This is a genomic window from uncultured Winogradskyella sp. (assembly GCF_947498005.1).
In the GTDB taxonomy this organism is placed as follows: domain Bacteria; phylum Bacteroidota; class Bacteroidia; order Flavobacteriales; family Flavobacteriaceae; genus Winogradskyella.
In genome coordinates this window covers 173,014-288,356 of the sequence record NZ_CANMIW010000006.1, presented here as the reverse complement: position 1 = coordinate 288,356, position 115,343 = coordinate 173,014, and the positions used below count along the sequence as shown (strand labels likewise).

The window sequence follows — 115,343 nt, the reverse complement described above, 5'->3', positions numbered from 1 at the left end:
AATTGCAGTAGCAGACGCATCTTTCAGTATAGAAAAACTTTCAATATCGTTAGGGTTTACTAATGTTAAAGGGTTAGATACACCAGCCGGATTATCATTACCAATTGCAACACCATCAATAACAATTAAAGGGTTGTTTTGCGCATTTAGTGATGAACCACCTCTAATTCTAATGTTCGGTGCCGCATCTGGAGAACCACCAGATGTAGTTATCCTTACACCTGCAGCCTTACCGTTTAATAATTGATCGGTAGAGACAATCGATCCTTTGTTGAAATCTTTTGATGAAACGACATCAACAGAACCTGTTGCATCTTCCTTTTTCACAGAGCCGTATCCGATTAATACAACTTCATCTAATTGTGACGCATCTTCTACAATGGCAACATCAATAGGAGATTGACCATTAAATATTATTTCTTGTGTGGTATAACCAACATAAGAAAAGACGAGAACTTCACCATTACTTACCTCTATTGAATAGTTGCCGTCAAAATTTGTCGAGGTTCCTCTTGAGGTACCTTTAATAATGACATTTACTCCTGGCAAAGGCATAGCATTTGCTTTATCTGTAACTGTACCTGTCGCAGTAGATTGCGCCATCATGGAAGCAGGTAGAATAATTAGACAGAATAGTAAAGCATTTAAAAATGTTTTCATATAATGTTTTTAGTTAATTACTTAGTTAATTGATTTATATTTTCACTTCTCGGGTTAAATCTAGGTAAATTTAATGTGATTAGCGTGTTAAAAACTATGACGAAAGTCACGAAAACGTTTGCGTGTTAAAAACTTTTAAGAAAAAATGGTATTAGCAGTAAAATAATAAAAAAAATATGTGATTTTCACTATTTCGTTTCAATATTAAGATATTGGCAATATTTAGTTTCTAATTTTGAACTATATTCGTTCCTTATTTAAAGTTAAAAATGAAAAAGAAAATAACATTAAAACAGATTGCAAGGGAATTGGATGTATCGATTTCTACAGTGTCTAAGGCCTTAAAAAATAGTAAGGAAATTAGTGCTGATACAATACAAAAAGTCCAGGCTTTTGCTAAACTCTACAATTACAGACCCAATAACATTGCGCTTAGTTTAAAAAACAGAAAGACAAATACCATCGGAATTATCATACCAGAAATAGTTCATCATTTTTTCTCTAAAGTAATTCGAGGTGTAGAATTGGTGGCTAACAAAAGAGGTTATAATGTTATCATTGGGTTGTCTAATGAGTCATTTTCAAAAGAGGTAATTAATATGGAAATGCTTGCCAATGGTAGTATTGATGGGTTTATACTTTCCATGTCAAAAGAAACCTTGCTTCAACAAGATTATCACCATTATACAGAAACTATAAATCAAGGAATGCCTATTGTAATGTTTGATCGTGTGGTATCTGAGATTAAATGTGATAAAGTCATTGTGGATGATTTTAATGGCGCAAAAAATGCTGTTAAAAAATTGATTGCTAATAAATGTAAACAGATAGCCTTAATAACTACTAAAGATTACGTTAGTGTAGGTAAACTGAGAACTCAAGGGTATCTAGAAGCTTTGCATGAGAGTAATATAACACCTCAGGCTGAATTAATTTTAAAAATGGACGATACTTTAGATTACGAAGTTCATTTAGAAAAACTTGAAGCAGAAATAGAACAACTTTTCAAGGCACATAAAAAAATTGATGGTGTATTTGCTGTAAATGAATTGTATGCTTTATCAGCTATGAAAGTAGCAAGGAGATTAGGTTTAAATGTGCCTAATGATATTCAGGTAATTGGTTTTACAGATGGTGTGTTGTCAAAGCATTCAACACCTAGTTTAACTACGGTTAGTCAGCATGCGCAACTCATGGGAGAACGTGCTGCAGATTTATTAATTGATAAAATTGAAACGGAGTTTGATACCGAAGAAGAACAGTATCAGACTGTTGTTGTTAATACGGAATTAGTAGAGCGAGAATCCACCAAATAGAATTTTATCATTGTTATTTTAAAATCTTTCATATATTTGCTCCATATTCAAAACTTATATTTTCACTTCTCACATAAGTTTTGATAAGCATAGCTTGTCAGAATAGTATTAATTTAAATATACTATTTCATGAAAAAGCGTATTCTTGGATTTTGGGAAATTTGGAACATGAGTTTCGGGTTTTTAGGAATTCAATTCGGTTTTGCTTTGCAAGGTGGCTTTATGTCACGTATTTTCCAAACACTTGGTGCAGATAAGCATGACATCCCTTTATTGTGGATTGCAGCACCTTTAACAGGTTTACTTGTGCAGCCAATTATTGGTTATATGAGTGATAGAACTTGGCACTCTCGTTTTGGAAGACGACGACCGTATTTTCTTGTAGGAGCTGTTTTGAGCTCCATAGCTTTATTTTTTGTGCCATACTCGCCAGCCTTATGGGTTGCTGCAGGTTTTCTTTGGATTCTAGACGCATCCATTAACGTATCAATGGAGCCATTTAGAGCTTTAGTTGCAGATAAATTAGATGAGTCCCAAAGAACTTATGGTTTTGTAATGCAAACTTTAATTATTGGAATAGGTACTTGGGTAGCTAGTAATTTACCTTGGTTGGTTTCAAAAATGGGCGTAAGCGATTCTGCAGGACCTGGTATTGTTACTGATTCAGTTAAGGTTGCTTTTGCTATTGGAGCATTTGTATTCTTAATAAGTATTCTTTACACTGTATTTACAACAACTGAGTATCCGCCTGAGGATATGGAAGAGTTCGAAACAGAGAAAGCTAAAAAAAGTAGTTTTGTTTCAGATATTTTAAATAATATTGGGAACATGCCATCTACAATGAAAAAATTGGGCATCATTCAATTCTTTAGTTGGTTTGCCTTTTTTACCATGTGGAGTATGGCAAATCCGGCCTTAACAGAACATGTATTTAATACACCAGCACCTATAGAAGCTAATTTTGATATGACAAGTGCTATTGATAAAGAAGCATTCGATTTAGAAAACACAGCATTTCAAAAAGCATCTAATTCAGTTGGTTCTGCAATGGGAGTTTACGGACTTTCCTCAATGGCTTTTGCTTTATTATTAGTATTTTATACTTCAAAACGAAATATAAATAGAAAATATGTGCACATGCTATCCTTAATAATAGGAGGTGCAGGTTTCTTATTAATGACAGTTGTGTCACCAGAACAACTTAAATATTGTTTCATATTAATTGGTATTGCTTGGGGAAGTATTTTGTCCATGCCATACGCCATGCTTTCTAGTTCAGTAGACCCAAAGAAAATGGGAATGTTTATGGGTATTTTCAATATGTTTATTGTAATCCCTCAAATTATTGCGGCACTTGGTGGCATTAATTTCATTTCTGGTCTATTAGGAGAAGAAGCAATACATGCTATGACCATAGCAGGTTTAAGTTTAATTATCGCTGGTTTCTGTAATTTTTTAATTACGGAAAAAGCAGCAATATCATATCAACCTACAGAATAAAATTTAAAAATGAACAAAAAAGGATTCATATTCGATTTAGATGGTGTCATTGTAGATACTGCAAAATATCACTTTTTAGCGTGGCAAAGGTTAGCTAAAGGGTTAGATATTAATTTTACTGAAGAAGAAAACGAACAATTAAAAGGGGTTAGTAGAGTACGCTCACTAGAAAAAATACTGGCTTGGGGAAATAAAACTATTTCACAAGAATTGTTTGATGAACTCATGGGTAAGAAGAATGAAGAGTATCTCAGCTTCATTGCAGAAATGGATACAAATGAAATTTTACTAGATGTCCCAAGAGTATTGAAGTTTTTGAAGGAGATGGATCAACCTATTTCATTAGGTTCTGCGAGTAAAAATGCAAGAACAATTTTAGAACGCGTTAATCTTAAATCTAGTTTTAATGCCATAGTAGATGGTAATGATGTTTCAAAAGCAAAACCAGATCCTGAAGTCTTTTTAATTGCCGCTAAAGAAATTGATGTGAAACCAGAAGATTGTATTGTTTTTGAAGATTCAGTAGCTGGTGTTACTGCTGCAAACACAGCCAATATGATTTCAATTGGTATAGGAAGTAAGGATGTTTTAGGTCACGCAAATTATGTCTTTAAAGATTTTACAGAAATATCTAATGACCTCATTAAGTCCTTAATAGAAAATTAAATAAAAGTTAAATGATTGAATTGTTCTTGTCAAAGGACTTTAAAGGTGTTTTTCTAAATTTTGAAAACACACCAAACAAAATTCAATAAATATATCATTAAAATGAACCTAGATTACATCATTCCAAACAATTGGTCAATCATAGAAGAAGGATTTGACCCAAATCAGGTGAAAGCATCAGAAAGTTTATTTAGTATCGGAAATGGTGCTATGGGACAACGTGCTAATTTTGAAGAAAAATACTCAGGCCCAACTTTTCAAGGAAGTTATATTGCAGGAGTTTACTATCCCGACAAAACCAGAGTAGGTTGGTGGAAAAATGGCTATCCAGAATATTTTGCAAAAGTATTAAACGCACCAAATTGGATTGGTATTAATGTTTCTATAAACAATGAACAACTCGATTTATTTGCGTGTAAATATGTCAAAAAATTCAGAAGAGAGTTGAACATGCAAGAGGGTTGGTTGTCAAGAAGTTTTGTGGCGACGCTTCAAAATGATATAGAAGTTGAAGTTAAAACAAAACGGTTCTTAAGTTTAAATTTAGACGAAGTAGGTGCAATAGATTTTAGTATAACACCACTAAATTCAGATGCAGAAATTACATTTGAGCCATATTTAGATTCTGGTATTACTAATGAAGATACCAATTGGGATGATAAGTTTTGGGATACATTACAGGTTAGTCATGAGAATAACCAAGCCTTTATCCAGGCAAAAACCATGAAAACAGATTTTTATACATGTACCTTCATGGAATCTCAAGTTTTTATAGATGGGAAATCTATATTGGTAGAGCCTAATTTCAAAGCAGATGCTAATTTGGCTTCATTTAGTTATGCATACGACGTTAAGCAAGGCGAAACATACGCAATAAATAAATTTGGTGGATACACCGTAGATAGAAATCACAATAAAAATGAATTAATTGCAGTAGCAAAAACGTCATTAAGTAAAGCAAAATCTTTAGGTTTTAATAATTTGTTAGAAGACCAAAAGCAAGCTTGGGCTAAAATATGGGATATGGCAGACATCACTATCGAAGGCGATGTTAAAGCTCAACAAGGTATTCGTTTTAATATTTTCCATCTTAATCAAACTTATCTAGGAACAGATCCATTATTGAATATAGGACCAAAAGGATTTACTGGAGAGAAATATGGAGGAAGTACATACTGGGACACAGAAGCATATTGTATTCCTTTCTATATGGCTACTAAAGATCAAGAAGTAGCAAGGAATCTTTTAACGTATAGATATAAGCATTTAGAAAAAGCAATAGAAAATGCAGAGAAATTAGGGTTTTCTAATGGAGCAGCATTGTATCCAATGGTAACTATGAATGGCGAAGAATGCCATAACGAATGGGAAATTACATTTGAAGAAATCCACAGAAATGGAGCCATTGCTTTTGCTATTTTTAATTATTACAGATACACAGGAGACTTCAGTTACATACCAGAAATGGGATTAGAAGTTTTAATTGGTATTGCACGTTTTTGGCATCAAAGAGCTAATTTTTCTACAAAGAAAAATAAATATGTAATCCTTGGTGTAACAGGGCCTAACGAATACGAAAACAACGTTAATAATAATTGGTACACTAACTACATTGCAAAATGGTGTATTGATTATACTTTAGAAACGATCAAAAAAGTAAAAGAAGGTCATAGCGATGATTACGCTAGGATTTCGGGCAAAACTAAAATTTCTCACGAAGAATTAGCACTTTGGGAAAAGGTAGCAGACAATATGTATTTTCCATATTCTGAAGAGGAAAACGTTTATCTGCAACAAGATGGTTTCTTAGATAAAGAATTAATTACGGTTGCTGATTTAGATAAATCGCAACGACCAATAAATCAGAAATGGTCTTGGGATAGAATTCTACGTTCACCATATATAAAACAAGCCGATTTGCTTCAAGGAATGTATTTCTTTGAAGATCAATTTACAACCGAAGAACTAGAGCGTCATTTTGATTTTTATGAGCCATTTACGGTTCATGAAAGTTCATTATCGCCATGTGTTCACAGTATTCAAGCGGCTAAATTAGATAGAATGGACCAAGCCTATACCTTCTATTTAAGAACATCGCGTTTAGATTTAGATGACTATAATCACGAAGTTCACGAAGGTTTACACATTACTTCAATGGCTGGTACTTGGATGAGTATTGTTGAAGGTTTTGGTGGTATGCGTGTTAAAAATGACACTTTATCTTTTGAGCCAAAAATTCCTTCGCAATGGGAAGGTTATTCATTTAAAGTGAATTTTAGACATCAAGTTATCACTGTAAGTGTTAACCAAAATGAAACACAATTTAAACTTGAAGGCGATAAAGAATTAACCATTTATGTAGATGGAAAAGAAGTTTCTATAAGTCCTAATAATATGGTTACTATTTAACTAAAAAGACCTAATAGGTTTTTAAAAGCAGATCGAAAATATCAATAAAAAATCCTGCAAGGTTTCAAAAACCTTGTAGGTATTCGTTTAAACTTACTACAAGGACTTGTTTCATTTTTAAAATACAATTACAATGAAAGCACTAAAACTAACTCTATTAACACTATTAGTTGCAACGGTGTTTTCATGCCAAGAAACTAAATCTGAAGAAAATGAAGTTTCAGAATCTGTAACTGAAATCCTAAATGATATTGAAAAAATGGAGCCACCACATTGGTGGGTTGGTTTCAAAAATAAAGACTTACAATTATTAGTAAAGCATCCTAATATTGGTACGTCGATAGCAAAAATTAATTATTCTGGTGTTAGTTTAGTGGAAACACATAAAGCAGATAGTCCAAATTATCTGTTCTTAGATTTAGAGATTTCTGAAACGGCAAAAGCAGGGAAATTCAATATTACATTTCAGCTCGAAGATAGTTCCGAATTAATTCAAACTTACGAGTTAAAATCACGAGATAAATCAGCGGAAGATTACATAGGTTTCAATAGTTCAGATGCCGTTTATCTTATCACACCAGATCGTTTTGCTAATGCAAACCCAGAAAATGATGAGGTTGATGGACTTTTACAACAAGGAATTGATAGAAAGGATGGTTACGCAAGGCATGGAGGCGATTTACAAGGAATTACAGATCATTTAGATTATATAGAAAACCTTGGGTTTACAGCAGTTTGGCCATGTCCTGTTTTAATAAATGATATGCCAAGTGGTTCTTATCATGGTTATGCAATGACTGATTTTTATAAGGTAGATCCAAGATTCGGAACTTTAGAAGACTATAAAAAATTAGCTTCAGATTTAGAGTCTAGAGATATGAAACTCATCATGGACCAAGTAGCAAATCATTGTGGTTTAGAACATTGGTGGATGAAAGATTTACCGTTTAAAGATTGGGTAAATTATCAAGAAAACTACGAGAAAAACATAAATAATTGGGATAGTAAAACAACCATAACTTCTAATCATAGACGTACTTCTAATCAAGATTTATACGCATCTAAAAAAGATAATGAAGGCATGACAGATGGTTGGTTTGTATCTGGAATGCCAGATTTAAATCAGCGCAATCCGTTTATGGCTAAATACATTATACAGAATAGTATTTGGTGGGTAGAAACTTTAGAATTAGGAGGCATTCGTCAAGACACATATCCTTATCCTGATAAAGATTTTATGAGTGATTGGGCAGGTTCAATAATGACAGAATACCCAAATTTTTCGATAGTAGGTGAAGAGTGGAGTTACAATCCTTTACTTATTGCGTATTGGCAAGATGGTCATAAAAACGCAGATGGTTATGAATCTAATTTAAAATCAACTATGGATTTCGCCATGCAAAGAACTATTGTTGAAGCTTTAAAAGAAAATGAATCTTGGGATAAAGGTCTGGTAAAAATGTACGAAGGTTTAGCTAACGATTTTGTGTATGCGTCGCCAAAAGATATTATGGTGTTTCCAGATAATCATGATATGAGTCGCATTTTTACACAATTAGATGGGAATATTACTAATACTAAAATGGCTCTAAGTTACCTCTTAATATTGCCTAGAATTCCTCAGATTTATTACGGAACAGAAATCTTAATGGACGATTTTGATAAACCTGGAGATCATGGGGTAATCCGTACAGATTTCCCAGGAGGTTGGGAAGGCGATTCTATAAATGCGTTTACAGGTAAAGGACTTACAGATTCTCAAAAAGAGATGCAATCTTTTTTAAGTAAGATGTTAAATTACAGAAAAACTAGTGATGCTTTACATAACGGTAAAACGCTCCATTTTGCGCCTCTTAACGGAATTTATATGTTAGCAAGAGTGATTGATGACGAAACTGTTGTTCATATTCTTAACAAGAATGATGAGGCCCAAGATTTGGATTTATCTCGATTTGAAGAGTTAGGTTTAAGCGGAAAAACGCTAACTAATATTATTTCAAAAGAAACCCTAATTTGGAATTCTAGTTTAATATTAGAAACAAAAGGAAGTACTATTTTAACAACCAAATCATTATAGCATGAAAAGTGTTTTACTACTATTGAGTGTTAGTTTATTTATGTTTTCATGTAAAAATGAAACAAAAAGTCAAGAAGTGAATACTTTAGAAATAGACAGTGTTGATGCACCTTTAAATTTTCAGCATTTAAAAAGCGCAAGACTTTATAAAGGCGAAATCCATAGAATAGATAGTTTTCCATCTAACTATATTACACCAAGACCAGTAGATGTTTGGCTGCCAGAAAGCTATGTAGAAAACAAAACTTATGATGTACTTTATATGCACGATGGTCAAATGTTATTCGATTCATTATCAACTTGGAATAAACAAGAATGGAAAGTAGATGAATGGGCTTCAGAATTAATGTCAGAAGGGAAAACTAAGGATTTTATAGTAGTTGCTGTTCATAATATTTCAAAACTACGTTGGCAAGACTTATTTCCTCAAAAGGCCTTCGATTATATAAACGAAGCCACTAAGGACAGCTTAAAAGATCTTTCGGGTTCAAAGGATTTTAAACTAAATGGCGATAATTATTTAAAATTTATTGTAGAAGAATTGAAGCCAAAAATAGATAAAACGTATGCTGTGAATCCTGAGACAGAAAGCACGTTTGTAATGGGTTCTAGTATGGGAGGATTAATGTCTATGTATGCCATTTCTGAGTATCCTGAAGTTTTTAGTGGTGCAGCATGTTTATCTACGCATTGGCCAGGTGCAATGCCAATGGAGAATAATCCGTATCCTAAAGCTATTTTTAAATATATGGACGCTAATTTACCACAAGCTGGTGGATACAGGTTGTATTTTGATTATGGAAATAAAACCTTAGACGAGCATTATCCGCAATATGCGCCAAGGGTAAATGACATATTAAAATCAAAAGGCTACACCCAAGAAAATTCTAAAAATTTATTTTTTGAAGGAACAGATCATTCCGAAAATTCTTGGAATAGTAGATTAGATCAACCACTAATGTTTTTGTTAGGTAAAGACTAAATTATGAAGCAATTAATTTTATCAATAATAATTCTTTTTTCTTTTGCCTGTTTATCGGCCCAAAATACAAATCGTGTTTTTAAAAGTGCTGTAAAACAAGGACTAGATTTAAAGATAGAAGTCAATGATGGTTATTATTTGATAAGGCCATATTCTTCTAATATTATTGAAACCACTTTTGTTCCAAAAGGTGATTATTATAAATCACAATCTCATGCTGTTGTAGCAAAACCTTATGGTTCTTATTTTGAGATGACTGATAGAGGTAATGATGTTGTATTAAAAACAAAGGGCTTATATGTAACAATTACAAAGAGCCCATTTCAAATTTCATATTACTATAAAAATCAATTTATTGTTTCAGAAAAAGAAGGTTATGTGAAAAATGACAGTTTAGAAACCATTCAATTTAACCTTACAAAAGATGAAGTATTATATGGCGGAGGCGCAAGAGCTTTAGGTATGAATCGTCGTGGAAACCGACTTCAACTATACAATAGAGCACATTATGGTTATGAAACCCATAGTGAATTAATGAATTTTACAATGCCAATTGTGGTATCATCTAAACAATACATGTTGCACTTTGATAATGCACCAATAGGATTTTTAGACTTGGATAGTAAAAGTGATAACACCTTAACTTATGAAACTATATCTGGTAGAAAAACCTATCAGGTCATCGTTGGAGATTCATGGTTAAATTTAATTAATAATTATACAGATTTAACAGGTAAGCAACCTATGCTTCCGCGTTGGGCTTTAGGGAATTTTTCTAGTCGTTTTGGTTATCATTCTCAAAAGGAAGTGGAGACGACCATTGCGACATTTAAAGACGAAAAAATTCCGGTAGATGCTATTATTCTAGATTTATATTGGTTTGGAAAAGAGTTAAAAGGCACTATGGGGAATTTGGAAGTTTTTAGAGATTCCTTCCCAGATTTTGAAGGCATGGTAAAACGCTTAAACGACAAAGGCGTAAAAACTATAACTATTACGGAGCCATTTATTTTAACAACATCAAATAAATGGGATGAAGCTGTTCAAAATAGAATCTTAGCAAAAGATGCTATGGGAAATCCGGCTAAATACGATTTCTACTTTGGCAACACTGGACTCATTGATATATATAATCCTGATGGTGAAAAATGGTTTTGGAATATCTATAAAGATTTGGCTAATAAAGGTGTTGCAGGTGTTTGGGGAGATTTGGGAGAGCCAGAAGTACATCCAGATTGGGTAATGCACAAAACAGGATCTGCTAACGAGGTTCATAATATATACGGACACGATTGGGCAAGATTAGTATATGAAGGTTATGAGCGCGATTTTCCAAATACAAGACCATTTATTTTAATGCGAGCGGGTTATTCTGGCTCACAACGCTATGGAATGATTCCATGGTCTGGAGATGTTAACAGAACTTGGGGAGGTTTACAATCGCAACCAGAAATTGCATTACAAATGGGTATGCAAGGTTTGGCATATATGCATAGTGATTTAGGTGGCTTTGCTGGTGCAAATTTAGATGATGAATTGTATGTGCGTTGGTTACAATATGGTGTTTTCAATCCTATTTTTAGACCTCATGCACAAGAAGATGTGCCAAGTGAGCCAATTTATAGGAGTGAACATGCCAAAGCATTAGCCAAGCAAGCTATAGAATTACGTTATAAATTATTGCCTTACAATTATAATTTAGTTTATGAAAATAGCCAATTAGGTAAACCTTTAATGCGACCATTGTTCTTTGAAGAACCTACGAATAAGAATTTGTTTAATTATTCAAAAGCCTATTTGTGGGGAAATGATATATTGGTGTCGCCAGTTTTAGAACCAAAAATTACAGAGCAGGAAGTTTATTTTCCAAAAGATAATGTTTGGTTTGATTTCTATACAGATGAAAAAATAAAAGGAGGACAAATAAAAACAATAGAGTTAAATGAAAATTCTATACCTACTTACATTAGAGCTGGTGCTTTCATTCCCAATCTTTCAATTATTCAAACTACTGATAATTATGATGACTCCATGTATAAGATTGAATATTATCATGATGCCAGCGTGCTATCTAGCAGTCAACAGATTTATACAGATGATGGTGTTTCTGCCAAGACCATAAAAAATAATGATTATGAAATTTTAAAGCTAGATATGAACGTAAAGGGTTCAACATTAGAATTTAAAATTAGTAATGAAATAGGAAAAAATTTCAATCCAAAATCGCGTAGATTTTATTTAACAATTCATGGTTTAGAACATAAACCCAAGCGTATAAAGGTTGGTAAGTATTCATCTTTTGATTGGTCGGAGAGTTCTAAAACTTTAAGAATTCCTATTGAAAGAAATTCAAGTGAAACATCAGTTGTAACTGTTAAACTCAAAAAGTAGTTTAAATGAAAATTATAAGAAAAAGTATTATTTTAATAGCTGTATTCAGCATTTTTGGATGTGAGAATGAAATAAAAACACCCTTAGAGTCCAAAGAAACAAAAATTAATATGAAGAAAAAAGAAGTCGTATATCAAGTTTTTACTCGCTTATTCGGAAACACGAATACCACTAATAAACCTTGGGGAACACTTCAAGAAAATGGAGTAGGTAAGTTTAATGATTTTACGGTTAAAGCTTTAAAAGAAATAAAGGATTTAGGTGTAACACATATTTGGTATACAGGAGTTCCACATCATGATGTGATTACGGATTATTCACAATTTGGGATTTCTAATGATGATCCAGATATTGTAAAAGGTCGAGCAGGTTCGCCATATGCAGTAAAAGATTACTACAATGTAAATCCAGATTTAGCTGTAAATGTTGAAAACAGACTCGAAGAATTTGAAGCTTTAATTGAACGTTCTCACAAGGTAAATTTAAAAGTTATTATCGATATTGTTCCTAATCACGTGGCTCGTAATTATCAAAGTTTAACTAATCCTGAAGGATCAACAGATTTTGGAGCAGAGGATGATAAAACAAAAACGTACGATGTTAATAATAACTTTTATTACAATCCAGGAGAAGCTTTTACAGTACCAGAATGGAAACATGGTTACCAACCCTTAGGTGGAGAAAAAAATAGTTTAGCAGATAGTAAGTTTGAAGAAATCCCTGCAAAATGGACAGGTAATGGATCTAGAGCTTCACAACCAGATATTAATGACTGGTATGAAACTGTAAAAGTAAATTACGGCATTAGTCCAGAAGGTAGAAAAGATTTTGATGAATTACCTGCTGGTTTTGAAAACGAAAATTACAAAAAGCATTACGAATTTTGGAAAGATAAAACCGTACCAAGTTCTTGGGTTAAATTTAAGGATATTGCGTTGTATTGGACGGCAAAAGGTGTTGATGGTTTTAGATACGATATGGCAGAAATGGTGCCAGTTGAATTTTGGAGTTATATGAACTCTCATGTAAAAATGAAAAACCCAGAAGCCTTTTTATTAGCTGAGGTCTATAACCCAAGTTTGTATAGAGATTACATTAAACGTGGTAAAATGGATTATTTATATGATAAAGTTCAGCTCTATGATACCCTTAAACACGTAATGCAAGGTCACGGAAGTACAGACAATATTCCACCAATTTTAAATGATTTAGGTGATATTGAACATCATATGCTTCATTTTTTAGAAAACCATGATGAGCAACGAATTGCTAGTCCAGATTTTGCTGGTAGCGCAGAAAAAGGAAAACCAGCCATGGTGGTTTCTGCAACATCATCTACTGCACCAACAATGATATATTTTGGGCAAGAATTTGGTGAACCTGGTGCAGAGGATTTAGGTTTTGGAGATCCAACAAGAACTTCAATTTTCGATTATGGCTCAGTGCCTAGTTTAGTGCGTTGGGTAAACGATAAAAAGTTTAATGGCGGACAATTAACCAAGCAAGAAGATGAACTTCGTGATTTTTATAAACGTCTATTGAATTTCACAATAAATAGTTCTGCTTTGATGGGCAATTATCAAGATCTTCAACATTACAATCATCAACACACAGAATGGTATAACGATAAAGTTTTATCGTTTGTTCGTTGGAGTAGTGATGAAAAACTAATTGTCATTTCAAATTTCAATGCAGATAACACCTATGGATTCGAGTTGCAGTTACCAGAAGATCTAGTTCAAAAATTACAACTAAAAGATGGAGAATACAACGTTGAAGATCAATTATACAATACGTACGCTTCAACTTTAAAAGTAAAAGATGGAAAGGCCAATGTAAGAATTGATATTAAGCCTTTAGAGTCGTTTATTTTGAAAATTGAAAATTAAAACGACAAGACATAATAGTTTCTATAAATTTATAAACAACAATGAAAAAACTAATTTTATTCACGATAATTCTAATCACTTTGAGTTGTAAAAATAAAGCAGAAGATAACAGAAGCAGTATGGATGCGTCAGCAGAAGTAACTGAAACACCTTTTGTTTGGGAAGGCGCAAATCTTTATTTTTTACTCACGGATAGATTTAATAATGGAGATCAATCTAATGATGTAAATTTTAATAGAACTCGAAAAACTGGTAAGCTTAGAGGTTTTAAAGGAGGTGATATAAAAGGGATTACTCAAAAAGTTAAAGAAGGTTATTTTACAAAATTAGGTATTAACGCAATTTGGATGACTCCAATTGTTGAGCAAATCCATGGAGGAACAGATGAAGGAACAGGAGTATCTTATGGTTTTCATGGGTATTGGACAAAAGATTGGACTCGTATTGATCCTAATTTTGGAACCAAAGAAGATTTGCGTGAGTTAATAAAAGAAGCACATGCAAGAGGTATTAGAATAGTATTAGATGCCGTTATTAATCATACAGGTCCTGTTACAGATAAAGATCCAGTTTGGCCAGAAGAATGGGTAAGAACAGATAAGCAATGTACCTACGATAATTATGATAATACGATTAGCTGTACGTTGGTTGCAAATCTTCCTGATATTAGAACAGAAAGTAATGAAAATGTAGAATTGCCACCGCAGTTAGTAGAAAAGTGGAAAGCCGAAGGTCGTTACGAACAAGAAGTAAAAGAACTCGATGCGTTTTTTGAAAGAACGGGCCATCCTAGAGCACCACGTTTTTATATCATGAAATGGTTAACAGATTACATTACCGAATTTGGAGTTGATGGGTATAGAGTAGATACTGTAAAACATGTCGAAGAATATGTGTGGACAGAATTCAAAGTAGAATGCGATTTTGCATTTGCAGAATACAAAAAGAATAATGCCGAAAAAGTACTAGATGACAACAATTTTTACCTTGTTGGCGAAGTATACAATTATGGCGTAAGCTCAGGCCAGGAGTTTGATTTTGGCGATAGAAAGGTCAATTATTTTAATCCACCGAGTTTTCAAAGTCTCATCAATTTTGAATTTAAATATAATTCTAAGGATAAAGATTACGAAGACTTATTTAAACATTATAATGCTATTTTACATGATGAGTTGAAGGACTTTGGAACATTAAATTACCTCAGCTCACATGATGATGGTAGTCCATTTGATGCCCAAAGAAAAAAGCCTTACGAAACTGCAAATAAACTTTTATTGTCGCCAGGAACATCACAAGTTTATTATGGAGACGAATCCTCAAGATCATTAATAGTTCCGGACACAGAAGGAGATGCTACATTGCGATCTATGATGAATTGGGATTCTATAGCCAAAAGGAAACGTACAAAAGAAGTTTTAACACATTGGCAGAAATTAGGTCAATTTAGAGCAAAACATCCTGCGGTTGGTGCAGGTACTCACCAAATGATAACGTCTTCTCCTTACTATTTTTATAGAAGCTACCAGAAAGGTAATTTTAAGGATTTAGTGCTAATAGGGTTAGACTTAGAAAAAGGCAAGAAGGTCATAGATGTTTCTAAAATTTTTGAAGAAGGAGATGTTTTAAATGATACATATTCAGGCAAAACGGCAACAGTAGAAAATGGTGAGATTACAATAGACTCAGAATTTGAAGTCGTACTGATAGAAAAAAAATAATCTATTTATTATCCTACTAGGTTTCAAAAGCCTTGTAGTTATGGATTATAGACTTAGAAGGTTTTTAAAACCTAGCAAGTCTCTTAGTAAAGTAATAAAATAAAAAAAACGAACCTATGAGGTGCCGACTGCGATTATGCTCAGTTAGCATTAATATTAGTTGGTCTAAAACTTTATACAGCATGAAAAACTACATTTCAATATTTGCAATTGCATTGGTATTATTCTCTTGTAATTCAGAAGAAAAACGAATTACAAAAATCACATCGCCAAACGAAAAAGTATTGGTAGATTTTAATGTTAATTCTGAAGGTCGACCATTTTATATGGTAAAATTTAATAATGAGACTATTGTAGATACGTCTTATCTAGGTTTTGAGTTTAAGAATATTCCAGCTTTTAATAAGAATTTCATTATTAAGAATTCAAATATTTCAACATTCAACGAAACATGGCAAATGCCTTGGGGCGAACAATCAGAGGTTGTAAATAATTATACAGAATTAAAGATAGAACTTCAAGAAACAACAAGTCCAGAACGTTTTTTGCACATTATTTTCAAAGTTTATGATGATGGCATAGGTTTTAGATACGAATTTCCGGAACAAGCACGATTAAAAAACGATGTTTTTATAACTGAAGAAAACACCGAGTTTAACCTTACAGAAGATTATAAAACCTTTTGGATTCCTGGAGATTGGGATATTTATGAGCATTTGTACAATACCACGAGTCTATCAGCAATTGATGCCTTACAATTTAAGAATCACAAGAATCTAGCACAGACCTATATACCAGAAAATGCAGTTAATACACCAGTCACTATGGTGGGTAAAGATGGAATACATCTTAGCTTTCACGAGGCAGCTTTAGTAGATTATTCAGGTATGACCTTAAAAGTAGATACCGAAAACTTAAACCTAATAAGTAATTTGGTTGGTTCAGAAAATAGGGATTACAAGGTTAAAAAGACGATGCCTTTTAATACACCTTGGCGAACGATACAAATTTCAGACAATGCGCCAGATTTAATTGCATCTAAACTTATAGTGAACCTTAACGAGCCAAATAAACTTGGCGATGTATCTTGGTTTAAACCTATGAAATACACAGGAGTTTGGTGGGAAATGCATTTAGGGAAATCCTCATGGGATTACGGAATGACTCAAGATATGAACACATGGACAGATGGTGGGAAATCGCATGGAAAACATGGTGCTACAACAGAAAATGTAAAGAATTTTATTGATTTCTCTGCTAAGAATAATATTGGTGGTGTATTAGTTGAAGGGTGGAATACTGGTTGGGAACATTGGATTGGTTTTGAAGACAGAGAAGGTGTGTTTGATTTTGTAACACCTTATCCAGATTATGATATTGCAGAGGTTGTACGTTACGGAAAAGAAAAAGGTGTCGATATTATTATGCATCATGAAACTTCTGCTGCAACAGAAACTTACGAGAAACAACAAGATACTGCCTATGCTTTGATGCAGAAATATGGTATGCATGCTGTAAAATCTGGTTACGTAGGTAAAATTCTACCAAAAGGGGAATATCATCATGGACAATACATGGTCAATCAATATAATAATGCAGCTATAAAAGCCGCTAAATATCAAGTCGCTGTAAATGCTCATGAGCCTATTAAGGCAACAGGATTACGAAGAACGTATCCTAATATTATATCTAGAGAAGGTTTACGAGGTCAAGAATTTAATGCTTGGGCAAGTGATGGTGGCAATCCACCAGAACATTTGCCAATAGTAGCGTTTACTAGAATGTTATCAGGACCAATTGATTATACACCTGGAATTTTCAATATTAAATTTGATGAATATAAACAAGACAATCAAGTTAATACAACCCTCGCACAGCAATTAGCACTTTATGTGGTTATATACAGTCCTGTGCAAATGGCTGCTGATTTAGTAGAACATTATGAAGCTAACCCTGAACCTTTGCAGTTCATCAGAGATGTTGGTGTTAATTGGAATAAATCTCTTATTTTAAATGGCGAAGTAGGTGATTATGTGACTATTGCAAGACAAGAACGAGAAACAGAAAATTGGTTTGTTGGTGGAATTACAGATGAAAATTCTAGGACTATAGATTTAGATTTTAGTTTTTTAGATAGTGACACAACTTACGAAGCTATTTTATATAAAGATGGCGAAAAGGCGCATTGGGATGATAATCCACTAGATCTTAAAATTGAAAAAATTGAACTAAATAAAGAGTCAAAGCTCTCTATAAAGCTTGCCAAAGGTGGCGGTTTTGCTTTGAGTCTAAAAACTAAATAATAATTAATTTTTTTATCCCTTATGAAAAATGTAATACTAATATTAGTATTGGCACTCTGTTTTAATGGTGCCAATGCTCAAGTTGGTGTAGGAACAACAGACCCAAAAAGCACCTTGGATATTAACGGCAATTTATCATTAAAAGTAGTAAGTGTAAATGGTGGACCAAGTGGATCTGCGACACCTATTGATGATGGTGTTTATATCAATTTAACACCAACAACTGGTAGTGAGGAATTTATATTACCAGATGCTACAGTGGTGCCAGGGAGAATTTATATTCTAAGAAATGTAACCGATACTGTAAATGCCTATATTTATACGTTCGGAGCAGGTGTGTTGTTTTTTGCTGGTGATAGTACTGCAGGTGTATCAGTTGTAAATATGACAACTACTGTAGGTAATGGAAACACTAGTAAAACTTTAATATTTATAAGTGATGGGTCTAACTGGACGTACGGTCAATTAGGATTTTAGACCTTATAGCAGACTGTTTTAAATTAAATACAAGGTGTAAGAAATTAATTCGATACACGTCTATTCTTAATATTTGTAACTTTGCCTATATAAAAAAACTACTTTTTTTGGATATTAACGATAACATAGAATCTCCTTTTGAAATAAAAATAAGTTTCAACAAACTTCTTAATCAGTATGAAAATTTAATAGCTGCTGATAATGATTTTATAGCTGCTAATGCACGACGTGTATTAAGTATAGCAGAGAAAAATCCTATTTTAAGAGATGGATTTAGTGATTTTGAAATCTTTAATACTTATGAAAAAGAGATTGAAGGATTACTCCAAGATGCTTTTAGTCCATTATTAACTAAAAATGAAATTAAAACGGCATCTATTCCATTTCATAATTTTACATTCAATTCTTCAGAGCGTTTTAAGTCTATTATAAATACAGCCGGAAGTAATTTTGATTTGGAAATTCAGAATATGCCTAAGGATCAAAAATATATTTTTGCTTGTGCAATAATTTTAAATTTTTGTTATGGTTATAATTTAAATTTTAAACGACCTTTTTTTTATGAAATACCAGATTCTAATGGTGTAATGCGTTACTACAAAATGTTGTATAACGCGGATTTTACAGAAGTTATTCCAACAGAAAACGCGCCACAGATTACTCAGCAAGATTATGATGAGCTAATAGATAATTTTGAAGATATAGAACTGTGGAAAAAGAAGTTTCCGCCAAATAGTTATCTTTTCAAAGGCTTCGTGATTTCTAATATTTTTGATATTACAGACGATCAATCCATTTCTAACGTAAAGACCACTTTAATAGGTGAGACCCAACAAAAAAGTGAAGGTTTTATGGAAGGTTTTCATGACATTTTTCAGTCTTTATTTGGGCTTAAAAATATCAAAGTTGGTTTTTCAACTTTCAATGCAGAAGAGGATGTTTTTGAGCGTATTTATGGTGTTGGCATGAATAGTTATTTACTAAATAATTTAGAAAGTCAAAATTGTACAGATGCCTTATGTACGTGGTCTTACAATAAGCTTTTAAAAGAGTTTAAATATTTTTCAGTATCTGATGTAGATAAATCTTTTGAACGGTCACAAGGCCAAGCGCCTCATATAAATGTTTTACATGAGCAAGGAATTAAAAGCGCCATTTTTGCGCCTATTGCTAATAAAGATGGTTTAATGGGTATTTTAGAGATTGTTTCTAACGAGCCTAAAATCTTAAATAGTATCAATGCTAATAAATTGGTGGATGTTATGCCCTTTATTGTAAGTGCCGTAGAACGTTCTAAAAATGAAGAGTCTAATTTAATTGAAGCAATAATACAAAAAGAATGTACATCAATACACTCTAGTGTACAGTGGAGATTTAAGAAAGAAGCGAAGCAATTTATTAAGGACCAAATGAATGGTAAAGACACTAATTTTAATAAAATTGCTTTTGAAAATATCTATCCACTTTACGGTCAAATAGACATAAAAGGGTCATCAGAAGCTAGAAATTGGGCAACTCAAAAAGATTTATCATTACAACTTAATGCATTAAAGAATGTTTTGTCTAATGCTTTTCAATTAGAAGCACTTCCAATTTATGAACAATTTATATATCAAATTGATAGCTTTTTAGAAAGTGTTGATTCTCATTTTCAGGTTGATAGTGAGCATCAAATTTCTGTTTTTATTAAAAAGGAAGTAGAGCCTGTTTTAAAACATTTGTACACTGTTGATGCATTAAAAGAAGAAATTGATAACTATTTTGAAAAAATAAATTCGCAAGCAGATACTTTATATCATCATAGAAAACAATACGATGATACTATATCACTTATAAATAAAGAAATGGCTTCTATTTTAGATACTAAACAAGAAGAAGCACAACAAATGTATCCGCATTATTTTGAGCGTTTTAAAACTGATGGTGTAGAACATAATATGTATATCGGTGAATCCTTAACTAAAGAAGATAGTTTTAATACAATTTACTTATATAATTTAAGGTTATGGCAATTACAAGTGATGGTAGAAATGGAGAATGCTTATTATCAAATGCAACCAGATTTTCCAGTAGCGTTAGATGTTGCGTCGATGATTTTGGTATTCAATCAGCCATTGTCTATTAGTTTTAGAATGGATGAAAAACAATTTGATGTTGATGGAACATACAATGCTAGATATGAAATTGTAAAGAAACGGGTGGATAAAGCCTTTATAAAGGGTACCAACGAACGCGTGACTCAAAAAGGTAAATTGAGTATTGTTTATTCTCAGAGAGAAGACGAAATGGAGTATTTACAATACGTAAAATTCTTGCAGGCTAAAAAATACCTAGATACAGATGTAGAAATTGTAGAATTGCAAGATTTACAGGCTGTAACAGGTTTAAAAGCTATACGAGTTAGTGTTTTGTATCACAAAGCGAAAAACGACAAGGAGTTTTATACCTATGAAGATTTAATGAAAGAAATTAAAGCTTAATTTACAATTGTAGTTATTGGAGATTCTTGGCCAGATAGTTGAAAAGCTATAGCAAACGATATTACACTAACTACAATCCCAATCGCAAAAAAGGTATAGGTCAGTCTTAAAATCTTATACTTTCTATTTAAAACTAAACCGAGGAAATAGAGATCTTTAGTCAGTGATCCGTAAAGGTATTCCTTGTCTTGCATCATTTCCTCCATTGCCCATTCAAACTCTTCAAGTTTCATTTTGTGAAAGTTTCCAAAGAATAACAAGTTTACTTTTTTATTAGCGACATCCTCCTTTGTGAATTTTCCGCTAGTTACATTCGGTCGTGTTGCTATTACAGACAAAACAATTGATACAACTGTAAATATTGTAAAAATGAACGTTGGCCAAATAAGATATTCGTTTGTAGGGTTATCTAGTTTAGAAACTAAGTTAGATAAGACTAACGAGATGATAATGGCATTTACAGATAATAAAATATTAGCTTTTGTGTCTGCAATATCACTTAATGTAATGTGATTTCTTAATGCAACTCTAAACATAGTTTCTATACCACGATCTGGTAAGTCTAACTTTGCTTTCTTAAAATTTAATTCTGCCTTTTTCTGTTTTAATTTTTCTGTATTTGCTTTTACTTTATTTTGATTTTGTAAAAGGTTGGCTAAATTTTTCCCTTTACGACCTTCCCATTTCTTTGTTGCTAAGTCGGTGTAAAAACTATGGTTGGTTAAAAAGGCAATATTTTCTTTTATCCATTCAGTCTTAGATACTTTTTTACCTAAAGTCAGTTCCCATTCTTTTCTTAATAAAGACGCGTATTTGCGGTAGTTTTTACTAGATAAATGTGCACAATCTGCATCTTTAATATAACCCTCTAATTTATTAGTAGGTTGGTAACCCATTGTAGTAGCTAAAATAATAGCGGAAATGCTTTCAATAGTTTTATCAGAAACATTTTGAGATTTTAAAAATTCCGTTGCTATTTTTACACTTTCCTGCTCGTGCCCTTCGATAGTTTTAGTAAATCCAGTATCATGAAACCAAGCAGCAACTAACAATTGATCTTTTTCGGTTTCGTTTAAAGGACCTTCTTCCAAAAGTTCGTTCACTTTACCAACAACCCTTTGCGTATGCGCAAGGTTATGATATACAAATGAGGCATCTAAATTACTATTTAAATAAGCTATAACGTATTTTTCTGCTTCTACTACAATGTTCTTCATATAATAAATTGTGAGACTAAATTAAGAATTTTTTATAAGCTTAGTTAATATTTGAGTTAGCAATCCTATTTCTCGTTTTATTTTTAACAGTTGTTAGGTTCGTTAACTTACTAATTCCTGTTTCAACGATTCATAGTCATTTAATTACCTTATAATTCAGTTTTTTAAGATTCTACAATAGGGTAATTAATTCGTATTTTTGAATACCAACCCTTTTTTATGAAAATAGTATACAAGTACGGGATTTTTTTAGTCTCAATATTAGTTTTTAATGCGTGTGCAACTTATAAAAAACAAGTTGTACGTGATGCAGAAGTTGCCCAGCCAAAACATAAAGAATTAGCGCATACATTTTATCTTATTGGTAATGCAGGTGACTCAAACCTAGGCGAAAGTTTTGATGCTTTAAAAGCTTTTAAAGTTGAATTGGAAAAAGCAGATAAAAAGAGTACGGCTATTTTTTTAGGTGATAATGTCTACCCAAAAGGTATTCCAAATAAATCATCAAAATTTTATGATTTAGCAAAACATAGGCTGCTGTTGCAAACGGAAGCAGTTAAAAATTTTGAAGGTAAAACTATTTTTCTGCCAGGAAATCAGGATTGGTATTCTGGAATCAAAGGTTTAAAAGCCCAAGAAAAAATAGTTGAAAAAGAATTAGGGAAAGATAGTTTTTTACCTGAAGATGGATGTTCTATTGATAAAATTCATGTTTCAGATGACATTGAACTTATTCTGGTTGATACGCATTGGTACATAAACAATTGGGACGAGCAACCAACTATTAATGACGACTGCGAATTAAAAACAAGACAGAATTTTTTAGATGAGTTTAGTGATTTAGTTAAAAAAGCGCGAGGCAAAACTACAATTATAGCATTGCATCATCCCATGTATACTAATGGTCCTCATGGTGGTCAGTTTAGTGTAAAAAGTAACTGGTCACCTGCACCAATTGTAGGAACTTTAAATAATGTTTTTAGAAAAACAAGTGGTCGTGTAGAAACAGATTTACAAAATGCGTACTACAACGAATTAAAAAAGCGTTTAGTAACGCTAGCGCAAGTAAATGATAAGGTTGTTTTTGTATCTGGTCATGAACACAGTTTGCAATATTTAATTGATGATAATTTACGTCAAATTGTTTCTGGTTCAGGATCTAATGTGTCTGCTGTAAGAAATGTTGGTGCTGGTATTTTTGGATATAGTACACCAGGTTATGCTACGTTACGTGTTTACACAGATGGTTCTACCCATGTATCCTTCTATTCATCCGATGAAGATGCAATTGTATTTGAAACAGAAGTTTTTCCGCAAGATGCACCATTAGAACTTAAAACATATAAAGAAAATTTAGAGTCGCATACAACGGCTTCTATTTATGCAACAGAAGAAACGGATGTTACTGGGTTTCGAAAATTCCTTTGGGGAGATCGTTATAGAAAAGAGTTTAGTACCAAAGTTATGGTGCCAAATGTAAAGTTAGACACACTATATGGTGGTTTAGTTCCTGTAAGGCAAGGTGGTGGAAATCAGTCTAAATCCTTAAGGTTAGAAGATAAAAACGGAACACAATATGTGATGCGAGCTGTCCGTAAACAAGCTCTTCAATATCTACAAGCTGTACTTTTTAAAGATCAGTTTATTGATGGTCAGTTTGATAATACTGCGACCGAAGATTTAATTTTAGATGTTTTTGCAGGTTCTTATCCATATGCGCCATTGATTATTGGAGATTTAGCAGATGCAATTGGTGTTTATCATACAAATCCGGTTCTCTATTTTGTACCAAAACAAGAACGATTAGGAGAATATAATAACGACTATGGTGATGAACTTTATATGATTGAAGAACATACATCTGAAGGTCATAATGACAAAGCAAGTTTTGGGTTTCAAAATGAATTGTTATCAACGCTTGATATGATGAAAAAAATTCATAAAGATGAAGATATAATCATAGATGAGCCTTCGTATATAAAAGCAAGATTGTTTGATATGCTAATTGGTGATTGGGATAGGCATCAAGATCAATGGCGCTGGATAGAATTTAAGGAAGATGGGAAAAAAATATATAGACCAATGCCAAGAGATCGTGATCAAGCGTTCTCAAAAATGTCAGATGGTTTTCTTTTGGGTACAGCCGTTAAACTAATGCCAACTGCACGTTTATTGAGGGCGTATTCTAATGATTTAGTAGATGTAAAAGGTGTTAATGTAGAACCTTATCCGCTAGATATGGAAATTATAGTGAGATCTGGTAAAGTAGATTGGGATGCGCAGGTAAAAATTATACAAGAAGGTATCACGGATGAAGTCATAGAAAAAGCTTTTGCAAATATTCCAAATGAAATGCCAAGTGAGTCTATTAAGGATATTAAGAAAAAATTGAAAGCTAGACGAGGTAATCTTCAAGCGATATCAGATCGTTATTTTGAATTACTCAATGAGTATGCCGTTATTAAAGGGACTAATAAAGACGATTGGTTTGATATACAACGTTTACCAAATGGACAAACAAAAGTTACAGTTTACAGGATTAAAAAAGGAGAAAAAAAGGATAAGTTTCACGAGAGAACGTATAATAAAAATGAAACTAAAGAAATTTGGATCTATGCATTAGACGACGATGATGTATTTGAGGTCACAGGAGAAGGTGATAGCTATATCAAAGTAATTTTAATAGGAGGTCAAAATAATGATAAGTATAACATTGAAAATGGAAAACGTTTAATTTGCTATGATTACAAATCCAAAAAAAACACATTTGTTACAGATAAAGGACGTATAATATTAACTGATGATTATGAAACAAATGTGTACGATTATAAGAAACTCAAAAATAGTACGAACCAAATCATCCCAACATTAGGCGCAAATCCTGATGACGGATTTAAGTTAGGGATTCAAAATGTTTACACAACTTATGGCTTTGTGCGTAATCCGTTTACTGCTCAGCATAAACTTTCAGCAGCTTACTACTTTGCAACTGAAGGTTATGAATTAAACTATATAGGTGATTTTGCGAAAGTAGTTGGTAATTTTAATTTAGGTATAGATTTGCGTTTTACTAGCCCTAATTATGCATTTAATTTCTTTGGTTATGGAAATGATTCATTAAACCCAGAAGATGATACATCAGATGGATTAGATGTTAATTTAGATTACAATAGAGTAAAACTTCAAACCTTAAAGTTTGAACCGTCTCTTAAATGGATAGGTAGATATGGTGCAAGTTTTAAATTTGGTTTAACCTATGAGTCTATAGAAGTAGAAAAAACGGAAGGACGATTTATTAATTCGGTAATTGGTGATAATATAGAAGTTGAAAATGTTTTTTATGGAGCAGATGCCACTTACCAATTTGCACATTCAGATACTGAAGTATTTCCAACATTAGGATTCTTATTTAATATTCATGGCGGATTTAGAAATAATGTAGAAACCTCAAAAGGGTTTGGTTATGTAATATCTGAGTTTGGGTTAGATTATAAATTGGTTCCAAATGGTCAATTAGTATTGGCAACAAAGCTTAGAGGACATTTTAATATTGGAGATAATTATGAGTTTTACCAAGGCGCAACAATAGGAGCTAATAACGGTTTAAGAGGTTATAGAAACCAAAGATTTAATGGTAAAAGTGCTTTTGTACAAAGTACAGATTTAAGATTAAACCTAACTAAAGTAAGGACTGTCATAACACCTATGAAACTTGGGTTGTATGGAGGTTTTGATTACGGTAAAGTTTGGATTAGTAATGGGAATTCTGACCATTGGAATACGTCAATTGGTGGAGGCGTTTTTGCTATTGCAGCAGACTTATTAACGCTTAATTTATCAGCTTTTAATAGTGATGAAGGTGTGCGTTTTGCATTTAAATTAGGCTTTGATTTTTAAAAATTTGGGTAAGGTTTCATATTATTTGTAGACCTATAGATGAATCGCGTATATTATGAAAAACACAAAATTAAAAATTGAAAATAGAAAAGGAGATATTTTAAGTGCTCATCTAGAGTTGCCTGCAAATCAAAAGCCAAATTACTTTGCCATTTTTGCGCATTGTTTTACATGTAGTAGTAATCTCAATGCAGCTAGGAATGTGAGTAGAACACTGACACAACAAGGTTTTGGAGTCATAAGATTTGATTTTACAGGTTTAGGCAAAAGTGAAGGCAAATTTGCAGATAGCCATTTTTCTGCTAATGTAGAAGATTTAATAGATGTTCATGCATATATATCGCAAGCTTATACAGCACCAAGTTTATTAGTTGGGCATTCTTTAGGAGGTGCAGCTGTACTTGTAGCGGCTTCAAGAATTGCAGATGTTAAAGCAGTAGCAACAATTGGTGCACCAGCAACAGTAGATCATGTTAAACATTTGTTCTCTCATCAAATAGATGATAATAACGCAACCAATGATGTAGAGGTAAATATTGGTGGGCGACCATTTGTGATAAATAATGATTTCGTTAAAGAATTTGATAAAATAGATTTACCAGAAGTTGTAAAAAATCTTCGTAAGCCATTATTAATAATGCATTCGCCTTTTGATAAAATTGTTGGTGTAGAAAACGCTGAGAAGTTGTATAAAACGGCCTTACATCCTAAAAGCTTCATTACTTTAGATAATGCAGATCATTTATTAACAGATGTAATTGATAGCCAATATGCTGGTGAAATGATTGGGACTTGGGCAAAACGTTATTTTCCTAAAGAAGAAAATAAAATGATTAGTACAGAAGGCGAACAATTGGTCGGTCATCTCAACATTGTAGAAGATAACTTTACAACAACTATTCAAACTAAAAACCATGCTTTAATTGCAGATGAACCCATAAGTATTGGTGGTAATGATTTTGGTCCTTCTCCTTACGAGTATCTCAATGCCGCCTTAGCAGCTTGTACTGTAATGACACTAAAAATGTATGCAGAGCGAAAACATTGGGATTTAAAGGAGGTTTATGTTTACGTTTCGCATTCTAGAAAGCACAGTGATGACCTAAAATTAGAAGTTGATAAGCCAAAATACTTAGATCATATCAGTAAAAAGCTTAAGTTTATTGGTAACTTAGATTCTGATCAAAGAGAGCGATTAAAAGAAATATCGTCGCGTTGTCCTGTACATAAAACTATAGCGAGTGAATTAATCTTTGAAACGCAATTACTTCAAGATTAGAGAATTATTTATAAAAGATAACAGTCAGAATTGATAGTATTAGACTTTGGTTGTTTATGTCGTAATTTTTTTAAAGATGCGGTATAACCAATTCAATTTTTGTTGTTTTTCTAATGGTAATTACTATTTTATAAATTCTACGCGCTAATGTGCGTAAATGGATTAATATTTTAAGATTGTTATTAAATCCATTAACTAATCTAATATACCTTTACATTATAAATATACACATGAGAAATTTTATCAAGAAAACAATTATTATACTATCGTCAATTATATTAAGCGCTTGCGCAACAGAAAAGGCCTTGTATAAAAGTGAAGATGATAAATCTGGTGTTTTGCCTAATAAAAAGGTAGATAAGGTATTCTATCTAATTGGAGATGCAGGGAAATCTCCTAAAGGCGGAATGTCTAAAGGTCTTACAGCTTTTAACAATTACACTAAAAATAAAAGTACTAAAGGGGACTTTGTGATTTTTTTAGGAGATAATATTTATCCAGCGGGTTTACCAAAGAAAGATAAAAAAGGAAGGGCTGAAGCAGAAAATGCATTAGATGGCCAAATATTATCAATCAAAGGGTTTGATGGCGAAGTTCTTTTTATTCCTGGCAATCATGATTGGTACGCAGATGGAGTTAAAGGAGTTAAGAGAGAAGAAAAGTATATTGAAGATGCTATCGGTAAAAATACGTTTCAACCAGAGAATGGATGTCCTTTAGAGAGTATTGATGTTAGTGAAACTGTACAGTTAATAGTCATTGATACGCAATGGTATTTAGAAAATTGGAATGATCATCCAACTATTAACGATGAGTGTGAAATAAAGACTAGAGAACGCTTTTTTGAAGAATTAGAAGGGGAACTTAAAAAAGCTCAAGGCAAAACAATTGTCTTTGCGATGCATCACCCAATGTATACAAATGGTGTGCATGGTGGCCAGTATGCTTTTTCTAAACACCTTTTTCCTGGCCAGAAAAAAATACCGTTACCAATATTAGCCTCATTGGCTACACAGATAAGAACTCAAGGTGGCGTTTCTATTCAAGACCGTTACAATGAGCGTTATAATAAATTAATGAAGCGAATTGAAACGTTAACTTTTGATACTAAGAACCTTGTTTTTGTTTCAGGCCATGAACATACCTTACAGTATATAGAAAATGAAAATGTAAAACAAATTGTCTCAGGATCTGGAGCTAAAGAATCTTATGCTAATCTTAATAATAATGGATTGTTTTCTTACGGAAAACAAGGGTTTGCAGAATTAACCATTTATGAAGATGGTAGCAGTTGGGTTTCATTTTTCGGTGAAGAAAACGGTAAGGCTAAAAAGTTATTTACCAAAATGATATTTGAGCCTACAAAAACGTATGACGTATCTGTTTTGCCTGATACTTTTCCACAAGAAATTGAAACATCTATTTATACTGCTGAGGAAACTGATAAAACTGGGTTTTTTGAGTCGGTTTGGGGAAGTCATTATAGAGATATTTATGGTACAAAGATAAAAGCTAAGGTGGCTACACTAGATACATTATATGGTGGTTTAGAGGTTGTGCGAGCAGGTGGTGGTCACCAAACAAAATCGTTACGCTTAAAAACCAAGGATGGAAGGGAGCTAAATATGAGGGCGTTACGAAAAAGTGCTACACAATATTTACAAACTGTTGTTTTTAAAAATACTCATATAGAAGATGAGTTTGAGAAAACCGCAGTAGAAGATCTAATTCAAGATTTTTATACAGCAGCACATCCATATGCATTTAAAGTAGTTCCAGACTTATCTGACGCTGCTCAGGTTTACCATACAAATCCAAAGATATATTACATTCCAAAACATAAAAACTTAGGAAAGTTTAATGATGAGTATGGTGATGAACTTTATATGATTGAAGAGCGTCCAGAAGAAAATTATACTGATGAAAGAAACTTTGGTTACGCTGATGACATTGAAAGCACTCATGATATCATTGCGAAAATTAGAGAGGATGAGAAATATAAAATTGATGAAAATTCTTATGTAAGAGCACGACTTTTTGATATGTTAATTGGCGATTGGGATAGACATCAAGATCAATGGCGATGGGCACAATTTGATCAAGAAAATGGTGATAAACTATATAGGCCAATTCCAAGAGATAGAGATCAAGTGTTTTCTAACTTCGATGGAGCGTTATTAGATGTTATGAAAGTTATATCTGGTTCTACAAAGCAATTGCAAGTCTATGATGCAGAGCTAAAAGATATTGAATGGATGAACGCAGCAGGAGTTAAGCTAGATCGTATTTTGGTTCAGAAATCTACCAAAGAGAAATGGCTTGAACATGCCAAATTTATTCAGGAGAATATTACTGATGAAATCATTGATAAGGCGTTTTTAAAAGTACCAAAAGAAGTACAAGATGAAACTTTAGAAGATATTAAAGTTAAACTAAAGGGAAGACGAGCTCATCTTATAGATATTGCTGAGCGCTATTATACATATCTCAATGAGTTAGTGATTTTAACAGGTACTGATAAGGATGACTATATAGAAGTCACTAGATTAAGAGATAATGAAACCAATGTAAAAATTTATAGAATTATAGATGGTGAAAAGAGTGAAGTGCTTGTAGATAAAACTTTTAATAAAGATACAACTAAGGAGATCTGGATTTATGGTTTAGACGATAAAGACATATTTGAAGTTAATGGAAAAGCAAATAATTTAATTTTCACTAGACTTATTGGCGGTCAACAAAATGATACCTATATTATAAATAGTGGCAGACGAATAAAGGTGTATGATCACAAAAGCAAACCAAATACTATAAAAGTCAATAATAGAGGAGTAGTAAGGTTAACAGATGTCTATAATTTAAATTTATTCGATTTTAAAAAAAATATAGTTACTAATAGTGTGATAACACCTGCAATTGGTTTTAATCCAGATGATGGAATGTTAGTGGGAGTTCAGTTTATTAAGACTAAGAAAGGCTTTCAACGTAATCCATTTTCGCATCAACATCGATTTAAAGGTGGTTATTATTTTGCGACGCAAGGCTTCTCTTTAAATTATGATGGAGAATTTGCCAACATAAAGGACGATTGGAACTTACACATTGGAGGGCAATTTACTTCAGATAATTTCACAAATAATTTCTTTGGTTATGGAAATGAAACAATCAATTTAGATGACGACCTCGATTTAGATTACAATAGAGTAAGAACAAGTATTTATATGCTCAAAGCTGGAATTCTAAAGAAAGGTAATTTTGGTAGCAATTATGGTTTTAGAACTGTTTTTGAAGCTATAGAAATTGATGAGTCTTCAGATAGATTCATTTCTGAGTTTAGTGATGCAACTAATGATGGATTTTATGACAGAAGAGTATTTGGAGCAATAGAAGGAGAGTACACATATAATAGTTTTGACGAACGACTTAACCCAACAAGAGGAATGACCTTTTTACTCAATTTAGGCGTTAAAACAGAGTTTGCAGAAACAGAAAATACTTATGGTTATATTAACTCTAATTTAGGTTTTTATAATGCGCTTTCACAAAATAGAAAATTAGTATTAAAAACAGATTTAAGGACTCAATTTAGAATTGGAGATGACTTAATCTTTTATCAAGCTGCAAATATTGGCGGGCGAAATGGACTACGAGGGTTTAGAAATGAACGTTTTACCGGAAGAAACTCATTAGTTGGTAGTACTGATTTACGTTATAGTTTTAACCAATTTAAAACAAATACACTTCCATTGAAAATTGGTGTTTTTGGCGGGTTTGATGTTGGTAGAGTATGGCTTAAAAATGAAAATTCAGATAAATGGCATAATGATTATGGTGGTGGTTTTTGGATTACTGCAGCAGAAAGCCTCTCGGGAACATTTAATTTGTTTAACAGTGTGGAAGGCTTAAGATTCTTATTTGAATTTAATTTAAATTTTTAAAATTTATGATAAGTTTTCTACGCAAATCATTTAAGTTTATATATCAACTTGAAGCTAAAATTGCATTCTATCCCACGATTATAAGTATAGCAGGTATTGTTTTTGCATTTTTTATGTTTTATTTAGAAAGTCATGGCATATCAAAGATGCTTTCTAAACACGCGCCTATTTTAGTTGTTAATGATACAGATATTGCACGTAGCTTATTAACAACCTTTGTTGCTGGGCTAATCTCAATCATGGTATTTAGTTTCTCTATGGTAATGATTTTGTTAAATCGAGCATCAAGCAACTTTTCTCCTAGAGTTTTGCCAGGTTTAATATCTAATAGGCGACATCAAATTATCTTAGGTATTTATAATGCTTCATTATTATACTGCATTTTTACGTTAGTAGGTATAGAGCCTGTAAGACAGGAGTATCAGTTGCCTGGTTTTTCGGTTCTAATTTCTATTTTTTTCATGACAGTATGTTTAGGCGCTTTCATATATTTTATACATTCTATTTCTCAAGAAATTCAGGTAAATAATATAATGAGCAGAATTTTTACTACGGCTAAAAATAGATTGGTAGATTTAATTGATAGTCAAAGTGAAAGTGTGATAGAATTTCCTGATTCAGAGAATTGGAATACTTTAAGGTCAAAAAAGTCTGGTTATCTTCAGAACATATCCATAAATGCAATGGCTCAAATTGCAAAAGAACATAATTTGCAATTCGAAATCATTCCAGCTAAAGGTACATATGTACTAAGTGAAATGCCAATTTTAAAGTATAATAATGATATCAGTGACACTCAGAAAGACGACATATTATCTAACTTTCTTTATTCAAAAGGTGAGCGTGTTGCAGATAATTATGTGTTAGCATTTAAACAGCTTACAGAAATTGCAGTAAAGGCAATGTCACCAGGTATAAATGATCCAGGTACTGCTTTAAACGCCATAGATTATATTACAGAATTATTTCTTATTCGATTAAAAAAGAAGGATTGTGCTTATTGTTTAGATGACGATGAAAAACCACTAATATTAATAAACACAATAAATTTTGAAGATTTACTTTACAATGTCATGGTCGCCTTTAGAACATATGGAAAGGGTGATGTTATAATTGTACAAAAGCTATTATTAATGATTAAGTTGTTACTAAGTAGTCAAAATTCGGTTGTAGAATATTATAAAGAACTCTTAAGGAAAGAAACCAATAATTTATATGAAGATGCTTCTCGGAGTCTTAAAAATACTTCAGATTTAGAGCATGTTACGCAACAATTTGAAGCTATTAAGAAAAATTTATTCTAACTTTTTTCTCCATTGTTTATCATGTTTATGTCAAAGAAGAGTTTTCCATCATCAGTATCAATAGTTAAGCTGTAGTTTATGGAGCTCCATAGAGAAGATAGTTAAAGAGGCGACTTATATATTGCTATAATTAGTAAAGGAAATATTAGTCTCTTGATGTATATCATCGTAATTTTATGTTTTTAATTAAGGTAATTTTCCTCATTTAAAATGAAAAGATTATTAACTCACAACTTCTTAAAATTGCTATTTGAATTCACATAGAGACATAATTATCATAGGAGGAGGAGCAGCAGGCTTTTTCGCCGCTATTAATATTGCGCAGCAACACCCAGAACTATCCGTTGCAATTTTAGAACGTGGAAAGGAAGGTTTACAAAAAGTAAAAATCTCTGGAGGAGGTCGCTGTAATGTAACACATGCGGAATTTACTCCATCAGAATTGGTACGCAATTATCCAAGAGGAGAAAAAGAACTTTTAGGACCTTTTCATAGTTTTATGACTGGTGATACTATCGCTTGGTTTGAAGAACGAGGTGTAGAATTAAAAATTGAAGAAGATGGTAGAATGTTTCCGGTTTCAAATTCATCTCAAACGATTATAGATTGTTTCCTTTCTGAAGCACAAAAACATAACGTTGAGGTGCTTTATAATTATTCAGTGAAAGCGATAAAAGCCAATGAAACCAATTTTTCTATTGAAACAAATCATAACGCAATAGATTGTAATAAACTCGTCATTGCCACAGGAAGTAATCCTAAAATATGGAATCTACTAGCAGATTTAGGACATACAATTATTCAACCAGTGCCATCACTATTTACATTTGATATTAAGGATAAACGTATCAAAGATATTCCTGGTGTTGTTGCCAAAAACACTGAAATAAAAGTCGTAGGAACCGATTTAGAATCTAATGGACCATTGCTCATTACGCATGTTGGTATGAGTGCGCCAGCTATTTTAAAATTGTCTGCTTTTGGTGCAGTGGAATTAGCAAAACGAAATTATAATTTTAAGATTGAAGTGAATTTTATCAGTTTAGATTTTGATAGTTGTTTAACTGAGCTTAAAAATTACAAACAAGAATTTGCTAAGAAAACATTAATCAATTATACGCAATTCAATATACCAAAGCGACTTTGGAAACAATTGGTTTTAGCCTCTAATATTAGTGAAAACGAACGTTGGGCAGATATTAATAAACAGCAATTAGAAAATTTAGCATCACAATTAACCAAAGCAATTTTTGAAGTGACAGGAAAAAGCACATTTAAAGAAGAATTTGTAACAGCTGGAGGTGTAGATTTAAAAGATGTTAATTTTAAAACCTTTGAGAGTAAACGAATTCCTAATCTTTATTTTGCAGGTGAAGTAATAAATGTAGATGCGGTAACAGGTGGTTTTAATTTTCAGAATGCATGGACAGGCGCTTATATTGTGTCACAATCTATTAACAAATAATGCATACTTATATCGCACTGTTAAGAGGAATTAATGTTGGTGGACACAAAAAAGTGCCAATGGCAGAGTTAAGAGAATTATTAACGAATTCTGGCCTGCAAAACGTAAAGACATATATACAAAGTGGTAACGTTATTTTTCAATCTTTAGAAAGAAGCAGTAATATTTTAGAAGACACAATTCAAAAAGTCATTTTAAAACATTTTGATTTTCAAGTTCTAGTAATAATAAAAACTAGAGCAGAACTTTTATTAATCTATAATAATTGTCCATTTTTAGATTCGAAGAAGACAGATAGTTATTTTGTAATACTTAACGAAATTCCAGAGGCTCTTGTGGTGGAAAATGCTTCAGAAAAAACATACCCAAATGACGAGTATGTGATATTCAATGATTGTATTTATTTGTTTTGTGCTAACGGCTATGGTCGTTCAAAATTCAATTTAAATTATTTTGAGAAAAAATTAAATGTCATTGCAACAGCAAGAAATTATAAAACAATGCTAAAACTCTTATCTTTGTCGGATATATAGTAAGCAATGACTGAACAAGACTTTATTCTTAAAACTTATAATTCTAAAATAGAAAACGGTTCCGTAAAATGGGCTTCTCCAAGTAATATCGCTTTGGTTAAATATTGGGGAAAAAAGAAGCATCAAATTCCAGAAAACCCTTCGATTAGCTTTACACTTTCGGATTGTAAAACCATAACCGAAATAACGTATTCTAAAAAGAACGAAGACGGTTTTAGTTTTGATGTTTATTTTGAAGGAGAGAAGAATGAAGCCTTCAAGCCTAAAATTAAAACATTTTTTGAGCGTATTGAAGTCTATATGCCTTTTTTAAAGGAGTATCACTTCAAGATTGAAACCACAAATACATTTCCACACAGTTCAGGTATTGCTTCTTCCGCTTCTGGCATGAGCGCAATTGCGTTGTGTTTAATGAGTATTGAAAAAGAGCTAAAAACTGATGATGGCAATTCTAAAATAGATAACAAATCTTATTTCAACCAAAAAGCCTCATTTTTGGCTAGATTAGGATCAGGTAGCGCATGCCGCAGTATTGAAGGAGAAATTGTAGTTTGGGGAGAAAATGAAACTTTTACTCAAAGTTCAGATTTATATGGTGTAAAGTTTGAAGGTGATGTACATTCCAATTTTAGTAATTATCAAGATGCTATTTTACTGGTAGATAAAGGTGAAAAACAAGTGAGTAGCACAGTTGGTCATCAGTTAATGTATGGTCATCCTTTTGCAAAAGAGCGTTTTGCCCAAGCGCATGATAATTTGGCGAAATTGAAAACCATTTTGGCTTCAGGTGATTTAAATGAGTTTATTAAAATTGTAGAAAGTGAAGCACTTACATTGCATGCTATGATGATGACAAGCATGCCTTATTTTATTTTAATGAAACCTAATACTTTAGAAGTAATAAATAAAATTTGGGCTTACAGAGAAAAAACAGAATCTAAAGTTTGTTTTACGCTAGATGCTGGTGCAAATGTTCATGTGCTTTATCCTGAAAATGAAAAGGAAAATGTGCTAGAATTTATTAAGAATGAATTGGTTAGCTATTGCCAAAACGGTCAATACATTTGTGACCAAATCGGACAAGGCGCAAACCAAATACAATTATAATACGTATATTTGTTAAAGTAATTGCTCTCAAATCATGAAAGGACCACTATTTTATTCAAAAATTCTATTATTCGGAGAATATGGAATTATAAAAGATTCTAAAGGCTTATCAATACCTTATAATTTCTATAATGGAGCACTTAAGGTAGATAAAAATCCTACTGAGGAAGCTGTGAAATCTAATGAGAGTTTAGTGCGCTATGTTGCATATTTAAAGGATTTAGATAAAGAATTAGTGTCTTTTGATATTACTACTTTGCAGAGTGATGTAAATAAAGGTATGTATTTTGATTCTTCCATTCCACAAGGTTATGGTGTAGGTAGTAGCGGTGCACTAGTGGCTGCGATTTATGATAAATATGCGTCAGATAAGATTACAGTTTTAGAAAATCTTACTCGAGAAAAATTGCTAAAATTAAAAATGATTTTTTCTGAAATGGAATCTTTTTTCCACGGAAAATCGTCTGGATTAGATCCTTTAAATAGTTATTTAAGCCTTCCAATCTTAATTAATTCTAAAGATAATATAGAAGCTACAGGTATTCCATCGCAACAAACCGATGGTAAAGGTGCCGTATTTTTATTAGATAGTGGTATTGTTGGTGAAACTGCGCCAATGGTAAGTATTTTTATGGAAAACATGAAGAATGAAGGTTTCCGTAGTATGCTTAAAGACCAATTTATAAAGCACACAGATGCTTGTGTAGATGATTTCTTAAAAGGTGATATAAAGTCATTATTTCATAATACTAAACAACTATCTAAAGTTGTATTAAATAACTTCAAACCAATGATTCCTTCACAATTTCATGAACTTTGGAAAAAGGGAATTGAAACCAACGACTATTATTTAAAACTTTGTGGTTCTGGTGGTGGAGGCTATATCTTAGGCTTTACAGAGAATATTGAAAAAGCAAAAGAAGCTTTAAAAGGACAAAAGCTAGAAGTAGTTTATAATTTTTAATCAAGGTCCTTTTTTGAATTTAGTTTAGCAGTTTACCAATATATAAGCCATGTTATCAAGACGGCAGAAACACATTCTTCTTAAATTTTTTAGTTTGTTTTCTGTAGTAAGAGGCTATAATATTCTTGTTATTGTTGTTGCTCAATATCTGGCTTCGGTTTATATTTTTGCACATCACAAACCCTTAAAATCTGTTTTATTAGATGTTAGTTTGCTTATGCTTGTATTAGCATCAACGGCTACTATTGCTTCAGGTTATATTATTAATAATTTCTACGATTCGGAGAAGGATTTAATTAACAAACCTAGAAAAACAATGTTAGATCGATTGGTAAGTCAAAATACCAAGCTATCTTTTTATTTTACACTTAACTTTTTAGCTGTTGTTTTTGCAAGCTACGTGTCGTTTAAAGCCGTATTATTTTTTGCGTTCTATATTTTTGCAATTTGGTTTTATTCACATCGCTTAAAAAAGCAACCTATTATAGGGAATATGGTTTCTGCTATATTAACGGTTACGCCATTCTTCGTTATTTTTATATATTATCAAAATTTTGAAAAAGTAGTTTTTGCGCATGGTATCTTTTTGTTTTTGCTCATTTCTATGAGAGAACTCACTAAAGATTTAGAAAATATAAAAGGTGATTTGGCTCTAAACTATAGAACGGTTCCAGTGGTATACGGAGAAAAAGTGTCTAAACTCATGTTAACCGTAGTTGGCGTTTCTACAATAATTTCTGCGATCTTATTAATACTATTTTTTAAGATAGGTCATATGTATTATTACTTTTATCTTAGTATCATACTATTGCTTATTTATCTCATAATTTTACTAAAATCAAATAAGAAGACTCATTACCTTATACTTCATAATATCTTAAAATTTATTATCGTAGCTGGTGTTTTATCTATTTTGTTAATTGATGTTTCAGTTGTTTTAAACCGTTTATAAATGAATCATACTTTAAAAATTGCAATGGCTCAAATAGCGCCTGTTTGGTTAGACAAAGAAGCTACATTACGCAAAATTGAAAGTTCAATAGTTGAAGCTTCAAAAGAAAATTGTGAATTAATTGTTTTTGGAGAAGCGTTATTACCAGGTTATCCATTTTGGTTAGCGTTAACAGGTGGTGCAGAGTGGGATAAAAAAGTAAACAAAGAATTACATGCACATTACGTTAAAAACGCTATTAGCATAGAAAAAGGAGAATTAGATGCGGTTTGTAACCTTGCTAAATCTAATAAAATAGCAATTTATTTGGGTATAATAGAACGACCTATAGATCGTGGTGGTCATAGTATTTATGCCTCTTTAGTTTATATAAATGAAATAGGTGATATCAAGTCTGTACATAGAAAATTACAACCAACTTATGACGAACGTTTAACTTGGGCACCAGGTGATGGTAATGGTTTAAAAGTGCATGCTCTCAAAGATTTTACCGTTGGCGGACTTAATTGTTGGGAAAATTGGATGCCGTTGCCAAGGACTGCATTATATGGCCAAGGAGAAAATTTACATATTGCAGTTTGGCCAGGTAGTGATCATAATACAAAAGAGATTACGCGTTTTATTGCTAAAGAATCACGCTCTTTTGTGGTTTCGGTATCGAGTTTAATGTCAAAAACAGATTTTCCTGAAAACACACCACACTTAGATGCCATACTAAAAAATGCACCAGAAAATTTAGCGAATGGAGGAAGTTGCATTGCAGGACCAGATGGCGAATGGATTATAGAACCAGTTTTACACAAAGAAGGTTTAATTATTCAAACTATAGATTTTAATCGTGTTTTAGAAGAACGTCAAAATTTTGATCCGGTTGGTCATTATTCTCGACCAGATATTACTAAACTAACCGTAAACACTGAACGACAAACAACTGTAGAAATTAAGTAGTTAATATCAACTATTGTTATACCTTTGCGAAAAATTACAACATGAGCAGAAATCAAGATAGCAAGGGAAAAGGGAAAACTTCAGGAAGAGGAAATGCTAATAGTAAAAACAAAAGTTTTACTAGAGGAAATGCTCCTTTTAAAAAGAAACCGAAACCTGCGAAGCAAGCATCTAATTCAGATGAAATCCGTCTGAATAAGTACATAGCTAATTCTGGTATGTGTTCTCGTAGAGAAGCAGATGAAAATATTGCTATTGGTTTAGTGACTGTTAATGGTAAAATTGTCACTGAAATGGGTTATAAGGTTAAGCGTTCTGATGAGGTTAAGTTTGATGGACAACGTATTACACCAGAAGCAAAAGTGTATGTGTTATTAAATAAGCCAAAAGGATTTGCGACAACAACAGCAGAAGGAAAAGGAAGAACTGTAATGGATTTGGTTGCAAATGCAACTAGTGCAAATATAAAGCCAATAGGTCGGTTAGGTAGAAATTCTTTAGGGTTATTGCTGTTTACCAACGATGATAAAGTGGTACAAAAATTTACCAACTCCAAAAATGGTGTAGCACGATTGTTTCAAGTTGAGTTAGATAAGAACTTAAAATTTGAAGACTTAAAAAAGATACAAGAAGGATTTAAAGTTGAAGGGAAACTCGTTGCAGTAGAAGAGATTAGTTATATACAAGGCGAATCTAAAAACCAAGTAGGTATAAAGATCAAAAATACTGGTAACACTATTCTTCGTACTATTTTTGATCATTTTAATTACGACCTCGTAAAAATTGATTGTGTAGCAATTGGTCACTTAACCAAAAAAGATATTCCTCGTGGTCACTGGAAACATTTAACTGAGCAAGAAGTGAATACTTTAAAAATGCTTTAATATTCAGCTTTTTATTTTAAAAGTATACGTTGCAATTAAATGGTCTTCTAGATATAAGTGAACATCATAAAAGCCCTTTTTTGTGAATTGGTGTTCTATTTTTAAGGTTGAATTTTGAACGGAAATATTCATAGGTTCGATTTTTTCAATACTTGTGCCATTATCAATTTTAAATACAACAGCCTTTGGTTGAATCTGTTTTTTTAGTTGATATTCAAACCTTACATTTTCAAAGCGTTTAATAGTTTGATGCATTTCTTTAGGAAGGATATGATTATCTAATCTTTCATAAGCTTTGCCATAAATAATAGGTGCAGCTAAAAATTCTTTAAAGGTAGCTGCATTATCTTCTATAAGCGACCATTTTTCATCAACCGGAAAATGATTTACTGCAAACAGTTTTGGTTCAGCTAAAAAGAAACCATTGTTATATTGAAAGCTAAAACTATTTGTCTTGGGATTAGGAATACCACTAGCCCAAGTAGGATCGCATAAATACCATTTATCATTTAGTTTTACCGCATTCCAAGAATGATTAGGTAAGTCTAATGTTTCAATATTTGTTGTGCTTACTCTACCATATCCTTGAATAATGTTGCATTTTATATTGGCAAGATTGGCGAGTTCTCGCACTAAATAAGCGTAACCTGTGCAAATTGTTGTATTATGTTTTAGTAATTTTTTGAAAAGCTTTTTTTTGAAGTTATCATTCCAGTTTTTAAGCTTTATGCTATCATTTTTAAGACGATGACGTTGGTGTTTATTTCTTAGATATAGACTATAATTATTAGAAATATTATGACAAACCCAAAAATAAATAGATCTGAATTTTTCCGCATCTGTATCTAAATCGTTTGTCAATTGAAAAGCTAATTTTGGTAAATTATAAAGCCCTTCATTAGTGTAAGACAAAGCTATGCTATCTGCTTTTTTAAAATCTATGTGATTAAAATCAGAGATTTGCGCAAAAGAATGATTTGCAGTAATGAAGAGCAAGATTTTTATTATCGTTTTCAAATAATGAATCTAAAATTAAATTAAAGATGTTTATGGGTTTTGTAATTAATCCTTACGTTTAGATTTGTACGGTTTGCCAGCATCTAAAGTACCAATCATAGTTACAGCATCTAAAGTCAACTTTAATGTAATAAACGATGTATCTTCTTTTATTACTACTTTTTGAGTTTCATAACCTATGTAACTAAAAAGCAAAACATCTCCTACATTCAATTTTTTAGGAAATGTAAATTCGCCTTTTTCGTTGGTTGTTGTGCCATTGACTGTGCCTTCTTGCACAATGTTTACACCAAGTAGTACATCTGTTTCGTCGCTAACGATGCCTTTAATAATGCGTTCCTTTGTAATTGATGTTGCCTTGTTTTCGTTTTCTGTTTGCCCGAAAATAGGATTACTTATAAAATAAGTAAGTAGCAAAAGGCCAATAAAACTAAAAGTAGTCAAATGATTTTTTTGAGGTAATCTAACATGTTGTTTCATAATATCTGTGTTTTGTTTCCTTCAAATCTAGATGTTATGCTTACAAGTTAATAATAGTTTTGAGTAACAGCAACCAATGAATTAGTAAAGTAGTGTTTTTGGTCAGTGAAGCTTTTAAAGTAATATTAAAATTAGCCAAGTTCTATTTCAAATTTTAATAAAAAAAAAGTACTCTCGTTACATTTAAAACTCGAGTACTTTGCTATCAATCAATCAATTTATAATTTTTCTATATTACATTGTGCTTGCTTTAATTGGGCAGCCAATTGCTTTTGTAAGATTAGGACTTGGCTTTTCACCTTTTTCTAATGCAGCTATTGCATCTTCAACATATTTTACCTTTACATTTTCTGATGATTTAGCGTTGTCATCAATAGATCCAATGTATTGTACTTTTCTTTCGTTATCTAATAAAAACACATGAGGTGTTCTTACAGCACCATATTGAGGATATATTTTCTGACCTTCATCAACTAAATATGCAAATGTAAACCCTTTGTCTTTAGCACGTGTTTGCATTGCAGCATAACCTTCTTTTTCGTTTTCAGGGCTGTTAGGATTAATAGCAATAACAGAATAGCCTTTAGGTGCATATTCGTTATGTAATTTTATTAAACGGTCTTCGTAAAGTTTAGCAAACGGACATTCATTACAAGTAAAGGTTACGATATAACCTTTGGCATTTTCTATACTAGCTAAAGACACCATTTCGCCATCTACGTTTTTGAGGCTGAAATCGGTAGCAACATCTCCAATTTTATAGCCACCAATCTCTTCTAAAGTTTTAGTTTGCTCTGGTCCATGTCCACCACCTGGAGGAGGTCCTTTTCGATCTCCTTTGCCTTTAGGTGGATGCCCTTTAGGTGGATGCCCATTTGGATCATGTTTTTGGTTTTCAGTTATTGTTTCTTCAGAGTTGCTAGCCTTGTCTTTACAAGAAACTAATGCAGTTGTAGATAAGACAACAGCAGCTATTAATACACTTATTTTTTTCATTCTAATTATTAATTAAAGTTTTGATAAATTTCATTCTCTAAGTCGTTAATATTTTCGAAAGCGCGTTCATAAAATAAACGCTTTTCATTATTATAGATTATGGTAAAAGGAATTGAGCCAGACCAATTAGGGTCTATTTTGTCAATCCAAGTATTAGAGTCAGGATCGTCTAGTAAAACAACATTTGCAGAAATGTTATTTTCTATTAAAAAAGGTTTGAGTTGTGTGTCAATGTCTTTTGGGAAATCTAAACTTACTAATAACAATTCTACATCCGTATTTTCATTCGCATATTGTTGTAAATAAGGTAATTCTTTTACACAAGGAGCACACCACATAGCCCAAAAGTTCACAATGGTTACATTGCTACTTTCAGTATAGAGTTGTGGTTCTAATTGATCAAAGTTATAGACCTTAACCTCGGAAATCTCCGTTTTTTTAGGTGCATTACAACTCGTTATTAAACAAATAAAAAAAACTAGAAAAGATAGTCTTTGAAATTTTATTTTCATCAAATGAGAATAGTTTCTCATTAGACTTTATTAGTAACAAAAGGTTTAATTAAGCCTGAGATTTTTTCCTTTTTATAGAAAAACGGTGGAATTGAATAAAATTTTTCTATTTGAGATTCAGTAAAGGTGGTGCAGTTATGCGTTTTTTGAATCTTTATTATATTTTTTATGAACGATATTCTTTTTTGCTAAAATCGCGTAGAATTTTCTTGGCGAAATTTTTAAGTCTTTGGTTATATCACTCACTTTCTTTTTGCCTTTTTTATATAGCTTTAAATTATCGTTTACCTTTTTATTGAAGTAGTGTTTCTCTAACCTTTCAACGATTTGTGTTTCGGTTAGATTAGATTGATTAGCATATTTTTCTATTTCAGATTTAATGCTGGCTAAATTACTCATGAGTTTTGTTTTTAACGTTCTGTCGTAGGAAGCACTAACATTCTTTTTTAAATTCTTTGGGATGAATTATATCTTGAAAAAGTGATTAGTTCACAATGATATTAGGTGCTAAGGTAAGAAATAAAAAACAATTGTAAATTCCTATTGGACTTTTAAAGATTGCTTGTAGGAATTTTATATGCGTAGAATTTTATCCGGAGATATTAAGAATCTGGTTTCCATAAAAAAAATTATGGGTATTATGAGCATTACGGATTCCCTGTGCTATTAGATTCATTTTCTGTAATTTGTTATAGGCTTTAACGTTGTTGATTCTCATAGTTTTAGTTAAATTTTTGGTTTTCATATGTTTATAACGGTTAGAAAAAAAACAAAAAATGTTATTCATATTGATAAATAATATAGATTTGTGCCGAAAATTGGTATTATCTATTTAAGATTTTAAAAGCCATTTTAAGCTAAACAATTGAAACATGTTTATATGTTCGGGTTCTTGATAATTAAGAAGTCATATTCAAGAGCAGCTTACAGGTTAAGTAACCGAATTTTAGAGCTAACTTCCGCTACTGCAATTGCTGCTAGTCAGCATGTTTATGGTTTTGTACCTACTACACATAACCAGATTCAAGTATGATATAACGTAGCCTTAACAGAGTTTACACATATTTTTTTTATTTTACATACTTAAGTCCCATGCGTTGGGAATTTTACCAGAATAACATCATGAACAATAAATACATTGATCTCATTGATCAATCCTTTCACTTTCCACAAGACGAATTTACCCTTGAGGACAAAACATTACGCTTCCATAATATTGACCTAATGAAATTGGTTGAAGAACATGGAGCACCTTTAAAGTTTACCTATTTACCTCAAATTTCTAATAACATTCAGCGTGCAAAAACCTGGTTTGCTGATGCGTTTGAAAAACACAATTATAAAGGCAAATACAATTATTGCTATTGTACTAAAAGTTCACATTTTAAACACGTTTTAGATGAAGCGTTGACTAATGATATTCATATTGAAACCTCTTCTGCTTTTGATATTGATATAGTACGTGCGCTTAAAAAAGAGGGTAAAATAACTGATAAAACCTATGTGCTAAGTAACGGTTTTAAACGCGAAAAGTACATCACTAATATTGCTGAGCTTATCAATGATGGTCACAAAAACTGTATTCCTATAATTGATAATTATGAAGAAATTGATTTATTATCTGAAGAAATTAAATGTAAATTTCAAGTTGGTATTAGGATTGCTTCAGAAGAAGAACCAAAGTTTGAGTTCTATACATCACGATTAGGAATTGGCTATAAAAATATTGTGCCTTTTTACAAATCTCAAATTCAAGATAATGAAAAAGTAGAGCTAAAAATGTTACACTTTTTTATTAATACAGGGATTAGAGATAATGCGTACTACTGGAACGAATTAACAAAGTGTTTAAAGGTTTATATAGCTCTAAAAAAGATTTGTCCATCTTTAAATAGCTTAAATATTGGAGGAGGTTTTCCTATTAAAAATTCTTTGGCTTTCGATTTTGATTACGCTTATATGGTAGACGAAATTGTAAATCAAATTAAATTGGTCTGTGATGAGGAAGGAGTTGATGTACCTAACATTTTTACCGAGTTTGGCAGTTTCACAGTAGGCGAAAGTGGAGGTGCTATTTATAAAATACTGTATCAGAAGCAACAGAACGATCGTGAAAAATGGAACATGATTAACTCATCTTTCATCACAACATTACCAGATACTTGGGCAATTAACAAACGTTTCGTGATGTTACCAATTAACCGTTGGAATGATAGTTACGAACGTGTGCTTTTAGGTGGTTTAACTTGCGATAGCGATGATTATTACAACAGTGAACAACACGTTAATGCCATTTATTTACCAAAGTATAATAAAGACAAACCCTTATACATTGGCTTTTTTAATACAGGAGCTTACCAAGAAACTATTGGAGGTTTTGGCGGTTTACAGCATTGTTTAATTCCAACACCAAAGCATGTTTTAATTCAGAAAGATGCAGAAGGAAATCTAAGTACTCATGTATTCGCAGAGCAACAAAAGAGTGAAAATCTTCTCGTTATTTTGGGGTATGAAACTGAGATTAAAGAGGAAAAAGAGATAGAAGAGTCAAGAATTAAGACTGCTTCACTGTTAGAAAATAGATTAAGTTGAAATAACTTTTAAAAGATAAATTTTAAAGTAAAAAAAATAAGCCTCTCGGTTAAATTGTCCCCTTATGGATTAGTGAGAAACAAAATATTTTTTGTTTTGAAGCTACCGAGCGAAGCTCTTAGGAGTGTATTAGAAAAGTATAACAATTAAAAAGATTCCCGTTTTCACGGGAAGTAAACATGAAAACAAAAACTTACGCAGGTATACCAGAAGAATTAGCAAAATTAGAAACTGCTAAAATTGTTCTAATTCCTGTACCTTATGATGGTACAAGTACGTGGCAAAAAGGCGCAGACAAAGGTCCTGATGCTTTCTTAGAAGCTTCCGAAAATATGGAGCTTTATGATATTGAAACAGATTCTGAAGTTTACCATCAAGGCGTATTCTTAGCAGATGCGGTAACAGAAAACGCGTCGCCAGAATCTATGGTAGAAGCGGTTCATTTAGCAACAAAAAAATACATCAAAAAAAATAAATTTGTCACTGTTTTTGGTGGCGAACATTCTATTTCAATTGGTACCATTAGAGCATTCAATGAAATGTTCACAGATTTAACGGTTTTACACATCGATGCTCACGCAGATTTACGTGAAAGCTATGAAGGTTCTACCTGTAACCATGCATGCGCTGTATATGAAGCGAGCCAAACTACCAATTTAATTCAAGTTGGGATTCGTTCCATGGATAGTATTGAAAAAACGGTTATGGATACTGATAAAACCTACTTTGCGCACGAGATGGCAGAAGACGATAGTTGGATGGATTCTGCCATAGACCAAATGACAGATAATGTATTTATTACATTCGATTTAGATGCACTAGACCCTTCAATTATGCCGAGCACTGGCACACCAGAACCAGGAGGAATATTGTATTACGAAACGTTAGATTTCTTAAAACAAGTCTTTGAAGAAAAGAATGTAGTTGGCTTTGATATGGTTGAATTATGTCCGAATGAAAATGAAAAATCATCCGACTTCTTAGCAGCAAAACTCTATTACAAAATGTTAAGCTACAAGTTTCAAAACCAAGATAGTGATGATACTTTTGAGAGTAACTTTAACGATGCAAATAACCAAGGAAAGAAGAAATCAAAATTCCAAACTGAAGATGACTACTAATAAAGGCGAAATTTCAAAATTCATTGAAAAGTATTATTTACATTTTAATGCGGCTGCTTTAGTTGATGCAGCAAAAGGTTACGAAGACCAATTAAATTCTGGAGCAAAGATGTTAGTGTCTTTAGCTGGTGCTATGAGTACTGCGGAATTAGGAAAGATATTTGCAGAAATGATTCGTAAAGACAAAGTGCAAATTGTGTCTTGTACAGGTGCAAATTTAGAAGAAGATATCATGAATTTGGTAGCACATTCGCATTACAAACGTGTGCCAAACTATAGAGATTTAACACCTCAAGATGAGTGGGACTTACTAGAGAAAGGCTTAAACCGAGTAACAGACACTTGTATACCAGAAGAGGAAGCTTTTAGAAGAATACAAGAACATATCGTTAAAATTTGGAAAGATGCTGAAGCTAAAGGCGAACGCTATTTACCACATGAGTATATGTACAAATTATTATTATCTGGTGTTTTAGAGGAGCATTACGAAATAGATTTAAAGGATTCTTGGATGTATGCTGCTGCAGAAAAAAACTTACCTATCGTTTGTCCTGGTTGGGAAGATAGCACCATGGGAAACATTTTTGCAAGCTACGTACTTAAAGGCGAGTTAAAAGCAAGCACTATGAAATCTGGTATAGAATACATGACGTTTTTAGCAGATTGGTACACAGATAATTCTAAAGATGGTATTGGTTTCTTTCAGATTGGAGGTGGCATTGCAGGCGATTTCCCTATTTGTGTAGTACCAATGTTATACCAAGATATGGAGCGAAAAGATACACCATTCTGGAGTTATTTTTGTCAGATTAGTGACAGTACAACAAGTTATGGCTCATATTCTGGTGCAGTACCAAACGAAAAAATAACTTGGGGAAAACTAGATATTGATACCCCAAAATTTATCATTGAGAGTGATGCAACGATTGTAGCTCCGTTGATTTTTGCTTATATTTTGGGCATGTAAGTTGAGGATATAAATTTTGTAATTACTTAAAAAAGATGTTTATCATTTTATTTGAGTAAGCAAATAAGTATTATATTTAAAAAAAATTAGCACTAGAAATTTTATCAGAAAATGAAACCGAAAGACGCACATCTAAAACGAGTTATAGTTGATTTTAAAAAATTAACACCAGAAATTTTAGCCCTTCTTGTGGAGAAATATCCACATGGTTATGATGATGGTAATGTGATTTCGTTTAAAAATGCAAAAAATGAAATTGTAGAGGCTGTTGAAGTTACTACTGAAGACACTAAGTATTTAGTAAAAGTAAGTACAAAGCTAGAGCAGACTATGGAAAATTATGATGAAGATGATTATGAAGACTTTGATGATGATGATCCAAATGCAGTTGTCGATCCAGATTTAGAACCTGGAGCAGAAGATGAAGATTTTGGTTAAATCTTAATGATTAAATTAGAAATATATAAAAGGCTACTGGTTAACTAGTAGTCTTTTTTTTGTAGTCACTTCCCAAATAAATAATGTGAAAACTATGATATATTCAATACTAATAACCCATAAGTTTTCAGAGAATGTAGGGCTTGTGTAAGCCAAATAACTCAAAATAACCACTACAGACCAAACTAATGGAAATTTATAATTGGTAAACACACTTAAAATTACCAAAGTTGCAATATACCAAGGATGAACAGTTGTACTTAAAAATAAATACAACGTGAATACTAATAACATTGAGGTTATCAGTTTTTGTAAATTACTATTGTCTTTAAAGAATGAAAAGCCTAAAATAATTAGTAATGAAATAATGGGTAAAATCTTACCAATTATGGCAATTTCATTATAACCAGTAATAGCATATCCTATTGCTCTGGCGAGATAGTAAATACTAGCATTAAACTCAAAATTCCCAAACCATAACCCAACAGTTTTCGAATAATTATTTACAAATTCCATTGAAAAAAATGGAATAAAAAGCAGAATTATAGTACTGATAACGATGGTGTAAAAAGCAACTAATCGTGGGAAATTTAGATGTTTAATGGTGTCTAAAAATGTTGTTGGTTTGTTTTGGGCTTGGGAGCTTTTAAAATGATTAAAAAATAAAGGCAACAACATCAATGGAATTAATTTTACTGAAATAGAACAAGCTAAGACGACAGCTGCCCATTTCCATTTGCCAGAGTGTAATAAGTAAAATGACCAAACAAGGAAGAAAATCATGACACCTTCAAAATGAAGATTACCTGTTAGTTCTATGATAATGAATGGATTTAAAATGTACCAAAAGATATTAGAAGATGGCAATTTTAAACGTCCTAAAAGCTTTTTTCCAAAATATAAGGTGCCAATGTCAGCTGAAATAATTATAAGTCTTAAACCGATAACTGAGGTCAAAATACTTTGTCCAGGAAATAGGTTTGCTATTACAAAACAGAGTTGATTAATTGGCGGATAATTTGTAAAATGCTTCGCACTTAAACTTCCCATACCATTATATAGCTCTTGTGCTGATTTAATTTTTGTTCCAGCTTGATTTATGATGTAATCTGGTGTATATAAGTAAGGATTAAACCCTTCTAAAGCCATCCGTCCATCCCAAATAAATCGATAAAAATCTTGTGATAAATTCGGAGTAGCAAATAGAAACAATAATCTAAATACAATAGAGAACATTACTAAAAGCTTAAAATTAAACCCAGTGGTCTTTATAATTTTATAAGCAAATAGAAAAAGTGCAACGTAGAGTAATATTAATTTTGTGGAATTTGAACGCACCAAATCATAGGCGAAAGCCAAATAAAATAAACTACTTATAACAGAAAATAGGAGAGGAATTTTGTGATATTTCCAGAGCGCAATCACACTTTAGAGGTCAGTGATTTAAAAAACACATAAGCAAAACCAATAAATAGCATTAAGTGAAAAGGAAACAATCCAAAATCACCACCTTGGTCACCAACAATAAAAGCACTATACATTCCAAAGGCGAAATAAAGCATTAAGAATCCCTCAATTATTACGTGAGGCGATACTTTTTTGCGTAAGTATTTATTGTTTTTCCAGTTGTCTTTAAACTTCTTAATATTGAATTTCGGTGTACGTACAAATTCACTTTTCTTACCAATATGGCCTTCGATAACGGCAATAGAGTTGTGAAGTGAAAAGCCCATAGCTATTGAAAAGAATGTAAAGAACATACCTATATAACTAAAGAATTTTTTAAACCCACTACCATAGATGTTTTTGTACATAAACCAATAGCAAACAAAGAAAATGATGGTACTCATTACAAAGAAACTCATCACATAGAAGTAATTTCTAAGGTGAGCGTATTCATTTTTAATGTACAACATTGGTATACTTAAAATAGCCACTGTAAATATGCTTAGAAACATAGAGCTATTTAATAAGTGAAGTAACCCATGAATTTTTGTTTTGGCAGAAATATTGTCAGATTTTACAACGCGCCAAAGCATTTTTCTAAAGTTTTCTGCACCACCTTTGTTCCAGCGGAATTGTTGAGAACGTGCAGCACTTATTACAATAGGCAATTCTGCAGGAGTTTCAACATCTTCTAAATATTTAAATTCCCAATTTTTTAATTGCGCTCTGTAGCTTAAATCTAAATCTTCGGTAAGTGTATCACCTTCCCAATTACCAGCATCTAAAATACATGCTTTACGCCATACACCAGCCGTACCATTAAAATTAATAAAGTGCCCTTTACTGTTTCTACCAACTTGCTCTAATGTAAAATGTGCATCTAAAGCAAAAGCTTGAATTTTTGTAAGTATGGAATAATTTCTATTAATGTGTCCCCAACGTGTTTGCACAACACCAATTTTTTCGTTTTTAAAATAAGGCACAGTGCGTTTTAACCAATTGGGCTGTGGTAAAAAATCAGCATCAAAAATGGCAATAAATTCCCCTTTTGCTATAACTAAACCTTCTTTGAGAGCACCAGCTTTAAAACCACTTCGGTCTGTTCTGGTAATATGTTTTATATCTAAACCTGTTTTTACAAGTTCCTCTATATGTGCTTTTGTGGTCGCAACAGTTTCGTCTGTAGAATCATCTAAGACCTGAATTTCTAACTTATCTTTAGGATATTCTATAAGTGCAATATTGTCTAATAAACGCTCCATAACATACATCTCATTAAAAACAGGAAGTTGTATGGTAACAATTGGGATTTCTTCAGTATTCGAAAAGTCAAAAGTTTCGCTATCATCTCTTCTCTTTTTTGAAGAAAGATAGTTGTATAGAAGATTTAACTGTGCCAAAGCATACATGAAAATCAGTACTATGGCAATAGTATATATTACAATTATGGTGTATTGAAGGTAGATCACTTAAAACTATATTTAAAAATCCAAGTTAAGATTTTTACGCCAGCAAAGATAGCACCTTTTATCGTACCTGAAACTTTTGAGAGGCCTATTCTGTTTCTATAATTAACAGGAATTTCTTTATAGCTCATTTTTTGTTTTAATACCTTAAGTTGCATTTCTACCGTCCAACCATAAGTTTTATCTTCCATTTTTAAATCCAATAATTTACTGTATTTAATAGCTCTAAAAGGGCCCAAATCTGTAAAAGTTGATTTAAAGAATAATTTCATTAAGCTAGTTGCTAGCCAATTACCAAAAATTTGTGGTTTGGTCATAGAACCTGCTTCGCGTAATTCTTCAACTCTAGATCCAATAACGAAATCAATATTTTCTTCAATTATAGGTTGCACTATTTTAGTCAGTTCTTCTGGGTAATCACTATAATCACCATCTAAAAAAACAATAATATCTGGTTTGTTTTTTTGTTGAGAAATATAGTTCATGCCTTTTAAGCAGGCAAAACCGTATCCTTTTTGGTTTTCAACTAAAACGGTTGCTCCTGCGTTTTTTGCATTTAGCTCTGTGTTATCAGTAGAATTGTTACTAACAACAATAATCTCATTAACTAGTTTTGGAATAGCTTTTATAACATGAGGAATGGATTTTTCTTCATTATACGCAGGGATAATAACTTTTATATTGGGCATTAGTTTAAATCTGATAGTTTATTGTCTCTTTTAAATGATTTTAAATCTGTCCATTCTTTCAGCTTTTTTCCTTTAGAATATTTTGAAGCAGATATTAATTCTTCATTTTTATACATAAGGCAATATCCATTTTTTTTATTGTTAGTTAATTGGCACTTGTGGTTAATTTTTTCATTCTCATCATAAAATAACCACCAACTGTCTTTTTTACCATTTACAAAATGACCCTCAGAAGTCTTAAAACCATTTTCGCTGTAAAATTGCCAATAGCTATTGAGTTTTCCTAACTTATAATCGCCAACTTTTCTAATTTGGCCATTATTATAGAAAAAGCGCCAATATCCTGTTTGTTTTCCATTTAAATATTGACCTTCATTAGCTAGTTTGCCGTTGTTGTAATAGGTTTTCCAGTAAGCTGATTTTAGGTTGTCTTTGTAATGTCCCTTTTCTTTTAATCTACCATTAGAGAAATAGAATTTCCAGTATTTAGAACGTTTGCCGTTATTGTAATGACCTTCTTCTAATAGTCTATTGTTATAAAACATTTTCCAATGATTTATTTTAAGTCCATTTTTAAAATATCCATAGGCTTCAATGTTTCCGGTTTTATCGTAAAAGCTCCAAAACCCATTTTCTTTTCCATTAATAAAAGCACCACGTTTTTCTAATTGACCATTGGTGTGATAAAAGTACCAATATTCAACTTTTAGATTGTTTTGAAGCCAACCTTTAGAACTGGTTTCTCCATTGTCATAAATGTTTTTCGTGTAGTTTTTTTGGCCAAAAGCCAAGGATGAAAACAACAATAAAAATAGAAAGACTCGCATTATTTCTGATTTACTAAATCCATTAAATCAACATCATTTCCTAATAAAATTTCCGTTGGATTAATTCTTCCTTTCATGCTATCATTCTCTAGTTTAAGAACACCTCTTGGGCAAACTGCAGAACAAATACCACAACCAACACAACTAGAACGTACGATGTTTTCGCCTTTCTGTGCATAAGCACGTACGTCTATTCCCATCTCGCAACTGTTAGAACAGTTACCACAAGAAATACATTGTCCGCCGTTTGTTGTAATTCTAAATTTAGAAAACAAACGTTGTTGAAACCCTAGAATCGCGGCCATTGGACAACCAAAACGACACCAAGATCTATTTCCTAAAATAGGGTAGAAGCCAGTACCAATAACACCAGAGAAAATAGAACCAATATATATACCATAAGCAGACCTTAAAGCGCCAGCTTTAATGTAAAAAATATGTTCTGTAGTACCTGTAAAGTGCATAATAAGTAATAATGCAATTACTGAGAAAAAGCCAATAGCACCAAATTTAGCATCTTTACCAAGTTCTTGTCTTCTAAAAAACATAACTGCAGCAAAAACTAAAGTTAAAAAGCCAATAACTAAGCTAATAAATACATCTCGAGTTAGCCAAAAATCATTTTTATCGTAACCTAAATAAGTGTAAATCATGGCTGTTGTCATCACTACAGAAAAAACTAAAACGGTATGTATTAACCATCGTTCTAATTTCCAAGCCGACATTTTTTTAGATGATAATTGTCTGAATGAATCTCCTGCAGTTTCCGCTAAACCACCACAGCCACAAACCCAAGAACAATACCAACGCTTTCCGTATTTGTATGTAAGAATTGGTGTGATTACAAATATGGATATGATACCAAACAGAATTAATGCCAATCCAATATTTCCGTTAGATAGGAAGCCATTAACAGACCATTCGTCAAAAATATAATAGTTAAGTGGCCAAATACTTTTAAGGTCGTAGTAAGGTAAGTCGTTATTCATAACGTACATGAATTCTGGAATCAAAAAGGCAAAACCTAACTGAAAGAACATAACAGAAACTGTACGTATTTGTTGGTAGCGATTATGTCTGTATTTAAGAATAAACTTGTATCCAAAAGCTAAAATTGCAACCGTATATAATGTGCCATAAACAAACCATTGACTTGCATTTCTTCCACTTAGTAATTGACTTAACGGGTCAAATAAACCGATTAAACCTGCATTGGCTTCGCCATCTGAGCCTAGACCTAAATACTTTGGAAAGAAATAAAGCACAATATAAAATGTAGTTAGTATTACACCAACAATCCAACCCCAAACACCACGAGAAGAAATGGATTTAAACCAAACGCCATCATTTTTTATGCCTTCTAATTTAGTTAGGTAGGCTTCTCTAGCATATATAATTGTACCAACTGTAATTAAACCTAATGAAAGCGATAGGAAAACGGCTTTGTTAGGAAAGTTGGTGTTGAATAAAGCTAAAACTAAAATGAATAAACCTATAACGCCAACAGCTAACGCTATTTTTTGTTTGTTTGTAATGTCTACAGCATCTGGTTTTGCCAGAGACATACTATGATTTAATTTATTACTCATAATTAAGCGGTTTGTAGTTGTTTATTGTAGGCTGTTAGTATTTCATTTTCAAATTTTGAATAAAACTCAGGATCAAAATTGGCTTCAGATAAATGATTTATTACGTAATCTACATTGCGTTTTTCCGTTAACCAGGTATCAAACGTTTCATGTCGCATTCGTATGCCAAAAGTGTTGATGCCTAAAAATTCTTTAGTGTTTTTGTGGTAAGCTACTGTGATGCATTTAGTGTCATCATTGTGTTTCCAGTGAAAATGTTTTTCGTGTTCAGGACGACCTCTTACACCAAAAACCCAACCGTAGGTTTGATATTCAATATCTAAAAATTTAGCAGAGTTAAACCAATGACCTGGTTTGTATTCAATTTTATTACCACAAATGGTTTGTGCTAAGGTTTCTCCCATCATTCTGCCTGTGTACCAAACGGCTTCAATAGGTCTACGGTTGCCAATAGCTTCATGTTGTTCAGCGCAATCACCAATTGCATATACATCTGAAATGTTAGTTTCTAAAAAACGATTCACTTTTACACCTCGTCCTAATTCAATTTCTGAACCTTTTAAGAAATCGATGTTAGGCGTCACTCCAGCAGTTAATCCTACCACGTTACAAGGGATTTCTTCTCCTGTTTCTTCAATAATGACAGATTTAACGTTTCCGTTTTCGTCAGATTTTATTTCTTTTAAATTAGTTGAGAGCCTCAAATCTATATGATGATTTTTTATATGTCTATTAATCATCTCACTTTCACCTTTTGGTAAAACACCATTCCAAAAACTATCTTCTCTTACTAAAAAGGTAACTGGAATACTTCTAGAATTCAACATTTCCGCTAATTCAATTCCTATTAAACCACCTCCAACAATTACAGCACGTTTACAGACCTCTTTATTAGGTGCATGTTTTTCAAGATTATCTAAATCTTGTTTGTGGTACATGCCCATAACACCATTTAAATCTTGTCCTGGCCAACCAAATTTGTTGGGTTTACTTCCTGTTGCAATAATCAATTTATCATATTGCATCGTGTCTCCTTCGGCAAAATGAAGTGTTTTAGATTTTGTTTCAACATTTTTTACGTAACCTTTTTTAAGTTCAATTCTGTTCTTTTTCCAAAACCAGTTTTCGTAAGGTTGTGTGTGTTCAAACTTCATGTGTCCCATATACACATACATTAATGCTGTACGTGAAAAGAAATAATCTGTTTCAGCAGAGATAATTGTAATCTTTTTATTAGATAGCTTTCTTATATGTCTGGCTAGTGTAACACCAGAAATTCCGTTGCCTATAATAACGATGTGTTCCATGAAATTTGTTAGTTAGTTATGCAGTCTGTCGCAACTAAAGGTAATAACTTAATTTTTGAATCTTATTTATATCCTTTTTAAATTAATTGTGTTTTGTAAGGATATGTATTTCAGTAAGACGTTAGTTTTTTTCAAAATTGTTGTAAGTCCTATTAATTTGTTGCGACCTAAAAGTCTTTAAACTTTAGAATTATGAAAATTTTTAGCTTTTTATTTGCCCTTATAATTACTTCGAGTATGAATGCGCAAGATTTAGAAACGTTTTTTTCTAAGACGGATGCGTTCTTTGAAACACATGTTAAAAACGGAAAGGTAGGATATAATAAAATCCATAAAGACCAATCGTCTTTAAACGACATTCTAAAAATTGCTGAAGGTATATCAGTCGAAAAAACGGATGTAAAAAACTTTCAAGCTTTTTGGATAAATGCCTATAATATTTCGGTTATAAAAGGAATTATAGATAACTACCCAACTAAGTCTCCTTTAGACAATGCTGGTTTTTTTGATAAAACGACCTATAGTTTAGGTGGCATGGATATTACATTAAATGATATTGAACATAAATTGTTAAGAGGTAACTTTAAGGATGCTCGTTTTCATTTTGTCTTAGTTTGTGGTGCGTTGGGTTGTCCGCCTTTAATTAGTGAAGCATATATGCCAAATACGTTAAATGCACAATTAGAGAAGCAAACAAAAGAAGCACTGAATGGTAGTTTTCTAAAGGTTAATACAAAGAAAAAAAAGGTGGAAGCTTCTGAAATTATGAAATGGTATAAAGAGGATTTTACTATGGATGGCATTACCGAAATTGAGTTTATAAATAAATATAGAACAGAAAAAATTCCTGATAACTTTAAGTTAAGTTATTTCACATATAACTGGAATTTGAACAAACAATAATTAAATATTAATCAACTTTAAAAAAAAAGCAATGAAAAAAATTAGTTTAGCAATCCTAGCAATGATGGTTACATTTCTAGGATTTTCACAAGAAGAGGTACAAAAGAAAAGTAACGTACAAGAATTTACACCATCAAAACTTTTGAGCAAAGGGCAATGGGATATTAAGTTTTTTAATAGTTTGTATACACAAACAAAGCAGACAGGTGCAGGTACTGGCGAATCTTTTGATATTGAAAGGCAAAACTTTTTTACAAATACTACAGAGATTTATACCGGAGTAAGTAATAATTCTAGAATAAACGTTGGACTTGTTTTTCAGATAAGAGCAAATAATTATGGTGGTCAAAACGCGCTTAGTGTCTTTGATTTTGAAAACAATGGTGTTGATTCTCGAAGTGGTTTAACAACAATTGCCCCTTCTATTAGGGTACAACCTTTTGCGAGTGTTCCTAATTTCTCTTTTACGAGTTCACTATATCTACCTGTTTTTAAAGATGAAGCTGTGCCTGCTTATTTAGATAAAAGGAGTACATTTTGGGAAACTAAGTTTTTCTATGACAAAACTTTTGGAGGAGGAAATTGGCAAATATTTACAGAAGCAGATTTTGGTTTTAATTTTGGAGAAAATCAAAGTGATGCAGATGTGTTAACAGAAAATTCTAGTGAACGTTTTGCAAATAATAGCTTGTTTTTACCTTTAAGTGCTTTTTTAAGCTACTTTCCATCCAGTAAATCTACTTTATTTGTAAATGCTCAACAAGCTTTTTTAATTGACCTAGGTAATAATTTCGAACAAAATTACACGCAATTAGGATTTGGCGGAAAATACCAGTTGACAAATGCGCTAAATATTGAAGCATCTTACGGAAAATTTGTACGCGGAAATAATTTTCAAGGTTTAGGTGAAACTTTCAGTATTGGTTTAAGAGCTTTATTGTAAGATTTATATAAATTAGACTTTTTAAATATTTATATGAATAACTTTAAATGTCTTTTTTCTTTAATTTTAGTAGTCGTTTTATCAGCTTGTAGAGGTCAAGAAGATAAAATTAATGGTGTAAGTTTTGTAGCATCTAGAGATGTTATAGATGAAACTCATGTCAATCCTATAGTTGAGGTAAATGCTAATTTTGCTGCAGTGATGCCATTTGGTTTTATTAGTGATTTAGATCATCCAGAAATTCAGCATAATACAAATAGGCAATGGTATGGCGAAACCAAACCCGGAACGAAACAATATATAGAGGAGTTAAGAAAAAAAGACATTAAAGTAATGATTAAACCGCAAATTTGGGTACGACGCGGTGAATTTACAGGTCTTATTAAAATGTCTTCTGAAGAAAATTGGAAAACTTTAGAAGATACTTACAAGAATTTTATTTTGCTATATGCAAAACTAGCAAAAGAGGTTAATGCAGAAATTCTTTGTATAGGAACAGAATTAGAATTATTTGTGAAGCATAGACCTAAATATTGGTTTAATTTAATTGAAGAAATTAAGACTATTTATACAGGTAAACTAACATACGCTGCCAATTGGGACGAGTTTAAGCGCACGCCATTTTGGGATAAACTAGATTTTATTGGAGTAGATGCCTATTTCCCTGTAAGTAATGAGAAAACGCCAACGTTGGAAGATTGTTTGGAAGGCTGGAAAACACATAAACCTATTATTGAAAAAGTTTCTAAAGACCACGATAAACCTATATTGTTTACAGAATATGGCTATAGAAGTGTCGATTTTTCAGGTAGAGAACCTTGGGCATCAGATAGAGATATGGATGAGGTTAATTTAGAAGCACAAGTAAATACAACTAAAGCATTGTACGAAACTTTTTGGAAGGAACCTTGGTTTGCTGGTGGCTTTATTTGGAAATGGTTCCATAGACATGATGAAGTTGGAGGTGAAGATAATTCGAGATTTACACCACAAAATAAACCGGCAGAAGCTGTAATAAAAGCTTATTATAAAACAGACAAATGAAACCATTAAAGTATCTCGTATTAATTTTTTTGATAGCGTCTTGTGGTAATGATGATTCCTCAATGCTAATTGAAGATTTAAATAGTTTAAGTATTTATATTGAGGGACGTATAATTGAAAATGGAGCTGTTATTGCCTGTGCTGGAAATACTGAAAATAATATAGAAACAGTTGATATTTTCTTTTACCCAGAAAATGGCGCTTCTAACTTTAGACTATATGAAACGACTAGTCTTACAGTAGATCCCAATGATGTTTTAAACTACAATCGCGTTTTTTTAGAGGATACACCTGTTTTTAATGGTTATTTACGAAAATTTACAGGAGATTTTAATTCAGAACGATGGTTTATTGTTTCTTTTGAAATTGATGGTGAGATAAAATTATCGAATCCAATTAGAATAAAAAATGAAACACAGCCCTCTTTATATTCCACACAAATTATAATTAACCAAGATATACCTCAAATGCCACTTTTTACTTGGAGTGTAAATTCTGAAGAAAATAACGCCATCTTTTTTGAGGTTTTGTCTACTATCGATAATGATTTAATATCAGGAACTTATACCTTTGAAACTCAATTTCAATATTACGATACATCTAACGTCGTTTTAAATATTACAAACGGGACACCTCCAAATTTAGTTCAGGGTGAAGATTACAAAATGACCATTATGGATGTGAGTGAAGATAATTGGATAAATGAAATTTTTGTTTCTCAATTTACTATAGAATGAATCGTATTGTTATTTTCCTTTTCTTAAGTATATGTACTTCTGTTTTTTCGCAAAACAAAGTGGCCGATCTTAAGATTCAAGGAAATAAAAAGTTAAGATCTTCATTTGTAAAAAAGATTTCTAATTTAAAACCTGGTGTTGTACTAGACACAGCAGTTATTGAAGAAGATATTAAACTGCTCAAAAGATTACCGTCAATAGCACATGCTTATTATCAGGTGTTTCCTGCAGAAACACCAAATGAATATAACGTTTTCTATAACATAGAAGAAAACTTTACTATAATTCCATCAGCTAATATTTATACAACAAATGATGATGAATTTGCATATCGATTAGGCTTGTATGAATTCAATTTCTTAGGGCAAAATATAACGTTTGGAGGCTTTTATCAAAAAGATATTTACAGTTCTTATGCGGTAAACTTTAGAGCGCCTTATTTGTTTAACAGATCATTTGGCTTGGCATTAAATTATCAAGATTTAACAACGCAAGAGCCTATTTTCTTTGATGGAAGAATGGCAGATTACAAGTATAATAATGAGTCTTTTGAGGTTTTAGGCTTGTTTCAATTAAATTTTTCTAATCGTTTTGAATTTGGAGTCAATTATTTTATAGAAGATTACAAGTATAAGTTTGGAGCTACAAGTCCTGATGTTCCACAATCTTTACGAGTGCATAAGTTACTTTATAAGTTAATCTATGAATACAATAACCTTAATTACGATTATCAATATGTAGAGGGTTTTAGGAGTATTCTAAATTTTCAATATGTAACTACCAGAGATAATTCATTGCCTGAGTTTTTAATTGGTTGGAATGATTTTCTATATTATAAACGATTCGGTAAAAAAGGCAATTGGGCTAATAGATTAAGATTAGGTATGGCAACCAATAATAAGACGCCTTTTGCGCCATTTTCCGTTGATAATAATGTCAATTTAAGAGGAGTTGGTAATACCATTGATAGAGGTACAGCAGCAATAGTTTTAAATTCAGAATATAGACATACACTTTTTGAAAAAAAATGGTTTTCTCTGCAAGGTAATGCTTTTGTAGATGCAGGTACATGGCGAAATCCTGGTGGCGATTTTGCTAATTTTGCTGATTCTCAAAATATCCGAGTTTATCCTGGTTTAGGGTTACGTTTTATTCATAAGAAAATCTTCAATGCTATATTTAGAATAGATTATGGTATTGGTATAACACCAGATGCTACACAAGGTTTAGTTTTTGGTATTGGTCAGTATTTTTAGTCTTTTGCATCAATTGCTTTGAATGCTTTAATGGCTTCGTTGGGTTCAATGATATTATAACCTTTCCAAAAATCGGGATTATATTGACTGAGTTTGGTGGGTGAAACAAGTGTCTTTTCTTTAAAATTTTTATAATCGACTTCTGTTAAAATATCGGTTTCAAAAACTACGAGTTCTGTTTTTTCAATGTTTCTAATTATAAAGTGAATATCTGCTTTTAACTCGTTTTGCTTACGTCTGCCTTTTACATTTTTGTTTTTTTCTACAATTTTTATAGGTCGTTTAATGCCTGTTTTTTCTCCAAAAGTTTCATCTCTATATTTTAGTGTGTACTTTTCGTTTTCGTTTTTCTGAAAAATAATAGTGCCCTCTTTTAAGTACTTATTCATGGAAATGCCAAGTATAGAAAACTTACTTAAAGGCTTAATGTTTTTATAATCTACGCGCACCACAGCAAAATCTTCTGTATTAACGTACATGGTACCAAAATAATCTTCGCTTCGTTTGGGTTTAAAATTTATTTCATAAACAAACATGTCATCCATATACCTATAATCTGAAATTTCAAACTCATAACGATTAGATTTATGAATAAAGTTGAGATCATTGTTTTCATCTATAAAATTGTTGTTTTCAAAATTATGAACCATCATTTTTTTCCAGTTCAAAAACCCGAGTTTTTGTAAAGAATCCTTTTTCTTTTGGGCTTCAGCCATAGTGTCTGTAACAACTTTTTCTTTCTCGTTTTTATCGCCAAATAATGACGAATCAATTTGTTCTTTGGCACCAAACCATCCCGATTTTATCTTAAAGTAAGAATCACGTTTCACATATTTTCTGAAAATAGCATTAAAACGCTCTTCATAGTTGTTAAGGTTTATGTCGGCTGATTCATCATAAAGTTGGCATGCTTTAAGAATTTCCATTTTCTGATATTCTTTAGGCTCTATTTTACCGTAAAGTTCGCCTAAAATTTCAGTGTGATCTGCAATAGTTTTAGGCATAATATCAATTAGGCTGTCAATCAGTTGTTGATTAAATTCTGGTATAGTTGATTTTTCTAATTGCACATTATGCTTGTCTATTTTTGTGTAATATGATGTTCTATAAAAGAGTTTACGCTTGGCATAGTCATAATCGTAGTTAGTAGAAAGACCGTCTTTAATTTTGTCTAGAATCTCGCCGATGGTGTAGGTTTTATTAGTGACTAAAACTTCAGATAAATCTACAGATTGGGATTGTAGGAAGATAATGGAATTGTCATAGTTAATAAGAGGAATTCGTTTTTCTTCATAACCCAAACAGCTAATGACTAAAGAGTCACTAGCTTTAATAAGACGTTTAATAGTAATACTAAATTCGCCATTGTCATTACTAATGACTCCAGATTTAGAATTAAACTGAATAGTTGCAAAAGGAATGGGTTGCTCCGTTTTAGAATCTAATAATTTTGAAGAAAAAGTTTGCTGTCCGTAAGATTGCGAAATAGTAAACACTACAAACGCAATAATGATTTGATTGATTTTCATTATTTTGATAACTGATTGGTGTTCAGCCAAAGTAGAGGAATGAAATAATTCTGAAACTCAATTTATAATTTTGTTAAGTAAGATTTGTTTTAAGTTTAACATCTTTAAGAAAAATTAAGAGATTATTCTTAGTTTTAATTTTGAAAAACGAAGCCCAAATGCGAACATTAGTCATAGGAGATATTCATGGAGGCTTAAAAGCCTTAATTCAACTTTTAAAACGTGCCGAAGTTACCAATGAAGATAATTTAATATTTCTTGGTGATTATGTAGATGGATGGAGCGAATCTGCACAAGTCATTCAATATTTAATAGAACTTTCAGAGGTTAATACTTGTGTGTTTATAAAGGGAAATCATGATGCTTGGTGTGAGCAATGGTTAGCTTCAGAATTTATAGATGATATTTGGTATAATCATGGCGGAAAAGGCACGCTAAAAAGTTATAACGGATTTTCTAAAGCACAAAAAAATGAACACCTAGATTTTTTTGAAGCCATGCCAGTATATCATCTTGATAGTGAACAACGTCTTTTTGTGCATGCCGGTTTTAGATCTGTGCATGGTGTAGAAAAAGAATTTGATGTTAGAGGGTTTTATTTTGATAGAACCTTGTGGGAAATGGCACTAACTATGGATACTAGAATTAATAAAGACTCCACCTTATATCCAAAACGACTAAAACATTACTCCGAAATTTATATTGGTCACACACCAACGCTTAATTTTAAAAAAACAGAACCAATGAATGCTGTCAATGTTTGGAATGTTGATACAGGTGCTGCATTTACAGGTAAATTGTCTGCTATAGATATCGACTCCAAAGAAATCTTTCAGAGTGATGTTGTAAAAGATTTATATCCAAATGAATTAGGAAGGAATAAAGGATAATTAACCTAAGTGTTTTTTGTAATAAAAGAGCATCTCATCAGCAGGAGCACCAAACCATTTCTTTACATAAATCGTCCAAAAATGATATTGCACTTTCCAAATGCCATGTTTGTTATACATGCGAGCTGAGGTTTTTAGCTTTTTATTAATCACAACAAATTGGTGCCTTGCGTAAAGTTCGTTAATTAAAATATTGTCTTCGTAAATGATGTAATTTTCATCATAACCACCAATATCATCAAAAAGTGTACGTGTTATATACTGGCTTTGGTCGCCTCCTCTACAAGCACGCCAAGTAAATTGAGTGAGCCAACTGGCTAAACGTAACCACCAATGTTTACTATCAAACTGCATTCTAAAACAGCCTGCATTATTGTCGTTGTTAACTTCATTTATTATAAGTTGGTCAAAATCTTTTGGTGGAAAAGAATCTGCATGAAGAAAATATAAAATGCTGCCTTTGGCATGTTTTGCACCAAGATTCATTTGTTTTGCTCTACCTTTTGCAGAATTAATTAAAATAGTTTGAATCCCTTTTGAAGTATTAAAATTTGAAATAACCTCTTTAGTCCCATCCGTACTTCCGCCATCAACAATAATAATTTCGGAAATATTTGAAGCAGATGTATTGTGATTAATATGGTTTAATAAATTACCAATATTATCAGCTTCATTTAAAACAGGAATTATTATACTTATCATATACTATTTACGTAAAAGTATTGAAGTCAGTTTTTTTATTTCGTTTTTTAATCATTCAAATTCCAGTTATAATCTTTAAAACTTTTTTTAGCTGAACTTGAAATTGTAACATCAGAATATTGATTTAAGAATTCGATTAAATCGCCATCTTGTTCAAAATCCTTTTTAAACCATTTAAAAATTTTAGACAATTTAATATTACTTTCTGAAAGTTCATTTTTAGTAGAATCCTTCAAAAATTCTTTAGTCGCATTTGTTAATTGCGTTTCTAAATCTGAAGCTGTAAAGGCTTCGTTCTGTAATTTAGGACACGAAATAGATGCACAAACAATGGCGAAATGAATACGAGGTTCGTTCATTTCTCTTAAAATCTTATGTTCAATATCATTAAGGTTTTGCCATTTGTTGCCAAATTGCCAAAGCCTTTGGTCCCAAGGGTCTTTAATGTCTTTTATGCTTTTTACAGGATAATTTCTAAGAATTAAATCTACAGTTAAGGCGTTGTAAGCGTTAATCCAATAGGCTAATTTTTCATCTCTAGTCCAAGTGTCATCTGGTAATGTTTCACTTAGATAATCTATGTAGACATCAAATTCTGATTCGTTTTTTATGCCTTTATAATCAACATTACCAGATTCTGAAACGTGCTTTTGCAATATAGTATTCCATCTGCTATGCATTATGGATTTAAAATTAGATAATGGTTTCGGTGGTTTTGGTGGCAACGGAATTAATTCTTCTTCTGACTCAACAACCGTTTCATTTTGAGAATTAGGTTCTTCAATGATTGTAGTAGACTCGGTTATGTTTGTTTCTGCAGAAACCACTTCAGAAGTGTTGTTTTCTGTGTTAATAGTCTGCTTTTTTGCAGCGCAAGACATTATAAATAGTGGTACAATTAAAATAAAAAGATATTTCATTGGTAGAAGTTTTAAACATCAGATTCTCTTTTTTTAGAGAATGCAGGATACAATTCCTGACTAATAAAATCCTTAGGAAATTCTTCATCGCCTTCAAAACCCAGTTCAATATCTCTACCATCGTGAGGTATGTAATCGGTTTTAAAAATGTAATCCCAAAGACTTAATGTTAGTCCGAAGTTAACACCATACCTTACGTCTTTTGGCAATTCTTTTACATGATGCCAAATGTGCATTTTAGGATTATTAAAAATGTATTTTAAAAATCCATAATCCCAACCCAAATTAGCATGATTTAAATGGCCAACAGCAATACTAAAGAAATAGACAATAGCCACATCTTGCGCATCAAAACCGCCAATAATAGCAATAGGAATGTATAAAATAGACTTGTACATCACTGGTTCCATCCAATGGTAACGCAAGTGTGCAGCGAAGCCCATTTCCTTTACAGAGTGATGTACTTTATGGAAATTCCAAAGCCATTCAAAACGATGTAAAAGTCGATGTGTGTTCCATTGTACAAAATCGGATACTATAAAAAAGATAAATAAGCCTAACCACTTTGGTAGCTCATCAACATCAAACAATTGAAAACTAGAAACCGATAAACCAACTAAGCCTAAAATATCATTAAATAATTCTGAAACTGTATTTGACAAAGCAATGAAGACAATTAAATTCAGAAGAAAAAAATTGAAGAACATATAGAACGTATCCAACCAAAAATCTTTCCGGATTAAGGCTTGGTTTTTTCGCCAAGGAAATATAATTTCTAAAAGCCAAACGACTATTGAAATTATAATTAAACCATAGAAAAAATTGTCCCAATGATTGATGTCAATGAGTTCATATTTTAAATAATTCCAGTAATCGGAATAGGATTTTGTGAATATGTCTAGATATTTTTCCATCTTTTGTTTCCATGAAAATGGGCATCTTCTTTTGTCATTCCTGCGAAGGCAGGAATCTCTTTTTCTTTTTATACATTTTAGACCTGCTAGGTTTTTAAAACCTGCTAGGTCTTGATTATGGTTTATACCTACAAGGTCGAAAAAATGACCTTGCAGGATATTTCGCGATAATAATTTAGTTTATACTTTACACCTACAAGGTTTTCAGCGTTTAGTTGCGTATCAGTGAGACTGAAGACTGCAAACTGAGGACTGCCAACTATTAAAGTGTCTTTATCAATTCTTTAAACAACGTAATCATGTTTGGTTCTGCTTTTCCTGCCATGGCGATAATTTCAGCAATATCAACAGGTTTAAGATTGTCTGGGTCGCACTCATCAGTTAAAACCGAAACAGCAGCCGCTTTTAAATTCAAATGATTAGCGACAATAATTTCTGGTACAGTGCTCATACCAACAGCATCTGCGCCAATGGTTTTTAGCATTCTGTATTCTGCTCTAGTTTCTAATTGAGGACCAACAACACTAGCATAAACACCTTTGTGTAAGGTAATGTTTTGTGTTTTAGCAATACTTTCAAATTTTGAGTTGATTTCAGCGTCATAAGGTGCACTCATATCTGTAAAACGTTCGCCTAATTCTGAAACGCCTTTAAACGCTAATGGCGAACCACCTTGTAAATTCAAGTGGTCGTCAATAAGCATTAATTCGCCTTTTTTGAAATCTAAATTTACTGCACCTGCAGCATTAGAAACCAATAAGGTTTTAATACCTAATTTTTCCATAATTCTTACCGGAAACGTCACATCTTGCAAGGTGTAACCTTCATAAACATGAAAACGGCCTTGCATCACAACGACTTTTTTACCTTCTAGAATTCCATAAATAAGTTTGCCTTTATGAAACTCTACAGTTGCTGTTGGAAAATTAGGAATGTGATTATAACTAGCTTCTGCAATGATTTCAATTTCATTAATTAATTGTCCTAAACCAGTACCAAGAATGATGCCTATTTCGGGATTTTCAAAACCTTTGCTTTGTAAATATTCAGTGCTTTCTGTTATAAATTTAATCATTGAGTTAATGTTTAATTAGCTTTTTTGTAAAGGTATTACCATTAACTGAAAAACGTATTAAATATAACCCAGTTTTTAATGAAGAAATATCAATGGTTTGTGTTTGTTTCGTGAGATTTTTATATTCTAAAATACGGTCTCCTAATGTATTGTACACAGAGAAATTAATATTGGTTTGTGCATTATTAGAAATTTCTAAAATGTCATTTGCAGGATTTGGTGATAAACTTATTTGTTGTGATAAGGTGTTTTCTACTACATTTAATGCAGAACAGGTTGTATTTGTAAATGGAATTATTTTACCAAAATCCCAAAATTGATCAAATTGTTGGCAGTAAAAAAATACGCGGTCGTAATTAGATATATTGGCATTAGTTGGAATGTTTACGGTAAACATTTTTGAACCGTTTTGATTGACAGAGTTAGAACCAACTAAGCCAAACTCAAAGTTTTCAAGATTAGAAATTAACGAATTTCTTAAGGTTGCATCTGTAGCTCCATTTGAGGCAACAAAATAGGCTCTAATGTCTGGTCCTGCAGCTGTAGTAAAATTGTCTCCTAAGTTAAGCGTAACGGTATTATTTGTGTTTAGCACAACTGTAACATCTCCCATTACATTGTACATTGGAATACTGCTATTGTTTTCAAAATCCGTAGCCATCACTGAGCATTGGGAATAAACAGTAGAAATTGCAGAAAAAATAAAGCAAATAAAAAGTAATTTTGTTTTCATAATTTACACATTTGGTGGTTTGTTAAATATTTTTCGAAAACTTTATATGGTTTTAAATCTTCGACATTATCTATGTCGTTAAGAGTTTTTAAAACATACACACTTTTATCATAGAGTTTGTTAATTGTTTGCTCGTAAACAGTCTCTCCTCCCCAATTTTGTATGTTAAACACTTCAGGGTAAGCATGTTTCATTCCCAAAAGATAGTAGCCTCCATCTTCTGCTGGTCCTATTACAAAATCTTGATTTTCTAAATTTTTAAAAGATTCATCAATTATGAATTCGTTTAAATCTAGCAAGTCACTGCCAATTATCACTGCTTTTTCGTAGGCGCTATTAAATACATCCATAAAGGCATTTTCCATACGCTTACCAAGGTCACTACCAGATTGCAATTTTTTTATAAAATGCTCATTGTGCCACAAGTCATTTGTACTTATGTTTTCTGAATAAAACACAAAAATATCTGCATTTACCTTTTGAGATATATTCGCTGTGTGCTGCAATAGGTATTTGTAAATATCTAGCGCATTTTGATCACCAATTGTTTTTGCTAAACGTGTTTTACATTTTCCCAATTCGGGATTGCGAGTAAAGATTATTAGGGCATTCTTATTCATCATTTTCAAGCTTATCGTATATTTTATTCCCTTTTAAAAGCCATTTACTCCATTCTTTAGAAAATGCGTGAACATCATCTGTTTCGCCTTCTGTATTGTAAATTGTGAAGTCGTTATTTTTCCATTCAAAAATACCACCAAATAAATTAAAAACATTGGTGTAACCAGCATTTTTAAGCTGTTCTGCAACGTCTTCTGAGCGAATACCCAATGAACAATATACTACAATGGTTGCCGATTTATCTGGGAATAATGCCGTAGTTGTTTCTAAATTAAATTCGTCATAGCCAACACAAACAGCATCTTCTAAATGGCTCACATTAAATTCTGAAACTTCTCTAGCATCTAACAAAATAACATCGGTTTTTGGCATTGCCAATTCGTCAACTGATATATAAGGAACACTTTCTTCGTTATGTTTTTTTAGCAGCTTTTTTATACTACTTTGGCTATGTCCTGCAATGCCTAGAAGCAGAAATGAGAGTAAAATAAAATTCTTCATAAAGGTTTAGTATAATTTGTTTGTCCAACCTTACAGTAATATTGGTTTTCCTTGTAATTGTTTTTCTGTTTCTGGTAATATTTCCATGTTATCCCAAATACCAGTAACTATGGTTTTTGCATAAGATTCTGGTAATAATCCGTTTAACATCAGTTGATTTGTGTGTTTATAATCATAATCTAATTTACGGAAATTTACGGTAGTCGATGGTTCTGAATCGTCTAAAATAGCATACCAAACGTTAGGATTTCCATCATTAGCAGGCATTCCAATAACACCAGGATTTATCCAATGTTTAGTATTGTTTTTTTGTTGAAACGGTAAACCACAATGACCAGCAATTATCATATCGCTTTTTGCAGCTTCAAAATTTTCAGCTTTTATTGACCAATCTGTTGATTTAAATATAAATTCTGAAACATTAAAATACGACCCATGAACAACCGTCGCGTTTTGATTCCCAATTGTGAATTTAATATGGTCTGGAAGCGTCTCAAGATAATTTAAAGAATCCTTTGATAATTTACTCTTGGCATAAGGATACCATTGTTGCGAAAAATTATCACATCGTGAGCCTGCTCTAAAATCGCAACCACAATCATCTTCATCATCGCGCAGTTGTATTTCTACATTGCCGACAATGCTTTTTGCGTTCCAATTTTTAAATGTTTGAATGGTTTCTTCTGGCTGAGCGCAATACCCAATAATATCGCCTGTACAAATACAGTTTTCTGGTGGAATACCTTCCGCTTCTGCTACAGCAATAAGAGCTTCAAGTGCTTGAAGATTACTGTAAACACCACCAAAAAGTAGCATTTTGCCAGAGCGTTTACCAATATCATTTATTTTTTTATCCATATTATTTCCTACTAAAGTGGAAGTCTTATTGATTTGATTTCAACCATTTCGGTATGAAATATAAAATATTACAACTTAAAATGCCCCAAATATTTACCCATAGCAAGTCGGCATATTTCCCTTCTGTAAAAATTAAGGCTTCAGGAAATACGTTAAATACCAATAAGAAACCAAATACCAATCCTGTAATAACGCTCAGATAAAAACTGATTTTTGGGACTTTCATTTTCCAGAATAGAAAAATAGGTGTTAAGCCAATAACCATGGTTCCAGAGATGGTGGTTGCGGATAATATTTCAGCTTCAAGAAAAATAGGCAAAGTTCCTAAAATGGCAATAGCAGCCATGGACGCTCGCCCAAAAGTGAGGTCATTTACCATGCCTAAATCAATTGCTAATAATTTGGAAAATGACGAAAATGTTGAGTCTAGGGTAGAAGCTGCAGAAGTTATCATTATAAAATTAATAACTAATAATATAACGACACCAAAGGCTTTACCAACTTGCACTGCTGCCTGACCAGTAAAGCCTTGCGTTTGTGCATAAACACCAATAATACTAAATAAAATAATGCAAATAGCACCTAGTACACTTGCCCACAAAAAGCTTTTACGCGTGACTTTTGGCGAACTTATAAAAGCTCTATCCGTTAAAACTGGGTCGTGAAAGGGATAACTAAACGATTGAATAATGGCTGCGAAAAACAGATTTAAACCCAACTCAAAACTCCATGTACCTGAAGACGTAACATCGCCAACGCTAAAGGATTCTACTGAGAAGATTTTCCAAAGAATGACTAACAATAAAATGCTAAACAATACCATTTGAATGACATCTGTAAAAATAGAACTACTCAATCCGCCTTTAATCGCATAGGCTAAGGTTAGTACTGTAAAAACAATAATGGCTTTGTAGTAGGCTGAACTGCCAATGTCTCCAAAATAACTACCAATAACCATGGTGTTACTCCAAACTTCATTAAACAAACGAATGGCAATTAAAATTGAAAATAAGGCCATGGCGCCTTTGCCAAATTTGCTCGTCAGGAATTCATGAATACTCTTAAAACCACCAACGGTTCTAATCTTATAAATTAATAAACCTGCCACAGCAAAAGATAAATAGTAACCAGCATAAGCCACACCACCAACAATACCAAAGCTTAAGCCTAAATTTGCTGCATTGGTAATACTCTTAGCAAAAATCCAAGAAATAATAAGGCTACCAGTAAGCACCAAAGCATTTGGCGCTTTTCGGTTATGAACCGCCTTAAAAAATTGGTCAGTAGTTTTAGCTAATGGCGAAAGCACAAAGAGCAAAACACTCGATGCAACTATTAAAAGCCATTGCCAGTCAATTATATCCATACGTTTTTATTCATTCCACCACACTGGAACATTAATACTATTGTTGTCGGTTGCAGATGCAGCAACACTATAATTTTCAAAATTTAAAGCTTCTTCTTCCGCAGGATAAGGCATTCTTACCGGAATGATATCATTATTTAAACTCGCAGAAATAGTTTGTAATTCTGGGAAACCTGTTCTTCTGTATTCTATCCAACCTTCATAGCCATTAATAACATTCGCAATCCATTTTTGAGTCAAAATTTGCTCTATTGGATTTGACCCAAAAGCATTGTAAGCTGCAGGACCAGTTAAATAATCCGCTGGTAATTCCGTGTTCCAATACTCAAATGCTAAAATAACACCATTATTGTATAAGGTTTGTGCATCTGCCGAAATTATGTTTCTGGCAGCCGCTTCTGCTAAAGCAAATTGTACTTCCCAAGCGGTAATAAAATTAGCATCTAAAGTGGATGTGTCTTCTCTAAAAGCTGTGCTTGCTAACGAATAATCGGCTAAGGCAATAGAGGTAGAAGACGCATCAATGCCATTTAATAATCCGTTATATTCATTTGTAGTTGAATTAGAAAACGGACGAAATAAACTTGAAATTCTCGTATCGTTTAAATTTAATAAGATGTCTTCCATAGTTTCAGATAACACGAAATTGTTGAAATCTCCAATGCGTAATTGTGCTAATCTAAAACTGTTTGGGTCTGTATTGGTAAAGTTGAAAATAGCATTCTCACTGTTTGAAGTGATGTAATTTCCTTCATCATACAAGGTTTGTAAATTACTTGAAACATCTACTTTATCTGAAATACGAAGCAAATGTTTAATTTTTAAGGCATTTGCAAATTTTATCCAAGCGTCTAAATCGCCATTAAATAAAATATCGCCTTCTAGTGGAATAGCATCGGAATAGGCTTCGATGGCTGCAATGCCTTTATCTAAATTATCTAAAATACCGTTATCGTTGAGGTAAATATCTTCTTGTAAATCATAGGTTGGTGTAACGGAACCTTCAACACCATTAAAGGCTTCAAAATAAGGAACGTCTCCAAATAAATCGGTTAAGCCAGCTGTCATATAAGCTTTTAAAATTAACGCAGGACCTTCATAAACTGCAAAAGTCTCCACAGTTTGCGATTGGTTTAAAGTGATTTCATTATCTCTTAAATTGGTGTAAAATATAGGCCAAGGATTACCACCTAATTGTGGTGATTTTAAAGCATGTCTATCAAATAAATTAAAATCTAAAGCGGTTCTGTGTTGTGCTAATAAATCTCCAGCCACAAAACCTTCGTAGCTCATGTTTTCGCCAAAATCGTAAATAACTTGTCGCAGCAATAAACTCGGTTGTACTGAACTTGGCGAGTTAGGATTGGTATTGATATCTTCAAAATCTTTGGTACAGCTTGTTGTAAAAATTAAGCTTAAAATTGAAATGGTATATATAAATTTTTTCATCGTACTATTTTAGAAATTAAATCCGGCTTTAAAACCAATGCTTCGTGTTGTGGCATAACTCATATCTTCAACACCACTTACAAATCCGTTGCCTTGTACGGCTAATTGTTCTGGGTCAAAATGTGGATTTTCAGTAATGGCGAATAAATTATTTCCTACCAAAGACAGGTTTAAATCTGCACCTTCTTTTAAGCCTAAAAAGCCATCTTTAAAATTAAAGGTGTAACCAATGGCACATTGACGCAGTTTTAAAAATGACGCATCGTAAACATTGTTTTCTTCATGGTTTCTATCGTAAAACTGTCTGTAATAACTTTCTGCAGTAATGGCAACCGTATTTGCGGCACCAGTATTAACATTTACACCTTGCGCTATAATACCATCGTCTGGTCTGTAACTGGTTTCGGCTAATTGTCCACCAACATTTCCTAAAGCGCGTGTTCTAGAAACGATTTCTCCACCTTGTCGCCAATCGAATAAAAAGCTTAGGTTCCAATTTTTGTAGTTGAAATTATTGCGCCAACCTAATGTGAAATCTGGATTGTAATTTCCTAGTTTTTTCAAATTGTCATCAGCAATGTAATTGCCGTTATCATCAATTAAAAACTGACCGTTTTCGTTTTTCTTATAGCCAGTTCCATAGAAATCGCCAACGCGTCCGCCTTCTTCAACTTGAAACCAAACGGTTTGGTTAGAACTATCGTAAATTCTACTGTATGCGAGTGTTAATCGTCCATCAGATTGTGGTAAATCTTTAATAACGGAACGGTTTGTGGCAAAATTGAAAGTGGTATTCCAATTAAAATTATCCGTTTGTATTGGTGTAATGCCTAAAATGATTTCTACACCTTGTGTATTCACTTTGCCGCCATTAACCACTTGCTGACTGTAACCAGAAGAAATAGCTACAGGTAAAGAAATGATTTGGTCTTCGGTGTTGGCATTGTAGTAGGTGATATCTAAACGTAATTTATTATCTAAAAAACGTAAATCGGTACCAAATTCATAAGAGGTGGTACGTTCTGGTTTTAAATTAGAATTTGGAATAAAATCTTGGTTGCTAAACGTCGGTTGGCTATTGTAAGGCGTTTGGGATATAAAAGCACCAGATGTTTGGTAAGCGCTGGTGTCATTTCCTACTTGTGCAATACTTGCTCTTAACTTTGCAAAAGAAAATATACTTGGTAATTCTGTAACATTAGATAGAATAAAACTTGAAGATACAGAAGGGTAGAAGAACGATGTTCCATCTACCGAAAAAGGTGTTGCTAAAGCACTAGACCAATCGTTTCTGCCAGTAATGTCTAAAAACAGAAAGTCCTTGTAACCGAATTTTGAAATGCCGTAAAATGAATTGATTCGTTTTTTACTTTCAAACTGAAACGTTTCAATTGGTGAAGCTGCATTATTGAGATTATAAATTCCAGGTTGCGCCAAACTTACAGTCTGCGATTGATTTGTTGTTGCGGTTTGGTTGAGTCTATTTCCACCTAAAAACACATCCACAGAAAAGTCGTTAAATTGATTGTTATAGTTGATTAAAAAATCAGTATTCACTTCTCTAAACATTACATCGTGCTCAGCATAAGCACCGTTACTAAAACGATTGCTACTATAAGCACGTCTTAATTGACGCTTTTCTGTACTGTAATCCATTCCTGTTCTTAAGGAAATGTTTAAGTTTTTATTGAGTTGTTGTGTAATAGAAATATTACCAAAAATTCGGTCCCGATTAAATGCATTGGTGTTTTCGTTTAATATAAAATACGGATTATCAAAAAAGGTATAATTAAAAGAATATTGTTGCGTGCCTTCTAAACCAGGTTGCCAATAATCCTTTAAATTTTCAATATTTAAAGAGCGTGGTCCCCAAGCCACAAGTGAATAATTTGCATTTTCACTTCCGTAACCATTAGAAGGTCTGTTGTCGCTACTAGAATTTATATAACTAATAGAAGCATTGATTTCAGTCTTTTTACTTGGATTAAAATTTAATTTAGCAGCAATGGTTTGTCTATCTAAATTAACACCAGGAATTATAGATTCACTTCTTAAATCAGTAAATGATAATCGGTAGTTTCCGGTATCAAATCCATTAGACACTGAAATATTATTAATGGTTGTGGTACCAGTTTGATAGAAATCTTTTAGGTTATCTGGATTAGAAACGAAAGGCGTTGCTGTAATTTCTAAGCCGTTATAAAGCGCAATATCTCCACCTCTTACTGAAGTGCCGTTTGCTAATTGCACAGGGCTATCAAATTGTGGAATGAGCAAGCCAGTATCTAAACGTGGTCCCCAAGAATAGGTAATATTATCGTTGATACCACCACCAAGTCCATCAACATATCCAAACTGGCCAGAATTTCCCTGACCATAAGAATTCTGAAATTCAGGTAATCTAAAGGCCGAATCCACAAACAATGATGTGTTAATACTAATACCTAAGCCTCTTTTGTTACTGCCATTTTTGGTGTCTATAACAATAACACCATTTGAGGCTCTTGTACCATATAAAGCAGCAGCACTTGGTCCTTTTAAAACGGTAACAGACTCAATATCATCCGGATTTACTTCCATGCCACCATTTCCAAAATCAATTTCTTGAAATCCAGCAGCAGCTTCATTCGTAAAATTAAAAACCGTTTCGTTATTAATGGGAACACCATCTACTACAAATAAAGGATTGTTATTAGAAAAAGATGCTTCGCCTCTAATGGTAATTTTAGAAGACGACCCAACACCTGTCGCACCTTGTGTAACGGTTACACCAGCTAATTTTCCTTGTAGGTTGTCTAAAAAATTGATGGTTTTTACCTCGTTTAAACTTTTTGAGGAAATCGCTTGTACAGCATAACCTAATTCTTTGGTATCGCGTTCTAAACCTAAAGCTGTAATAACAACTTCATCTAAAGCCGCAGAATCTTCTTGTAATGCGATATTAATTTGGGTTTGGTCGCCAACCACAATAGTTTGAGATTTAAAACCTAAAAACGAAAATGTAAGTGTATCTGAGTTAGACGACACGACAATACTGTATGTTCCATCGTTATTTGTTGTAGTGCCTAAACCTGTGTTTGATGTAATGTTTACAAACGGTAAAGGTGCTGCAGAAACCGCATCTGTGACGGTTCCGGTAATTGTAATTTGAGCATTACTGAAAAAGCATAAGCATAGCAGTAAGCCTGTGTAAATGTGCTTCATATTAAGACCACAACGTGTGGCGATTTTTTTGAGATGTTTTGGTTTGAATGAAAAAATCGTGGGAATTAGAACAATTTAAATTCCCGTTTTAGATATGAAGTAAAATAGGCGAACCTTTATTATAGTGTTTTTTGAAAACCGTTTTACCATGAAAACCAATAGTAAAGCTAGAGTATATTTGTATGGTTTTCCGAAGTTTTAAGAGTAACTTTTTTATCTTAAAATCTAACGGTTTGAAACTTTCTAAAATGAGTTCAAAATCAGAAGCGTCATCGATATCAGATAAGGTTTCAAGATAAGCCATTTTTATATGTTGCTGCTGTAATTCAGAATTTAAACAATGACGAAGCTGTTTAGTTTGCCAAGGAAGATTTTGAATTTTGGTTGTATTAAAATGCGTTTTCTTGAAACCCATTAAATAAAAACCACCATCCGTAGAAGGTCCTAAAACGACATCGGAATGATTTAGTTGGTCTTTGGCTTTTAAAATGTGATTAGCGGTAAGATGAGGTATATCATTGCCAAGTGTAATAACTTGGTTGAATCCTTTATTGTAAATTGTAGCAATAGCATTTGTAAAACGCTCGCCAAAAGTCTGTCCTGTTTGTTCCTTTTCAGAATAATGAAAATAAGGTAAACCTGTTTTTTTAACCGTTTTTACCGTTTCCGTATCAAGCAATTCAAAAAAATCAGCAGAAGAACTTGATGTAGACATCAATTCTTTTTCTGCAGAATTTGCAAAGATTAATATGGCGGTTTGGTTGGTCATCTTTTATTCCTACGACAGCAGGAATCTTATATTTTAGATTCTTTTATTTTCTAGATTCCTGCTTTCGCCGGAATTGGGTTAAGCGACAACACCTTGACAGCTGCTTCCTGCACCAGCAGTACAACCGTAACAATGTTGTGAAATTACGATATTTCGTCCTTCTAATAATTCTTCATTAAAATCTGAAATATGCTTAGACTTACTATTTACTGGTAATTCTAACATTTGGTTAAAATCACAATCAAATAAATATCCATCCCAACTGATAGAAATGGTGTTGGTACACATTACATTTTCTACGGCAGCAGGATTATAAGCTTCTACCAGCGAATACATATAGTCTTCATAATTTTCTGAAGCAATAAGGAAATCTAAAAATCGAGCGATTGGTAAATTGGTAATGGCAAATAAATTGTGAAATTCAATACCAAAATCTTCCATTAATGCCTTTTTAAAATCCTTTTCCATAGAAGCTTGGTCTCCTGGTAAAAATGCGCCAGATGGATTGTACACTAAATCGAGACGTAAATCACTTCCTGGCATGCCGTAACCAACGGCATTTAATTCTTGCAAGGCTTTTATTGACTTATCAAAAACACCATCGCCTCTTTGTTTGTCCGTTTTTCCACGTGTCCAGTGTGGCATAGAACTTACCACGTGTACGTTGTGTTTTTTAAAAAACTCAGGTAAATCGTAATATTTTTTATTGGCTCTAATGATGGTAAGGTTAGAACGCACTATAAAATCTTTAATTCCGGCTTTGGCAGCTTCTTCTACAAACCATCTAAAATCGGGATTCATTTCTGGTGCGCCTCCTGTTAAATCTAATGTGTGTGCGCCAGTGTTTTTAATCACCTCAAGACATTGTCTCATAGTATCTCTGGTCATAATTTCTTTACGGTCCGGACCAGCATCAACGTGACAATGGTCGCAAACTTGGTTGCACATGTAACCTACATTGATTTGCAGAATTTCAAGTTTTTTTGCTTTTAAAGGAAATTGACTCGTTTCAGAAATCTTAGCTTTAAACGTTGGTAATTCTCCATTCTGAAAAATACCATTAGAGAGAATTTCTAATTGCTTGTTGCTTTGTGCTAAATCGCTTCCTAGTTTTTTTAGGGACTTTGTTGCCATTAATTAAATTATCTTATAAAATTCTTACGTAACAAATTAGTTTTCGGTTTTAAGGTTAACCATCTAATTTATTTACTTTATTCATCATTTGTACACCATGTACTAAGGTTGCACCACTTTTGATAGCAGCACCAACATGTATGGCTTCCATCATTTCTTCTTTGGTTACACCTCTTTGAAGTGAATCTTTAGTGTACGCATCAATGCAATAAGGACATTGTTCTGTATGCGCTACAGCTAAAGCAATCAATGATTTTTCACGAGCAGTAAGCGCGCCTTCTTCAAAAACTTTTCCGTAATAGTCAAAGAATTTGTTGCCAAGTTCTTCACTCCATTCTGTAATTTTTCCAAATTTGCGTAAATCTGCAGCGTCGTAATATGGTTTAGACATATAGTGTTTTTTTAAGATTTGAATCAAAAATTGTTTTGTCGAAATGATTTCAAAGACATAACAAAATTTGAAATTAATTTTATCGATTAGTATTTTGTTAGTTTTGGTAAGGAATATTCAGTGATTTGAAGAACATCATTTTTTCTTACAGTTTTATCTAAAAAGTAGAAAATATCATCTAAATCATTACTGTTAACCGAAGCGACTTCATGAGCACCTCCTTTTACAATATTGAAATAATATGGCGTTTCTAATTCTTCAAGTTTTTTTACAATAGTGTTAGGTCCATCTAGCATCATATAACCCACTTTATTGGGTTGGCAATTGTGATGTGGTGCTGTACTAAAAGGTACTGTGGTATCGTTTGTGCCATGGAAAAGTACAGTAGGTATAGCATTAGTAGTTATAATATCTTCACTATTTAAAATGGCACCAGAAAAAGAAATAGCTGCAGCATATTTAATGGAATCATAAGCCGTATCGTTAGACAAGAAAAATCGTTTCATAAAAACAGTATGTAGAATAATTTCTGCACCTGCGCTGCTTCCTGCTGCAATTATTTTACTAGTATCTACTTGTAGAGTGTCACTATTATCATATATAAATTGGGTGGCATCTAAAAAATCGAGGACACCTTGATTAAAGGTAAAGAGTTTGTCTTCTTTAGAGCATTTACAGCCAAATCCCGTTTTGATACCTTTTCTTAATAGACGATAAGAAATGGAAATACCAATGTAGTTTTTTGAAGTGGCAAAATTAGCAATGTTTGTTTCGTCTGTACCAGCGCGACTTCCACCAGAAAATCCACCACCATGCATCCAAACTACAACAGGTAAACTGTCTGTTTCTTTTATGTTTTCTGGCTTATAAACGTCCATTTTAAGTGTGTCTAAACCTTTGACAGCATACGTGTAGGTTTGTACGTTTTGCGCAGAGCTAAAGACATAGGAAAAAATAAAGATGACGATGAAGAGGTGTTTCATAAAACCAAATTTAGGTCAAAAAAAATAAAATGGTATGAGGATCTACGTTTAAAGGATGCAATTGTGTTCAATTTCATATATGTCAAACTCAAAAAGTATTACTTTTAATTTTCTTTTAACCTTGTAGATGCAAAATTGGATTACTCTTTTAGCCGAATTTAAACAAAAGCAAATTCCTGTTGCGTTAGTGACCGTTACAAAATGTTTAGGTTCTACACCATGTACTGTTGGTTCTCGATTGATAATGACCAGTGATAAAAAAACTTATGGAACAATTGGTGGTGGGAAATTAGAATTTTTGGCCATAGAAGAAGCTATTGTTGCCTTGAATGAAAATAGAATTATTGAATCAACATATACTTTAGGTCCAGAGTTTGAACAATGTTGCGGAGGAAAAGTAGAATTTATAATAGAACCCATGAATCAATCGCCAGAATTATTTTTGTTTGGAGCAGGCCATATAGGTGTTGAAATTGCAAAATTATTAGTGGATACACCTTTTCAAGTTAATTTATTAGATTCTCGAGATAGTTGGTTGTCTAGTCTCGATTTAGATAAAACTATTAAGACGCATCAAACCTCTGAAACTGATTTTAAAACCTTTAAGGATGTTGTAAAATGGGGCAATAATTGTTATGTTTTAGTGTTAACTCATAACCATGCAATAGACTTTGATATTATAGCTATGGCTTTACAAAACGAAACAAAATTTTTGGGTTTAATTGGTAGCAAAACGAAAAAAGTGCGCTTTAATAATATGCTTATTAACGATCTAAATATTGAAGAAGGTATGAGTAATGTAGTTTGTCCAATTGGTTTAGATATTGGCGGAAATACACCAAAGGAAATTGCTATTAGTGTCGTTGCTCAACTAATACAAGTGCATTATTACACTAAAAACGAATAAAGTGTTCTAGCTGAAAATGGTTTCGCTTAAAGCATAATATATTGCCATTAGTGCTGAAAATATGGCGCTTCCTAAAAACCTCCACTTTAGTTTAAAGCGATTTTGAATTAAATAATTAGCTATAAATGAAATTGGAATATTGACTAGAAAAGACCAAAAGGCAATATCTAAGAGGTTGAAGCCAATAGCTTCAAACTGACCTGAAAATAATTTAATAAAGAGTAAATGCCTTGCAATCCAAAGCGGATTGAAATAGGCAATAGCTAAACCCGTTTTGGTTAAAGTTGCTTTTATTCCTTTTAAGAAATGTGTCTTTTTTACAATCCAATCAAAATAATTTGGGATTTCAAAAGCGTAAAAACTAGCACCAACCAATACCATTCCTAATAAGCGCATCCAAGAAAATTCATCTAACAGAAGTGCAGCGATAGTGTCGCCAGCACTGTAGATTAGTGCGCCTTTTGTAATGTTCGATTTTTTGTAGTGTAGTGCGATAAGAATTTATTTTTTATATAATGCCATCAAAACCTTCTCAGGTGTCATTGGCGCATGAAACTCTAAATCGTATTTTGGATTAAAAGCTGTAATGGCATTCTGAAGCGCAAAATAAGCACCAATGCCATACATTAAAGGTGGTTCGCCAACGGCTTTCGATTTTAAAATAGCCATGTCGTTTCCTTCCGTTTCAACAGGAATTACTTCAACTGTTTTTGGTACGGAAAAAATATCAGGAACTTTGTAAGTAGACAAAGCATTTGATAATAAACGTCCATCTTCATTATAGGCAATTTCTTCCATGGTCATCCAACCAATGCCTTGGATTAGTGCACCTTCAACCTGACCTAAATCAATACCTTCACTCATACTTTTTCCATAATCGTGAACGATTTTCACAGCGTCAAATTCATAAGTTCCACGCGTACAATCTATAGTTGTTGTTGTAATCGCTGTTCCGTATACATGATAAGCGAATGGATGTCCTTTTTCTTTGGTTTTGTCAAAGTGAATTTCTGGTGTGGCGTAATGTGCATTTTCGGTTAATGCGACACGCTCTAGCATCGCCATACTTATCAGATGTTTCCATTCAACTTCTGTTTTGTCGTTATTTATATAAACGAATTCATCTTTTAACACAATGGCTTCTGGTCGCACTTTTAAATGTGTGGCTGCCACATTTTTTAGTCGATCTAGTAAAGCATTACATGCCATTAAAGTTGCTTTTCCGTTTAAATCCGCAGTAGAACTCGCAGCAGAAGGCGAGGTGTTTGCAACTCTAGTTGTATTAGTGGTTTCAATTTTAATATGTTCTATTGAAACAGAGAAAACATCAGCTGCAATTTGCATCATCTTGGTATTTACACCTTGTCCCATTTCTACAGCAGCTGTGCTAATACCAATACTTCCATCTAAATAAATATGAACCAAAGCACGTGCGTGATTCATTGGTGTATTGGTAAAGGAAATACCAAATGTAATTGGCATAAACGATAGTCCTTTTTTGAATGCAGTATTTTTTTTATTGAAATCTGAAACCTCTTGTTCTAAAGTTTCAATATCAAATAATTGTTTTGCTGAATGCCATGTGTTTTTTGCTTCTACTTTTTTAGCAATTTGACCATAAGAAAAGGTGTCGTTTTCATCTAGTAAGTTAGCTTCTTGAATCTCTCTCGGACTCACACCAATTTTATGAGCTGCTTTTGCAATAGCAGATTCAATAACAAACATACCTTGTGGTCCGCCAAAACCTCTAAAAGCTGTATTTGGTGGTAAGTTGGTTTTACAACTTAATACTTTTGTAGTTACGTTTGGTGCGTAATAACTGTTGGTAGCGTGAAACAAAGTTCGTTCTGCAATGGCTGGCGATAAATCTGCTGCAGCACCAGAATTTTGTAAAAATTCAGATTGATACGCTAAGATTTTTAAGTCTTTGGTTAAGCCAATTTTATAAGTGCTTTCGTATGGATGACGTTTTCCCGTCATACGTAAGTCATCGTGACGATTCAGTATCAATTTTACCGATTGGTTTAAATGATAGGTTGCTAATGCAGCCATTACAGCCCAAGGTGTTGCTTGGTCTTCTTTACCACCAAATCCACCACCAAGTCGTGTGACATCAACTTCAATTTTATGCATGGCAACACCCAAAACTTGAGCCACTGTTTTTTGCACAGCAGTAGGACCTTGTGTAGAAGACGTGATTTTTATATTGCCATTTTCTAAAGGTTCTGCATACGCACCTTGCGCTTCAATATATAAATGTTCTTGCCCGTTTGAGAACGTTTCGCCTTCAAAAATATAATCGCAATCTGCAAATGCTTTATCAGTATCTCCTAGACTAAAAGAACGTGGTGCATTGATAAAACTGCCTTTTGCTTTCGCTTCTTTTGCCGTTGTAATTACAGGAAGTTCTTCAATATCTATTGTTATTAAATCTCTAGCTTTTCTCGCAATAAATTCAGATTCTGCTACGATTAGTGCAATTGGCATGCCCCAAAAATGGACTTCGTGTTCTGCGAATAACGGTTCATCAGGAATAATTCCGCCAATTTCGTTTTTGCCAGGAACATCTTTATATGTAAAAATTCGTTCTACACCTTGTAAGGCTTCGGCTTGAGAATAATCGATGCTTTTAATTTTTCCGTGTGCTTTTGGCGAATCAAAAACCACAGCGTGAAAAGTACCTTGCCTAATATTTACATCGTCTACGTACAAAGATTCTCCACGAACATGTGTATAAGAATCGAGGTTTTTAATACTCTTTTTTAGAGACTTTGAAACAGCATCTAATTTTGAATCTAGGATTTTATTATCTGTGTTTTTATGCATGTTGAATAAAATCGTTTAATGTGAATTGCTCTGAAAATAAGGTCGTGAAATGCGCAAAGAATAATTGTCTTGCTAATAAGCGTTTATAATCACTTGTACCTCGAACATCACTAATTGGACTAATTTCATTTTGAAGCATGGCGTTAGTTTCTAAAATAGTTGCTGATGTTAATGATTTTCCTGTTAAAAAAGCCGATGCTTTGTGCAAGTATTTAGGAATTGCAGCAACTCCTCCAATAGCAATATGTGCTTCTAAAATGACATCTTTTTCTATAGTAATATGAATTGAAGAATTAACACTTGCAATATCTAAATGGGTTCGTTTACAAACTTTTTCAAAATTAAAGAATGTTGTTTTTGTTGGTAATTTGAAACTGATATTTTTAATAAGTTCGCCTTCCTGTAAGTCGTAAGTTTTGTAAGCTTGATAAAAATCTTTTAGCGAAATTTTACGTTCTTTATTATTCTCATCTGAAATAGTAATAGTACTATTTAAGGCTAAAAAGAAAATAGTCATATCTCCAATTGGCGAAGCATTAACCAAGTTACCACCAAAGGAAGCCATGTTTCTAATTTGCTCTGAAGAGACTAGTTTAAGATGCTTTTTTAAATTTGGAAAATAGTGGTTCAATTCGGTATGATTCCATAAATCGGAAACGGTTGAGTTTGTTCCAATGGTACAAACTCCGTTTTCAATCGCGATGCCTTTTAGATAGTCTTTTTCGGCAATTAGATGAACCTTATTATCAATTAAAAGGTCTGCTTGTTGTACATATAAATCCGTTCCGCCAGAAACAAATTTTCCTTTTGATTGGTTTAAATCTTGTGCTTCTAAATCTTTTAAACGTTTTGGAATAGTTTTAAAATACTCAGGAATAAATTCGTTTTTAATTAACCAATCAATCGATTGCTTTCCTTTATGTTCTAATTTTTCAACAACTTGATGTGCTGCTTTTTTGATAGACTTGTAACCTGTACATCTACAAATGTTTCCACTAATAGCATCTAAAGCATTAGAGTAATTGTTTTCTGAATTTGACAATGCAAAACCAGTGAGCGCTACTACAAAACCAGGTGTGCAAAAGCCGCATTGTGTGGCATAATTTGATTTCATCGCTTCTTGTGCAGTGGTTAATTTATCTGTTAGATTTGTGCCTTCAACTGTTACAACGTGTTTACCATGTGCATTTCCTAATGGCGAAATACAAGAGGTTATGCTTTTGTATTCTATAGTATGGTTTTCTAATGTGCCAACTAGTAATGTGCAAGCACCACAATCGCCTTCGCGGCAACCAATTTTGGTGCCTGTGAGACGTTGTTGGTAACGTACGAAATCTAATAAGGTCATTCCAGAATTCTCTGAAGTGGTTATTGTTTTATTGTTTAGGATGAAGGTTATCAATTTTAATTATAAATTTTGATTACGTATTATGAACTCATTAAATAATGTCTGTTCATGCTTTTTTTCTTTTGACATTTCTGATAATTTTAAATCACTCATGCCACGAGGCGAATAAAAATATGTTTTCCAAATAGGTCTATGTTTTATGAAAAGATGATGACCTTTAAATTCATCATGAGAAAATATGCCAATCCAAAATTTCAACAAGAGAAGAATTGAAAAAATCATTAAAAAGAAGTTGATTTTGTTATTAATGATGATGGCTTTCATTTTCTTAAATTCAATTTTTTGATTTCATGGTTAATATGTTTTCTTAAAAATGCCCTTTCATTTTCATTAATACTATCAAGAATGCCAACTCTGCCATAAAAGCTTATGTCTTCGTTATCTTTATGGACAAGTACTATTAAAGGATATCCTTTTTTTGCTTCAAATATTTCCAAATTCTTTTCAATTCCCTTTTTAGGATTTTCACGATCTAAAAAATAAGAATAACTAATATTCTTAACTATTGAATTATCAAATGAATTGTCATTTTGGACTGCAGAAGTTATGACTCCTTGCACCTCATAAAAATCAGACTCATCATACTCTGAATATTTTGGGTTAGATTTACAAGAAGCAGTTGTAAAAATGACCGCAATTGTTAAAAGATAAATATTTTTCAAATTATTTAAAACTAATACTCAGTCTTATCCGCTTTCTTACTCCATTCTTGAAACGGTTCTAAAGCAATGTCTCTGGCTAGTTGCTCAAAAGGAATGCTTCTTTTCTCGTAGGGTAATGGAATTTCTTTATAAATAAACTCGTCATCAAAGCCAATATTTGCAGCATCGACTTGGTTGCTTCCGTAATATACTTTGTCTGGTCTCGCCCAATAAATAGCACCTAAACACATTGGACAAGGTTCACAAGAGGTGTAAATTTCGCAACCGTTTAATTGAAACGAATCTAAATTTTTACAAGCATCTCTAATGGCTGTAACTTCGGCATGTGCTGTTGGATCGTTGGTTGAGGTTACTTTGTTGTTACCTCGTCCTACAATTTTTCCGTCTTTTACTACGACGCAACCAAATGGTCCTCCTTCATTGTTGTTCATTCCTTTTAAGGCAGCCCTTACAGCTTCATGCATGAATTGTTTTTTATCTGTCATATAATATTGTGGGTCTAATTTTTGAAAATTTATGTTTTACTAAAGGTATTAAATTTTTGAGAATAGAATGGCGACTGAATAATTTTAAGAACCAAGAACCAAGAACCAAGAACCAAGATTAACTTCACTTTGTCTTAAAACGAATAGCCAATGGCAAAATTAAGAATAGGTTCGTCTATTTTAAAATCTAAACGATTTCCTTCGTTCTCTGTCGGATCATGAAATGGTGCAGCTAAATCAAACCTAATTACAAAACCTTGCACATCGATGTGTAAACCAAAACCTGCTCCCATTCCCAATTCATTTATAAAATTGGAGGTAAACTTGTCTTCACCATCAAATGTAGGATTTGCTTTTGAGTTCCAAACATTACCTGCATCTGCAAAAATAGCACCTTTAAAAAATGAAAACAATGGAAAACGATATTCTGCATTTGCCTCTAATCGTATGTTTCCTGTTTGATCAAAATAGGTATTGTCACTGTTTTCGTCATTTTCTGAGTTATATGTTCCTGGTCCTAGAGATCGAATTCTGAAGGCTCTAACACTATAAGGTCCACCAGAAAAATATTGTTTTACATATGGAATGATCTCAGAGTTTCCGTAAGGCAAACCATAACCAGCAAATAATCTGGTAGCGAGTGTATGTGATTTGTTTTTACCAAAATTGTAATGGTATCTTATTTCAATATCGGTTTTTGCATATTGTGCGTACTGTAAGCCAAGAAATGTATTAGGCTCATTTTGCTCAGTTTCCTTATCAAAAAGACTTACGGAGTTACCTGCGATATCTAATGTGGCATTGGCAAAAAATTGGTTAGTTTTATTTGAATCTACCATCCCATTGTAAGTAAAAGAAAAGGTCATGCCAGGAATAAACTGCTGATCGAAGCTTTGTTGTAGAAATGGGTTTTCATCTAAAATGGCTTCAAATTCCGCTGAGGTTTTTGTGAGTTCTGTATAATTCACTGAAATAGGATTAAACTGATAAGTTATATAACGATTAGCATTCCATGAGTAACCAAAAAGAGCACTTCCAGAAATTAAGGTGTATAATTGGCTCCTACTTAGGTAATTTACACCTAAACTCGTTTTTGTAATTGGTATAGAATATTCAAAGAAGTTTTCGTTGAATTTCCAAGGAAAAAGTACTCTAGGAAATATGACTTCGGCTTTTAATCCTAACTCTACACTACTTAAATTTGAATTGTCTCCACTAGCAAATTGTACTTCGTAACCAACATTACCACTAATGTTTAAAACTTCTCCGCCTTTAAATAAATTTCTATTACTGTATGTTAGAGCGAGATTAGGGCCTGTAAAATTATTAGATTTTGTAACGGCTTGTAGTTCTGCTCTTATAGCGCGTTTGGTTAAAGGTGATAGAAAAATATTAGCTTCTAGCATGCCTAAACTATCGGTTTGTAAAGAATCAATTTCTTTATATTGAATATTCACGTATTTGTAACTTCCTAACGTAGATAAGCGTCTGGCTGTATTCTTTGAGGTTTTGGGATTATAATATTCGCCTTCTTTTAGTGTAATGTATTTGTCTAAATATTTTGGTTTTATAAATAGCGAATCTTGATAGTAGTTTTTATCATTAAATCGCTCCATTTTAGAATGTGTAGAATCTTGTAAGTCGTAATTTGGATAGATGTTAATTCTATTTATTTTGTAAGGTATTTTTGATTTTTTAGGAACTTCAGCTTTGAGTTTTAAAAATAAATTATAGCGCTTATTGTCATACTGATTGGTGTCTGCTTCAAAAATGAAAAAATCAGAATTCATATTGTAATACCCTCTTTTCTTTAATTCTGAATCTAAGCGCTGTCGTTCTAATTTCATGTATGTTAAATCAAAACGTGTGTCTTTTTTAAAAGGAGAATTACTCACTATGTTTTGTACATCGCTGTACAAAGGTGTTGGCATTGAATCAATTTTAAAACTTGCTAATCGATACGCTTTTTTAATATTAATCTTGTAGGTCACAGACGCTTCTAATTCATCTTCTTCAAAAGAAGAAGATGATGAACTGTAGAAATAACCTTTGTTTTCTAGCCTATTTCGTAATATTTCTTCAACTTCAAAGGGTTTAACATCAGATTGATATACCGGTTCTTCGCCTATTTTTTTATTTAGCCATCTATTTATGAATCCTGGATTTTTATTTTGTGCTTTATAATGATAATACAAACCCAGATACATGCCCAAAAACTTTGAGTTGGGTTGAGGTCTAACAACAGTTGCAAGTTCTGGTTTTAAGTTTTTAGAAATGACAACAGAAGAATCTGATTTTATTTCAACGTTTGCACCAGAGTATAATCTTTCACCTTCGGGTATATATTTTTTTATACTACACGAGAATAGTGTTGTTATAACCAGGATTGTTAGAATAATATGTTTTAAAAATCTATTCAAGTCTAATTCTTTTTGTTTTCGATACTTCGATCTGTTTCTTCTTGTTTTAATTCAAGTTTTTCGTCAGCTTCGCGTTGTTCTTTTCGTTCTTTTTTAGCTTGAAGCATTGCTTGCCAAAGTTCGCTAAATTGGTTAAACTCTTTAGTAAATATCAAGGCAATTCCACTTACAATGGTTTGACCATCAATTACGTTCTCAAACTCACTTTTTCTAAACCCTTTTAAAATATATCTTCCATCTTCAGTTAATGTATATTCTAAACTTACATTACCAATTAAAGGTGTTGCTCCATCTGTACTGCTACTACCTTGTATGTCCACTTCACTACCAACTCTAACAGTTAATCTATCATTAAATAATTTTTTTTGTGCAGCAATATCTAGCTGTGTTCTGTCTGTTGGTGAATCACCTTGGTAATCGGTGTAACTATTGAGGCCAAAATCAAGTTCTACACCTGAGTTGCCTAATAACTTATTAGAAAAGGTGTTTAATTGATCTGAAACAGCATCGTTTAAATTATCGCGTGCTATGGTTGCAAAACCACCACTACTTCCATCACTACCAGAATCTGGATAGAAACGATTAAGAACTAATAAAGAAAACACTTGACGATTAAGTTCTCCTTCTTGCTGGTTAATCTGTTGTACTCGTCCGTAAACTTGTCCTCCAATAGCGCCTTGGTCGTCCTCCGGCATGTCTAAATTAAATGCAATCTTAGGTTGAAGTAATTCTCCATCAATATTAAGGTATACATTAAAAGGTAATACTTGTTTGTACTTGTTTTTTACAGTAGAAGTTGCATTTGAAAGTTGAGAAGCCATCAGCCCTAAAGCAGATGTTTCTATGTTGTAAATTGCTTGTACATTTAGTTGAGCGTCAAAGGGATCGCCAGACCATGTTATTTTACTTCCGTTTGCTATTAGAAATTTTTTGTTTACCAAATTATAGAGATTTAATTCATAGTGTCCATCTGAAATTTCATAACTTCCGGTTAGCGTAATGCGACCATTTGGATTCATTGTAAAAATAAAATCGCCTTCACCAGACACCTTAAAATTGTCTCCTGTTTCTTCATCAATAACAACAGTTACTGAAGCGTTTTTTCCAATATTAAGCATTGTAGAAATATCAAAACCCTTTATAGTGGCTGTTTGCTCTTCAGTTTGTGTAAGGATAGCATCAGGATTTTCACGGTTTACAAAAACAACAACACCATCGCGTTCCTCTACGCTAGCAACTGCGGATGGCATAATGTAAGTGAAATCAGTATCAGAACCTACAGTAAGTTTTGCATCTAATTTTGGGATTTGCAAATCGCCAGTTAAATTAGCGTCAGCATTAAAAGTAGCTTTGCCATAAAAGGCTTCATTATCATCTTTTGTAGCATTTAGTATTTGAAAATCTTTTGCTTCTACATTTAAATCAAAAGTTGGATTAATTAAATTTTCAGTGCCAATCTCACCAGAAAGTACTAGTGCATTATTGTTTTCATCTTTAATAGTGAAATTAGACATTGATAGTCCATTATTATCAACATTAAGTTTTTCATTCGCCATAGTGAACTTAGAATTAAGTTTGGCAACGTTAAAACCAGCGTTATTAAAAATTATGGAGCCAGTATATTGTGGATCTTCAGTTGTTCCTGTGAGTTTAAATTTACCCGAAAAGCTACCATCAGTATCTTTAATTTCTCCCAATGAAAGCGTATTTAGTGCTTTCATTTTAAACTCATTAATATCAAAATTAAGGTCTAAATTCGCCACAGTATTATTCACGGTGTAATCACCTACAAGATCAAAATCTATATCGCCACCTTTTAAGCCTGCGTTAAAAGCATAGTTGTTTTCACCTAATGAATTTCCATTAATACTCAGAATGCCTAAGTCTGTTTTTAATACTTTGAATTCTTCAATATTAAGATCAGCAATAATTCCGGTTTTTGTAAAAGGATTTTCTAGGATAAAATTCCCTTGTAAATTTCCTGTTGCTAATTCTGCATTGGGACTTAAATAATTAAAAACCTCATTGATATTAAAGTCTTTAAAAGTGATTGCAATATGTTCTTTTGTAATACTGTTTAGTTTGTCCGTAAGCTCTATAGATTGGTTGTCTTTAGTGATTTTGAATGCGTTGAAATCTAAATTTTTATCGGTTATTACAACTTCATTGTTTTGAGGAATAGTCCATTTTTGCTTATTGAGAATTAAGCTATCTGGATCAACAGAAAATACTAAGCGCTCTCGGCTTCCTGATAAGTTAGTATTCACATTCATTAGTTTTTCTCCGTTATGGAAGCCTAAAAAATCTAAATGTAATTCATGATTAGATTGTCTACCTTTTATAATGGTTTTGGGCACATCTAATGGTCCTGCAGATATATTTTTAAACCCAAGATTGAAATTAAAATTATCTATATTAGTGTCCATTGAAAAGGCTAAACTGTCTAATGTATTTCCACTATAATTAATATGAGGAGCTGTAATGTTGGCTGCAAGTTTTCGTTCTTTTTCATTAAAATCTACACTTAGATTTACAGTGTCCAAATCCTTGATGTTTACAAGAAAAACTTCATTGGTTAATGGCGATTCAGATATTTTTCCTTCTAGTTTTAAGTTTACGTAGTTTGAAATGGTATCAGACACTACTTCATCTCTGTAAAAATAACTGAAAATATGTCTTTTTATCGCTGTACTAAAGGCTTGAGGGTTAGCGTTAGATTGTAAGTCTAGATTTATTATTTTATTCCTTACAGTGACGGATGTTGTATCCTTATCTACAAACGCAAAAGCGTCTACATTACCAAGTAAGTAGCTTTTGTTGTCATAAACTACCACACCATTGTCTATGCTTGCATTAGCTTCATAATTTTCGCCATTACCTTTAAAATCTGCTTCAATTTGCATGGCAGTTTTTATATTACGTTTCATTAAGCCAAGCGCTTGTAAATCTGCACCAATGACATTTAAATTTACGTTAGCTTCTGGTTTAACTGAGTCTAAAACCACTAAAGCATCTAAATCAATATTTAGATTTTCATCTTTGTATTTGGATATGATATTCCCAGTTCCATTTTTAATTTTACCGTTTAGATCTAAGTTTTTTATGGCATAATTGTTTAGCTGAAATTCTAAAATGGTAGCCTCAAGATTAGCATTGAGTGTATTTATATCGTTTCCTCGTCCTTCGGATTTTAGGTTTAAACTTAAAGTGCCAAATTGCGGATCATTTAACAATTCATTAATGTGGTAATCTGCAATTGATACGTCTGCATTATATGTAATAATATTTTCGTTTTTTAAGCGAGCATCGATAGTTATATTGCCTTGAGATGAGATGAGTTCTGTTTTGGTTTCAATATTAGTGATGCTACCATTTAGTGTGCCAGTTAATTCAATAGCTTTTGGAACATTAATTCCTAAATCCTTTTCACTTATAAAATTAGCAATATCTGTTCGCGTTGTTACCAACGAAAATTTTGGAATATTAAAATATAAAGAATCCGTATTTGTTATGTTTTGAAGTGAGCCAGAAGTAGTTATTTTTGTTGATTTTCCCCAAATAACTTCAGCCTTATTTAAATCTATAGAGGCCAAAGTGCCGGACGCTTTTAGTTGACCTTTGATTTCTTTTTGGCTTAACGTACTTAAATATGCATTGTCCTTTAACGTTGGTTGAAATTTAAATATGTCTGATAATGACACTTGGTAACTTGGCAAATTAAGATTAACTTTCGTCTTATTTGGCGAGTCTATTAACTGTGACACTGACTCGTAACTTAATGAAGCAAATCCATTGACTATATTGTTATTTAATTGAAAGTTTAAATCATTTAATTCTAAGCTTTGGTCGTTTGCTTTAAGTCTAACGGCCAATTGTTTTAGATTTAAACCTGAAGCTTCATAAAACTTAAATTGTTCTAAGTTTAGGCTGGCACTTTTATCTTTTAGTAAGATGTTTTTAGCTTGAAGCGTTAATTGGGTAAGCGATATAGCATTAGGATTAAGAACATTTTCTTTTGTTTTAGCATTGCCAGCACTGTAACTGATTTTATTTTTTTCAAAATCTATTGCCGAAATGTCCAACTCAATCTGAGGCCAAATAAAAATTGAGTTATTTGTTGTTTTGTCTACTTCTCCTGTATTTTTAATTGGTGCTTCAGTGGTTATTTTAATTTCTGAATTTTTCAGCGAAATTAAGTCTAGTTTAAAATTATTGTCTGCTAAATTTAAATTTGGTGCTTTGGTTGAAAATTCCGAAATATTGACATCAGCAATGATTCCGTTTGCTTGTGATTCGTAATAGGTTATGACATTATTTAAAGCAATATGCTCTGAAGTAAATTTAGGAAGAGGCACATTTGAAGATGTAGTGTCTAAGGCTACAGGCTTTTGAATAAACTTTATATTGGAGTTGTTTATTTCTATAGTCGATGCATCAAAAATCATGTCTTCAACATTAGTAGTATTCATATTGGCAATTAAATGGCCAATCTTAAATCTAGAATCTATACCAGCTACAGCATCGTTAAAAACAATATCTATATTATTAAAGTCTAAATTACCAATGACTAGTTGGAGTGGAGTGGAAGCCTTATCGCTAGCGACGCTTGTAGTATTTGTAGTTGCGAATGCATCAATTAGAAATTGAAAATTATAACCATTTATTGAGTCATGTCTTACAATATTTGCACGTAATCCGTCCCAATTTAAGGCATCAACTCCAATACTTTCACCTTTTATCATTTGCCAAATTGGTATGTTGGCTTCTAACGATTTTGAATAGACCAACGTATCTCCTTTTTTGTCTTCAAGATAAAGTCCGTTGAGTTGAAGATTACCATCAAAAGTGATAAACAGCTTTTTGATCTCAACCTTAGTCCCTGTTTTATTAGAAATATAGTTCGTTGTTTTGTTTACAATAATGTTTTGACCAAAAGAACTTTTAATAAATAAAATTACGAAAACCAAAAAGATAATAATGGTAAGCAATACGCGTAGCGTTCTGCGTAACCAACGATACTTTCGTTTTACTGGAGAATTAGATGCTGTGTTTTCAGGATTATTCAAGGTGCTAAGATAAGTTAGTAAATTAAGAATTATTACTCTTAACGCAACCGTTATTAACCCTTATGAAGTAAAATGAAAAATATATTTATGCAACATTTTTTTCTTTGAGGTCAGAAACCTTAGCATCAACTTTAAATATTGGTTTTAAAAAACGCTCTAGTTGATCGAATTCAATTAAAAAAGCATCATGCCCATGAATAGATTTTATTTCATGAATGTAAACATTCTCTTTTTTACTTTTTAAGTTCACATAGGTGTTCCAGTTTTCTTCAGCTTTAAAGAATAAATCAGAATTTATTGTAATAATGTGAATGTCTGATGAAATCGTAGATGCCACTTCAACGAAGTTCTCATTTCCACTAGAGATATCAATCGTCTTTAATACTTGGTTCATCGTTTTGTAAGCAGATAAATTAAAACGTTTGTTTAGATTATCACCATGATAATTAAGCCAAGATTCTATATTGAATAAAGTATCTGATTTCTTAGTTCGTCCAAATTTTTGAGTTAACGAATCTGGTGTGCGATATAAGGTCATTGCATGCATTCTGGCATCTGCCAAAGGTTGATTGGAGTTGTTTAAAATTGCATCTTGTATATGGCAGTTTGCAATGATCCAATCTGTAGATTTCCAATCTGTAGCTATAGGTATTAAATGTTGAATTAATTTGGGTTTAATAATAGCTAGTTCCCATGCCAATCCACCACCAACTGATCCGCCTATTACGGCAAACAGTTGTTCTATTTTTAATTTTTCTAAGGCTAAAGAGAAAAGTTTGGCGATATCCTTAGCAGTAAAATCTTTGTAATTTTCAATTAGATTTTCAGATTTATTATCATATCCATTTCCAGGAATATTAAATGCTATAATAGTATAAGAATTAGTGCTAATACATTTGTTCTCTCCAATTAAATCGTTCCACCAACCATCTTCTCCAATGACATTAGAGTTCCCAGTGAGTGCATGATTTACTAGTATAATTGGCGCAGAATGTAATGCCATACCAAAAGTTTGGTATGATAAATTAATAGAATGAATCTTACCAGAATTGGTGACAAAATTAGGGATTGATATGTATTGTAATTCTTTCATACTGTTTCTTACGTCTGAAGAAATCTTTTTAATAGTTAAACAGATGCCTTAAAATTAAGACATCTGTTTCATATAGTTTTAGGCTAAATTTTTTAGATAGCTTGTTTCTTTTTTACTGCAGAAAAGGCCTCTTTTAAATCAGCTTTTAAGTCTTCAATATTTTCTATACCTACAGACAAACGAATTAAATCTTTTGTTATACCAGTGGTTTCTTGAGCGTCATCACTTAATTGCTGGTGCGTTGTACTCGCTGGATGAATAATTAATGATTTTGTATCACCAATATTCGCTAATAATGAAAACAACTTAGTGGTATCTGCTATTGTCTTTGCAGCATCATAGCCACCATCTGCACCAAATGTTACGATTCCACTCTGTCCATTTGGTAAGTATTTTTTGGCAAGTGTATTGTATTTGCTAGATTCCAATCCTGGATAATTTACCCATGTGACTTCTGGTTGTTCTTGTAGCCATTTTGCTAACTCTAACGCATTTTCGCTATGCTTTTTTATACGTAATTCTAAAGTTTCTAAACCTTGAATTATTTGAAATGCATTAAATGGGCTTAATGCTCCGCCATAATCACGTAAGCCTTCAATTCTAATTTTGGCAATAAATGCAGCTGCTCCAATAACCTCACTATAAACTAATCCATGATAACCAGCAGAAGGCTCGGTGAATTCTGGGAATTTTCCGTTAGTCCAATCAAAAGTACCAGCATCAATAACCACACCTCCTAATGATGTACCGTTTCCGTTGATATATTTAGTTAGTGAATGAATAACAATATTAGCGCCATGCTCAATTGGGTTTAGTAAGTATGGTGTAGCTACTGTATTATCTACAATTAATGGTACTTTATGTGCTTTTGCTGCTTTAGAAATAGCTTCTATATCTAATACATCTAGTTTAGGGTTTCCTAAAGATTCTACAAAAATTGTTCTTGTATTTTCTTGTACTGCTTTAGCAAAATTTTCAGGGTCTGATGGATCTACAAATGTCGTTGTAATTCCGTGTCTTGGTAATGTTACACTAAGTAAATTATAAGTTCCTCCGTATAAACTGCTAGATGCAACAATATGATCTCCAGCTTTTAATAACGTTAAAAGTGTTGTTGAAATTGCTGCAGTACCAGATGCTGTTGCTACAGCTGCAATTCCACCTTCTAAAGCCGCTAATCGTTGTTCTAAAATATCGTTTGTTGGGTTATTTAACCTTGTGTAAATAAATCCTGGTACAGATAAATTGAATCGTCCGGCAGCATCATCTGAGTCATCGAAGACATATGCTGTAGATTGATAAATAGGAACAGCTCTAGTTCCTCCAGTTTGTTTAGTGTCGTGACCTGCGTGCAACGCTTGTGTTGCAAATTTTTGTGTGCTCATTTTTCTTGTTTTTTGAGATAATAAATAATTAAGTCAAACCAAAAAAAGAAATAATTATTCCATGATTTGGTAACGCAATTTGCTGCGTCAATACTAGAAAAATGTTATAAAGAAAATGCTAATTACAAATGAGTAATTAGGCTTTAGTTATCTATCCGAATTTGCAAAAAATGACTTGCACTTTCAAGTAGAATTTAGCACCTTCATAGTAAGTCTATGGGTTGCTAAGGCTTCAATGGGTCTTTCCCTCCACCTTTCTTGATAACATTTCAGTAAGTGTTTGAACTTTGTGAGCACAAATATTGCAATACAAAACTTAGAATTCCAAATTTATTTGCACTTTTTATATTTTTTTTATGAGATTCAGGTAATTATGATGGGTATTTTGATAAATATTTAGCGTTTATTATTTCACTTACAGGCTTGTTATTAATTTTACTTTCTAACCACGAAATAATGTCTAAATACAAGAATGCTCTGCGTTCAAAGGGATGGTCTTCAAAGGTTTTGAGGGTTTTGTGTAATTCTTTAAAAGCATTTTTAAGATCATGAGGGTAAATATCTTGTAGGCCTCTAATAAACTTTATCATTTCTTTTTGTACTTCATGTAGTTCATTCATTTTTATTAAGAATTTATAGGTGCTTCTCAATAAGGTTTCTAAATGATAGTCTAAACCAGCTTCATAATGAGCGACTAAATTTAATACTCTTGAAAAACAAAGCAAATCCTCGCGCATGGACAGTGTTTTGTTCGAAATAATTTTGTCTAAGTATTTAATACACGTTTTATTGTTGCCAGCTCCAAAGTGCATACTCGCAAACTTGTAATAGAAAATCATTTTGTGATGCGGATCTGTTCTGTCTTTATAAGTTATAAGATCATTTTCAATTTCAGGAATTAAATTAAGACCTTCTTCAAAGCTACCATCTATGAAATGTTGGTTGATAGTGTGAAAATTAGTATATAAAAATATTAATGTAGAAACATTCTCATCTTTATTAAATTTTGTATCATCAACTACGCTTTTAAATTGATCTAATTTTTTTATAAATTTTGGTTTGTTACCGATAAAAAATAGAGATTCTAGTAGATAATTGTTGCCTTTTAAGTAAAAAACAGGATTGTGATTTATCATACTAGGATTTTGATGAAATAAATCAACCCATTTAGAGGCATATTTATAACAATTTAAAAAATCTTGTAATAAAAAACTATACCATAAATAGGCTTTATAGAGCCATAATTTTTCTCTAAACCCAATTTTTTTACCCTTAATATTTGGAAGCCTATCGTTAAAATATTGAGTAACCATTTGGCTTTCCTCTTCATTTTTAACATAGCCTGTTTTTAAAATAATACTATAAAGTTGGAGTGATAAGTTAGATAATTTACTGGCAATTACATTTTGAGAACTTAGTTCTTTGGCTTGTACCGCTAATTCATCTGCACGCGTATTTATACTACGAGTAATGTATTGTGCTTCAATGATTTTTTCGAGTTCTACAATTTCAAACGCTGAATTTTTTTCTTCATTTACTATCGCTAATTCTTTGGCCTTATCCAAAATTTTTAGACTCTGCTTATATAATCCCTTATGATATAATATTGAGGCAAAATCTAATTGCTCTCTAATTTGTAAACGTACGTTTTGATGTGATGGATTTAATTTTAAACTAATTAAAATTTGCTTATACAAATGCGCTTTTACGTTGGCTAACTGTGATTTTTTTACAATGCCACTTTTTAAGATTGAAGCTTCGTTATACGTCTTAGCTTTATCTAAAAGGTTAAATAGTTTTAAGAATTTAGAATCAGAATTTACACCAAGTCGTCCTACGTAAAGTTTAAACTGTCGTTTCTCAGACTTTGTCAAGGATTTTACAAGTGAAAATAAATTATCTTTTTGGTCTTTAGTTATCAATAGAATAAAGGCTTATTGTTCTGTTTTTCAATGCTTTAAAGTACTTAAGTGCTTTTGAACATCGTAAAATCAATTTATCATAATACAAATTAATGAAATTCAAAACATAAATTCGTAAGACAATACTATAAATATATTTTGATATATGTCAAATAACAATATACAAATCTTTGATACAACACTACGCGATGGTGAGCAAGTGCCTGGTTGTAAATTAAACACAGAGCAGAAACTAGTCATAGCAGAGCAATTAGACGAGCTTGGTGTTGATATTATCGAAGCCGGTTTTCCCGTCTCGAGTCCAGGAGATTTTAGATCTGTAGAGGAGATTTCTAAAATCGTAAAAAATGCGACCGTCTGTGGTTTAACTAGATCTGTTCAAAATGATATTAAGGTTGCTGCAGAGGCTTTGAAATACGCAGCTAAACCTAGAATTCATACAGGTATTGGAACTTCAGATTCTCATATAGTTCATAAATTTAAGACAACACAAGAAGATATTTTAGAGCGTGCATTTGCGGCTGTAAAATATGCAAAGTCATTTGTAGAGGATGTTGAGTTCTATGCTGAAGATGCAGGTAGAACAGATAATGAGTATTTGGCTAGAGTATGCGAAGCTGCAATAAAGGCTGGCGCAACAGTTCTAAATATTCCAGACACAACAGGTTACTGTTTGCCTAGTGAATATGGTGCAAAAATTAAATACCTTAAAGAAAATGTAAAAGGAATTGAAAAAGCCATATTATCTTGTCATTGTCATAACGACTTAGGTTTAGCAACGGCTAATTCTATAGAAGGGGTTATTAATGGCGCGAGACAGATTGAGTGTACAATCAATGGAATAGGAGAACGTGCTGGTAATACAGCTTTAGAAGAAGTTGTTATGGTGTTAAAACAACATCCTTACCTTAATTTAGATACCAATATTAATACCTCAATGCTTTATGGAATGAGCCAATTGGTTAGTGATAGTATGGGAATATATACGCAGCCAAATAAAGCGATTGTAGGATCAAATGCATTTGCGCATAGCTCAGGTATTCACCAAGATGGTGTTATAAAAAACCGTGAAACTTACGAAATTATAGACCCAAAAGATGTTGGGGTAACAGAGTCTGCAATTGTTTTAACAGCAAGAAGTGGAAGAGCAGCTTTGGCATATAGAGCTAAAAATGTAGGATACGAATTAACAAAACTTCAGTTAGACGAAGTGTACGCAGATTTTTTGAGTTTTGCCGATAAAAAGAAAGAAATTAATGATAATGATATTCATCAAATCATTGAGAAAAGTAAAGTTTATCAACAAATAATTTCAGCTTAAATGTCAAAAAAAACATTATTCGATAAAGTTTGGGATGCACACGTCGTAGATTCTATAGAAAACGGTCCACAAATTCTATATATTGATAAACACTTAATACATGAGGTTACAAGTCCGCAAGCTTTTAATGAATTAGAAGATCGTGGAATTCCTGTATATAGACCAAATCAAATTGTAGCTACGGCAGATCATAATACACCAACATTAAATCAAGATCAACCCATAAAAGATGATTTATCTAGACAACAGCTAGAACAGTTGTCTATAAATTGTAAAAAAAACGATATTACATTATATGAGTTAGGACATCAATATAATGGAATTGTCCATGTAATGGCTCCAGAGTTGGGCGTGACACAACCAGGCATGACCATGGTCTGTGGAGATAGTCACACTTCAACACATGGTGCCTTTGGTACTATTGCTTTTGGTATAGGAACAAGCCAGGTCGCGCAAGTCTTTGCGAGTCAGTGTTTGCTACTTAAAAAGCCTAAGAGTTTAAGAGTATCGGTAAATGGCAAATTAAAGAATGGCGTCTTACCAAAAGATGTCATTCTTTTTATTATTTCAAAATTAGGAACAAATTCTGGTACAGGTTATTTTTGTGAATATGCAGGAAATGTTTTTGAAGAGATGAGTATGGAAGGTCGTATGACTGTCTGTAATATGAGTATTGAAATGGGAGCGCGTGGTGGAATGATAGCACCAGATCAAACTACTTTTGATTACGTGAAAGGACGAAAATTCGCTCCAGAAGGAGAAGATTTTGAAAAGAAAGTTGCTTATTGGAAAACTTTGCCAACAGATGATGGTGCTAAGTTTGATTTGGAATACAGTTTTAATGCTGAAGATATAGAACCAATGATTACTTATGGAACAAATCCAGGAATGGGAATTAAAATTTCTGAAAATATTCCTGTCGATGAAAACCCGTCATTTAAAAAGTCATTGGCTTACATGGATTTTGAAGCTGGTGAAAGTCTAATCAATAAGCCTATAAACTATGTATTTATAGGGAGTTGTACTAATTCTAGAATAGAAGATTTTAGAGTTGCAGCAAATTATATAAAAGGTAAGAAAAAAGCGGATAATGTTACGGCTTGGTTAGTTCCAGGTAGTAAGCAAGTTGAAGCTCAGATAATAGAAGAAGGGTTAAAAACAGTATTTGAAGAAGCAGGTTTTGAGTTACGTCAACCAGGATGTTCAGCATGTTTGGCAATGAATGATGATAAAATTCCTCAAGGAGAATATTGTGTCTCAACGTCTAATAGAAATTTTGAAGGACGACAAGGGCAAGGTTCAAGAACCATTTTAGCTAGTCCGCTAGTTGCAGCAGCAACTGCTGTAGAGGGTAAGATTATTGACATTTCAAAACAATTAAATTAATGGAAAAATTTATAACATTGCAGTCTAAAGCCATTCCATTAAATATTGAGAATGTAGATACAGATCAGATAATACCTGCGCGTTTTTTAAAAGCAACCGATAGAAAAGGGTTTGGTGATAATGTATTTAGAGATTGGAGATACCATAAAGATGGAACTGTAAATACCGGTTTTGTATTAAATGATTCCAAATATTCTGGCAGTATTTTGGTGGCTGGAGATAATTTTGGATGCGGATCGAGTAGGGAACATGCTGCTTGGGCTATTACAGATTATGGGTTTAAAGTTGTAGTATCTAGTTTCTTTGCAGATATTTTTAAAGGTAATGCTTTAAATAATGGGCTCTTACCAATACAAGTTTCTAAAGCCTTTTTGAGTGACTTATTGCAACAAATTGAGTCCAACCCACAGACGGTTTTAACGGTTAATCTAGAAAATCAAACTATATCAGTCAATGAATCCGATTTATCTGAAGATTTTGAAATAGATGCCTATAAAAAAACATGCTTAATCAATGGTTATGATGATATTGATTATTTATTAAGTAAAAAAACAGAAATTGAAGCTTTTGAAAAACAAAGTGTCTAAATTAGAACAGTAAAAAAATCAGAATAAGTTTCCCGAAATTTCGGATATAAAAGAAGATTTAATGAAATTAAATATAGCAGTTTTACCAGGAGATGGTATTGGGCCAGAAGTTACAAAGCAGGCAATTAAAGCATTGACAGCTATTGCTTCAGAATTTAATCATAATTTTAAATTTACAACTGCAGATGTAGGAGCAATTGCTATTGATAAGCATGGTGCTGCATTACCAGATGATACGTTAGAATTATGTAAAAAGAGTGATGCCATTTTGTTTGGCGCCATAGGAGATCCGAAGTACGATAATGATCCTTCTGCTCCTGTTAGGCCAGAGCAAGGATTGCTTAAACTTAGAAAAGAAATGGGATTGTATGCTAACATAAGACCAGTTAAAGCGTATAAGACCTTATTAGATAAGTCGCCATTAAAAAAGAATATTATTGATGGTACCGATATTTGTATTTATAGAGAATTAACTAGTGGTATTTATTTCGGTGAAAAGGCATTGTCTGAAGATGGTAATTATGCTTCAGATTTATGTGCGTATACTCGAGAAGAAATTGAACGAATTGCTCACTTGGCTTTTGCGGCTGCACAGCATAGAGAGAATAAAGTTACTTTAGTGGATAAAGCTAATGTGCTAGAATCTTCAAGACTTTGGAGAAAGGTTGTAAAAGAAGTTGCAGAGGATTACCCAGATGTTGCATTAGACTTTTTGTTTGTAGATAATGCGGCAATGCAAATGATTTTAAACCCAAAACAGTTTGATGTGATTTTAACTGAAAATATGTTTGGCGACATCATCAGTGATGAGGCAAGTGTAATTGGTGGTTCTATTGGTTTGTTAGCTTCGGCGTCAGTTGGAGACAAATATGCAATGTTTGAGCCTATTCATGGTTCTTATCCTCAAGCCACTAATAAAGGTATAGCAAACCCAATTGCTTCTATATTATCTGCAGCAATGTTACTGAGCCATTTTGGATTGCATAATGAAGCTGAGTTAATTAAGTTGGCTGTAGAGAAATCTTTAAAATTAAATATTACAACTCCAGATATAAACGCTGTGATTGATACCGTTACAACAACCAATGTTGGAGATTTTATTGAGGACTTTATTTTTAATCCAAAAGACACCAATTTAAACTTCAAAAATATTCACTTAGGGCAATCCACAATAATATAAATATACATGTCAAAACAACCAAAGTTAACACGCTTTAATCAGAATGTACTGTCAAAATATCAGATATACAATAGTATATTTATGACACTTCCTTTTGACACTATAACAAAAACAGGAGCGCTTTTGCCTTTGTTTCATGAGACTTGTAAAAAAGGTTTTGCGAATCAAGATGATCCTACAACTATAGTTGATACTTTTTTTAAAAAGTACCAAGGAAGACGTTCGTCTGAGAGTCAAATAAATTTGCTTTTTAGATTTATTCAATACATAGAAAGACAAGTTGTATTGTTTGATGCCATTGAGGATGCTGCATTTCCTGTTGTAAATAACATGGATGGAATAGGAACTCTAAGAAGTTTAAAAGAGACTGTTAGTGCAGGTAATAAAATGGAGTTGCTTCGTCAGTATTTAGAAGAATTTAAAGTTAGAATTGTTTTAACTGCCCATCCAACTCAATTTTATCCAGGATCCGTTTTAGGTATTATTACAGATTTAACTGAAGCTATTCGAGATAATGATTTGCTTAAAATTAATGATTTGTTAGCTCAATTGGGTAAAACACCATTTTATAAACATGCAAAGCCTTCTCCGTTTGATGAAGCGGTAAGTTTAATTTGGTATTTAGAAAACGTATTTTATAAATCGTTTGGAAGTATATATGATTATATACAACAAAATATTTTTGACGGAGAACATGTAGAGAATGATATTATAAATATTGGTTTTTGGCCAGGAGGTGATAGAGATGGGAATCCATTCGTTACACCTGAAATAACATTAAAAGTTGCCGGTAGATTAAGACTATCTATTATTAAAAACTATTACAGAAATGTAAGACAGCTAAAACGGAAGTTAACTTTTGAAGGAGTTGAAGATAGAATGGCGCATTTAGAGCGTGAGTTGTATAACATTATAACTAATGAAAAATCAGATTTAACCTTAGAGTTTTTTGTTTCAGAATTAAAAGCTGTAAGACAAACCATTGTAGATAAGCATCAATCTCTTTATTTTGATGAAATCAATAGTCTTATTAATAAAACACACTTATTTGGATTTCACTTTGCTAATTTAGATATAAGACAAGATAGTAGAAAACACGCTAAGTTCTTTAATGATATGGTTAATGCATTGATAGAAAATGGAAGCGATATTTTTCCGAAAGACTATCATGATTTACCTGAGCAAGAACAGATTAAGATATTGTCCACGGTTAAAGGTTCAGTTGATTTGTCATTGATAGAGGATGAAGAATCTTTGAAGGCTTTAAAGACAATGCAGGTTATAAAGACGATACAAGATACTAATGGTGAGCAAGCGGCTAATCGTTATATAATAAGTAATAATCAAACAACTTTGCATGTAATGCAGTTGTTTGCGATGCTTAAGTTAGTTGCGTTTCATGATAAACTAACTGTAGATATTGGACCATTATTTGAAACAATTACAGACTTAGAAAACGCACCTAAGGTAATGGAGGAGTTATACACAAATCCAGATTATGCTGCACACTTAAAATCGAGAGGCAACAATCAAACAATTATGTTAGGTTTTAGTGATGGTACCAAAGATGGTGGTTATTTAATGGCAAACTGGGCAATATATAAAGCAAAAGAAAACTTAACTAGAGTTTCTAGAAAACATGGAATAAAGGTTGTCTTTTTTGATGGTCGTGGTGGACCACCAGCTAGAGGTGGTGGAAAAACACATAATTTTTATGCGTCGTTAGGTCCAACTATCGAAGATAAGGAGGTGCAGTTAACTATTCAAGGCCAGACAATTAGTTCTAATTTTGGAACTTTAGAGTCGTCTCAATATAATTTAGAGCAATTAATTAGTTCTGGAATAGGGAACAGGTTAACTGATACGGATTTAAGTATGGAGCCAGAAAATAGAGATGTAATGACTGACTTGTCAGAACGCAGTTATAAGGCGTATTCAGCATTTAAAGCACATCCTAAATTTATTTCGTATTTGGAGCATATGAGTACTTTAAAATACTATGCAAAAACGAATATTGGAAGTCGACCATCTAAACGAGGTAAGGCAGAAGGTTTAGTGTTTGAAGATTTAAGGGCAATTCCGTTTGTAGGTTCTTGGAGTCAATTAAAGCAAAATGTACCAGGATTTTTTGGTGTAGGGACAGCATTAAAGCATTATGAGGATAATAATGAATTTGAAAAAGTCCAACACTTGTTTAAGACATCTAGTTTTTTCAAGACATTAATAGAAAACAGTATGATGTCCTTGTCTAAATCCTTTTTTGATTTAACGCGTTATATGTCAGAAGATAAAGAATATGGAGAATTCTGGAATCTTATTTATCAAGAATACGAAACATCGAAGCGACTTATACTTAAGTTAACAGGTTTTACTGAGCTGATGCAAGAAGAACCTTCTGGTAAGGCGTCAATTGCTGTGAGGGAATCTATTGTTTTGCCATTATTAACTATTCAGCAATATGCATTAAAGAAAATTCAAGAACTTGAAAAGGCTGAAGTAAGGGATGAAGAACAGATTAAAATTTTCGCTAATATGGTAACGCGATCATTATTTGGTAATATTAATGCTAGTCGTAATTCTGCGTAATGTAATATTATAAAAGTGTAAAGCCTGCAATGTTATACGTTGCAGGCTTTTTTTTATTATTAAAAAACCCTCGTAGTTAACATTACGAGGGTTTTTTCTAACGAACTAATTGTTCAATTAATCAATTAATGTTCGTTTAATCTAAAATCTGGATAAGCATCCATACCATGTTCATGTGCATCTAGGCCTTCTAGCTCTTCTCGTTCTGATACTCTTATGCCTACGGCCTTTTTCAAAGTAAATATAATTAAGAAAGAAGAAACAAGACAGATACCAGCGTAGCATCCTACTCCGATTAATTGAGTTAAAAATGAATGATCTGGGTTTGTAGAAAAGATTCCAACAGCAAGTGTGCCCCAAATACCACATGCTAAATGTACGGCAATTGCTCCCACAGGGTCGTCTAATCTTAATTTGTCAACTAACGCTACGGCGAAAACGATAATTACTCCTGCAATGGCTCCAATAATAATTGCGCTTTCAGGAGACATAACGTCAGCTCCAGCAGTTATTCCTACTAATCCACCCAAAATTCCATTTAAGAACATGGTTAAATCTAAGTTCTTATACTTTAAAAATGAAACTGTAGCAGCAACAACTCCTCCAGAGGCAGCTGCCAAACATGTAGTAACTAAAACTAGTGAAGTTAGCGCTGGGTCAGCAGATAAAACTGAACCGCCATTAAATCCAAACCAGCCAAGCCAAAGTATTAAGACGCCTGCAGTTGATAAAGGTATGTTGTGTCCTGGAATTGCTTGAGGTTTTCCATCTTTAAATTTGCCAATTCTAGATCCTAATAAATAAACAGCAACTAAAGCTGCCCATCCTCCAACAGAATGAACTAAAGTCGATCCAGCAAAATCGTAGAAACCTAATTTATCTAAAAATCCGCCACCCCATTTCCATGAGCCAGCAATTGGGTAAATCAGTCCAACATAAATCACAGTGAAAATCATAAAAGGTCCAATTTTCATTCGTTCAGCCACAGCACCTGAAACAATAGTTGCTGCAGTTGCAGCAAACATTCCTTGAAACAAGAAGTCTGTGTACCATGTATAGCCTCCATCAGCATATAAACTTCCATCAGCAGTAGTAAATGAATTTTGCATATCTCCTAAGTCAATTCCAAATCCAGCAAAATCTAAAATTCCTGAAGATCCATCAGCAAACCCTGGATACATAAGATTAAATCCTCCAATGTAGTAAAGCAATAAGCCTACCGTGATAATAAATATATTTTTAAATAAGATGTTTATTGTGTTTTTCTGTCTAGTCAGTCCGATTTCTAAAAATGCAAATCCTAAGTGCATAAAGAAGACTAAAGCTGTACAGATCATCATCCATACATTATTTGTAGTTAATAATTCCATGTTTTTTTATTTTAAAGTTTGTCCTCCTTTTTCACCAGTTCTTATTCTATAAACTTCATCAACGTGAGAGACGAAGATTTTACCATCTCCAACATCACCAGTAGAGGCAGCTTCAAGTATGGCTTTGATTGTAACCTCTTCAAAGTCGTCATTAACAACTATTGATAAGTATCGTCTTTGAATATCACTAGTGCTATAAGAAACACCTCTGTAAACATGGCCTTCTTTTTCGTTTCCAAGACCTGTAACGTCCCAATACGAAAAGAAGTTTACGCCTACTTCGTGCAGTGCGTCTTTTACTTTAGAAAATTTTGACTTTCTAATAATGGCTTCAACTTTTTTCATGAAAAAAAATTATTTAGTTAGTTAAGAGACAAATTTATATAAAGTTTATGCGCACCCTTACCAAATTTGGGGTTTGGGCTAAATTTTTATGAATATTTTATTTTATACCCCCTTTTATTTACTTTCTTTTAGTTTTTTCAACGTTCTTTTTGGGTGAAGGTGTTATTTAAACAGAGAAAACCTTCAAAGTGCAATACTTTGAAGGTTTTTAAATCTAATCTTTAATCGAATTATTTAAATCAACACTATATTTAAAGATTGTAATTATCTTTCTCTTTTTCCTGGGTAAGCAATTTCCCCATGTTCAGAAAGGTCAAGACCAACTGTTTCTTCTTCTTTTGTAACTCGAAGCCCCATTGTAGATTTCAAGATTTTAAGAACAATAAATGATAAAACTACAGACCAAACAGCGTAGGCTAAAACGCCTATAGCTTGTGTTCCAAGTTGTGCAAATCCACCACCATTAAATAAGCCTATTCCTTCATCACCGTTTATTCCCCAAAGACCGATTACTAATGTTCCCCAGGCTCCTGCAACACCATGTACAGATGCTGCGCCAATAGCGTCATCAATTTTTAATTTCTTTTCAATGAATTCTATTGAGAATACCACAATTACACCACCAATAAGACCTGCGAAAACAGCTCCGACTGCAGACATGTTTCCACATCCTGCTGTAATACTTACTAAACCGGCAAGGGCACCGTTTAAAGTTTGTGGTAGATTTGGTTTACCGTACCATATCCATGTTGTGATTAATGCGCCAAGACCACCTGCAGCAGCTGCTAGGTTTGTTACAAGTACAACATTAGAAGCGCCAATAGCGTCAGCACCACCCCAAGCTAATTGAGATCCACCATTAAAACCAAACCATCCTAACCAAAGGATAAATACACCTAAAGTAGCTAATATTTGGTTGTGTCCTGGTATAGACATTACTTTTCCATCAACAAATTTTCCAATTCTTGGTCCCACCATGTAAGCAGCAACCAAAGCAGCCCATCCTCCTACAGAGTGAACAATTGAAGATCCTGCAAAATCAATGAAGCCTAAGTTGGTTAACCAACCAGACCCTTGCCATTGCCATCCACCAGCTATTGGGTAAATAAGAGCAGTCATTATAATTGAGAAGATAGCGTAAGTTGAATACTTAGTTCGTCCTGCAATTGCTCCAGAAACAATTGTTGCTGCAGTAGCTGCAAACATTGTTTGGAATAATAAATCAGCACCTTCACCTTGCATTAAACCACTCCAGAAAAACCATCCATTAGAAGTATCTCCATACATTAAAGAATATCCTACTAGCCAATATGTTAGTGATCCAACACAAATGTCTAATAAGTTTTTCATTGCAATGTTGGCTGCGTTTTTAGAACGCGTCATTCCTGTTTCTACAAGAGTAAAACCAGCTTGCATAAAGAATACAAGGATTGCTGATATTAGCATCCATAGCATTCCCATGTCGCCATTAATCGCGGCAACAGCAGCTTCAACTTCAGTAGGTTCTGCAGCATCTTGTACTGCAATAAGACTTGGGAGAATCGTTAAAATATTAGGTATCATAATCGTTAGTGTTAGTTAATATTGTTGGTTAAAACGTGTAGATTGCAGCTAAAGTAAAAGCAGCTAAACTACTTGCATCTTCACCATCTGCATCAAAAAATCTATCGTCCCAATTGCTCCAAGAATCTAATCTGATTTCTGGCTTAATAATCAAATTGCTTTCTACGGTATAACTTCCTGTTAGAGTAGTAGCAAATACACTTGGTAAATCATCTATGTCTTTATCGTGGTAGCCAAAATACTCCCCTCTTAATCCAATGCTGAATTCGTCAGATGTAGCAAATTGTGGGTATAATGCAGCTCCATAAAAACCGCTACCGTCATTATCGTTATACGCAGCGTTGATTCCTAAGAAAAAATCGTCAGAAAGATCAAATCCACCAGTATAGTCAATCTCAAAACCTAATCCGTCGTTATTTCCACTGTCGTAATATAAGTTTAAATATTGTCCAGAATATCCTAATTGAGCTCCAAATGAATACTCTCCAGTTGTAGATGTATTGTTAGTGTCCCAAGGATTCATCACAGCCAGCATTAAGCTAAAATCTTCTGATATCGCAAAATCAGCTTTTAAACCTAAATGTGAGAATGGTCCATGAGAAAATAAATAGGAAGTGCTGTAGTTAAAGTTCGCTGCAGGAGCAATTACTTCGTACCCTAAGAATGTATTAAAACGACCCATTGTTAATGTTGTGCTTTCTGAGACATTCCAATAAGCATAAGCTTGATTAACGATTCCGTCAACAATATCATCGCTAAAAGTTGCGCCTGCACCTCTTGGTCCAACAACTAAATCAAGTACAGCACCTACTTTACCACTTTCGTAACTAGCAATTAAGTTACCCATACCTAAAGCGAATCCAGTTTGATCAGCAAAAGCAGTTCCATATGACTGCCCAGAATCATCAGATGTTGTTAGGTAAGTTTGATAATAAGCATCCACACTTCCACTAAGTGTAAAAGATTTTGTTTCCTCTACGGCCTCAGTTTCCTGTGCTGTTAATACTACTGACATAAATAGTAGTGTTAATGTGAAGATTTTTTTCATAATTATAATATATTTAAAATAGTTAGTTCGGGTCAAATCTATATAAACTTTACATACACCCTATTTAAAAAAGGGGTAAAAACTGAATTTTTATGAATTTGTAATTTTATACCCTATAAATTTTGGGGTTAAAATTAAATATGGTGTTTTTATTGAAATATCAATAATTCTGTTTTTAATAAAATGAAGTAAAACCGTCTATTTTGTGAATTATTATTAATGTTTTATTACTGTCGAAATCGTTTTCGCAACAAATGACATAATTTGTTGTTTTTTTTTCATTAGTTAATTCATAGTATATTATGATATTATTGCAAAATTTTCAATAAGAATCCTGTTTACTATCGATTTGGGAAAATTGTTTCAACTATTTTTTTTATCTGTTTTTTGAATCTATATTAGAGCTGAAATAAGGTGTAAAAAACCTTTAAATAACGATCAGAATATGTTTAAGAAACAAGGACTTTATTTACCAGAATTTGAACACGAAAATTGTGGCGCAGGATTCATATGTAATCTAAAGGGAGAAAAGACAAATCAAATTATACATGATGCCCTGGAAATACTAGAAAAATTAGAGCATCGAGGTGGTGTAAGTTCCGATGGAAAAACGGGTGATGGAGCAGGTCTTTTAATAGATATTCCACATGCGTATTTTAAACGTGTTTGTGGCTTTAAAGTTCCCGTAAAAGGGAAGTATGCTGTAGGTATGGTTTTCTTGCCTAAAAACAGAAATCAATATAAGTTTTGTAAGGATAATTTTGAGAAGGAAATCATCGCTCAAGGACTGACTGTAATAGGTTGGAGAGAAGTGCCTGTAGATTCTACTCAATTAGGAGAAATCGCCTTAGCTTCAGAACCAAATATAGAGCAGCTTTTCGTAGGTAAATCGAATGAAGTTTCTGAAGCTGATTTTAAAGCGAAACTCTATGCAGCACGCAAGATTACGGAGCATACTGTAAGGAAATCTAAGATGTCTCAAAGCTCTTATTTCTATGTGTCTAGCTTGTCAATGAATACACTTATATATAAAGGTATTATCATGCCCGAAGATATAGGTCCTTATTATAAAGATTTACAAGAAGACGATTTGGTTACTAGATTGGCTTTAGTACACCAACGTTTTTCTACTAATACAATGCCAACTTGGGAATTGGCGCAGCCATTCCGATTTATGTGTCAGAATGGAGAAATTAATACCCTTCGTGGCAATGTGAGTAGAATGCGTGTTCGTGAAGAAATCATGAAAAGTGAGGTCTTTGGACCACAAATAGATAAATTATTTCCGATTATTTTACCCGGAAAATCAGATTCTGCATCTATGGATATGGTAGTAGAATTGTTAACGCATACAGGGCGTTCTCTGCCAGAAGTTATGATGATGATGATACCAGAAGCATGGGAGAAACATGCTACAATGTCGCCAGAGCGTAAAGCCTTTTATGATTATAACGCTTGTATTATGGAGCCTTGGGACGGACCAGCTTCTGTGCCATTTACGGATGGTAATTATATAGGTGCGCTTTTAGATAGAAACGGATTAAGACCTTCAAGATATACCGTTACAAAAAGTGGTAAACTAATTATGTCTTCAGAAATTGGAGTGGTTGATATTGATCCAGAAGATGTAGAAAGTCACGGTCGCTTAGAACCTGGTAAAATGTTTTTGGTAGACATGAACCAAGGTCGTATAATTAATGACGAAGAAATAAAAAGCAAAATCGTTAAGGAAAGACCTTATCAAGAATGGTTAGATAAAACAAGATTACATTTAAAAGATATTCCATACACAGGCGAAACTTGTCCTGTGGAACTGTTAGATATTAAAACAAGACAACGTCTCTTTAATTATACATACGAAGATATTCAAGAGGTTATCACACCAATGGCTCAAAAAGCAAAAGAAGCTTTGGGCTCAATGGGAATCGATACACCTTTAGCGGTTTTGTCTAACAAGCCGCAATTAATTTCAAATTATTTTAAGCAATTATTCGCGCAAGTTACTAATCCGCCTTTAGACGGAATTAGAGAAGAAATTGTAACAGATATTAGTTTATCTTTAGGAAAGGATAGAAATATTTTCAGCATTACAGAAAGACAATGTAGAAAATTGAAAATTCAGAATCCAGTAATTTCAAATGACGATTTAGCAAAAATTAGAAACATTCAAGTTGAAGGTTTTAAAGCTGAAACAGTAGAGTTACTGTATCAAAAAGATAAAGGACTTAACGGACTAGAAGATGCTTTAGACAATATTATTATTCAAATAGAAAAAGCACTGACTCGAAAAACCAATATCATCATTTTATCTGATAGAGGTGTGAGTAAGGTAATGGCGCCAATTCCTGCGTTGTTAGCGTGTTCTTATGTAAGTCATCAAATGAACCGTTTGCGTAAGCGTTCGTATTTCGATATTATTATTGAATCTGCAGAACCACGTGAGCCACATCATTTCGCAACCTTATTTGGTTATGGAGCAAGTGCAGTAAATCCATATATGGTTAACGAAATTATTAGAATGCAAGTGACAGATGGTTTCATTACTGATATGGACGAGCAAAAAGCAGTTGATAATTTCAATAAAGCCATCGGAAAAGGGATTCTTAAAGTAATGAACAAAATCGGAATTTCGACATTACGTTCTTACAGAGGATCTCAAATTTTCGAAATCGTAGGTTTCAATTCGCAATTCGTAGAAAAATATTTTCCATATACAGCATCAAGAATTGAAGGTATAGGACTATATGAAATTGAAAAAGAAATTGATAAACGCTACCAACACGCGTATCCAAGTAATGTCTTAGACAAGCGTTTAGGTTTAAACATTGGTGGAGATTACAGATGGAGACGTAATGGAGAAAAGCATTTATTTAATCCAACAACGGTTGCCAAATTACAACAAGCGGTTCGTTTAAGCGACCAGGCGAGTTATGATGTGTACGCAAAAACCATCAATGAGCAATCAAAAAATTTAATGACCATTCGAGGGTTATTCGAATTTAATAATATAGATCCAATTCCAATTGAAGAGGTAGAGCCTTGGACGGAAATCGTGAAACGTTTTAAAACAGGAGCGATGTCTTATGGGTCTATTTCTCGTGAAGCGCATGAGAATTTAGCCATTGCCATGAATAGAATTGGAGGTAAATCTAATTCTGGAGAAGGAGGAGAAGATAGAAGACGTTTTCAGCCAGATGTAAATGGAGATAGTAGAAATTCTGCAATTAAGCAAGTAGCTTCTGGTCGTTTTGGTGTAACGTCACATTATTTAACGAATGCTAAAGAGATTCAGATAAAAATGGCGCAAGGTGCCAAGCCAGGCGAAGGAGGTCAATTGCCAGGTGAAAAGGTATTGCCTTGGATTGCGGCAGCAAGAAATTCAACCCCTTTTGTTGGTTTAATTTCGCCGCCACCACATCACGATATTTATTCTATAGAGGATTTAGCACAATTAATTTACGATTTAAAAAATGCTAATCGCGAGGCTAGAATTAACGTGAAACTAGTTTCAGAAGTTGGTGTTGGTACCATTGCGGCTGGTGTTGCAAAAGCAAAAGCCGACGTAGTACTTATAGCTGGCTATGATGGAGGCACAGGAGCTTCGCCCTTAACATCACTAAAACATGCTGGTTTACCTTGGGAACTTGGATTGGCAGAGGCACAACAAACCTTAGTGCTTAATAACCTAAGAAGTAGAATTGTTGTAGAATGTGATGGACAACTAAAAACAGGTCGTGATGTTGCTATTGCAGCATTATTAGGAGCTGAGGAATTTGGTTTTGCAACTGCACCATTAGTAGCTTCGGGTTGTATTATGATGCGAAAATGTCATTTAAATACATGCCCTGTAGGTATAGCAACACAAGACAAAGAATTGCGTAAAAACTTTAAAGGCACACCAGAACATGTGATTAATTTCTTCTATTATATTGCAGAAGAATTGAGAAGCATTATGGCGGAATTAGGGTTTAGATCTATGGCAGAAATGGTTGGTCAAACACATAAAATTAATGCCAATAAAGCTATTAAACATTACAAAGCTAAAGGCTTAGATTTATCTTCAATTTTACATAGACCAGAAGTGTACAATCAAATGACGGTTAAGAATACTGAGAAGCAAGATCATAATTTAGATAATGTTTTAGATTTCAAAATTCTAAAAGATTCACATCGTGCTTTATACAGAAAAGAGCAGATGACCTTGGCTTATCCAATTAAAAATACAGACAGAACTGTAGGTGCTATTGTGAGTAATGAGATTTCAAAAATATATGGCCATTTAGGATTACCTGAAGATACCTTAAATATCAATTTTGAAGGTTCAGCAGGACAAAGTTTCGGGGCTTTCGGAGCTCACGGATTAACTTTTAATCTTCAAGGAAACACCAATGATTATTTAGGTAAAGGATTATCTGGAGCCAAATTAATTGTAAAGAAACCTGAAAAGGCAGATTTTAAAGCAGAAGATAATATCATCATTGGTAATGTGTGTTTATTTGGAGCTGTTGAAGGACAAGCTTATATCAACGGAATAGCAGGCGAACGATTTGCAGTTAGAAACTCTGGAGCAACTGCAGTTGTAGAAGGTGTTGGAGATCACTGTTGTGAATACATGACTGGTGGAAAAGTAGTGGTTCTTGGCAAAACAGGACGAAACTTCGCAGCAGGAATGAGTGGAGGAATCGCTTATGTGTACGATCCAGAAAACAAGTTTAAAAATGGTTTGTGTAATACCGAAACTATAGATTTTGAAAAAATTCTGAAGAAAGATGCAAACGATTTAAAATCGATAATAGAGAAACATGTAAAATATACTAACAGTGAGTTAGGAAAATCTCTATTAGCAGATTGGGAAACAAGCTTGAAGAATTTTGTACGCGTTATGCCTACGGAATACAAACGTGCTTTAAAACGTTTAGAGACAGAAGAACAAATGGTTGAAGAATTAGAAACAGTATAGGACAATGGGAAAAGTAACAGGTTTTAAAGAATTCGAAAGAAAAGATGAGTCATACAAGCCCGTAAAGGATCGTGTAAAACATTACAAGGAATTTACAGTGCCATTGAATGATAAGGACATGACCGAACAAGGGTCACGTTGCATGGATTGTGGAATTCCGTTTTGTCATAGTGGTTGTCCGCTTGGTAATCTAATTCCAGATTTTAATCATATGGTGCACCAAGGCGAATGGCAAAAGGCTTCTTGGATTTTGCACTCAACAAATAATTTTCCTGAATTTACAGGAAGACTATGTCCTGCGCCATGCGAACAAGCATGTGTTTTAGGTATAATTGAAGATCCAGTATCGATAGAGAATATTGAAAAAAATATAGTAGAACGTGCTTTTAAAGAAGGTTGGATTAAACCACAACCACCAAAAGTAAGAACAGGAAAAACGATTGCTGTCGTAGGTTCTGGTCCTGCAGGCTTAGCAGCTGCACAACAATTAAATAGAGCTGGTCATACAGTTACTGTTTTTGAACGTGATGATGCTATTGGAGGTCTATTGCGTTATGGTATTCCAAATTTTAAAATGGAAAAAGGTATCATAGATCGTCGTTTAGCGATTCTTGAAGCTGAAGGTATTGTATTTAAGACTAATGTTAATGTTGGTGTAAATTATGATGTTGAAGATTTAAAAAAGTTTGATGCTGTGGTTCTTTGTGGAGGAGCAACAGAAAGACGTAGTTTACCAACACCAGGAATTGATGCAGATGGCGTAGTACAAGCTATGGACTTTTTAACGCAGCAAACAAAGGTTGTTTTTGGTCAGAAAATAAAAGATCAAGTTTTAGCAACTGGTAAAAATGTGATAGTCATTGGAGGTGGAGATACAGGATCTGATTGTATTGGGACATCAAATCGTCAAGGTGCAAAATCGGTAGTGAATTTTGAAATTATGCCAAAACCGCCAGGACATCGTTCGCCAACAACACCTTGGCCATATTGGCCATTGCAGTTAAAGACATCCTCTTCTCATAAAGAAGGTGTAGAACGTAACTGGTTAATAAACACAAAAGAGTTTGTCACTAACGCAAAAGGTAAATTAACAGCCTTAAAAACTGTAAATGTAGAATGGGAAATGGTACCTGGAGAACGACCAAAACTTGTTGAGATTGCTGGTACTGAAAAAACGTGGAAATGTGATTTAGCATTATTAGCCTTAGGTTTTACAGGTCCGGAATCTACAATTGCAGATAAATTAGGTTTAGACAGAGACGTACGTTCTAACTACAAAGCGAGTTACGGAAAATACCAAACTAACATTCCAAATATTTTCACAGCAGGAGATATGCGAAGAGGACAATCTCTAATTGTTTGGGCTATTTCAGAAGGAAGAGAAGCTGCCAGACAAGTTGATATTTACTTAATGGGTAAATCGGATTTGGCGACTAAGAATGAAGAAGGCGATTTAGTCGGACTATAAATGAAGAATATATTTTAAACACAAAAAGCATCTGGAAACGGATGCTTTTTGTGTTTATATCTCTAAAATCCTCTCAAGAGGACAATAGCTCGAAGTATATTTTTAGGATTGTCCCCTTGAGGAGACTTTAAGGGATTTTTTAATTAGGAAACTTCTTTCTAATTTCATCTAAACACAAATTATGAATACTTCCAATATGTGAATGTTCTTTTCCTAAATCGGGTTGGTAAGTTCCTGCTTGTACTTGGCTTCCAATTTTTTGATACGCTTCTCTAAAGCTCATACCATCAACCACTAAATTGTTTATGCTATCTACTGTAAATAAATATTGATATTTCTCATCGTTGAGGTCAATATCTTTTACAATGATTTGTTGAATGGAATACGTAAAGATGTCTAAAATATCCTTTACGTCTTCAAAAGCATTAATAATGTTTTCTTTTAGTAATTGAAAGTCTCTGTGGTAACCACTTGGTAAATTATTAGTAATCAATAACATTTCAGAATGTAAAGCTTGAATTTTATTACATTTTCCTCTAATCAATTCAAACACATCAGGATTCTTTTTGTGTGGCATAATGCTACTTCCTGTGGTTAACTCATCTGGAAATGTAATAAACCCAAAATTCTGACTCATATACAAGCAAATATCCATAGCAAAACGTGCCATAGTATTACATAAGCCACCTAGCGCACTTGCAATAGCACGCTCACTCTTTCCTCTACTTAATTGTGCGGCAACTACATTATATTTTAAAGTTGAAAACCCTAATTCTTTGGTCGTGATATCTCTATCAATAGGAAACGAACTTCCGTAACCAGCAGCCGAACCTAAAACATTTTGGTCAGTAATTTTTGAAACCGCATTTAAAACATAAACATCATCAATTAGTAATTCCGCATAGGCAGAAAACCATAATCCAAAAGAGGATGGCATAGCAACTTGCAAATGCGTGTAACCTGGTAAAAGTTTCGTTTTATGCGTTTCAGCAAGACCTAATAGTGTATCAAAAAACGTTTTAGTTTTATCATTTATGATTTGTAAGTTCTCCTTATAGTAAAGTTGAAGTGCAACTAAAACTTGATCGTTTCTAGAACGTGCTGTATGGATTTTCTTTCCGACGTCGCCTAAGGTTTTTGTGAGTTCATGTTCTATTTTAGAATGTACATCTTCAAAAGAATCTTCAATTGTAAATGTTCCAGCATCAATTGATTCGGCTAAAACTTTTAATCCTGATTTTAATTGCTCCAATTCATCAGAAGTTATAATTCCGATAGACTCTAACATCACAGCATGAGCTCTCGATGCTTCAACATCATATTTTGCGATATGCATGTCAATTTCTCTATCGTTACCAACGGTAAATAATTCTATTTTTTTATCTATTGAATAGCCTTTGTCCCAAAGTTTCATAATATATTCCTGCGAAAGCAGGAATCTCTGCTTTCATTTTTAGTTAAACTTTTATTGTTATGTCATTCCTGCGAAGGCAGGAATCTATTTTTAAATTTCAGTTTGTTTTTGGATTCCTGCATTCGCAGGAATGACAGCACTGTTATAATACCTTTTCCAACAACTTAATATACAAATCAACACCTTCCTCAATCTCAGCCAAATAAATAAACTCAT

Annotated in this window: 86 protein-coding genes and 1 riboswitch (2 of these 87 only partly in view); of the genes, 41 read left to right on the top strand and 45 right to left on the bottom strand. The window is 32.9% G+C overall.

The window, feature by feature from the left end; genetic code table 11:
- A protein-coding gene (locus Q0891_RS12740) for a TonB-dependent receptor (protein WP_299102163.1) crosses the window boundary here: on the bottom strand, positions 1-660 show its 5' end (the start). 2,418 nt of this gene lie to the left of the window's left edge; only the first 660 of its 3,078 coding nucleotides appear in the window; its start codon is at positions 658-660; its stop codon lies beyond the left edge, outside the window.
- Positions 661-929: 269 nt separating this feature from the next.
- On the opposite strand from Q0891_RS12740, the gene Q0891_RS12735 reads away from it, so the two are divergent.
- From Q0891_RS12735 to Q0891_RS12680, 12 genes are all read left to right on the top strand, one after another.
- Positions 930-1,976 (top strand): LacI family DNA-binding transcriptional regulator, encoded by a 1,047-nt coding sequence (locus tag Q0891_RS12735; RefSeq protein ID WP_299102162.1) that lies wholly within the window; start codon positions 930-932, stop codon positions 1,974-1,976.
- A gap of 129 nt (positions 1,977-2,105) precedes the next feature.
- Entirely contained in the window at positions 2,106-3,476 is a 1,371-nt protein-coding gene (locus Q0891_RS12730) for an MFS transporter (RefSeq protein WP_299102161.1), read from the top strand.
- Positions 3,477-3,485: 9 nt separating this feature from the next.
- Positions 3,486-4,142, top strand: coding sequence for a beta-phosphoglucomutase (pgmB, locus tag Q0891_RS12725; RefSeq protein ID WP_299102160.1), 657 nt, complete (start codon positions 3,486-3,488; stop codon positions 4,140-4,142).
- Between the two features lie 102 nt (positions 4,143-4,244).
- Positions 4,245-6,551 (top strand): glycoside hydrolase family 65 protein, encoded by a 2,307-nt coding sequence (locus tag Q0891_RS12720; protein WP_299102191.1) that lies wholly within the window; start codon positions 4,245-4,247, stop codon positions 6,549-6,551.
- Between the two features lie 133 nt (positions 6,552-6,684).
- Positions 6,685-8,628: a glycoside hydrolase family 13 protein gene (locus Q0891_RS12715; RefSeq protein ID WP_299102159.1), complete on the top strand. Its 1,944-nt coding sequence runs from the start codon at positions 6,685-6,687 to the stop codon at positions 8,626-8,628.
- A gap of 1 nt (position 8,629) precedes the next feature.
- Entirely contained in the window at positions 8,630-9,610 is a 981-nt protein-coding gene (locus Q0891_RS12710; RefSeq protein ID WP_299102158.1) for an alpha/beta hydrolase-fold protein, read from the top strand.
- Between the two features lie 3 nt (positions 9,611-9,613).
- Entirely contained in the window at positions 9,614-12,001 is a 2,388-nt protein-coding gene (locus Q0891_RS12705; protein WP_299102157.1) for a TIM-barrel domain-containing protein, read from the top strand.
- 5 nt (positions 12,002-12,006) lie between these two features.
- Positions 12,007-13,890: an alpha-amylase family glycosyl hydrolase gene (locus Q0891_RS12700; protein ID WP_299102155.1), complete on the top strand. Its 1,884-nt coding sequence runs from the start codon at positions 12,007-12,009 to the stop codon at positions 13,888-13,890.
- A gap of 41 nt (positions 13,891-13,931) precedes the next feature.
- Complete coding sequence (locus Q0891_RS12695) at positions 13,932-15,608, top strand: alpha-amylase family glycosyl hydrolase (protein WP_299102154.1); 1,677 nt, start codon at positions 13,932-13,934, stop codon at positions 15,606-15,608.
- A gap of 182 nt (positions 15,609-15,790) precedes the next feature.
- Entirely contained in the window at positions 15,791-17,911 is a 2,121-nt protein-coding gene (locus Q0891_RS12690; RefSeq protein ID WP_299102153.1) for a glycoside hydrolase family 97 protein, read from the top strand.
- A gap of 21 nt (positions 17,912-17,932) precedes the next feature.
- Positions 17,933-18,388 carry a hypothetical protein gene (locus Q0891_RS12685; RefSeq protein WP_299102151.1) on the top strand — a complete coding sequence of 152 codons (456 nt, stop codon included), beginning with the start codon at positions 17,933-17,935 and terminating at the stop codon, positions 18,386-18,388.
- 107 nt (positions 18,389-18,495) lie between these two features.
- Positions 18,496-20,868 (top strand): GAF domain-containing protein, encoded by a 2,373-nt coding sequence (locus Q0891_RS12680; protein WP_299102150.1) that lies wholly within the window; start codon positions 18,496-18,498, stop codon positions 20,866-20,868.
- Here Q0891_RS12680 and Q0891_RS12675 read toward each other — a convergent pair.
- The gene (locus Q0891_RS12675) at positions 20,865-22,085 is read right to left on the bottom strand and encodes a Pycsar system effector family protein (protein ID WP_299102149.1); all 1,221 of its coding nucleotides are present in this window, start codon (positions 22,083-22,085) and stop codon (positions 20,865-20,867) included. The genes Q0891_RS12680 and Q0891_RS12675 overlap by 4 nt on opposite strands.
- A gap of 219 nt (positions 22,086-22,304) precedes the next feature.
- Here Q0891_RS12675 and Q0891_RS12670 point away from each other — a divergent pair, with 219 nt between their 5' ends.
- The 11 genes from Q0891_RS12670 (at position 22,305) to Q0891_RS12620 (ending at position 39,356) form a co-directional block, all read left to right on the top strand.
- Complete coding sequence (locus Q0891_RS12670; protein ID WP_299102148.1) at positions 22,305-25,982, top strand: metallophosphoesterase; 3,678 nt, start codon at positions 22,305-22,307, stop codon at positions 25,980-25,982.
- Positions 25,983-26,037: 55 nt separating this feature from the next.
- Positions 26,038-27,261, top strand: coding sequence for a bifunctional alpha/beta hydrolase/OsmC family protein (locus tag Q0891_RS12665; RefSeq protein WP_299102147.1), 1,224 nt, complete (start codon positions 26,038-26,040; stop codon positions 27,259-27,261).
- A 230-nt stretch (positions 27,262-27,491) separates the two neighbouring features.
- Positions 27,492-31,199: a metallophosphoesterase gene (locus Q0891_RS12660; RefSeq protein WP_299102146.1), complete on the top strand. Its 3,708-nt coding sequence runs from the start codon at positions 27,492-27,494 to the stop codon at positions 31,197-31,199.
- A gap of 5 nt (positions 31,200-31,204) precedes the next feature.
- Positions 31,205-32,503, top strand: coding sequence for a DUF2254 domain-containing protein (locus tag Q0891_RS12655; protein ID WP_299102145.1), 1,299 nt, complete (start codon positions 31,205-31,207; stop codon positions 32,501-32,503).
- A gap of 250 nt (positions 32,504-32,753) precedes the next feature.
- Positions 32,754-33,968, top strand: coding sequence for an NAD(P)/FAD-dependent oxidoreductase (locus Q0891_RS12650; RefSeq protein ID WP_299102144.1), 1,215 nt, complete (start codon positions 32,754-32,756; stop codon positions 33,966-33,968).
- Complete coding sequence (locus Q0891_RS12645; RefSeq protein ID WP_299102143.1) at positions 33,968-34,501, top strand: DUF1697 domain-containing protein; 534 nt, start codon at positions 33,968-33,970, stop codon at positions 34,499-34,501. The genes Q0891_RS12650 and Q0891_RS12645 overlap by 1 nt, the downstream gene beginning before the upstream one ends.
- A gap of 6 nt (positions 34,502-34,507) precedes the next feature.
- Entirely contained in the window at positions 34,508-35,608 is a 1,101-nt protein-coding gene (locus tag Q0891_RS12640; RefSeq protein ID WP_299102142.1) for a diphosphomevalonate decarboxylase, read from the top strand.
- 34 nt (positions 35,609-35,642) lie between these two features.
- Entirely contained in the window at positions 35,643-36,572 is a 930-nt protein-coding gene (locus tag Q0891_RS12635; protein ID WP_299102141.1) for a mevalonate kinase, read from the top strand.
- A gap of 49 nt (positions 36,573-36,621) precedes the next feature.
- Complete coding sequence (locus Q0891_RS12630; RefSeq protein WP_299102139.1) at positions 36,622-37,524, top strand: geranylgeranylglycerol-phosphate geranylgeranyltransferase; 903 nt, start codon at positions 36,622-36,624, stop codon at positions 37,522-37,524.
- Positions 37,525-38,472 carry a carbon-nitrogen hydrolase family protein gene (locus Q0891_RS12625; protein ID WP_299102138.1) on the top strand — a complete coding sequence of 316 codons (948 nt, stop codon included), beginning with the start codon at positions 37,525-37,527 and terminating at the stop codon, positions 38,470-38,472.
- 41 nt (positions 38,473-38,513) lie between these two features.
- Entirely contained in the window at positions 38,514-39,356 is an 843-nt protein-coding gene (locus tag Q0891_RS12620) for a pseudouridine synthase (RefSeq protein WP_299102137.1), read from the top strand.
- Between the two features lie 3 nt (positions 39,357-39,359).
- On the opposite strand, the gene Q0891_RS12615 is transcribed toward Q0891_RS12620, so the two are convergent.
- From Q0891_RS12615 to Q0891_RS12595, 5 genes are all read right to left on the bottom strand, one after another.
- Complete coding sequence (locus Q0891_RS12615; RefSeq protein ID WP_299102136.1) at positions 39,360-40,373, bottom strand: transglutaminase domain-containing protein; 1,014 nt, start codon at positions 40,371-40,373, stop codon at positions 39,360-39,362.
- 45 nt (positions 40,374-40,418) lie between these two features.
- On the bottom strand, positions 40,419-40,853 hold the full coding sequence (locus Q0891_RS12610; RefSeq protein WP_299102135.1) for a carboxypeptidase-like regulatory domain-containing protein: 435 nt from the start codon (positions 40,851-40,853) through the stop codon (positions 40,419-40,421).
- 234 nt (positions 40,854-41,087) lie between these two features.
- A complete protein-coding gene (locus Q0891_RS12605; protein ID WP_299102134.1) occupies positions 41,088-41,849 on the bottom strand; it encodes a thioredoxin family protein in 762 nt (253 codons plus the stop codon).
- 8 nt (positions 41,850-41,857) lie between these two features.
- Positions 41,858-42,361: a TlpA disulfide reductase family protein gene (locus Q0891_RS12600; RefSeq protein ID WP_299102132.1), complete on the bottom strand. Its 504-nt coding sequence runs from the start codon at positions 42,359-42,361 to the stop codon at positions 41,858-41,860.
- Between the two features lie 135 nt (positions 42,362-42,496).
- On the bottom strand, positions 42,497-42,760 hold the full coding sequence (locus tag Q0891_RS12595; RefSeq protein WP_299102129.1) for a hypothetical protein: 264 nt from the start codon (positions 42,758-42,760) through the stop codon (positions 42,497-42,499).
- Between the two features lie 723 nt (positions 42,761-43,483).
- Here Q0891_RS12595 and Q0891_RS12590 point away from each other — a divergent pair.
- The 4 genes from Q0891_RS12590 to Q0891_RS12575 all read left to right on the top strand — a co-directional run bounded on the left by Q0891_RS12590 (position 43,484) and on the right by Q0891_RS12575 (position 47,479).
- Positions 43,484-44,953, top strand: coding sequence for an arginine decarboxylase (locus tag Q0891_RS12590; protein ID WP_299102126.1), 1,470 nt, complete (start codon positions 43,484-43,486; stop codon positions 44,951-44,953).
- Positions 44,954-45,132: 179 nt separating this feature from the next.
- Positions 45,133-46,074, top strand: coding sequence for an agmatinase (speB, locus tag Q0891_RS12585; RefSeq protein ID WP_299102124.1), 942 nt, complete (start codon positions 45,133-45,135; stop codon positions 46,072-46,074).
- Complete coding sequence (locus Q0891_RS12580; RefSeq protein ID WP_299102122.1) at positions 46,064-47,041, top strand: deoxyhypusine synthase family protein; 978 nt, start codon at positions 46,064-46,066, stop codon at positions 47,039-47,041. The genes speB and Q0891_RS12580 overlap by 11 nt, the downstream gene beginning before the upstream one ends.
- A gap of 111 nt (positions 47,042-47,152) precedes the next feature.
- Positions 47,153-47,479: a hypothetical protein gene (locus Q0891_RS12575; RefSeq protein ID WP_299102120.1), complete on the top strand. Its 327-nt coding sequence runs from the start codon at positions 47,153-47,155 to the stop codon at positions 47,477-47,479.
- A 33-nt stretch (positions 47,480-47,512) separates the two neighbouring features.
- On the opposite strand, the gene Q0891_RS12570 is transcribed toward Q0891_RS12575, so the two are convergent.
- From Q0891_RS12570 to Q0891_RS12545, 6 genes are all read right to left on the bottom strand, one after another.
- On the bottom strand, positions 47,513-48,715 hold the full coding sequence (locus Q0891_RS12570; protein ID WP_299102118.1) for a mannosyltransferase: 1,203 nt from the start codon (positions 48,713-48,715) through the stop codon (positions 47,513-47,515).
- Positions 48,716-48,900: 185 nt separating this feature from the next.
- A complete protein-coding gene (locus tag Q0891_RS12565) occupies positions 48,901-50,391 on the bottom strand; it encodes a cellulose synthase family protein (RefSeq protein WP_299102190.1) in 1,491 nt (496 codons plus the stop codon).
- Positions 50,391-51,080: a glycosyltransferase family 2 protein gene (locus tag Q0891_RS12560; protein WP_299102116.1), complete on the bottom strand. Its 690-nt coding sequence runs from the start codon at positions 51,078-51,080 to the stop codon at positions 50,391-50,393. The genes Q0891_RS12565 and Q0891_RS12560 overlap by 1 nt, the downstream gene beginning before the upstream one ends.
- Entirely contained in the window at positions 51,080-51,907 is an 828-nt protein-coding gene (locus Q0891_RS12555) for a toxin-antitoxin system YwqK family antitoxin (RefSeq protein ID WP_299102115.1), read from the bottom strand. The genes Q0891_RS12560 and Q0891_RS12555 overlap by 1 nt, the downstream gene beginning before the upstream one ends.
- Positions 51,907-53,496 (bottom strand): 4Fe-4S dicluster domain-containing protein, encoded by a 1,590-nt coding sequence (locus Q0891_RS12550; protein ID WP_299102113.1) that lies wholly within the window; start codon positions 53,494-53,496, stop codon positions 51,907-51,909. The genes Q0891_RS12555 and Q0891_RS12550 overlap by 1 nt, the downstream gene beginning before the upstream one ends.
- Positions 53,497-53,498: 2 nt before the next feature.
- On the bottom strand, positions 53,499-54,803 hold the full coding sequence (locus Q0891_RS12545) for an FAD/NAD(P)-binding oxidoreductase (RefSeq protein ID WP_299102112.1): 1,305 nt from the start codon (positions 54,801-54,803) through the stop codon (positions 53,499-53,501).
- 192 nt (positions 54,804-54,995) lie between these two features.
- Between Q0891_RS12545 and Q0891_RS12540 the strand changes: the two genes are divergently transcribed.
- Genes Q0891_RS12540 through Q0891_RS12520 form a run of 5 tightly spaced genes read left to right on the top strand, consistent with a single transcriptional unit; the run spans position 54,996 to position 59,686 of the window.
- Positions 54,996-55,706 carry a DUF547 domain-containing protein gene (locus tag Q0891_RS12540; protein ID WP_299102110.1) on the top strand — a complete coding sequence of 237 codons (711 nt, stop codon included), beginning with the start codon at positions 54,996-54,998 and terminating at the stop codon, positions 55,704-55,706.
- Positions 55,707-55,737: 31 nt separating this feature from the next.
- Positions 55,738-56,649, top strand: a complete 912-nt coding sequence (locus Q0891_RS12535; RefSeq protein ID WP_299102107.1) for a hypothetical protein — start codon at positions 55,738-55,740, stop codon at positions 56,647-56,649.
- 33 nt (positions 56,650-56,682) lie between these two features.
- Positions 56,683-57,693, top strand: a complete 1,011-nt coding sequence (locus Q0891_RS12530) for a glycoside hydrolase (RefSeq protein ID WP_299102105.1) — start codon at positions 56,683-56,685, stop codon at positions 57,691-57,693.
- Positions 57,690-58,430, top strand: coding sequence for a hypothetical protein (locus Q0891_RS12525; RefSeq protein ID WP_299102103.1), 741 nt, complete (start codon positions 57,690-57,692; stop codon positions 58,428-58,430). The genes Q0891_RS12530 and Q0891_RS12525 overlap by 4 nt, the downstream gene beginning before the upstream one ends.
- Complete coding sequence (locus Q0891_RS12520) at positions 58,427-59,686, top strand: POTRA domain-containing protein (RefSeq protein WP_299102101.1); 1,260 nt, start codon at positions 58,427-58,429, stop codon at positions 59,684-59,686. The genes Q0891_RS12525 and Q0891_RS12520 overlap by 4 nt, the downstream gene beginning before the upstream one ends.
- On the opposite strand, the gene Q0891_RS12515 is transcribed toward Q0891_RS12520, so the two are convergent.
- Positions 59,683-61,215 (bottom strand): carboxypeptidase-like regulatory domain-containing protein, encoded by a 1,533-nt coding sequence (locus Q0891_RS12515; RefSeq protein ID WP_299102099.1) that lies wholly within the window; start codon positions 61,213-61,215, stop codon positions 59,683-59,685. The two genes, Q0891_RS12520 and Q0891_RS12515, sit on opposite strands and share 4 nt — an antisense overlap.
- Positions 61,216-61,373: 158 nt before the next feature.
- On the opposite strand from Q0891_RS12515, the gene Q0891_RS12510 reads away from it, so the two are divergent.
- The gene (locus Q0891_RS12510) at positions 61,374-62,105 is read left to right on the top strand and encodes a metallophosphoesterase family protein (RefSeq protein ID WP_299102097.1); all 732 of its coding nucleotides are present in this window, start codon (positions 61,374-61,376) and stop codon (positions 62,103-62,105) included.
- Here Q0891_RS12510 and Q0891_RS12505 read toward each other — a convergent pair whose 3' ends face one another.
- The 15 genes from Q0891_RS12505 to Q0891_RS12435 all read right to left on the bottom strand — a co-directional run bounded on the left by Q0891_RS12505 (position 62,106) and on the right by Q0891_RS12435 (position 77,725).
- Positions 62,106-62,807, bottom strand: coding sequence for a TIGR04283 family arsenosugar biosynthesis glycosyltransferase (locus Q0891_RS12505; protein ID WP_299102095.1), 702 nt, complete (start codon positions 62,805-62,807; stop codon positions 62,106-62,108).
- A 47-nt stretch (positions 62,808-62,854) separates the two neighbouring features.
- Positions 62,855-63,727, bottom strand: coding sequence for a DUF547 domain-containing protein (locus tag Q0891_RS12500; protein ID WP_299102093.1), 873 nt, complete (start codon positions 63,725-63,727; stop codon positions 62,855-62,857).
- Positions 63,728-63,738: 11 nt separating this feature from the next.
- Complete coding sequence (locus Q0891_RS12495) at positions 63,739-64,641, bottom strand: sterol desaturase family protein (RefSeq protein WP_299102091.1); 903 nt, start codon at positions 64,639-64,641, stop codon at positions 63,739-63,741.
- Positions 64,642-64,903: 262 nt separating this feature from the next.
- Complete coding sequence (locus tag Q0891_RS12490) at positions 64,904-65,716, bottom strand: purine-nucleoside phosphorylase (RefSeq protein ID WP_299102089.1); 813 nt, start codon at positions 65,714-65,716, stop codon at positions 64,904-64,906.
- A gap of 4 nt (positions 65,717-65,720) precedes the next feature.
- Positions 65,721-66,449 carry a T9SS type A sorting domain-containing protein gene (locus Q0891_RS12485; RefSeq protein WP_299102087.1) on the bottom strand — a complete coding sequence of 243 codons (729 nt, stop codon included), beginning with the start codon at positions 66,447-66,449 and terminating at the stop codon, positions 65,721-65,723.
- Entirely contained in the window at positions 66,446-67,072 is a 627-nt protein-coding gene (locus Q0891_RS12480; protein ID WP_367179572.1) for a TIGR04282 family arsenosugar biosynthesis glycosyltransferase, read from the bottom strand. The genes Q0891_RS12485 and Q0891_RS12480 overlap by 4 nt, the downstream gene beginning before the upstream one ends.
- A complete protein-coding gene (locus Q0891_RS12475) occupies positions 67,062-67,571 on the bottom strand; it encodes a rhodanese-like domain-containing protein (RefSeq protein WP_299102084.1) in 510 nt (169 codons plus the stop codon). The genes Q0891_RS12480 and Q0891_RS12475 overlap by 11 nt, the downstream gene beginning before the upstream one ends.
- Before the next feature lie 30 nt (positions 67,572-67,601).
- A complete protein-coding gene (locus tag Q0891_RS12470) occupies positions 67,602-68,429 on the bottom strand; it encodes a metallophosphoesterase (RefSeq protein WP_299102081.1) in 828 nt (275 codons plus the stop codon).
- A gap of 25 nt (positions 68,430-68,454) precedes the next feature.
- Complete coding sequence (locus tag Q0891_RS12465) at positions 68,455-69,795, bottom strand: sodium:solute symporter (RefSeq protein ID WP_299102079.1); 1,341 nt, start codon at positions 69,793-69,795, stop codon at positions 68,455-68,457.
- Positions 69,796-69,801: 6 nt separating this feature from the next.
- Positions 69,802-71,244: a SusD/RagB family nutrient-binding outer membrane lipoprotein gene (locus Q0891_RS12460; RefSeq protein ID WP_299102077.1), complete on the bottom strand. Its 1,443-nt coding sequence runs from the start codon at positions 71,242-71,244 to the stop codon at positions 69,802-69,804.
- Positions 71,245-71,253: 9 nt separating this feature from the next.
- Entirely contained in the window at positions 71,254-74,448 is a 3,195-nt protein-coding gene (locus Q0891_RS12455) for a SusC/RagA family TonB-linked outer membrane protein (RefSeq protein ID WP_299102075.1), read from the bottom strand.
- A gap of 88 nt (positions 74,449-74,536) precedes the next feature.
- Positions 74,537-75,217: a DUF2064 domain-containing protein gene (locus Q0891_RS12450; protein ID WP_299102073.1), complete on the bottom strand. Its 681-nt coding sequence runs from the start codon at positions 75,215-75,217 to the stop codon at positions 74,537-74,539.
- A 78-nt stretch (positions 75,218-75,295) separates the two neighbouring features.
- Positions 75,296-76,351, bottom strand: coding sequence for an arsenosugar biosynthesis radical SAM (seleno)protein ArsS (arsS, locus tag Q0891_RS12445; protein WP_299102071.1), 1,056 nt, complete (start codon positions 76,349-76,351; stop codon positions 75,296-75,298).
- 55 nt (positions 76,352-76,406) lie between these two features.
- Positions 76,407-76,742 carry an arsenosugar biosynthesis-associated peroxidase-like protein gene (locus Q0891_RS12440; protein WP_092445017.1) on the bottom strand — a complete coding sequence of 112 codons (336 nt, stop codon included), beginning with the start codon at positions 76,740-76,742 and terminating at the stop codon, positions 76,407-76,409.
- Between the two features lie 86 nt (positions 76,743-76,828).
- Positions 76,829-77,725, bottom strand: coding sequence for a carboxylesterase family protein (locus Q0891_RS12435; protein ID WP_299102069.1), 897 nt, complete (start codon positions 77,723-77,725; stop codon positions 76,829-76,831).
- 127 nt (positions 77,726-77,852) lie between these two features.
- On the opposite strand from Q0891_RS12435, the gene xdhC reads away from it, so the two are divergent.
- Entirely contained in the window at positions 77,853-78,632 is a 780-nt protein-coding gene (gene xdhC, locus Q0891_RS12430; protein WP_299102066.1) for a xanthine dehydrogenase accessory protein XdhC, read from the top strand.
- 6 nt (positions 78,633-78,638) lie between these two features.
- Here the strand turns inward: xdhC and Q0891_RS12425 are convergent, their stop codons facing one another.
- The 10 genes from Q0891_RS12425 to Q0891_RS12380 form a co-directional block, all read right to left on the bottom strand.
- Positions 78,639-79,028 carry a hypothetical protein gene (locus Q0891_RS12425; RefSeq protein WP_299102064.1) on the bottom strand — a complete coding sequence of 130 codons (390 nt, stop codon included), beginning with the start codon at positions 79,026-79,028 and terminating at the stop codon, positions 78,639-78,641.
- A gap of 105 nt (positions 79,029-79,133) precedes the next feature.
- Positions 79,134-81,458: a molybdopterin cofactor-binding domain-containing protein gene (locus Q0891_RS12420; RefSeq protein WP_299102063.1), complete on the bottom strand. Its 2,325-nt coding sequence runs from the start codon at positions 81,456-81,458 to the stop codon at positions 79,134-79,136.
- On the bottom strand, positions 81,451-82,860 hold the full coding sequence (locus tag Q0891_RS12415; RefSeq protein ID WP_299102061.1) for an FAD binding domain-containing protein: 1,410 nt from the start codon (positions 82,858-82,860) through the stop codon (positions 81,451-81,453). Before Q0891_RS12415 ends, Q0891_RS12420 begins: the two co-directional genes overlap by 8 nt.
- 266 nt (positions 82,861-83,126) lie before the next feature.
- A complete protein-coding gene (locus tag Q0891_RS12410; RefSeq protein ID WP_299102059.1) occupies positions 83,127-83,528 on the bottom strand; it encodes a hypothetical protein in 402 nt (133 codons plus the stop codon).
- A gap of 11 nt (positions 83,529-83,539) precedes the next feature.
- Positions 83,540-84,013, bottom strand: a complete 474-nt coding sequence (locus Q0891_RS12405; RefSeq protein WP_299102057.1) for a nucleoside deaminase — start codon at positions 84,011-84,013, stop codon at positions 83,540-83,542.
- A gap of 134 nt (positions 84,014-84,147) precedes the next feature.
- Positions 84,148-86,433 (bottom strand): BamA/TamA family outer membrane protein, encoded by a 2,286-nt coding sequence (locus Q0891_RS12400; protein WP_299102055.1) that lies wholly within the window; start codon positions 86,431-86,433, stop codon positions 84,148-84,150.
- A gap of 2 nt (positions 86,434-86,435) precedes the next feature.
- Positions 86,436-91,499 carry a translocation/assembly module TamB domain-containing protein gene (locus Q0891_RS12395; RefSeq protein ID WP_299102053.1) on the bottom strand — a complete coding sequence of 1,688 codons (5,064 nt, stop codon included), beginning with the start codon at positions 91,497-91,499 and terminating at the stop codon, positions 86,436-86,438.
- Between the two features lie 85 nt (positions 91,500-91,584).
- Positions 91,585-92,592: an alpha/beta fold hydrolase gene (locus tag Q0891_RS12390; protein WP_299102051.1), complete on the bottom strand. Its 1,008-nt coding sequence runs from the start codon at positions 92,590-92,592 to the stop codon at positions 91,585-91,587.
- 92 nt (positions 92,593-92,684) lie between these two features.
- A complete protein-coding gene (locus Q0891_RS12385; protein ID WP_299102049.1) occupies positions 92,685-93,977 on the bottom strand; it encodes an O-acetylhomoserine aminocarboxypropyltransferase/cysteine synthase family protein in 1,293 nt (430 codons plus the stop codon).
- A gap of 144 nt (positions 93,978-94,121) precedes the next feature.
- Positions 94,122-94,245: riboswitch (SAM riboswitch) on the bottom strand.
- Between the two features lie 103 nt (positions 94,246-94,348).
- Entirely contained in the window at positions 94,349-95,896 is a 1,548-nt protein-coding gene (locus Q0891_RS12380; protein WP_299102188.1) for a hypothetical protein, read from the bottom strand.
- A 148-nt stretch (positions 95,897-96,044) separates the two neighbouring features.
- Between Q0891_RS12380 and Q0891_RS12375 the strand changes: the two genes are divergently transcribed.
- The 5 genes from Q0891_RS12375 (at position 96,045) to Q0891_RS12355 (ending at position 102,959) form a co-directional block, all read left to right on the top strand.
- Positions 96,045-97,220 carry a 2-isopropylmalate synthase gene (locus Q0891_RS12375; protein ID WP_299102047.1) on the top strand — a complete coding sequence of 392 codons (1,176 nt, stop codon included), beginning with the start codon at positions 96,045-96,047 and terminating at the stop codon, positions 97,218-97,220.
- Entirely contained in the window at positions 97,221-98,606 is a 1,386-nt protein-coding gene (leuC, locus tag Q0891_RS12370) for a 3-isopropylmalate dehydratase large subunit (RefSeq protein ID WP_299102045.1), read from the top strand. It begins immediately after the preceding gene.
- Positions 98,606-99,193 carry a 3-isopropylmalate dehydratase small subunit gene (leuD, locus tag Q0891_RS12365; RefSeq protein ID WP_299102043.1) on the top strand — a complete coding sequence of 196 codons (588 nt, stop codon included), beginning with the start codon at positions 98,606-98,608 and terminating at the stop codon, positions 99,191-99,193. The genes leuC and leuD overlap by 1 nt, the downstream gene beginning before the upstream one ends.
- Before the next feature lie 61 nt (positions 99,194-99,254).
- A complete protein-coding gene (gene leuB / locus Q0891_RS12360; protein WP_299102041.1) occupies positions 99,255-100,373 on the top strand; it encodes a 3-isopropylmalate dehydrogenase in 1,119 nt (372 codons plus the stop codon).
- 6 nt (positions 100,374-100,379) lie between these two features.
- Positions 100,380-102,959 carry a phosphoenolpyruvate carboxylase gene (locus Q0891_RS12355; RefSeq protein ID WP_299102039.1) on the top strand — a complete coding sequence of 860 codons (2,580 nt, stop codon included), beginning with the start codon at positions 100,380-100,382 and terminating at the stop codon, positions 102,957-102,959.
- A gap of 125 nt (positions 102,960-103,084) precedes the next feature.
- Here Q0891_RS12355 and Q0891_RS12350 read toward each other — a convergent pair whose 3' ends face one another.
- The 4 genes from Q0891_RS12350 to Q0891_RS12335 all read right to left on the bottom strand — a co-directional run bounded on the left by Q0891_RS12350 (position 103,085) and on the right by Q0891_RS12335 (position 107,285).
- A complete protein-coding gene (locus tag Q0891_RS12350; protein ID WP_299102036.1) occupies positions 103,085-104,329 on the bottom strand; it encodes an ammonium transporter in 1,245 nt (414 codons plus the stop codon).
- 6 nt (positions 104,330-104,335) lie between these two features.
- Positions 104,336-104,674 (bottom strand): P-II family nitrogen regulator, encoded by a 339-nt coding sequence (locus Q0891_RS12345; protein WP_299102034.1) that lies wholly within the window; start codon positions 104,672-104,674, stop codon positions 104,336-104,338.
- 264 nt (positions 104,675-104,938) lie between these two features.
- Positions 104,939-106,237 (bottom strand): ammonium transporter, encoded by a 1,299-nt coding sequence (locus Q0891_RS12340; RefSeq protein WP_299102031.1) that lies wholly within the window; start codon positions 106,235-106,237, stop codon positions 104,939-104,941.
- A gap of 28 nt (positions 106,238-106,265) precedes the next feature.
- The gene (locus Q0891_RS12335; protein WP_299102029.1) at positions 106,266-107,285 is read right to left on the bottom strand and encodes an outer membrane beta-barrel protein; all 1,020 of its coding nucleotides are present in this window, start codon (positions 107,283-107,285) and stop codon (positions 106,266-106,268) included.
- Between the two features lie 445 nt (positions 107,286-107,730).
- Here Q0891_RS12335 and gltB point away from each other — a divergent pair, with 445 nt between their 5' ends.
- On the top strand, positions 107,731-112,245 hold the full coding sequence (gene gltB / locus Q0891_RS12330) for a glutamate synthase large subunit (protein WP_299102027.1): 4,515 nt from the start codon (positions 107,731-107,733) through the stop codon (positions 112,243-112,245).
- Positions 112,246-112,249: 4 nt separating this feature from the next.
- Complete coding sequence (locus Q0891_RS12325) at positions 112,250-113,713, top strand: glutamate synthase subunit beta (protein WP_299102025.1); 1,464 nt, start codon at positions 112,250-112,252, stop codon at positions 113,711-113,713.
- A gap of 139 nt (positions 113,714-113,852) precedes the next feature.
- Here Q0891_RS12325 and argH read toward each other — a convergent pair whose 3' ends face one another.
- Together argH and Q0891_RS12315 are read right to left on the bottom strand one after the other, a co-directional pair.
- Positions 113,853-115,127, bottom strand: coding sequence for an argininosuccinate lyase (gene argH / locus Q0891_RS12320; RefSeq protein ID WP_299102023.1), 1,275 nt, complete (start codon positions 115,125-115,127; stop codon positions 113,853-113,855).
- Positions 115,128-115,269: 142 nt separating this feature from the next.
- Positions 115,270-115,343, bottom strand: the final stretch of a protein-coding gene (locus Q0891_RS12315; protein ID WP_299102021.1) for a M20 family metallo-hydrolase. 988 nt of this gene lie beyond the right edge of the window; the window shows 74 of its 1,062 coding nt (coding positions 989-1,062); the start codon falls outside the window, past its right edge; its stop codon occupies positions 115,270-115,272.

Bases quoted from the DNA above. Each gene is read 5' to 3' on its own strand.
- Q0891_RS12480 (WP_367179572.1), bottom strand. From the start codon at position 67,072: ATGATGAATAAGAATGCCCTAATAATCTTTACTCGCAATCCCGAATTG.
- leuB (WP_299102041.1), top strand. From the start codon at position 99,255: ATGAAATTAAATATAGCAGTTTTACCAGGAGATGGTATTGGGCCAGAA.
- Q0891_RS12495 (WP_299102091.1), bottom strand. From the start codon at position 64,641: ATGGAAAAATATCTAGACATATTCACAAAATCCTATTCCGATTACTGG.
- Q0891_RS12325 (WP_299102025.1), top strand. From the start codon at position 112,250: ATGGGAAAAGTAACAGGTTTTAAAGAATTCGAAAGAAAAGATGAGTCA.
- Q0891_RS12485 (WP_299102087.1), bottom strand. From the start codon at position 66,449: ATGAAAACAAAATTACTTTTTATTTGCTTTATTTTTTCTGCAATTTCT.
- leuC (WP_299102045.1), top strand. From the start codon at position 97,221: ATGTCAAAAAAAACATTATTCGATAAAGTTTGGGATGCACACGTCGTA.
- Q0891_RS12705 (WP_299102157.1), top strand. From the start codon at position 9,614: ATGAAGCAATTAATTTTATCAATAATAATTCTTTTTTCTTTTGCCTGT.
- Q0891_RS12355 (WP_299102039.1), top strand. From the start codon at position 100,380: ATGTCAAAACAACCAAAGTTAACACGCTTTAATCAGAATGTACTGTCA.
- Q0891_RS12570 (WP_299102118.1), bottom strand. From the start codon at position 48,715: ATGTTCTCTATTGTATTTAGATTATTGTTTCTATTTGCTACTCCGAAT.
- Q0891_RS12450 (WP_299102073.1), bottom strand. From the start codon at position 75,217: ATGACCAACCAAACCGCCATATTAATCTTTGCAAATTCTGCAGAAAAA.
- Q0891_RS12350 (WP_299102036.1), bottom strand. From the start codon at position 104,329: ATGGAATTATTAACTACAAATAATGTATGGATGATGATCTGTACAGCT.
- Q0891_RS12540 (WP_299102110.1), top strand. From the start codon at position 54,996: ATGAAAATTTTTAGCTTTTTATTTGCCCTTATAATTACTTCGAGTATG.
- Q0891_RS12695 (WP_299102154.1), top strand. From the start codon at position 13,932: ATGAAAAAACTAATTTTATTCACGATAATTCTAATCACTTTGAGTTGT.
- speB (WP_299102124.1), top strand. From the start codon at position 45,133: ATGAAAACAAAAACTTACGCAGGTATACCAGAAGAATTAGCAAAATTA.
- Q0891_RS12675 (WP_299102149.1), bottom strand. From the start codon at position 22,085: ATGAAGAACATTGTAGTAGAAGCAGAAAAATACGTTATAGCTTATTTA.
- Q0891_RS12660 (WP_299102146.1), top strand. From the start codon at position 27,492: ATGAGAAATTTTATCAAGAAAACAATTATTATACTATCGTCAATTATA.
- gltB (WP_299102027.1), top strand. From the start codon at position 107,731: ATGTTTAAGAAACAAGGACTTTATTTACCAGAATTTGAACACGAAAAT.
- Q0891_RS12605 (WP_299102134.1), bottom strand. From the start codon at position 41,849: ATGAAAAAAATAAGTGTATTAATAGCTGCTGTTGTCTTATCTACAACT.
- Q0891_RS12435 (WP_299102069.1), bottom strand. From the start codon at position 77,725: ATGAAACACCTCTTCATCGTCATCTTTATTTTTTCCTATGTCTTTAGC.
- Q0891_RS12635 (WP_299102141.1), top strand. From the start codon at position 35,643: ATGAAAGGACCACTATTTTATTCAAAAATTCTATTATTCGGAGAATAT.
- Q0891_RS12425 (WP_299102064.1), bottom strand. From the start codon at position 79,028: ATGCGCTTATTAGGAATGGTATTGGTTGGTGCTAGTTTTTACGCTTTT.
- Q0891_RS12590 (WP_299102126.1), top strand. From the start codon at position 43,484: ATGAACAATAAATACATTGATCTCATTGATCAATCCTTTCACTTTCCA.
- Q0891_RS12550 (WP_299102113.1), bottom strand. From the start codon at position 53,496: ATGAGTAATAAATTAAATCATAGTATGTCTCTGGCAAAACCAGATGCT.
- Q0891_RS12580 (WP_299102122.1), top strand. From the start codon at position 46,064: ATGACTACTAATAAAGGCGAAATTTCAAAATTCATTGAAAAGTATTAT.
- Q0891_RS12690 (WP_299102153.1), top strand. From the start codon at position 15,791: ATGAAAAACTACATTTCAATATTTGCAATTGCATTGGTATTATTCTCT.
- Q0891_RS12500 (WP_299102093.1), bottom strand. From the start codon at position 63,727: ATGAAATATCTTTTTATTTTAATTGTACCACTATTTATAATGTCTTGC.
- Q0891_RS12460 (WP_299102077.1), bottom strand. From the start codon at position 71,244: ATGAAAAAATTTATATATACCATTTCAATTTTAAGCTTAATTTTTACA.
- Q0891_RS12505 (WP_299102095.1), bottom strand. From the start codon at position 62,807: ATGATAAGTATAATAATTCCTGTTTTAAATGAAGCTGATAATATTGGT.
- Q0891_RS12535 (WP_299102107.1), top strand. From the start codon at position 55,738: ATGAAAAAAATTAGTTTAGCAATCCTAGCAATGATGGTTACATTTCTA.
- Q0891_RS12375 (WP_299102047.1), top strand. From the start codon at position 96,045: ATGTCAAATAACAATATACAAATCTTTGATACAACACTACGCGATGGT.
- Q0891_RS12685 (WP_299102151.1), top strand. From the start codon at position 17,933: ATGAAAAATGTAATACTAATATTAGTATTGGCACTCTGTTTTAATGGT.
- leuD (WP_299102043.1), top strand. From the start codon at position 98,606: ATGGAAAAATTTATAACATTGCAGTCTAAAGCCATTCCATTAAATATT.
- Q0891_RS12455 (WP_299102075.1), bottom strand. From the start codon at position 74,448: ATGAAGCACATTTACACAGGCTTACTGCTATGCTTATGCTTTTTCAGT.
- Q0891_RS12545 (WP_299102112.1), bottom strand. From the start codon at position 54,803: ATGGAACACATCGTTATTATAGGCAACGGAATTTCTGGTGTTACACTA.
- Q0891_RS12715 (WP_299102159.1), top strand. From the start codon at position 6,685: ATGAAAGCACTAAAACTAACTCTATTAACACTATTAGTTGCAACGGTG.
- Q0891_RS12405 (WP_299102057.1), bottom strand. From the start codon at position 84,013: ATGACAGATAAAAAACAATTCATGCATGAAGCTGTAAGGGCTGCCTTA.
- Q0891_RS12710 (WP_299102158.1), top strand. From the start codon at position 8,630: ATGAAAAGTGTTTTACTACTATTGAGTGTTAGTTTATTTATGTTTTCA.
- Q0891_RS12340 (WP_299102031.1), bottom strand. From the start codon at position 106,237: ATGATACCTAATATTTTAACGATTCTCCCAAGTCTTATTGCAGTACAA.
- Q0891_RS12720 (WP_299102191.1), top strand. From the start codon at position 4,245: ATGAACCTAGATTACATCATTCCAAACAATTGGTCAATCATAGAAGAA.
- Q0891_RS12525 (WP_299102103.1), top strand. From the start codon at position 57,690: ATGAAACCATTAAAGTATCTCGTATTAATTTTTTTGATAGCGTCTTGT.
- Q0891_RS12515 (WP_299102099.1), bottom strand. From the start codon at position 61,215: ATGAAAATCAATCAAATCATTATTGCGTTTGTAGTGTTTACTATTTCG.
- Q0891_RS12670 (WP_299102148.1), top strand. From the start codon at position 22,305: ATGAAAATAGTATACAAGTACGGGATTTTTTTAGTCTCAATATTAGTT.
- Q0891_RS12490 (WP_299102089.1), bottom strand. From the start codon at position 65,716: ATGATTAAATTTATAACAGAAAGCACTGAATATTTACAAAGCAAAGGT.
- Q0891_RS12655 (WP_299102145.1), top strand. From the start codon at position 31,205: ATGATAAGTTTTCTACGCAAATCATTTAAGTTTATATATCAACTTGAA.
- Q0891_RS12530 (WP_299102105.1), top strand. From the start codon at position 56,683: ATGAATAACTTTAAATGTCTTTTTTCTTTAATTTTAGTAGTCGTTTTA.
- Q0891_RS12555 (WP_299102115.1), bottom strand. From the start codon at position 51,907: ATGCGAGTCTTTCTATTTTTATTGTTGTTTTCATCCTTGGCTTTTGGC.
- Q0891_RS12475 (WP_299102084.1), bottom strand. From the start codon at position 67,571: ATGAAGAATTTTATTTTACTCTCATTTCTGCTTCTAGGCATTGCAGGA.
- Q0891_RS12335 (WP_299102029.1), bottom strand. From the start codon at position 107,285: ATGAAAAAAATCTTCACATTAACACTACTATTTATGTCAGTAGTATTA.
- Q0891_RS12640 (WP_299102142.1), top strand. From the start codon at position 34,508: ATGACTGAACAAGACTTTATTCTTAAAACTTATAATTCTAAAATAGAA.
- Q0891_RS12560 (WP_299102116.1), bottom strand. From the start codon at position 51,080: ATGCCCAATATAAAAGTTATTATCCCTGCGTATAATGAAGAAAAATCC.
- Q0891_RS12700 (WP_299102155.1), top strand. From the start codon at position 12,007: ATGAAAATTATAAGAAAAAGTATTATTTTAATAGCTGTATTCAGCATT.
- Q0891_RS12645 (WP_299102143.1), top strand. From the start codon at position 33,968: ATGCATACTTATATCGCACTGTTAAGAGGAATTAATGTTGGTGGACAC.
- pgmB (WP_299102160.1), top strand. From the start codon at position 3,486: ATGAACAAAAAAGGATTCATATTCGATTTAGATGGTGTCATTGTAGAT.
- Q0891_RS12730 (WP_299102161.1), top strand. From the start codon at position 2,106: ATGAAAAAGCGTATTCTTGGATTTTGGGAAATTTGGAACATGAGTTTC.
- Q0891_RS12440 (WP_092445017.1), bottom strand. From the start codon at position 76,742: ATGTCTAAACCATATTACGACGCTGCAGATTTACGCAAATTTGGAAAA.
- Q0891_RS12625 (WP_299102138.1), top strand. From the start codon at position 37,525: ATGAATCATACTTTAAAAATTGCAATGGCTCAAATAGCGCCTGTTTGG.
- Q0891_RS12610 (WP_299102135.1), bottom strand. From the start codon at position 40,853: ATGAAACAACATGTTAGATTACCTCAAAAAAATCATTTGACTACTTTT.
- Q0891_RS12345 (WP_299102034.1), bottom strand. From the start codon at position 104,674: ATGAAAAAAGTTGAAGCCATTATTAGAAAGTCAAAATTTTCTAAAGTA.
- Q0891_RS12510 (WP_299102097.1), top strand. From the start codon at position 61,374: ATGCGAACATTAGTCATAGGAGATATTCATGGAGGCTTAAAAGCCTTA.
- Q0891_RS12665 (WP_299102147.1), top strand. From the start codon at position 26,038: ATGAAAAACACAAAATTAAAAATTGAAAATAGAAAAGGAGATATTTTA.
- Q0891_RS12735 (WP_299102162.1), top strand. From the start codon at position 930: ATGAAAAAGAAAATAACATTAAAACAGATTGCAAGGGAATTGGATGTA.
- Q0891_RS12385 (WP_299102049.1), bottom strand. From the start codon at position 93,977: ATGAGCACACAAAAATTTGCAACACAAGCGTTGCACGCAGGTCACGAC.
- Q0891_RS12465 (WP_299102079.1), bottom strand. From the start codon at position 69,795: ATGGATATAATTGACTGGCAATGGCTTTTAATAGTTGCATCGAGTGTT.
- Q0891_RS12595 (WP_299102129.1), bottom strand. From the start codon at position 42,760: ATGAGTAATTTAGCCAGCATTAAATCTGAAATAGAAAAATATGCTAAT.
- Q0891_RS12520 (WP_299102101.1), top strand. From the start codon at position 58,427: ATGAATCGTATTGTTATTTTCCTTTTCTTAAGTATATGTACTTCTGTT.
- Q0891_RS12575 (WP_299102120.1), top strand. From the start codon at position 47,153: ATGAAACCGAAAGACGCACATCTAAAACGAGTTATAGTTGATTTTAAA.
- argH (WP_299102023.1), bottom strand. From the start codon at position 115,127: ATGAAACTTTGGGACAAAGGCTATTCAATAGATAAAAAAATAGAATTA.
- Q0891_RS12390 (WP_299102051.1), bottom strand. From the start codon at position 92,592: ATGAAAGAATTACAATACATATCAATCCCTAATTTTGTCACCAATTCT.
- xdhC (WP_299102066.1), top strand. From the start codon at position 77,853: ATGCAAAATTGGATTACTCTTTTAGCCGAATTTAAACAAAAGCAAATT.
- Q0891_RS12470 (WP_299102081.1), bottom strand. From the start codon at position 68,429: ATGGATAAAAAAATAAATGATATTGGTAAACGCTCTGGCAAAATGCTA.
- Q0891_RS12630 (WP_299102139.1), top strand. From the start codon at position 36,622: ATGTTATCAAGACGGCAGAAACACATTCTTCTTAAATTTTTTAGTTTG.
- Q0891_RS12620 (WP_299102137.1), top strand. From the start codon at position 38,514: ATGAGCAGAAATCAAGATAGCAAGGGAAAAGGGAAAACTTCAGGAAGA.
- arsS (WP_299102071.1), bottom strand. From the start codon at position 76,351: ATGGCAACAAAGTCCCTAAAAAAACTAGGAAGCGATTTAGCACAAAGC.
- Q0891_RS12420 (WP_299102063.1), bottom strand. From the start codon at position 81,458: ATGCATAAAAACACAGATAATAAAATCCTAGATTCAAAATTAGATGCT.
- Q0891_RS12600 (WP_299102132.1), bottom strand. From the start codon at position 42,361: ATGAAAATAAAATTTCAAAGACTATCTTTTCTAGTTTTTTTTATTTGT.